Source organism: Mesorhizobium sp. B2-8-1 (genome assembly GCF_006440955.1).
Taxonomy (GTDB): Bacteria; Pseudomonadota; Alphaproteobacteria; order Rhizobiales; family Rhizobiaceae; genus Mesorhizobium.
This window is the reverse complement of sequence record NZ_VFTX01000001.1, coordinates 1-112,007: the sequence shown is the minus strand read 5'-3', so window position 1 is coordinate 112,007 and position 112,007 is coordinate 1. Positions and strand designations below refer to the sequence as shown.

Genomic DNA, 112,007 nt, shown 5'->3' with positions numbered 1-112,007 from the left:
GGGCGGCATGCGCGCCGATTTCGCGCATGTCCACATGCGGATAGGTCTTGTAGGAGACAAGGATCTGCGCGTCCCGGACCATGTCTTCCGACACCATCGCATGAAGATCGAGCGTTACCGCGATAGGAATGTCCGCTCCAAGTTCGGCCCGCAGAAGGCCTAGCAGATACCCTTCCCCGTCCGGGCAAAACTCAGGCACCATCGAGCCATGAAGTCCAAGCAGCACTCCGTCGAGGCGGCTCTTGTTCGAACGCGCTGCCTCCAGGATAATACCGGCGATGTGGTCATAGGCAGCTTTCGTCACCCGCCCCCCGGGCACGGCATGTGCCGAAATCGCGTGGATCACGTTCCAGCCCGCCGGTTCCGCCACATCCATGAATCCGGCAAGTTCGGTATTGGCGTTGCGCCGGGCGCGGATCGCGTCGTCGCCAAGGAGAAGCGTGTCCACCTGAAACTGCGGCAAGTCGGTACGGAAGCGCGAGAACGTATTGCTCTCGTGCATGAATTCGCAGGTAAGGACATTGAAGGTCATGGGCAATTCCTATTGCGCGAGACGCACGCGATGACCGCGGCCGATCTCGACAAGCTCGCTTGACTCGGGTTCTTCGTCGGGGTCCGGACGGCGCGAAATGTCGGGCGAAAAGCGGGCGGCGTCTGGGACGAAGGCAGCATCCGGCAAGGCGCGTGCCCCGGTCAGGATCGCGTCGGGATCGGGAACCGAACCGATCAGGCGACGCGTGTAGGGATGCGTCGGGCGGCTGAAAATCGAATGCCAGTCACCCTCTTCCACCACGCGGCCGAAATACATCACGGCAACCCGGTCGCTGACATGCTCGACCACGCTCAGATCATGGGAGATCATGATGTAGCTCAAGCCCAGCGTTTCCTGCAGGTCCATCAGCAGGTTGATGATCTGCGCCTGGATGGACACGTCCAACGCCGACACCGGCTCGTCCAGCACCAGGATCTTCGGATCGAGCATCAACGCCCGCGCGATGCCGATCCGCTGGCGCTGCCCGCCGGAGAATTCATGCGGATAACGGTCAGCGTGATCGGGCGTCAGGCCGACGCGGGTCAGCATCTCGGCGACGCGGTGGCTGGCCTCGCTTCCCCTGGCGATTCCATGCAGGGAAAGCTGCGAGGACAGCATGCGACCGATGGTCTGGCGCGGATTCAGCGACGCATACGGGTCCTGAAACACCATCTGAGCGATGCGCGCGCGCTCCTTGCGGGCGGGAGCGCCAGGGCCTGCCAACGGCTTGCCCTGGAACAGTATCTTTCCCGAAGTCGGCTCCTGCAGGCCCATCACGGTCAGCGCGGTGGTGGATTTTCCGCAGCCGGATTCACCGACGATGGACAGGCACTCTCCGTCGTTCAGGGTCAGATTCACGCCCTGAACGGCACGAAGCGTCCGCTTTGGCCCCAACAGCGAGCGACGCGGCAGCGGGAAATGGACGTTGAGGTCGCGGATTTCCAGAAGAGGCTGGTTCATGCGGTCGCCTCCAGACCAAGGCCGCGCGGCGTGGTCAGCGTCGGTGCGTCGCGTCCACGCTCCTCGCTGCCCACGACCTGGTCCAGTTCGGTCAGGCGGGCGCGTCCAACCAGCGTTCGCGACCCCAGGCGAGGGCGTGCCGCGAGCAGGCCTCGGGTATAGGGATGCAGCGGATTTTCGAACAGAGCCTTGGTGTCCTGCTCCTCGACGAGCCGCCCCCGGTCCATGACCCCGACGCGCCGGCACATATTGGCGATCACGCCCAAATCGTGACTGACCAGCAGCACGGCCGTTCCTTCAGCCGTGCAAAGCTCGGCAAGCAATTCCAGGACGCCTGCCTGGACCGTCACATCAAGTGCGGTGGTCGGCTCGTCCGCAATCAGCAGGTCGGGACGGCAGGCCAGTGCAATGGCGACCATGACGCGCTGGCGCATCCCTCCCGACAGTTGATGGGGGTAGGACAGGGCGCGTTCCTCGGGCGCCGGCACACGAACACTTTCCAGTGCCTCGACGGCTTTCCTGCGCGCATCCGACCACCCGAAGCCCCTGTGAACGACGAACATTTCCGCGATCTGACGGCCAATCGCCATCAGCGGATTGAGCGCCGTCATGGGCTCTTGAAACACCATCGCCATACGGTCGCCGCGCAGACGGCGCCTGGCGCGGCTGCCAAGCTTCAACACGTCCTGGCTCCGGAAGAAGATCGAGCCGCCGGTCACCTCCAGCGGGCGTTTAAGCAACCCCATCACCGAAAGGCCGGTGATGCTTTTGCCCGAACCGGATTCGCCGACAAGTCCGTAAGTTTCCCCAGGCAGGATATCGAAAGACACGCCGTGAAGGATTTCGTTCCGCTTGCCGACGCCGATGCGCAAGTCGCGGATGGACAGAACAGGGTCGGGAAGAATGCCGCTCATGCCTGCCTTATCCTCATATGCGGATCCAGCATGTCGCGCAGCCCGTCACCGAGCAGATTGAAGCCAAGGACCGTGGCGAAGATTGCGAGGCCGGGGAACAGCGAGGCCCAGGGGGCGGTGCGGATCAGTTCGCGCGCGTCGGTCAGCATGTTCCCCCAGCTCGGCTGCGGTGGCCGGATGCCGACGCCGAGGAAAGACAGTGCAGCTTCCGCCAGAACCGCGCCGCCGATGCCAAGTGTCGCGATGACCAGCACCGGACCGACGATATTCGGCAGTATCTGCGTGCGCATGATGTTGGCGTCGCTGAAGCCGGCCGCCCTGGCGGCCTGCACGAAGCCCTGATTCTTGAGCGACAAGGTGGAGCTGCGGGCGATGCGGCAGGTCCAGGACCAGTTGGTCAGGCCCAATGCGATCAGGAGACTTGGCAAGCCGGGTCCCAACACCGCCATGATGGCGAGCGCGAAGACCAGGGATGGGATCGCCAGCATGACGTTGGTCAGCCCGTTCACCAGGTCGTCCCACCAGCCTCCGAAATAACCGGCCGAAACCCCAAGCGCCATACCGATGCACGAGTTGATCAACTGCGAAACGAGGCCGACGGTCAGCGACACCCTGGCGCCGTAGAGGATACGGGAAAAGACGTCGCGACCCTGCCCGTCCGTGCCCAAAAGATGGTCCCAGCTCGGCGGCATTTCAGAATTCATCAGGTCGGCGTCGAATATCGGGTTGTACGGGGCAATCCAGCCGGCGCTGACGGCTGCGGCGACCACGAGCAACGCCAGCGCCAGGCCAAGGGCGAAATTGAAACGCAACCGCATGGATCAGGCCACCTTGATGCGCGGGTCGATCATGGCATAGGCGATATCGACCAGCATGTTGATGACAAGGAACCACAACACGATCACGATGACCGTACCCTGAACCACGGGAATGTCGCGTGCCGACACGCTGTCGACCAGAAGCGACCCGATCCCTGGCCAGGAAAACAGTTTCTCGATCACGATCGCCTGCCCCATGAGCGAACCGATCTGAAGGCCAAGCGTGGTCAAGATCAACACCAGCACGTTGCGGGTGACGTGACTGCGCACCAGACGCGGTTCGGTCAACCCTTTGGCTCGCGCCGTTCGCACGAAATCCGCGTTCATCACGTCCAGAACGCCAGCGCGGGTGGTTCGCGCCAAGAGCGCCATCGGCGATACGCCGAGCGCGATGGCAGGCAATATGATGTAGCGGATGCCGCCGGGCTGGTAGCCGAAGCTCGGCAGCAGACCGAGCTGCAGCGCAAAGACGTACATTAGCAGCAAACCTAGCCAGAATTCGGGAACCGACAGGCCGGAAACCGCCAGCATCATCGTGCCGGTGTCCAACACGCTGCCGGGCTTCAGCGCGGCCAGAAATCCCAGAGGAATACCGACTGCCGCGGCAAAGCCCATCGCCGCCAGCGCCAGTTTGATCGAAGGCCAGAGCCGCGGCTCGATCACGTTCCACACCGGTTCGCGGGTGCGGTAGGAAATTCCAAGGTCGAAATGCGCCAGCCCCCACAGATAGTCCCACAGGCGGACCGGCAGAGGCTTGTCCAGCCCGAACTGCTCGTTCAGATGCGCCATCACATCGGCATTCGTGGCGTTGCGCCCCTCCGACATCAGGCTCGATATGAAGCTGCCGGGGACGACGCTGAACATCACGAAAATGATCAGCACGACCGCCAGCAGGGTCGGGATCATCTGCAGCGTGCGACGAAAGATGAAGCGCGACATCCGCGAATCCTGCCTTTCAACAACTGGGCGCCATGCGGCGGGCGAGGAGTGGGCGCCATGCGGTGGGCGGGGCCGTACAAACCGGTCCCGCCCGCCAGCCATGCCATCGCGCTACTTGCGTGATGCGGGTGCGCTGTCGTCGATCCAGATGTCCTCGTAATCCTGGATAGCCAGTTCCGCGCCGTTCGGCTTCAGCCCGTGGACCCATGGCTGGTAGGCCATGACGGCCTTGTTGTAATTGAAGAACCAGACCGGAGCCTCGTCCTGCAGCAGGTTGTTGGCTTGCCTCAGAAGATCGTTCTGTTTGGCCGGATCGGTTTCGTTGCCTGCCTGCTCGATCAGCTTGTCGAAGTCGGCATTGTTGAACTTGACGTAGTTGCAGGCGGTTTGCGATGTCTTCGAATAGAAGCAGTTCAGATATTTCAGTGGATCCGGGCCCGACGAGTTCGACCAGATAAAGGCATCAAAATTGTCGGACAGGATCTTGTCGGACAGGACCGAGCTTTCCACCGGGTCGGTCGTCACGGTGACGCCCACCTTGGCCAGCATCGGGATGATCGCCTCGACGATCGGCAGGCCCCAGCTTTCGTTCGAGGTCGCGGTGACCGAGAACTTCAGACCGGTCTCGAACCCTGCCTCCTTCAGCAGTTCCTTGGCCTTTTCCGGATCATAGGCATAGGGCTTGGCGTCCTTGTCGAAGGCCGGCGATGAAATCGGCAGCCAGGAGACCGCGGGATAAGCCTTGTTCTTCAAGAGCTTCTCGACAATCAGGTCCTTGTTGATCGCATAATTGATCGCCTGCCGGACGCGCTTGTCCTTGAATGCCTCGACCTTCGGATTGAAGCCGATATTGCGGGTGTAGACTTCGGCCACCTCAAGGATGTGATCCTTCAGCGCCGGATCCTGGCTGTAGGCCTCATACTGCACAGGGCCGAGAACGTTGGTATCGATCTCCGCGTTGCGGAAGGCGACGTCGCGAGCCGAAGCTTCGCCCATCAGCATGATGTCGAGCTTGTCGAGATGCGGCTTGCCCTTCTCATAATAGCCGTCGAACTTCTCCAGTTCGACCTTCGAGCCCGCAACGTAATTGGCGAGCTTGAACGGGCCAAGGCCGTTCGGCTTGGAGGCCAGCTGATCCTCCGGATAGTCCTTGGAGTAGATCGGCGCATAGTTGGACATCAGGTTCCAGCCCGGATCGGCCAGGTTGATGAAGGTGATTTCGATGGTCCTGTCGTCGATCTTCTTCAACCCGGAAATATGATCGGCCTTGCCTGCCTGAAATTCGGCGACGCCGGCGATCTGCAACATCTGCTCGGCGCCCGGCAGGGCCTTCTTGGGATCGGCAAGACGGTTGTAGGACCAGATCACGTCATCGGCGTCGAGCTTGTCGCCATTGTGAAAGGTCGCTTCCCGGAGCTTGTAGGTATAGGTCTTGCCATCCGCCGACTTCTCTACCGTTTCGGCGAGGTCGAGCTCAGGCTTGCCGCTTTCCGGGTTCCATTTGTAGAGGGAGCGGTTGATCGCTTTGGCCACGATCTCGTCTTGCGTATGCGGTGTCGCCGTGATGTCCAGCGATGTGATGGAGTTGCCATAGGGCGCGGTGAACACCAATTTCCCCCCATCCTTCGGTGTGGCGTCCTGCGCCAGCGCGGCGGTCGCCGTTCCAAGCGCAAGCGCCGCGATCAAGCCAAGTCTGTTCAACATCCCTCAATTCCTCCCTGTGGTTCGTTGTTGATTTCCTGTCAGAGACGGGCCCAACCGGCATCCCGCCTCAACTTCCTTCATAGACGATGCGCCCATCCAGAATTGTCATCTCACAGCGCGTTTCACGCAGGATTGTCTCCGGTGTGGCCGTCAGGAGGTCGTTGGAGAACACGGCGATGTCCGCGAGCATTCCAGGCTCCAACCGGCCCTTCACCATTTCCGCGCCCTGGGAGTAGGCACCGTGTTCGGTATAGGCGCGCAACGCCTGTTCGGACGTCAGTTTTTCGGAAGCGTCCATTACCGTGCCCTTGTGCGTCTTGCGCGTCAGCATGGCGTAGAGGTCCGGGAAGGGATTGGGCGAACAGACCGGCGAGTCGCTGCCGGTGGACGGCTTCATGCCGAGGCGATCCCAGGTTCCGATCGGATAGGAGCGCAACCCGCGCTCCGGCCCGAGAACAGAGACGTAGGCGTCGCCGAAATCATAGATGAAGGCCTGCTGCGGCGCAGGCAGGATGCCTGCCTTCAACATCCGCTGATTGATGGCATCATCGGCATAGCCGCAATGCTCGATCCGGTGCCGGTGCTTGTGATCCGGCCTGGCGGCGCGCACACGTTCATAAGCGCGCACGAGCTGGTCGATGGCGGCATCGCCAATGCCATGGCAGACCATGGTGTAGCCCATTGCGGTGTAGCGGTCGACCAGTTCGAACAATTGAGCGTCTGGCAGCATCCGGACACCGAAATTGTCAGGCTGGTCAATATATGGCTGGCGCATCCAGGCCGTGCGTCCGCCGGCCGAGCCGTCCGTGAATATCTTTACGCCGCCTATGCGGAACATGTCGCTGCCGACCCCGGTAACGAGACCCGCGGCATGGCAAGGCTCGACGATGGACGAACCGGGGTCGCCCAGAAGTGTTGCCCAGACCCGTACCGGGAGCCGGCCGCTGCGCTCGGCCTCATGATAAGCCTCGATCTCGGTCATACCGTCGATCTGGCCAGTGGCCGCGTCCATGCAGGACGTTATGCCGAACCGCAGAAGGTCACGGCCCCCCGCTTCGATAGCATCGAGTATCTCGGCGAAAGAGGGTGTCGGCTGGACGTCGTAGACGAGGGTCTGGGCGTTCTCAGCCAGCATTCCGGTCAGTTGCCCGGCCTCGCGCCCGATGAGGCCACCATCCGGATCTGGCGTGTCGACATCGATTCCCGCCAGCGCCAGCGCCAGCGAATTCACGACAGTGACATGGCCGCAGGCGCGCGTGACCGAAACGGGATGATCGGGTAGGGCGGCGTCCAGCTCCTTCACGGTGGGCATCAGTGCGTCGGGATAGCGGGTCTGGTCAAAACCGCGCGCGGTCACCCATGCGCCTTTGGGCGTTTCGGCGGCCCGTGCCCGCAGCGCAGCCATCAGCGCGTCGCGGGTCGGCGCGGCATCCGGCGTCGCATCGACCTTGCCACGCAGGAGCCCCGTCGAGATCAGATGCAGGTGCGCATCGTTCAGACCGGGCATTGCGAAGCGCCCGGCCAGATCCACGACCCTCGTGCCCTTTCCGATCAGGGGCTTGATATCGGCGTTGGAGCCACTGGCCACGACCTGGTTGCCCAAGACCGCAATCGCCTCCGCGATCGGATTTCCGTAACCGGTCCAAATCTTGCCGCCATGCAAAACGAGATCGGCTTGGTTCTGCGAATTCATGCCGCCTTTTCTTCTCCCCCGGCGTTCACGGACGTCGCCGACATAGATTTGACTTTGAGTGGCATTCCGTTTCGTGTGCGGTCAGATTCTTCTCCCGCGCTCGACGTCACGTTCCCCTGCCACCGGCTCCAGTTGCCAGCTTTTTCGTTTTGCAGACGTTGGGGCGTCGGCGATCACAAGGCCAATTCGGTTTTCGCAATCAAGCATGCAAAATTTGCATAACATTGCAATTATAATGAAATATGCTCCCATTGCGGCTGGATCAATGCTCGAACGCAGTGGAGGAGAGGCCGCGTGGAAATCAAATGGCTCGAAGATTTCGTGACGCTTGCAGAAACCTCGAGCTTTTCGCGGGCAGCCGAAATCCGCAATGTCACCCAGTCGGCCTTCAGTCGGCGCATCAAGCAGCTTGAGACGTGGCTCGGAGCACCGCTCATCAGTCGTGCCACCATGCCGGCCGAACTGACATCGGCCGGACGCAATTTTCTTCCGATGGCGCAAGACGCCATCAGGATGTTCTATTCGGTGCGCGAGTCTCTGCGCCCGCCTGCGGAACAGGGGCTTGTACGCTTTGCGGCCCTTCACACATTGACCATCACGTTCTTTCCGGTTTGGCTGCGGGAGGTACAGCGGAACACTCGCACCTTCGGCACATCCTTCATGGCTGACAGGGGTGGCATCGAGGCGAACCTGGCTGCACTGACCGATGGCGAAACCGACTTCTTCCTGACCTATGCGCACCGTGAAGTGCCGTTTCACCTGGATCGCGACAAGTTTTCTCATCTGGCTATCGGATCGGATCGGCTCATCCCGGTCGCGGCGCCGGAACTGCGCTTCGACAAGTCGACCGTGCCCGCGGCGGGCATTCTGGACAGTCCGGAAACGGCAAAGCGAGCTTTGCCCTATCTGGGCTATGGTTACAGCTCTTTCTTTGGTGTCGCCCTCGGAAAACTGTTCTCGAAGCACTCGCCGTTCCGGCGTCAGACAGTGCATGAAAGCACAATAAGCGCCGGACTCAAGGAACTTGCGCTGACCGGCGCGGGCATCTGCTGGCTGCCAGAAAGCCTCGTCGAGAACGACATCTCCAATGGAGCCCTTGTCATCTGTTCGAATGACAGCACATGGACGCTCGATCTCGAGATACGATTGTATCGCAGCTCGGAGAAGACGCGAAGCACCATGGTAGAGGCTCTTTGGCAATCATCCAAGGCGCTGGCGCAAACGTCGAAGCCCGCCGCACCAGCCGCAGGCACAGCGATCTTCAGCTCTTCATGAAGCGGAAGGCGCGCAGCACCTCGAAATAGTCGTTCGATGCAAAGGCGACGGCACGTGGCCCGTGCCGGCGCACTCCGGGATACCAGGAAGCGCGATAGGCATCGACGGGATTGCTGAATTCGATGATGATCTCGACCCTTTCCGGCATTGACGGCAAAGCTTGCCGCGCCCTGTCGCGCAACGCCCTTTCAACGCCCTCGCATATTGCGCCGCGCGCCGCCGCAGGCGCCAGGGAGATGGTGGCCGCGCCGATGCCTTTGAGGGTTTCGACAGTGGCTATCCCCGGGACGAGGGCTCTGGCGTCCGCGCAAATGCCTTCGTCGCCGGAAAGAAATACCGAGCGCACGCCATAGCGCGCGGCGCACAACGCATTCAATGTGAATTCGGACGCTGTTTCGCCATTCAGGATCAGCCGCGATATTCGCAATGTCGATGTGTGTGCAAGCGGGTTGTCCTCGACGCCGGCCTTGGAATGGTAGCCGGTATAGAGCGCGGCATCGAAGCTTTCATCGATCCCGAACATCATTGCGTCCGGATGTCCCGACCAGCCCCTCACGATGCGCGCGAAAGGCGGCATGCGTTCGAGAATAAGGTTGCGCCCGCTGTCATGCGCATCCTTGATCATGATTTCGGTGGCGCCAGCGGCTCGCGCTCCTTCGCAGGCGGCCAGGACCTCCCCGGTCATCAGTTCGCGGAATTCCCTGTGGTCGGCATGCGTTCTTTCCGCCTCGTCCCAGGATTGAATGCCCGCGGTGCCTTCGATATCGGCCGAAATGAAAATCTTCATGCTCAAAGGGGCTCCTTCAGCCAGTCGGTCAACGCCGGAATCCTGCGTCTATTTCGTCCAACCACGCCTTGCGCGGCGCACAGGGCGTTCAGAACGGCCTCGACCGTGGTTTCCACAACCGCTTCGAAAACGAGGTCGATGTATCTGTCATCGACACGCGAAATCGAAATGAACGGTGAAGGCGAGACGTGCGGCAGAGGATCGGCGGTCGTGAAGGCGATGGCGATATCGCCACTGCCGTGTCCCCAATACGAACCGAGGCGGGCAATGCCGGCGCCGGCCCGGCTGGCGGCACGGTTCAATTGCCGGTCGTCAAGAGGAATATCCGTGCCGAGAATGATGATGATCGACCCGCTTTCAGGCTCGCCGAGCCCTTTGGGATCGGCTCTGCGGCCATCCGGGAGGACAAGATCCCCTGCCCTGCCGAAATTGGACAACACCAGAGCGCCAAGCGTGAAGGCGCGAGACCCGATCTCGACAGACCTGGACGCGCTGCCGATACCCGCCTTGAAGCCAAACGACGTCATTCCGGTGCCGGCGCCGATGCTGCCCTGTTCGACCGGACCGGCGCTCGCGGCATCCAGCGCCGCTTCGGCGTCATGCCGGGTGACCGCCATTGCCTGAATATCATTGATGCCGCCGTCGTTGCATTCGCAAACGACGGGATTGACCGTGCTGGTCTTGCGCCCGATCTCCGGGTTGGCGGCAATGGCACGCTTGATCAGCGCCTCCGCACATGGTGCGACCGAGAACGTGTTGGTCAGAAGGATCGGCGTTTCGATCGTGCACAGTTCGGACAATTGCATGAGCCCGACGGACTTGCCGAAACCGTTGATGATATCGACCGCCGCCCTGACCTTGGATCTGAACAGGTCGCCGCCATGGGGCAAGACGGCGGTGACGCCTGTCGCAAGTCCGTCGGCGATGATCGTCTTATGGCCGACCAGGACACCCGGCACGTCCGTGATCGCATTGTTCGGGCCGGGCGGCAGCCGCCCCATGCAAAGGCCTAAACGCCGTGCCGCGCCCATTTTCACATCCCACTCATCAAGCAAGGGCCGCTCTTCCGGCCGCATGCCCGTTCATCTCTGCAAAAGCTGTCTGGACGTAAATTTCCTGCAGGCGGCGTGTCAATGGACCAGGTTGGCCGTTTCCGATCCTGTGGCCGGCAATACGGATGACGGGGGTGACCAGGCTCGAGGCGGAGGTCAGGAACGCTTCCGCCGCCGAAAACGCCTCCTCTGGCGAGAACGCACGCTCTTCAAACAAAATGCCCTGGTCTTCACATAGACGCGCCACTGCTCGCCGCGTACAGCCGGGCAGGATGGCTTGAGAATTGGCGCGAGTAATGACACGGCCGTCGTGCGTAACGATGAAAGCCGTCGCCGATGCGCCCTCGGTCACCTGTCCACCCTCGACAAACCAGACATCATCGAAGCCTTTCTCGCTTGCAGCATGCTTTGCCAGAACCTGCCCCAGCAGCATGACAGTCTTTATGTCGCGCCGCGCCCAGCGCGGATCAGGCGCCAGGTCGACGGCGACGCCTTCGGCCTGAGCCTTGGTTCCTACGAGTTTGCGGGCGCTTGTGAAGGCGACCATGGTCGGCTCAAGATCATCGGGAAACAGGAAATTGCGCTTGGCTTCGCCGCGCGAAATCTGGAGATAGACCGTTCCTTCATCCAATCCGTTGAGCGAGATCAGTTCCAATTGAATGGCTTCTATCTCAGGCAGCGTCACGGGCATGGGAATACATATCTCGGCAAGCGACCGCTGGAGACGATTGAGATGGAAATCATTGTCTATCAGCCTGCCGCCGATCACGGCGGTCACCTCGTAGACCGCGTCTGCAAAGAGGAACCCCCGATCGAAGAGACCGATGCGCGCCTCGTCTTCGGGCATGTAACGCCGATTGCAATAGACTTGCGCCACTTTGGCCATCCTCGATCCCAGCATCAACTGACTGCTCGATAAATGCCAAGGCAGGTCGGCAAAGACCAATTCAAAAAATGCAATTCGGTATGCCGATACCGTCAAAGCGCAACTGGCACTCCCTGCGACGGCCGCATGATTCACGCCACGAGACGGCGCAGGTCGCTGAATGGTTTCCTTTAATCCCGCGGAGCCGAACGGGGGCTTGGACGACGCATCGTTGACCTCCCGATATTGACAGGTCGCGGCCATCGATTTAAGTTCGCGTTAGTGGCTACTAACGCGAACTACTGGACAGCGCTCGGAGATCCGACAAGGCGCACGATCTTCGAACTGCTGGTCGAACAGCCCTGTTCGGTCAGCGGACTTGCTCGTGCCCTGCCTGTAACCCGGCCGGCCGTCTCTCAGCACTTGAAGATACTCAAGGCTGCCGGGCTTGTGGCCGACACGCGCTCGGGCAAAGAACGCATATACCGTATCGATCAGGATGGGCTGGCAGGCCTGCGCGCGGAAATCGACCAGTTCTGGAGCAAGACCCTGGCGGGCTACAAATTAGCCGTCGAGTATCCAAAAAAGGACCAAGTATGAGTAAGGACCCTGCACTCGCGCCCGTAAGGCATTTCGTCGTTGTCGAGGCATCCATTGCGCGTGCCTTCAAGGTTTTCACCGAGGATTTCGGGAGATTCAAACCTCGAGAGCACAATCTTCTTGCCGTTCCGATCGCAGAAACGATCTTCGAACCCCGGGTCGGAGGGCACGTTTACGACCGAGGTGTGGATGGCAGCGAGTGCCGCTGGGCTCGTGTGTTGGCCTACGATCCGCCCAGCCGGCTGGTTCTGAGCTGGGACATCAGCCCTCGGTGGCAGATCGAGACCGACCCGAACAAGACGAGCGAATGGGAGGTCCGGTTCACGGCCGAGACCGAGAACAGAACCCGGGTTGAGATCGAGCACCGGCATTTCGAGCGCCATGGGCAAGGCTGGGAGGGCGTGAGGGGTGCAGTTGATAGCGATCAGGGCTGGCCGCTCTACCTGCAACGGTTCCACGGCCTGTTCAACCATCGGGCAGCCTGACAACCGCGTTGCAGTTCATGGGGGTATGACTCGCAAGCACCGTATCGCCCACTGAGATTCCAGGAGCAGAGACAATATGGAAGTCTATTGGTTAAGCATCCTCGGCGTGCTTATGCTTTGTTTGCTGTCGGTGGTGTTGGCAGTCTACTCCGGTTCGTCCAAGGGATTTGCAGGGGTACTTTCAGGACCGGTAGTCCCGGCGGACGACCACAACAGGCTCTACAGGATCGACCGCGTCCACATGAACTCGGTTGAGGCGCTGGCGCCCTTTGTCGTGCCCGCGGTGCTGGCGATGATGGTTGGTGTTGGACCGACCACTTTGGCGACGCTTGTGGGGCTGCACCTGGCGATACGCCTGATTCATCTGGGAATCTACCTACGTGGCGGAAACGCCGCAAAGGGAGGCAGTGTCAGGACGGTTCTGTACGTTTCGGGAGCGCTGGTTACGCTTGCCCTTATTCTTGTGACTGGATGGGCAGCACTCCATTGACGCGCTCAACGGCGCCGGCACGCTCTTGACCATCAGCCAGATCCAGAACGGCGCCGCGGTTGCTGTGGTGTCGGTGTCGCTGTCGAACACCACGGCCGGCGCCTACACGGTGACCCAGCTGCATGCCATCGACCATCCGGCGGGCGGCAACGAGGACGACGTGGCGTTCACGGTCGGCTACACGACCACCGACCATGACGGCGACACGGTACCCGGTTCGCTGACGATCAACGTCGACGACGACACGCCGACGATCAGCGGTATTCAGGATGCGATCATGCCGAACGTCAACAATACCGATGTTCACGGCACCTGGCAGCCGTCTTTCGGAGCGGATGGGCCAAGCCTCACTTCGGCAATCGGCATCGCGATGGGAACCGCACCGAGCGGACTGACCTACGCGTTTACCGGCTATGGCAACAATGCCAATGGCGACGCCGTGACCCAGGTCGATGTGAAGAACGGAACAACGACACTCTACACGTTCTACGAATACACCCACTATGACACCGCGACGCATTCATCCGAGATGTTCGCATACACGACGCTCGGCAGCGCGTTGGCCGCCTCAGGCGCCAACGAGTACTTCACGCTGACCGCGTCGACGACCGGCGCTTACGATTTCCACCTCGTGACGAACAGCTTGCAGTCGACCGAAACCTTCGACGCGACGGGCGTCCACCCAGGCACCGGTAACTACGCGACGATCTTTAATAATGTTGTCAGCTTCGGCACTGCAGCCGTTCCAGCCAGCGGCTACGATGTCCTTATCGATGGCTTCGACTCGTCAAACGTCGATGCTACGGTTCACATGAACAAAAACGGCCTGGGCGTCAATTCTGGCAACCTGGATGACGGCGACACCCTGACCTTCAAGTTTGCTCTCGTTCAGAGCGAGGTCTCGCTGACTGTGGGTAAGGTCACCGCGGCCTTCGAACATTTTCAGGTTACTATCTGGGATGCGACGCATACCACGCAGGCAATCTGGAACGTCACCCAAGCTGATGGCACCCCGTTGATCATTGACGCAGCGCACTGGAGGGCAAACGGGTCGTCAATTTCGGGTGCGTTCTTCGACTTCGGCGAAGTGGACGTGAAGAACGTTGCAAACAACGTTAACGATGTCGACAGCAAAATTGTGCTGACGTCGCTTAGCTACAACTCCCAGACAATCGTTAGCGATACCACGCTGAATTTCGCGCTGAGCGTGACCGACCATGATGGCGACACCGTCGCCAGTCCCGACAATCTGTCCGTCTCCCTGGCCGGAACCCACACCGGCGCCGGCTACCAGGAAACCGGCACCGCGACCGCCGAGGTCATTGCCGCGAGTTCCGGAGCCGACACGATCAATGGCGGAACCGGCCCAGGCGATGTTGTCGACTATTCCGGCAGCGCATTGGCCCTTTCGATCAATTTGGCCGATGACGGACATGCCTCCGGCGTATCAGGGACGTTTGTCAATCCGGCCGATGGCAGCATTAGTGCGGCAATGCCGCCGGAGACAGCCTTACCAACATCGAAGGGCTGATCGGGGGCTCGGGCGCCGACATTCTGTTCGGCAACTCCGGGAACAATTATCTCTCGGGTGGGGCAGGCGACGACTTTCTCAAGGGCGAGGGTGGCAACGATCTGCTCATCGGCGGTTTGGGCCATGATACGCTCACCGGCGGCACAGGTGCCGACACGTTCAAGCTCGACAGCCTCGACATCAAGGATCTCATCACCGACTACCATGTTGCCGAGGGCGACAAAATCGACCTGACCGCGCTGTTCGACTCAACTCCGGCCACCATCGCCAACTTCGTGCACTATAATGCGGGAACGAGTACCCTCAGCGTCGATACCAGCGGTTCGGGCAACGCGGCTAATTTCGTCGACGTTGCCGTCCTGCAGAACGCGCCCGCGGCCGGCACGATCAACCTGCTTATTGCGACGCGGCACACGTGCAATACACGGCCACGATCTAGCACATGGCGTACGGTTATATGAGGTACGTTATACATCACTAATATCGAGGGGAGCTCAACATGAAACATTCTGCAAGACTGCTTGTTTCCGCTGCGACGCTGCTGCTGGCAGTCGGATCGACGGGGTATGCCGCCGACATCATCGAAGGACCCACGGGCGATTATTGCGGTGTCGTCGGCACCTCCAACCTGGTGCTGAACGACAACATCGTCGATCTCAGGGATCAGGTGGTGAAGCTGATGGACGAGTCGGTCGCCGTCGCCAACAGCTCGGAATGGATCAATTCGTCCCGGCCGGTTTTCGTCTGGGCCTCGGAAGCCAAGGTCGCCTGCGGCATGGCTTACGGCTATCTCAAGACGAACTACAAGGACGAAGACACGCTCAACAAATGCGAGTGTTTCCACGATCGCATGGTCGAGTACATGCACTGACCGGATAGGCAACCTGCGCCTGTTGGCCACCATGGCAGCGGACGGATCAACTCCTGAAGGCGATCGCCGCAACGATCGCCCTGGCCGGCATTGGCCAAGTCGTCACGCTGGCTTGCGCCGACCGGCTGGAGCAGCCTCCCATGGCACAACCTCCGTCGTCCGGCTCGGCGCAGCCGATCCCATTGTGACGCAACCGCAGTGTGGTATGCGACAGACATTCAAGGCGTTCGCGAGCTATCAGCCGACCGTGCCGTTGCCGATGGCGACGTTCGGCGTTTCCGCGTTTTCGTCGGACCGCGATACCTTCTCAGGGCAAGCGCGACGGGTCGGGGCGCTGAGGGCCCGGCTCTTCGGCGGCTGAAGAAAAACAGGACGGCACGACCAGTTCGCCGTAACATGCGTCGGAGACCAGACCGGGAATAATAAGCCGGCGGTGAACAGGGTGGGACAATCATGGAAGCTGGCCGACGGGTCCGTGGGCTGAAGATTTGGGCAACCGCCTTCGCGCTCGCCGCGGTATTGTCGGGCTGCCAGTCGAAGGGGGGCGTTACCGAAGCGCTCGATCCGGCGGCGATTGCCGCGCCTGCCGGGCAGGACGGCGCCCCGGCCGCCGGCCCGGCCCAGGCAACCCAGTCGATGGGTGCCGGTTCGACGAAAATTACCATGCTGCTGCCATTATCCGCCCCGGGAACGGCGGGGCAAAATGGCCGCAAGATGCTCGATGGCGCCAAGCTCGCGATGACCGATATCGGCAATGGATTGCTTACGCTGACGGTGGAGGACACCGGGGGCGACAACGCACAGGCCGGCAAATTGGCGCTGCAGGCCCTGACGACCGGCACGAAAGTCGTCATCGGGCCGACCGAACTGCCGGCAGCCCAGCATATCGCCACATTGTCGGGATCGAAGCGGCCGCCCGTGCTGGCGCTTGCCGACAATTTCGCGGGCGGCGCCGGTGTTTATGCCGTGCGCCTCAGCGAAGCGGACAGTGCGGCGGCGGGCGCCGCGGGCATCGCCGCAAAAGGCGGAAAAAAATTCGTATTGTTTGTCGCGGGTGGCTCGAATGCCAGCACGGTCGAGAAGCGGGTCGCCAACAGTCTCAGCATCTATGGCGCGACGCTCGCCGTCACCGTTCCATATTCGGCCGGCGACGGCGCCGCCAAGGCGGTCGACGAAATGGCCTCGCTCGTGGACACTCCCGACGCTGTCATCATTGCCAGCGGCGATGCCAGCCCCTCGCCTATCCTTGCCGCCCTCAAATCAAAGGGCATTGCGGGCAAGGCGACCTCCGTCGTCGGAACCAGCCGTTGGCTGGAGCATCCCATGGAACCATCGTTCGAGGGAGCCTATATCGCAACGCTCGATCCGGGCGAAACCGGGCCGATCGCCGATCGCTTCAGGACGACATACAATTATCCCGCCGACGTCAACGTAGCCTACGCTTATGATATGGTTGCGCTGACTGCAGGAATTGCCAGCGCGGTCGGACCTGACGGTTTCAGCAAACAGGTGCTCGAAAATCCGAGTGGATTTCGCGGATCGACCGGCCTGTTCCGCTTTCGCGCCGATGGATCCAGCCAAAGATCGATGCCATTCTATCGGATAGAAAAGGGTGCGCTCAAACTGGTTGCCAAATCGACCTCGGGGTTCTGACCGTCCGGTAACGAACGCTGTGCTGGCCCGCCTGGTCATTACGGTCGGAGGCCTCGAGCTGCTGTTCGGGATTGCCCTGATCATGCATGCCGGAGCCTTGCTTGCGACCGACAGGCCTGCCCTTGGGACTCGTGTCGAGAATGCCGGGCAACCAGCCCGGTCGCAGACGACTGTTCCCGACGGAAGATGGCGAGAAGCGCGCAGGGTTGCCGAGGGCATTGTCGCGCTGCCGTCGATTGACCTGCCCGAGATCGAGCGGATCGAAGCCCGGCCGCCGCTCGGCGACCTCGGCCTCGCCGTGCCCCCTAAAACGCCGATGCCGAATGACTGGCGCGAAACCCTGCTCTTCCGGCCAATGGCAACGTCATCGGCGACTTTCGAATCCATGGGACGCAAAGTGGCCGTCAGTGGTGTGGCCAGCATAGAACCGGAAGCCACCTGCTCGTTTCACGATGTCGCTTGGTCCTGCGGCCAGCGCGCACGCGCCGCCTTCAACTCCTGGCTGCGTGGGCGCGCGCTGAAGTGCTTCATGCCGCCGGAGATCGAGCGTTTTGCCATTGCCGCGCCGTGTAGCCTTGGCAAGCAGGATGTCGGCGCCTGGCTTGTGTCCAACGGCTGGGCGATCGCGCTGCCCACCGGCATCTATGGCAAGGCGCAAGCAGTCGCCGAGGACGCGGCGGTGGGAGTTTTCGGCCCGCCGCGATAGGCGAAAATCGATTCACGTTTCGCACATCGATCAAATTGTATGATTTGCCGCAACTGAAATTGCGCATGCCGGCGCTATGCTCGCCGATCTGACAGGAGATTGGTAATGGCACAAGCCGAAATGACCGCCACCGAGCCGGTATGGAAGGGTGTCGCGTGGCTCGCCTTCCTGGGGACCGTTGGCAGCCTTGCCCTCTCCGTGGGCCTCAATTACTTGCTGTTGTTCAGCGAGGTCTTGACGCCGTTCGGGCGCAGCATGGTCACTGCGGTGCTGCTGCCTCTGATCATCGGTCTGCCGCTTTTCGTATTGATCGGCTTGAAGCAGGCCCAGATCCGCGGCTACCGGCGGGAGCTCAACAGGGCCGAAACCTATGACAGGGTGACAGGCTGCCTGAACGGCCCGGTTTTCACCTCGATGGTCGAGCGGCGCGCGGCCAGGCCGTCAGCGCCAGGGCCGCGCTCGGGCGCCTTCCTGGTGATTCATGCCGAACACCTTCGCTCCATAAATCTTCGCTTCGGCCCAGATTGGGGCGATGAGGCCTTGCGGCTCGTCGCATCGGCCATTCAGTCTTCGGTCCGCAAGGAGGATATGGTAGGTCGCATAGGAACATCGATGTTCGGAGTCTTTCTTCCAGGTACGACCGAAGCGGAGGCCGCAGAAATTGGCGAGCGCATTCGGGCAAGCGTCGCGCGGGTCTATTTCGCGCCCAAGGGGACCGAGGACGTTCTGGCGATCAGCCTGGGAAGCACCGTGTTTGAAACCGAGCTTGGATTCGAGGACATGTTTCGCTCAGCGGAAGCGCAATTATCCGCCCGCGCATCCGCCGAAACGCGCCCTACAGGTCTCCAGTAGGCCGCTTTAACCTTGGCGAAGCCAATAACTGGCGGCAAATCGACGTTTGGACACATTCCTAAAGCTCAGCGAGCAGGGCCGCTCGACAGGCACAAGGACTTGATCGATCTCGTTGCCGGAAACCTCATCGGCGCGGAAAGAGAACCTCGCCCATTCCAAGCACCGCGTTGTCGCCGCCATATTTATGTGGTGCGCTCCCCAGCAGCGGCCGTTTCAAAATGCCTTCGGCGATCAGATGGCGATCGATGACGGTGGCAAAAACGCTCTCGGGCGCGCCACACTCGACGAAGCTCGGCGACAGATGTCCTGGCGCGCGATCAAGAAGGATCGAACCGCGACGCATCAGGTAGCCGGGCATTTCACCGATGCCACCGGCTACCACCAGCGTGCCCGCGATCATGCGGCTGCCGGCATAGTCGCCCGAGCCTTTCAGCACCGAGATCAGACCGCGCCGCATCCGGTCCGCGGCGAAGGCGCCCGCCCTGCCCCTGACGATCAGCACGCCGCCATTCATGCCGGCCAGTTCGCCGACGAGCGGCGCACCAAGGTGATCGCCGGCATTGCCTATTATCTCCAGCCTGCCGCCGCGCATGCCAGAGCCGGCGTGCGGCCCCGCATTGCCTTCGATCGTCAGCTTGCCGCTGCGCATGGCGCGCCCGGCCTGCGCGCCAGTATTGCCGATCACGCGAACCGATCCACCTCCCATGCCTTGCGCCACCCGGTCGAGGCGCGCGCTTCCTCCTTCGAACACGATGCTTAGCGGATCGCTGCCGGCGAGGCGAAAAATGTCGCCCACCTTCGATCCGTGCTTCGACATGCCGATCCGGATTTTTTCGATATCCCGTCTTTCGCTCCCAGCAAGCCGCTCCGGCGTCAGCGGCGACAGGTCGAGGCGCTCAGGCGGTTCGGCAACAAGAGTGAAGGTCAGCGCCTTCATGGCAACATATCCTTCAGCGAATAGATGAACTTACCGAGCTTGCCGCCGTAATTGCCGGCGCCGATGCGAACCGCGCCTTTCTTCGGTCCGATCTGGATGACGGCCTTGATGCCGGCCTTCATCGCCGCGGCAACGGCATCATTGGTCTCACCATCAATGACGATTTCCAGGACGGCGTTGATGTCGGGGCCGAGCTCACTCGCAACCACACCGCGCAGTGTCGGCGCGTAGGCTTCGTTGGCCGAGGCGATCATGCCCTTGTATTTGCCACCTATCTTGGAACCCGAACGGGCGATGCCGCCCGGGAACGGCACGATGGCACCGGGCACCATTCCGATCGCGGCGACCGCGGCCTCGGCCGCGACCAATGCGTTGGCGCTGCTTTCGGCCATGACAAAGAAATTGCCGCCGCCGACGGCTTCCTTCGTCAGTCCGGTTGTTGCCTCGCAGAGGAATTCACCATCCATGACGGGAATGCGCCAGAAATGCCTGTCGCCGATCTTCTTGGAGATTTGCCAGCCGTCGCCAAAATAACGCAGTGCCGAACCGAGCTTGAGCCTAGCGCTGCCCTCCAGCCCGGCAAAGCAGGCGGAGCCCGGCGAAGTCAAAACACACTGCCCGACGCGATTGAGCAGTTGCTTCTGCAATTCATCGGTTCCCATCGCGAAGATCATCACGCGGCAGCCGGGCCGGCCATCCGGGGTGGCTGACGGCGGCAGGTCGGCATCGATTGCCGCTTCGCAGCCGCAACCGATTACCGAGGTGGCGAAGCCGGTCATCGTGATCGCCGCCTGCCGTGCCCATTTCCGGTTCGGCGCGGTGATGATGATGGCGGTTGCCCGCATCCCAAAGGCTTCGGCAAAAGTATCGTCGATCGTTACGCCATTTACGCTCACGTTCGGCATGGCACCTCGCCGAATGGCTGTTCACGCGCAATCGCGGAATCCGGGAAATTGAACCAATCCAAGGACAGGCCGTAGCGCTGCTGGTGATAGTCCTCCAGACGCCGCACCATCGCCTTGTCCACAGGTGGATTAAGCCTGAGGGCCTTGCCCCAGCGGTAATGGATGATCTCCCCGTCCTGCACGACGAGATCGCCATCCTTGAAAACATATGCCGCCTGTCCGAGCATTTTCGCGATACTTTCGTTCCTGCGATAGACAGCAATATCGGCTATCGCGCCGGCGCCGAGATGGCCTCGATCCGTCAACCCAAGCAGCCTGGCCGGCGCTGCGCGCGTCATGATGGCTATTTCCTCGAACGTGTATTCGCGGTCGATTGCGGACAGGGTAGAGTGCGCTAAGGCGGATCGTGAAAGTCCAGCGGCCATTTCGGTGCGTGCTTCCCGCCTCATCAGCAGCTCGAACAGAGCCGGATAAGCGGTAAAGGGTGCACCGTTGGGGTGATCGGTGGTGAAGAACACACGCCAGGGATCGTCGATCAGGAGAAAAAGCTCGAGCCCGATCGCCCACTGCATCGTGCCATAAAAGTCCTTGCCATAGCTGTAGGGCACGATGCCGCCGCCATTGCCATCCCCGTCATGAATGACGGTCTTTTTCGGATGCGCGCTGCCCCGCGCCGAGAACTGCCGCATGACGTCGGAGGAGACCGTGACCGTCTGACCGAACATCACCTGACCGATATCGATGGTGACTTCCGGCGTCGTGTTGACCAGTTCGGCAAGCCGCGCGGCAGCGGAGGAAAATCTTCGCTTTCCTTCCGTGCCATAGCCATAGAACTGGAGGTGGGCAAGGTGCAGCGGCTGCCCATCCGCCGCCGCAATCGTCGCGGCCGCCGTGTCCGCAGATCCGGGAACGCCCAGATTGTTGCAATGGACATGCAAAGGATGCGGCAGGCCAAGATTGTCGACGGCGGCCTGCAGCGTCTTGACGATGTTGCGCGAGCTGACGCCGTAGGAAGGCACCACATCGTCCAGCGCGAACGTGCGTGCGTTTTCCTTGAAGGCGGCCGCTGCACCGGCGTTGATCACCTTGACCCCGAGCGCTCGCGTCGAGGCGACCGTCCAGGCGACATAGTCCTCGATCATTTGAGGTGTGGCGGCGTCACGGATCATTGACAGCAGGAAGTCGTCGTTGCCGAGAATGGCGAGCGTCGCCTTGTCGATGATCGGGATGTCGGCCAGCTCAAGATGGGTGTGGAGTGCAGATCCCGGCGACATCGCCGGTTCGACGACCGTCGTGAAGCCCATCTTGGCGTAGAGACAGCCGGTCTGGAAGGTCGACCAGCCGGCATTGGAGAGCGGCGTGGTCGCCGGTCGGGCCTGATGGGCGGCATGCTGTTCGGGCAAGAGAAGCCGCGCGGTATTCACGTTACCGCCGCCAATGTGGGAGTGGATGTCGATGGCGCCCGCCATCACGATGCAGCCGGCGGCTTCGATGGTCCGGTCGGCCACCCCCTCAGCCGGCGCCGCGACGATCTTGCCGTCCTTGATCCACAGGTCGCCCTTGCCGAGACGGCTGTTGACGGGGTCGACGATGTCGCCGTTGGCAATTTTCGTCAGCATGGCAATGCCTCGGCGAAAACCCGACTGGCGACCAGGCGAATGATCGTCGCGGCGGAGGGCAATTTCGAAGCAGCGCGGGTATCAGTCGACTTCAGCGAGCCGGTACGGCTGGAATAGACAACCGCATCGTGATCGACCCCAGCTTCGCCAATGGCGATGGTGACCGCGGCGCCTGCGACCGGCTCTTCCGTTTTAGCCAGCGCAATCAGTGCCATGCGTCCCCTTTTTCTCGGGAGTTGGGCGACCGTGGCGGAGATCCGCAGGTGCAGGTCGGCTTCGCCGGCGGCGATCATGCGCGCCACATCGTAACGCCAGGGATCGAATTCCGGGAAGCCCCGCGCAAAGCCCGTGCGCAATGGAAAACCTGTCATCCAGGTCGAGGCGAGCACGCTGCCCCACCCGTTTTCGCTCGCGGGCAGATGAAGGCCAGATGCACGTGATTTGCGATTGAGATCGGCGATCAGCCCCTGCAGCATCTCCAACGCCAACCCATGGGTGGCGTGGCCTGAAAACAGGAACACGGGAAAGTGCGCAGCCGCCAGAGCCTTGGCGAAATCGTTGAAGTTTGACACCGGTCGCGATGTTTGCCGCCCCTTGTACTGCGCCCTCAGCGCCGCCAGCGTGGCGCCGAGGCTAGCCTGGCCACAGGAAAGGAGCGTTGCCTTGCGCCCGTTTTTCAACGGCGGCACGGACACCCCGTTCGATCCCACCAGGAAGAACTCGCGCTCATTCCCGGTCGAGAGATCGGGCCTGGTCAAGAGATCGGGAACCGTGCCAGCGAGTTCGGCAACAAGGTCATGATGGGTTTGTGCGAGTTCGCCCACAATCACCACGATATCGGCACGCCGGCGCGTCTCCCCAGGGGCGACGGTCATCGCGCCCCTGTCGGTAAAAAGCATGGTCTCTCGGGCAAGTGCCGCGCCGTCGGTGTGATCGTATGCCGCGCCAAGCCGCTCGGCCAGCGCGATCGCCGCCCTCGTGCCGTGTATGTCCGTATCAAAGCTGAAAACCGGGCACCGGCTTGACGATAACAGCGACGCGGCATGCGCAGCCGCGCGCTCGACCAGCGCTTCCCGGTTGCCTATCCAAGCAACCGCCATTCGCTACACTACTTTCTGGTGCCGGCCCGATCCTAGACGAAACTGGATTGGCCGTGAACCCCGCTTGCCAGCAGATTAACGAATGTTTTCATACGCTATCAACAAACTCCGACCGCGCTTAATCATATTTGATGTAAGCGAAGCGTTGATCGGTCGCCGGAGTTCCCTCCAGCGCTCCGCCTTCCTTGGCCGGCTGCCACTGGACAACGTCCTCGATCTTTCTCGCCAACTCAAAGTCCTTGTCGGTGATACCCTTCGCCGCGTGGTTCATCAGGCGTACCTCGACCCAGGCATAGGAAGCGGTGATATCGGGATGGTGCCACGCCGCCTCGGCGAGATGGCCAACCGTGTTGATGACCATCAGCGTCGACTTCCAACTGTGGGTCTTGTATTTGCGCCGGATCCAGCCGTTTTCGTAGCGCCATTTCGGCAGCTCCTTCTCAAGCCGGTCGGCAATCTCGGCGTCCGAATAGACCTTCTCCTTGACCGTTTCGCTCATCTCGACCTCCCCGAATTGCTCGGTCCGTCAACACGACAGGCCAAAGCAGAAACATGAATGCACTCTCTTTGGCTTGCTCCCTCGACGAAAACAGTTATCATCGTGGCGGGCACCTAAACTTCCATGATGCATCCATGATGCACCCATCGGGGGGCAGATGTCGAATTTTGTTACCGTACGAGTGCCCGCTCGCCTTCACCTTGGCTTCCTCGATCTCAATGGCGATGCCGGACGTCGCTTTGGCAGCGTTGGGCTTCCGTTGAGTGAACCCGAAACCGTTGTCACCCTGTCGCGGTCCGGCGAGACCATAGTCGAAGGTTCCGAGAGCGTTCGCGCCGGTGAGCACTTGTCGACGCTCTGCAGGCATCTCGGCATTCGCGGCCAGCACCATTTGGTGATCGAACAGTCGATCCCGAGTCACGCCGGCCTTGGGTCCGGCACGCAGATCGCCCTTGCCGTCGCCTCGGCACTGCGAACGCTCCACAACCTGCCTCTCGATGTCGCCGGCGACGCGACCCTGCTCGAACGAGGCGGCCGATCTGGAATCGGCATCGCAAGTTTCGAAGACGGCGGCGTGATTGTCGACGCGGGCAAGGACGAGCGTGGCGGACCGCCTCCGGTCGTCGCGCGGCTGCCGTTTCCCGAAGAATGGCGCGTCATCCTCATCCTCGACCATGCCGGGCATGGACTGCATGGCGAGGCAGAGGTCGCGGCGTTCCGTTCACTGCCACCCTTCCCGACGGCGGGCAGCGGCGAGATCTGCCGGAGGGTACTGATGGGTATCATGCCGGCCTTGGTCGAGCGCGATCTTGCGGCATTCGGCGCTGCCGTCACCGCGATACAGATGCTGATCGGCAGCCATTTCGCTCCGGCGCAGGGCGGTGTGTTCACCTCAAAGCGGGTCGAGATGGTCGCTCACCGTCTCAATAAAGCGGGCGCCGTCGGGATCGGCCAGAGTTCCTGGGGACCCACAGGCTTTGCCTTCGCGCCGTCGCATGACGCCGCGCTCAAATTCGTCGGCGCGGTTCAGAAGACAGCCGTTGAAGACGGCCTTCAGATCAAGATCGTCAAAGGCAGGAACTCCGGCGCGAAGATCAGTTCGACCGGACTCGGTCTCGTCGGCAGCTGACGCTCAGATTCCAAGCAGAAAGGCGAGAAATGGCCCGCAAACATATCCTGCATATGCTGACGCCGTTGAAGCACATGAGCCCGTTCGACGTGAACATGGCGCTCGACGCGGGCTTCGACAGTGTAGTCCCCTATGTCGATGTTGGCCTTGGCGAGGTGACAGGCCTGGTTCAGGACGCGATCTTTTCGCGTCCGCCGGATGCCGGCGTCGATACCGGCATCTTTATCGCCGGGAAGGATGCTTCGTTGGCGCTCGACATGTTCGATGCCGCGAAAAAGGCGATGGTGCCGCCTTTCCAGGTTTCGGTATTTGCCGATCCAGCCGGCTCGTTCACCACGGCCGCGGCGATGGTGGCCAAGGTCGAAAAGGCGTTGGAGAAGAAATTCGAGCGCGGGCTGAAGGACACGAGGGTGGCTGTTTTCGGCGCCACCGGCGTGGTTGGCTTCTGCACCGCCGTCATCGCGGCAAGGGAGGGCGCCCGCGTCACGCTTGTCGGCCATGACGGCATCGAAAGGGTGAAACAGATCGCTGCCGAGATCAAAAGCCGATTCAAGATCGGTGTCGATGCGGCTGACGGATCGAGCGATGCCCGGAAAACCGATCTGGTCGAAGCAAGTGAGGTCATACTGGCTTGTGCGAAAGCCGGCGTCCAGGTGGTTTCAAAGGCCCAGTTGAGAGGCAGCGGCTTGCTTATCGCCGCCGACGTCAACGCGGTCCCGCCCGCAGGCATCGAAGGATTGGCCGTCAATGCCAATGGCGACCCGCTAGAAGCGGCAAAGGCCGTCGGAATTGGCCCGCTTGCCATCGGCAACGTCAAATATAAGGTCGAGTCTGGCCTTTTCAAAAGAATGATCGAATCCGAAAAAACGATCGCGCTCGATTTCCAGGAAGCGTTTTCCCTTGCACGCGAGATTGCCAAATAGCGCCAGATCTCTGCTGATCGCGGCGATTTCAGGCCGGGCATTGGCCATGGCTGCGCGGCGTGCGGGCTACCGTCCGTTGGTCGCTGATTTCTTCTGCGATACCGATACGGTTGCGCTGGCAGAACGAACGACCAAGCTGCCGGGTAACCTACAGGACGGCATCGACGGCGAGCGCATCATCGAGACGCTTCGGGACCTGGTCGGCGAAGACCAGCCGGTCGCCGTCGTCCTGGGCTCGGGTTTTGAGCGGATGACGGAGACTGTCGACGCCGTCGCTCGCCATTTTCCGCTTGCCGGCAATCGCGGCGCGGCGATCAGCAGGATCAAGGACCCGCAATTGCTGGCCGCGGATTGTGCCGAACTCGGCATCCCACATCCGGAATTCCGGTGGGATCGACCGCCTGAGCCAGACAGCTGGGTGGCCAAGACCGTGGGCGGCGCCGGGGGTGGGCATATCAGACAGGCGGCCGGAGAAAGCCAGACCACCGGCCGCTATTTCCAGCGTTTCGTCGCCGGACGCAGCGTCTCGGCCCTCTTCGTCGGCGACGGCCAGGCCGCGCGCATCGTCGGCTTCAGCCAACAATGGACTTCCCCCGTCTCCACGGCGCCCTACCGCTATGGCGGGGCCGTGCGGCTGAGACGCTTCGACCGCAGGCAGGCGGCGGTCATCGGCGGCTGGCTTTCAGCCCTGACGCGCCGTGCCGGCCTGGTTGGATTGTGCAGCGCCGATCTCATTCGCGGATCGGATGGCTACAAGCTCATCGAGATCAATCCGCGGCCAGGCGCCACGCTGGACATTTTTGACGAGGCCGACGCGCCGCTGATCGAAGCACATCTGCGAGCTGCAACCGGCGGAACTTACCGTTTGCCACGCTTCGTCGATTCGATGGCTTCAATGGTGACCTACGCCGCGACGCCAATCGCGCGGTTTCCGTCGATTGCGTGGCCCGAATGGACCGCTGACCATCAGTCGCCCGGCACCCCTCTGATTGCCGGCGACCCCGTCTGCACCGTCTTCGCGCGCGGTCCGAACGCCGATTTGACCAGGCGGCTCATCAAGGGGCAAGCCCGCCGGTTGCAACTCCAATGGGAAGGAGACCGGACATGAAAGACGGTTCGGCATTCCTGAACGACAATGCACAGCGCATCGCTGACGGCATGATCAGCGACGCCGAACGGCTGCGGATCGCCGCTTCCAAGGGAACCTTGGGCGAGCTCCTTATCGATGTCGGCGCCAAGGCGCCCGGCAGCGTCGAGGCCGGGCTGCGCATGGCGGAGGCGGCGATGGGCGGTCTCGGCAGCGTGTCGGTGTTCATGGACCGCACGGAGCGGAAATGGCCGTTCACCGTCGAGGTGCGCTCGTCGCAGCCGGTACTAGCCTGCCTAGGCAGTCAATATGCGGGCTGGAACCTGTCTGCCCAGGACTATTTCGCCATGGGATCGGGACCGGCGCGGGCACTCGCCCGCGTCGAACCCCTGTTCGACGCGCTTTCCTATCGAGACACCGCATCGTCCGCCGTGCTTATCCTGGAGACTGCCAAACCGCCTCCCCCAGCAATCGTCGAGAAAGTGAGCAAGGCAACCGGACTGGCAACCGACAAGCTCACCTTCCTCTACGCGCCGACGCAAAGCCTTGCCGGCAGCCTGCAGATCGTTGCGCGCGCGCTCGAGGTTGCCCTGCACAAGGCCAACGATCTCAAATTTCCGCTGGAGAACGTTGTCGACGGCATCGGAGCGGCGCCAATCCCCGCCCCCCACCCGGATTTCCTGACCGCCATGGGCAGAACGAACGATGCCATCATCTATGGCGGCAGCGTCCAGCTCTTCGTAAAAGGGTCGGCAAAAGAGGCCAGCAACCTCGCGGAGAAACTTCCGAGCCGCGCCTCACGGGACTACGGTCAACCCTTTGCCGAGATCTTCAAGCGGTTCAAGGGGGATTTCTATGCCATCGATCCACTGTTGTTCAGCCCGGCCGAAGTGATCGTGACGGCGATCGAAACCGGCGACACGTTTCGCGCTGGCCGGCGTGATCCAAAGATGCTCGAACGGAGCCTCGGTTAGCATGGCGGCACAAAGAGACCCGTCCGTCATCCGCCACATCCGAGGCACCACATGATCCCTCGCATCCTGATCGTCAGCGACAATTCGGACACCGGCTCAAGTGGCCTCGCGGCAAGGCTTGGTCGACGGGGCGCTATTGTTGCAACCGTGCCGCTGACGGCGATCGCGTTCGACACCGGCAGCCCGGGCGGACTTTCGATCCCCGGTTTCGGCGGTGCGCTGCCCGATGCCGTGCTCGTCCGTTCGATCGCCGCAGGATCGTTCGAAGCGATCACCCGGCGCCTCGGGGTACTGCACGCGCTGAGCCGGCTGTCGGTTCCCGTGTGGAATTCGGCGCAGGCGGTCGAACGCTGCGTCGACAAGTCGATGACGACTTTCCTCTTGAAAAATGCTGGCCTGCCAACGCCACCGACATTCGCCGTCGAAGGACTTGCCGCCGCCAAGGAGATCGCGGCGCAGGAGCTTCGGGAGGGACCGCTGGTGCTGAAACCATTGTTCGGGGCGCAAGGCCGCGGGATAAGGCTGATCCGTACGCTCTCCGACCTTCCCGCCGCAGACGAGGTGAACAGCGTCTACTATCTCCAGCACTATGTGTCGCGCGCCGGCCCGCCCTTCCGGGATTTCCGCGTTTTTGTCTGCGCCGGCGAAACAGTCGCGATGATGAGCCGCAGCAGCGACGACTGGATCACGAACGTCAACCGGGGTGGCGTGCCGGAGCCGGTTTCGGGACCTGGCAAGGCTGAGCTGGCATCGCTGGCTGTCGCCGCGTCAGCCGCCGTCGGCGCGGATTTCGCCGGCGTGGACATCGTGCGAGCCGACGATGGCAGCTTGTTCGTACTCGAGGTGAACAGCATGCCCGCCTGGTCAGGACTGCAATCGGTGGTCGCTGTGAACATCGCCGAAGCGATCGCCGATGCCCTGCTGAAATTCCTGGCCGACCGCACCGAAGCGACCGCCGCGCCGCGGCCCTTCCGTTTCACCGCGCCGGCGAATTCGTAACGGAGCGGCAGGATGGCGTTATCGCGTGAACGCCTCCGGGCTAGCTACAAGGATGCCTGCCGGATGGAGATCGAAGCTCTGAAGCCGGGCAATGTCCACCTGTTCGCCGACGGACACGGCATGTCCGCCGCCCAGTTCATGATGAGTGCCGAGGTTTCGTCCGAGCCGCTGACCGATCCTCGCCTCTCGGTCGGGCAGCGCATGCTGGAGGCGGTGCGTGCGACACGCCTGGCGGTAGCAACCAACACCAATCTCGGCATCGTCCTCCTGGCGGGGCCTCTGATAGGCGCCGCCGAAATGAGGAGTGGCAGCTTGCAGGACAATCTCGACTCGCTGCTGCGCGCGTTGAGCATGGACGATACCAGGGCAGTGTTCGAGGCGATCGCCATGGCAGCGCCAGGCGGCCTGGGAGATGCCGCGAATGATGTGCGGCAGGTGCCGAAGGTTCATCTCTTGGAAGCAATGCGGGAGGCTGCCGACCGCGATATGATCGCCCGCCAGTATGACACCTGTTTCGGCGACGTGTTCGGGGTAGGGCTGGCCGCGCTGGTAGGGGCGCTAGCTCGCGGAGAAAGCGGCATGTGGCCGACCGTGTTCGCCTATATGGCGTTTCTCGCAGGCTTCCCCGACAGTCACGTGGTGCGCAATCACGGAATTGAAGTCGCAAATCAGGTGCGACAGGACGCTCTTTCCGTTCAGGCGACGCTCCATGCCAACGGCGACGAGCCGTCACGCATTCGCCTGCTCATGGAGTTCGACCGCCGGCTGAAGGCGGACAAAGTAAACCCCGGCACCTCGGCCGATCTGACCGTGGCTACTCTTTTAGTCCACACTCTAGGCACTCGCTTGCATAATCGCGGCGTTGGTGCTTGACTTCCAAAAGCGGGAGCTGTGCTTCCGCGGCTATCTAGCCAACCGGTCCGGGCAATCCGGGCGCTGCCAACAAGGATAGCTGTCCATCGAGCGCCTGCTCGGTTGCAGCGTCCGTGGACATCATAATTGTGTCTTGGAGGAAATTGGCATGGCAAAAATCTCGAAGGTAATGGTCGGTGAATCGCTGGTCGGGGACGGCAACGAAGTCGCGCATGTCGACCTGCTCATCGGGCCGCGAGGGAGCGCAGTCGAAACGGCATTTTGCAACGCGCTTACCAACAACAAGGACGGTTTTACCTCGCTTTTGGCGGTGATCGCGCCCAATCTTCAATGCAAGCCCAATACGGTGATGTTCAACAAGGTCACGATCAAGGGCGCCAAGCAGGCTGTACAGATGTTCGGCCCGGCGCAGCACGCCGTTGCAAAGGCAGTGCAGGACAGCGTCGCGGACGGGACAATTCCGGCAAACGAAGCGGACGACGTGTTCATTTGCGTTGGCGTATTCATCCATTGGGACGCGGCCGACGACGCCAAGATCCAAAAATACAACTACGAGGCGACAAAGGAGGCCATCCAGCGCGCTATCGCAGGAACCCCGACCGCCGCCGAAGCCACCGCTCAGCGCGACAACGTCAAGCATCCGTTCGCGGCCTAGACAAGAGACAGCCCCGCACAGGAAAAGCCATCTTCCGAAACGGATGGTCTGTTGCGCCGGCTGAAAAGGGTTCTGGGCTTTTGAAGCGACACTCCCGAAGGGCGCCCGCCTTTCGGGGGTGAGGAGCAACTGTGATCAGGCGCCGAGCGACGCCAGGTGACTAGGTGTGAGCGTGGCGTTGTGCAGTGAGGTTGCGACCAGCGCTGCGGCGATGCCCATTGCTGACAATGCGTGGATATCGTTGTCATCGCGGACGCCGCCGGCCGCGATGACCGCGCGACTTCCCGCCTTGGCCTTGACCTCCTCCAGCCGCCTGAAGTCCGGGCCGGCGGCCGCACCGACTTTGGCCAGCGTCATGACGATCACCTTTTGCGGCCAAAGCTCGGGCTCAGCGAGAAGAGAACGCGGTCCGCAAAAATCATCGCCAAAGAAGTCAAGGGACAGGATGAGATCGGGATGATCGCGAAAATGCCGGAGCAGCACATCGTCCTGCTGCGATTCGGAGCCCAACACCGGGTAAACCGAATGTTCAGCGAGCGCCGCCAGAAGCGTTTTCCTGTCTGCTACGCCGGCATCGACCCAGAGCTCAGGCGGCTGCGTCATCGCCCTCAGCCGGGCAAGTGCGTCGCTGTTTGGAGTACCGCCTCCAATGGCGTCCAGATCGGCGATGTAGAAGGTCGAAAAGGGATGAAGCGTGCGCAACCCTTCGGCGACGGCGAGGACATCGGAACTTCGGCTGAGCGGCGTAATGATCGGCCGGTAGCGATCGCGTTTTCCTTGCTGGGCACGAACCACCTCGCCGCCTTTCAAGTCGAGAACCGGAATGATGCGCAACGCTTTTCTCGCCAACCAACTGCTGTCATGAAAGCTTGAAGTGTGGAAAAAAGAAAGAGCATCATTGCGGGTTTCGACATTGGCGGCGCGCATCTGAAGGTGACGCGCGCGCAAGGCGGCCGCATCGTCGGCGCGGTAACGATCGCCACGCCGCTTTGGCAAGGGTTGCACAGCCTGACCTCGGCCCTCGACGAAACAGCCCCGATCTATGCGGAAGCCGATCTCAACGCGTTCACCATGACGGGCGAGCTATCGGACATCTTTGCGTCCCGCGATATCGGCGTGACGACGCTGCTGGGTCAGATTTCCAATCGTTTTCCCACAGGCGAAAAGCTGATCTATGCCGGATCATCCGGCTTTGTCGAGGTCGAGCAGGCAGCGCGGCTGAGCACTGATGTCGCCTCCGCCAACTGGCACGCGACAGCCTCTTTGGTGGCAAAACTGGCCGGCGATGCCCTGTTCGTCGATATGGGCTCCACCACCACCGACATTATCGCCATAAAGGACGGCGCCGTCGTCAATGAGGGCTACACCGATGCCGGACGGCTTCTGACTGGTGAATTGGTCTATACCGGTTTCACCAGGACATTCCTGTTCGGTGTAGCCTCGTCTGCTCCGGTCCATCGAAGGCTGACGCCATTGATGAACGAGTATTTCGCCTCGATCGCCGACGCGCACCGGATCCTGGGCGTGCTCGATGAGGAGGACGACATGCACCCTTCCGCCGACGGCAAGGAAAAGACCGTCCACGGCTCAATCGCGCGACTGGCGCGCATGGTCGGGCGCGACGCCGCTGAACTTTCGCCGCCGGAATGGGGTGAAGTCGCACGCTGGTTCAGCGAGCAGCAATTGCGGAAAATCCACGACGCAGCATCCCTGGTTGCCTGGGGTCTTGCTCAAGATGTTCCGATCGTCGGCGCCGGAACGGGCCGCTGGCAGATCAGGCGGCTGGCCGAGCGCATGGAACGTCGCTTTGTCGATTTCGCCGACATCGTCCCCGCCCATGACGCTGTTCGCGGCGAGGCCAGCCGCGCCGCACCAGCATCGGCGGTGGCGCTGCTGGCTGGATATCGATCGCAAGCAGCGTAGCGGCGCTCGCGTCGTCACGCTCACGCGTCCTCGCTGCTGGACCCTTTGACGGCCAGGTGATCGCTGACACGCTGCATCAGCCAACCCCAGGCTTCCCGTTCGTCGGCGCCGGCTGTCTTTTCGATAGAGATCGAAAGATACGCGATCTCGGCCTCGATCTTGTCGCGGGGTAGCATGCCGAGCCGGCTGACCAGGATGGCCAGTTCCAGAACAGCCGCCTTGGCACGGTTAAGGCCGGTGAAGGGCGCATGCATTTCCTCTCGAACCACGCGGCAGAAATGGCGAGGGCGCACGCCATCATCGTCAACGCTCTCGACTTCGAGAACCGAATGCGCCAGCGCAGTCGCCAACCGGGGAACCAGAAAATCTTCAACGGGAACGGTCGGCCAGTCCTTGCGCCCGGTCAGGCATCCAGCGAAGACGCGCACGTCGTCGGTGTAGTTGGCGATGGCGAACGGCACCGCCGCCAGATTGTCGAGCGTAACCGAGGGACGAAACGGTGCGATGACCCAGCCGTCTTTTTCGGAGATTATGCCGATCGGCGCGATATGGACCTTTCCTGCCTTGTCGACAGTGGTGATGATTGTCTCGCGAATGTAAGGCACCTAGCCCTCCTTCTTCGCGCGAAGCGTTTCGCCCGGTTTGGCAAGACGGGTACGGTCGGTTTCGGGAGCCGGTGCGGCAACGCCCCATGCGAGCGGCTCGTCCTGAACATAGCGCTTGCCGAGGCGCCACGCGATCTCGGCCTTCGTCAGTTCCGCGCCCAGATAGAAAGCATGCGCACCATCGGTCTCCACGCCAAGTCCGGCGAAGAATTCGAACGCATCCGTGGCAACCGCGTGCCCTTTGCCGTTGAAAATATGAATGCCGTCCTCCGCTGCCGCGATACGGTAGTTGGCGTCGCGCACCTCGGCCGCCAATCCAGCGATATCATCGGTCGAGGCCGTGAAGGGCTTGCGATCGTGGATCTGCAGCAAGCCTGGGTGATAGCTACGCGGCAGTGCACCGTCATTGCGGGCAGCGAACATGATGCGACGGGCAATGTCGTGCTCCTCGATCGTCCGCACCGTGTGAGGGCTGACATGTACGGCTAGCACGTTTCGAATCCCGAGTTCCGAGCAGAGCCCCGTTAGAACGGCCGTAACGCCAGAACTGTCGGCGTCGGTAAGTTCGGTGAGATTGCCGGTGCCCATCAGCAATTCGATCTTCGGCCAGCGGCGGCGCGCCTCGATGAAGCGGCCGAGCGATTGGGCGAAGCCGAAGTGGATCGGATCCAACACGGGATCGGCGATAAAGGAAATGCCAGCCCTTTGCGCCGCATCGATAGCGCGGCCAAGCGAATCCAGATCGCCGGGGGCGGACGGGATCAACACTGCCGTAGCCCCATGGCCGAACACTAACGGCAGCGTGTTCTCGTCGAGGCTGAGAAGATAGTCCGCACCGGCGCGTGCACCGATCGACAGTTCGTCCGCGCTGGCCGAATCGACGCTGACCTGAAATCCTTGTGCCTTGAGCTCGCGCACAGCCTCCGACAGCAACGGAAATGGCGTTTCAGGCAGGCAGCCAAGATCGATGACATCGGCGCCGGCCGCAGCTAGCGTCCCCGCCCGCAGCGTGAGCGCTTCGATCGACAGCATTGGCGCATCGACGATCTCGGCGAAGATGCGCATATCGTGACGCGTAAGATCCGGCGGCTCGCCGACACGGCCGAGAAAGGCCGGCAGGTCCGCGATCTCGTCAGGACCGCGCGCAAAGGGCACGCCGAAATGGTTCGACAATTGCTCGATATCGCCGCGATAGCGCCCTGGCAGGATAAAGCGGTCAACGGCGTTGGGCGCGATGAGACGCCGCTTTATGATGTCTTCGGTCATCAGTGCGGCGACCTTGACACCTATGTCGACCACCTCCCACGAAAACTCCGTCTCGCCCAGACCGGATAGCAGCTTTTCCAACCGTGCCCTGGCCAGATGTCCCGTGAGAAAGACCAGCCGCTCAGCCATGGCCGGACAGCTCGGCCCGGCGTTGCTGAACCGCCGCGTTGAGGTCCGCGAGCGACTCGACCACCTGGGTTCGTTCGAACCCCTTCAGCCGCTCGGTGTTTTCCAGGTCAATCCTGCGCGGATAGACTTTGACCAGGCCATGCGGCGCCATGGTTTCGAGTTCGGGTGCGGTGTCGCAGGCAAAGACGATGATCGGCACGCGGCACTTTCCGGCTTGCGCAAAGACGTTGGTGGCAAGCGTATCGGATATACCCCAGACGCATTTGGCAACCGTGTTGGACGAGGCAGGCGCCACCACGACCGTGTGGTAGACGCCGTGGTAAAATTCGCCGACGGGAATGGCGCTCGCCGTCTTGTCGTGCAGCACGCGCGTCGTCTCCGGAAAATCGAGTTTGAGCTTGTACATGCGCAGCACTTCATTGGCGGCTTTCGACACGAAGACATCGCAATGTTCGAGTTGGCGAACAAGTGCGAAGCTCTCCGTGAAAAAATGCCCGGACCCCGTCAAAACCCACGCCCAGCGCGGCACGTGCAGCTTCACCATCGGCTATCCTGCCTTCTTTGCCGAGCGGGTCGAAGCCACAATCCCGATGCCGGGCAGCTTGCCCGATGCGAGTAGCGCGCCCGCCTCGGCGGCATCCTTCGGACCGGCGAGACGGAAATCGATGCCGTCGGGCAGCATGGCGGCAAAGCCTGGGTCGACAATGCCCCTGGCCTTCAGGCTGTCAGGGGTATCGTTGTCGAAGAATGCATCGGTCTGCTTGATAAGCAACAGCGCGTTCGCGCCAAGCTTCCCGCCAAGCCAGGCAGCCAGGGAATCGGAGGTAATGTCCCAAGAGGCCGGAAGGTCCGGTGCCGGCAACGCAAGTGACGACGGCAGCCACACCGGAACCTTGCCTTCGTCCAATGCTCGCACAATCTCCTCCAGCGATCGTGCCGGCGTCAGTCTTTCGTCCCGATCGAGGATGATTTGGCCGAACTGCTCCATGGCGAGGATCGCCATGGCATGTGCGGCGGTGTCGGAAAAATCCATGCGGGTCTGCGTCTCGCGCACCTGATCGGCAAACAGGCCGCCGCCGGGCACGATGACGATCGGTAACCTGGAACCCGCCAGCGCCGCGATCCAGCTCGTCATTTCCGCCGCATGGGCAGTGCTGCCGCCAAGCTTGACGACGGCCCGCCCGAGGACGTCGGAGCCTTGCTGGCGCGGCCGGGAAACACTGCCTCTGTCTTTTCGGCCGGCAGAGCCGGAGGCGACACCGCGTCCTGCCGATTGGCGCTTGCGTTCGATCTCGACGCCGACACCGCCAGGCCCGAGCTCGAGTTTTTCCACCCTTACCGTGACGCGCACGACGCGCTGGTTCTCCAGAACGTGCGCCGCCACTTGCTCGGCCAAAGCCTCGCTGAGCTGAATGTGCCCCCGCGCGACGATGGTGCGAATGCCATCCATGATGATGTCATAGGAGAACACATGGCGCATGTCCTCGGGATGGTCGGTGACTTGCAGCACGTCGGCGATCACATCAAAGCGCACCTTTTGAGTATGACCATGCTCGAAGCTGTAGGCACCGATCTGGACCGGCAGAACAAAATCCCGCACGAAAATCCTGTCCGTGCCCAGTGTCGGATCGGTGCCCGGCGAATAGCCTCTCGCTGCCAACAGGCGATAGTCGATGCTCGATTTACCGCCCGTCCCAGGCTCTGCCGGGACCAATTCGCGAATCTGCGAGACCGCCTCGGCGCTGATTGAACCCGCGCGGTCGGCATGGCCACACAGCGCGCCGCGAAAGCCGAGGAAATCGGGAGCGAAAGGCAATAGACGTGGAATATCCGGGGCTTCGAGCGATCCGCTCAGGCCAACCATCAGACCGAGCGACTTGGCTCGATCGACGAATCCCGGAATCCGCTCCGGTGGCAAATGGTCGAGCAGCCGGCCCTTTCCCTTCTGCGCGGTATCAACCATCACGCCGTGGAAGCGGTGCCTGCCGAATACCGGCAGGAGCTCGAAGTCCGGCGCCAGATCGGCAAAGAGCACAGCGATCAACTTCGTTCGCGCGGCCAGCGGTTCGAGCGCCTCCGCGCAGGCAGGGATGTGAGCCGATGGGAAAAACCCGATCTTGACATAATCGACGCCGGTCGCCGCGATCTCTTCAGCCTTGGCGCGGATCGTTTCGGGTTCCATCGGCAGGTCGCCGCAGACCGCGCTGACCGGAGCCCGACCAGCGATGAACGAAATCGTTCGGCGGATGGTTTCCGTGGGTACCGCGCCCAACGCTCCCGCCTTCGGATCCTTCAGATCGACGATGTCGGCGCCGCTCGAAAGAACGATCTCCGCCTCTTCGATGCCGGTGACGCTGGCCAGCATTCTGGTCATTTGAACAGTTTCTCCAGTTTGGAGGACAAGATCTTTTGTCCTTCGTCCGCTTGATTCTCGCGCACGTCGCGGATGACATAGCTGCGAACGACCTCGAAATCGAAGATGGCAATCTTTTCAGCCGCCATTGCATGTTTGTCAAAAAGACACCGAGCCAGGGCAGACGCGAAAAGTCGTCCGATAGGGTTTGATAAATTTTGCGGGTCGGCTAAGTTGACCATGGGCACCTGGACTTGGCGCTGCTCCGACACCCGTCGGACCTCAGCGCAAGAATGGGTAATTACTATCGATGACGAGCGCGGTGCCGGGCACTCTCGCCGCCTTTTTGTGCTTTTTTTCCCTGACCGTCAACGCTCCGGGCGCGATAGCCCAGGAAGCGGCGGCGAAGCCGGAAAAAAAGGTCACTGAAATCAAGATAGGGTATTTGCGGGCCTACGCGCCGCAATTGACGCTTTCCATGCTCGACCTGCCGCCGCGTGATGAAGGTGTCGCCGGCGCCACTGTGGCAATCGGCGATAACAACACCACCGGAAAATTCACCGACCAGAAATTCAGCCTCGACGTGACCGAGATCAAACCCGAAGCCGACGCGGTTCAGGCATTCGAGGACCTGATCGCCAAAGGTGACCACTATGTCGTCGCAGACCTCTCGGCCAAACAATTGCTGTCGATCGCCGATATAGCCCGCGACAAGGGCGTGCTGATCTTCAACATCGGTGCCACCGACGATAGCCTGCGCGAGGAGGACTGCCGCATCAATGTTTTTCATATCGCGCCGACGCGCAGCATGCTTGCCGATGCGCTGGCGCAGTATCTCATGGTGAAGAAGTGGCCGAATTGGGTGCTGCTCTACGGCTCGCATGAGCAGGACCATCTCTACGCCGACGCGTTGCGCCGCGCGGCAACCCGTTTCGGCGGCCAGATCGTCGCCGAGAAGGAATTCAAGGACACCGGCACGGCCAGGCGTACCGACACCGGCGCCACGCAGATACAGCAGCAGATTTCCGTATTCACGCAGGATCTGCCGGAGCACGACATTGTGCTTGTCGCCGACGAAAGCCAGGTGTTTGGCACCTACGTGCCCTACCGCACCTGGACGCCGCGGCTGGTCGCCGGCACGGCCGGGCTTGTTGCATCGTCGTGGCATCCCGCCAGCGAGCAATGGGGCGGCATCCAGATGCAGAGCCGCTTCCTGAAGACGACGGGCCGGCGGATGCTTTCCAAGGACATGTCGGCGTGGACAGCAGTGCGTGGCGTCGGCGAAGCCACCACGCGCACCAAAGGCGACGATGCCAAAAAGATCAGTGACTACATCCGGTCGGGCGATTTCTCGGTTGCCGCCTTCAAGGGACAGAAGCTCACCTTCCGCAAATGGAACCTCCAGCTTCGCCAGCCGATCCTGCTTGGCGACACCAAGTCGGTCGTTTCGACATCACCGCAGGAGGGCTATCTCCACCAATTCTCCGAACTCGATACGCTTGGTATCGATCAGCCGGAAACGAAATGCGTTCTCAAGTAGGGCCAAAGGGGAGGAATTTGCGTGCAGACACGAGCTTGTGCATTCGCCATTCTCGCGGCCGGCCTCACGGCCAGCCCGGCATCGGCCTATACGGCCTACGTTTCCAACGAGAAGGACAACACGATGACGGTCGTCGACACGGCCACCATGCAAGTGGTGAAGACCGTCGAGGTCGGCCAGAGGCCACGCGGCATCACCATCTCGCATGACGGCAAATTCGTTTATCTTTGCGCCAGTGATGACGACACGGTCGAAATCATCGACACCGCGACGCTGCAAATCGTCGGCACGCTGCCATCTGGCCCCGATCCCGAATTGTTCGTGCTCTCGCCTGACGGCAAGACGCTCTATGTCGCCAATGAGGACGACAACCTCGTCACCGCCATCGACGTCGAGAGCAAGCAGGTCATGGCCGAGATTCCAGTCGGCGTGGAACCGGAAGGCATGGGTATCAGCCCTGATGGCAAGACCATGGTCAACACCTCGGAAACCACCAGCATGGCGCATTTCATCGACACTGGCACCCACGATGTAACCGATAACGTGCTGGTCGACACGCGCCCGCGCTTTGCCGAATTCAAGCCGGACGGCTCGCAGGTCTGGGTCAGCGCCGAAGTGGGCGGCACCGTCAGCGTCATCGATAACGCCAAACGCGAAGTGGTGAAGAAGATCCAGTTCGCGATTCAGGGATTGCGGGCTGAGACCATCCAGCCGGTAGGCATCGCCATCAGCGCCGACGGCAAGAAAGCCTATGTCGCGCTCGGCCCGGCGAACCATGTCGCCGTGGTCAATACCGACACCTTCGAGGTCGAGAAATACATCCTCGTCGGCCAACGCGTCTGGCACCTGGCCTTCACACCCGACCAGAAAACGCTGATCACCACGAATGGCAACTCCAACGACATCACGTTCATCGATACGGCGACCGACGAGCCGGTCCAATCGCTCACCGTGGGCCAGCAGCCTTGGGGTGTGGCCATTTCGCCCAAATAGCAGACATTGATCATGGGGAGGATCGCGACATGAAATTTCGCCATAGATTTATCTTCGCCGCGCTCGCCGGATTTGTGCTTGCTCCGATCGGCGCAAGCGCGGATGACGCAACGCCAAAACCATCGCGTGCCAGCAAGAACCTGCCGGAATTGATTATCGGCTCGGCCGATTCCACCTATGCCGTCAATCAGAAGGATTTCGAGCTGATCGCCGGCCAAGGCTATCGCTGGAAGATCACCTCCAAGGGCGGTTTCGAATACAAGTTCGTGACCGACCTGTTCCGCAATGTGTGGATGGACCAGATCGTCATCGACGATCTGGAGGTGCATATGGACGGCGGACCGGCCTGGCTGGAATTCGACGACGCGGGAACGATCCAGGTGCAATTCCACACAGTTCGCCCCGGCGAGTATACCTGGTCGGTTCCCGACCTCGCCGACAAGGGCCTGAAGGGCAAGATCACGATCAAGTGAGACCAAAGGAAATCAGGCGCGCTAGATAGCAGTGCGTCCTGCCAACGCGTCCTGAAGGAGCGATCCGGGCATGCAGCATGTGAGGACAAGCGGACCGGGAGACGAGGCGGCGGCGCTCGACGTCAGTGCCGTCAGCCACTCCTATGGACCGAAGCGGGCACTCAACGAGGTCTCGTTCTCGATCTTGCCGGCGACGTTCACCGTCCTGCTCGGCCTCAACGGGGCCGGCAAGACAACGCTGTTCTCCCTGATCAGCCACCTCTATGACACGCGTCACGGGTCGATCCGCATCTTCGGCCACGACATCCGCAGCGCTTCGGGCGAAGCGCTCAGACGGGTCGGCATCGTGTTCCAGGCGCGCACGCTCGACCTCGATCTCAGCGTCTATCAGAATCTTTCCTACCATGCCTCGCTGCATGGCATTGGCGGACGCGAAGCCCGGCAGCGCATCGCCGCGCTGCTTGACACAGTCGACATGCAGGGCCGCCAGCATGACAAGGCACGCAGCCTCTCCGGCGGTCAGATGCGGCGCATCGAGATCGCCCGGGCGCTGCTTCACCGACCTTCCCTGCTCCTGCTTGACGAAGCGACCGTCGGCCTCGACATCGAGTCGCGTGCTGGCATCCTCGCCACCATCCGCAAGCTCGTCGAAACCGATGGTATCGGCGTGCTCTGGGCCACGCATCTGATCGATGAAGTCAACGATACCGATCATGTCGTCGTGCTGCGGCGGGGTGACCTGGTCGCCAGGGGCAAGGTGTCGGATGTCGTCCAGGCAAATGGAGGAAATTCCATTCGCGATGCCTTTTCGAAGCTCAGCCGCATCGACGCGGCAGGCATGGCGGAGACATCGTCATGAGCGCTCCTGCGATGCCCGGAAAAGTTGTCAGCATCAAACCGGTAGGGTCTGAACCATTCGGCCTCCGCCACTATCTCATTTGCCTGAAAGGCATCGTCCTGCGCGAGTGCCTGCGCTTCCTGCACCAACGCGAACGGTTCATTTCCTCACTGGTGCGGCCGCTCGTCTGGCTGTTCATCTTCGCCGCCGGCTTCCGCCAGGTGCTCGGCGTGTCGATCATCCCTCCTTACAAGACCTATGTGCTCTACGAGGTCTACATCACTCCGGGTCTGTGCGGCATGATCCTGCTGTTTTCCGGCATGCAGTCTTCACTGTCGATGGTCTACGACCGCGAGATGGGCAACATGCGCATCCTGCTGGTCAGCCCATTTCCGCGCTGGTTCCTGCTGGTGTCGAAGATGTTGGCCGGCGTGGCCGTATCGATCGTGCAAGTCTACGCATTTCTGATCGTCGCCTGGTTGTGGGGCGTCAGGGCGCCGCCGCTCGGCTATCTCTACGTGCTGCCGGCACTGTTTCTGTCGGGCATGATGCTTTGCGCGCTCGGCATGCTTTTGTCGTCCATGATCAAGCAGCTCGAAAACTTCGCCGGCATCATGAACTTCGTCATCTTTCCAGGCTATTTCGCGTCGCCGGCGCTGTATCCTTTGTGGCGTATCCAGGAGGCAAGCCCCCTGCTCTACAAGATCTGCCTCGCCAATCCGTTCACCTATGCCGTCGAACTGATCCGCTTCGCCTTCTATGGGCAGATCGACTGGCTGTCGCTGGGCGTCGTCGCCGGTTGCACGCTGTTGTTTCTGGGCGGCGCCATCATTGCGTACGATCCTTCGCGCGGCCTGATGACCCGCAAACAGGACACGGGAGGAAACGGCTGATGGCGCGAATGAGACTTGTGCACACCCTGGTTCTGGTCGCCATGCTTGTCCCGATGGACGCCAGGGCGGCAAACACCGATCCCGACTGGCCTTGCATGCAGCGCAAGGTGCCGCAGCTCTCGCTCGGCCAGATCTGGAATGGGCCGGAGCTTCCCCCGGCGGCGAAGGATTGGTCGAAGGATTCGGGCGTCTCCGCGCTGGTCGAGGCGGTGGCGGCCCGACGGACGCCGATTGCCGAAGCCCAGAAGGAGATCAAGGACTTCGTGGCTTCTCTGCCGGCGGAGCAGGTCGCACCAAAGATGGCGATGCTGGTGCAGGGAATGTTCGATCACATGGACGCCGAGCGTTCGCACGTGATTTCCGGCATTTCCCGCTATGCCCACAAACAGCTCGAAATGGCGGCTGAATTGCGCAAGGAAGCATCCGACGTCGACGCCCTACGTGCCAAAGCCGACGCCGATCCGGACGAAGTCGAACGGCGAACCGACCAGTTGAATTTCGCGACGCGCATTTTCAACGAACGTGTCCAGTCGCTGACCTATGTCTGCGACGTGCCGACGATAATCGAGCAGCGGCTCTATCAATTGTCCAGGACCGTCTCGGAAACGCTCGGTCGGAAGAAATAGACCTTCAGTCGACCTTGCGACGGATTTCACGTCTCTTGGCAGGCGACACGTCCGGCGTCTCGCTCCGGTCGATTCCGAACGCCATCCGTCGGTCATCCCGCTCAGGAATCGGGATAAAGCTTACCGAACAGGGGCAGAAACATCGCGCCCTTGCGCATCAGGAAGTCGTTGAACGTAGCCATGGCCGGCGAGATTGCGTGATCGGTTCGTATCACCGAGAACCACTGTCGGCGGATCGGCATGCCGACAACGTCGAGGATGACGAGCCGGCCAGCTTCGGTTTCCGCGGCGATCGTGTGGGCAGAAATGAAGGCGATGCCCAGACCAGCCATCACCGCCTGCTTGATCGTTTCGTTCGAGCCCATCTCGACGCCGAGTTCATCGATGCGGCCAGGCACGTCGCTCAGGAATATTTCCAGCGAGATGCGGGTTCCGGAGCCGGGCTCGCGAATAAGGAAATGCTCCTCGGCAATGCGCTCCTTGGAGATATCGCGTGCCGCCGCCAGCGGGTGTTCGGGCGGTGCGATGATGACCAGCGGGTGGTCGCCGAAGACCGAAGCACGCACCGGGACCTCTTTCGCCGGGCGCCCCATCAGCGCGATGTCGATGTCGTGATTCTTGAGGTTGTCGATCGTCTGGGCACGATTGCCGATGGCAAGCCGCATGTCGATGTCGGGATGTTCCTTCATGAACGCAGCCATCAACCGCGGCGCGAAATACTTGGCGGTGGAAACGACGCCGAGCCTCAAGCTACCCGTACGAACGCCCTTGATGGCGTCGATCTTGTCTTCGAGCAGACCGAGATGCTCCTCGATAGCTTGCGCTGCCTCAACGACGGCCAAACCTGCGGCAGTGGGACGCATGCCGTCCGACGTCCGGTCGAACAGAGCCAGTTGGAATTCTTCCTCCATTTGCCGCAACTGAATTGTCAGTGCTGAAGGAGACAGACCTAACGCCTTGGCCGCACTCACAATTTTTCCGTGCCTGATGATGGCCTGGATGGTCTTGAAATGCTTGAGCGTGAGGTTTCTCATGTCTCATACTAAATTATTTTTAGTACCAACGTAAAGTTATTGAATTTTACTTATCAATTGTCGTTTGTTTTCATTCCCCCGATCCAGCCGATCCGAGGAGACGCGGCTGGATCGGGAGGTTACGATGCCAGCGGCAACGCTCGACGCTTTTCTGAACTCCTATCTCGGCCAGCCGGACGAACTTCGCTCCGCGGTCGTAACGACTGTCCGTCAGCTGACACAGGCCGCCAGCAAGATCCGCAATACCATCAATCAAGGTGTGCTCGGCGCCGCCTTTGCCGGGACTCGTGGCGCCAACGCCGACGGCGATGTCCAGAAGGATCTCGACGTCTTCTCCGACGACATCTTCCTCGACGCCATGCGCCACGCTCCGGTCGCGCTCTACGCTTCCGAGGAGCTGGAGCAGCCGGTCCTGCTCGACAGGCAAGCACCACTCGCCATTGCCATCGACCCGCTCGACGGCTCTTCCAACATCGACACCAACGTGTCGATCGGAACGATCTTCTCGCTCCTGCCCGCAACTGGCGCGCCGGATGCCGATCCGGCCGCCTCTTTTTTGCAGGCGGGCGTGAATCAGCTAGGCGCCGGTTTCTTCATCTATGGGCCGCAGTTGGCGCTCGTCCTGTCGCTCGGCAGCGGTACGCATATCTTCGTCCTGTCGGCCAGGCTCGGCACCTTCGTCCAGGCCTACGAGAGCCGGATCATTCCGCAACGCACCCAGGAGTTCGCCATCAACGCCGCCAACTACCGGCACTGGGACGAGGCCGTGCGGCTCTATGTCGACGACTGCCTGGAGGGCACCGAAGGACCGCGAGAGAAGGATTTCAACATGCGCTGGATCGCCTCCCTGGTCGCCGACTGCTACCGCATATTGATGCGCGGCGGCGTGTTTCTCTACCCCGGCGACCGGCGCAAGGGCTACGGTCAGGGACGGCTGCGCCTGGTCTACGAGGCCAACCCGATTGCCTATCTCATAGAACAGGCTGCCGGTGCGGCCACCGATACGATCAACCGCATCCTGGACATCGAACCCGACAGCCTGCACCAGCGCGTGCCGATGGTCTTCGGGTCGGCGCGGGAGGTCGCGCGCGTCACCCGCTACCACACCGAGCCGAGCAACATCGGCGAACGAGCGCCGCTGTTCAGCCGCCGTGGCCTCTTCAGAGCCTGAGCAGCACCATGTCAGCCAAGCACCCCATCATCACCATCACCGGCTCGTCGGGCGCCGGCACCACTTCGGTCAAGCGTATCTTCGAGCTGATCTTCCGGCGCGAGAACATCGAGGCCGCGTTCATCGAAGGCGACGCATTCCACCGCTACGACCGCGCCGCGATGAAGGCAAAGGTGGCCGAAGAGGAGAAGGCCGGCAATCCGAACTTCACCCACTTCCATGCCGCGGCCAACGAACTCGGGATTCTCGAAGAGGTGTTCGCGGAATACGGCCGCCGGGGATCCGGAAGAACCCGCACCTACATCCATGACGAGGAAGAGGAAAAGCAGTACGGCACGCCACCGGGAAGCTTTACCGAATGGCGCGAGTTCGGTCCCAGCGACCTGCTCTTCTACGAGGGGCTGCACGGCTGTGTCGTCACCGACACGATCAATTTGGCGAAGCATGCGGATCTCAAGATCGGCGTCGTGCCGGTCATCAATCTCGAATGGATCCAGAAGATCCATCGCGATCGTTCGACACGCGGCTATTCCACCGAGGCGGTGATGGACGTGATCCTGCGCCGGATGCCCGACTATGTCCGCTACATTGTCCCGCAATTCTCGCAGACCGCCATCAATTTCCAGCGCGTGCCGATTGTCGATACGTCCAACCCCTTCATCGCGCGCTGGATTCCGACGCCTGACGAATCGATGCTGGTTATCCGCTTCGCCAATCCGCGCGGCATCGATTTTCCCTATCTGCTGTCGATGATCCACGACTCGTTCATGTCGCGGCCAAATTCCATCGTGGTGCCAGGCAACAAGCTCGACCTTGCCATGCAGCTAATCCTGACGCCGCTCATCCTGCAATTGATCGAACGCAAGAGCCGTGTGTCGTGAGGAGGACGCCATGACCAGCCAAACAGCACTAAAGCCTGCCGCCGCCGCCGTCGTCTCGGAGCTCGACATGGCGAACGCCATTCGCGTGCTGGCGATGGACAGCGTCCAAAAAGCGAATTCGGGACACCCCGGCATGCCGATGGGCATGGCCGATGTCGCAACGGTGCTGTTCAACCGCTTCATCAATATCGATCCTTCCAGGCCGGGCTGGCCCGACCGTGACCGTTTCGTGCTTTCAGCCGGCCATGGCTCGATGCTGCAATACGCGCTGCACTATCTGCTCGGCTATGAAGACATGCAGATCGAGGAGTTGCAGCGGTTTCGGCAACTGGGCAGCCGCACGGCCGGACATCCCGAATATGGCCACGCGCTTGGTGTCGAGACCACCACCGGCCCGCTCGGACAAGGCATTTCCACGGCGGTCGGAATGGCGCTGGCGGAGCGCATGCTTGCTGCCCGCTACGGTGCCGATCTGGTCAACCATCATACCTATGTGATTGCAGGCGACGGCTGCCTGCAGGAAGGCATCAGCCACGAGGCGATCGACCTCGCCGGCCACCTGAAGCTTTCCCGCCTGATCGTCTTCTGGGACGACAATGCGATCTCCATTGACGGGCCAACCTCCCTGTCCACGTCGATGGACCAGCCGGCGCGCTTCAAAGCCGCCGGCTGGGATGTCCAAACGGTCTCCGGCCACGACATGGAAGCCGTCGCCGTGGCTATCGAGGCGGCGCGGCAGTCAGATCGACCGTCGCTGATTGCCTGCCGCACAATGATCGGCAAGGGCGCCCCCAACCTCGGCGGCTCGGAGAAGACGCATGGCGCGCCGCTGGGCGAGGCAGAGATCGCCGCGACCCGCGAGAACATCGGCTGGACCTTCGCGCCGTTCGAGGTGCCGGACGACGTGCTTTTCGCCTGGCGCGAAATTGCCGGCCGCGGCGAAGCGATGCGGGGCGCGTGGGAGCAGCGGCTTGCCGCCTCGCCGCAGCGAGAGGCCCTCGAGAACGCGGTCGCCGCCAGACTGCCCGACGCGGTCTTCGAAGCGCTCGATGCCTTTCGCCGAGAGCATGTCGAGAAGGCAACCAAGGTGGCAACGCGAAAAGCTTCCGAAATGGCGCTGGAGGTCATCAACGGCGCCACGGAATTGACCGTCGGCGGCTCGGCCGATCTGACGCACTCGAATCTGACGATCACCAAGGGCATGAACCGCATTGCGCCGAGCGACTATGCCGGCCGCTATATTCACTACGGCATTCGTGAACACGGCATGGCCGCCGCCATGAACGGCATCGCATTGCATGGAGGCTTCGTGCCCTATGGCGGTACGTTCCTCTGCTTCGCGGATTATGCGCGTGGTGCGATACGGCTCTCCTCGCTCATGGGCCAGCGCGTCATCTACGTGATGACGCATGATTCCATCGGCCTCGGCGAGGATGGCCCGACGCATCAGCCGGTCGAACACCTGGCGATGCTGCGTGCCACGCCGAACCTCAATGTCTTTCGCCCAGCGGATATCATCGAAACGGCGGAATGCTGGGAACTTGCGCTGAAGAGCAGGGATCGGCCGAGCGTGCTGGTGCTGTCGCGCCAGAACCTGCCGATGCTGCGTGAGGCGCACAGCGACGCGGACCGCTCCAGCCAGGGCGCATACATCCTGCGCGAGCCAGCCAGGCACCGTGCCGTCACCCTGATCGCAACCGGCTCGGAGGTCGAGATCGCGGTTGCCGCCGCCGAAAGGCTGGAGACCGAGCATGGCGTCGCCGCCGCGGTCGTCTCGATGCCATGCTGGGAGCTTTTCGAGGAGCAGGAAAGCGCCGCCCGCAAGGCCGTTCTCGGCTCCGCGCCGCGCGTCGCGGTCGAAGCGGCGGCCCGGCTGGGCTGGGACCGCTGGGTCGGCGAGACGGGCGCTGTCGTCGGCATGGCCGGTTTCGGCGCCAGCGCCCCTGCCCCCGATCTGTACCGGCATTTCAACATAACGTCCGAAGCGGTTGCTGCGGCGGCGCTGAAGCTCATCATCTAGGAGGACCCACAATGGCCCGCATCACCCTTCGCCAGCTTCTCGACCATGCCGCCGAGCACGGCTACGGCGTCCCTGCATTCAACATCAACAACATGGAACAGGGCCTCGCAATCATGGAAGCGGCCAAAGCCTGCGACGCGCCTGTCATCATCCAGGCCTCACGTGGGGCCCGGTCCTACGCCAACGACGTCATGCTGGCCAAAATGATGGAGGCATTGACTGAAATGCATCCGACCATTCCGCTGTGCATCCATCAGGACCACGGCAACGACGAGGCCACCTGCCTTTCCGCGATCCGCCACGGCTTCACCTCGGTGATGATGGACGGATCCCTGATGGCAGATGCCAAGACGCCGGCAAGCTATGCCTACAACGTCGCCGTAACCGAACGAGTCACACGCATGGCGCATTGGGTCGGGGCTTCCGTCGAAGGCGAACTGGGCGTGCTCGGATCGCTGGAAACCGGCCAGGGCGAGGCCGAGGATGGCCACGGCGCCGAGGGCGCGCTCTCCCACGACCAACTCTTGACCGATCCCGATCAGGCGGTCGACTTCGTGGCCGCAACCCAGGTGGACGCGCTGGCGATCGCCTGCGGCACCTCGCACGGCGCTTACAAATTTACCCGCAAGCCGGACGGCGACATACTGGCCATGCAGGTGATCGAGGCGATCCACGAGAAGCTACCCAACACGCATCTGGTCATGCATGGCTCTTCCTCCGTGCCACAGGAACTGCAGGACATCATCAACAAATATGGCGGCGAGATGCCCCAGACCTTTGGCGTCCCGGTGGAGGAGATCGAGCGCGGCATCCGCTACGGCGTGCGCAAGGTCAACATCGACACCGATTGCCGCATGGCCATGGCCGGGCAGTTCCGCCGCGTCGCGACGGAGAATCCGCGCGAGTTCGATCCCCGAAAATTCCTGAAGCCCGCCATGGACGCCTTGCACGATCTTTGCCGAGACCGCTTCGAGCGTTTCGGCACGGCGTCCAACGCCTCGAAGATCAAGGTCATCGCCATGGACGAGATGGCCAAACGCTATGCCGCGGGAAAACTCGCGCCCCATATCGCAACCGCGAAAGCCGCCTGAGCAACAAACAGGAGACCTGTCATGAACAAGATCGATATGCTGCCAGCGGGTACGCTCAAGGAAGGCAAGGAACGCTACAAGTCAGGGGTCATCCCTTACAAGAAGATGGGCTACTGGGAGCCGGACTACAGGCCCAAGGAGACCGATCTGATCGCCATGTTCCGGATCACGCCGCAACCCGGCGTCGACCACGAGGAGGCAGCGGCCGCCATCGCCGGTGAATCCTCAACCGCGACGTGGACCGTGGTGTGGACCGACAGGCTGACAGCGTGCGAGCTCTACCGCGCCAAGGCGTTCAGATCCGAGCCGGTTCCAAACACCGGTCCCGGCACCAAGACCGAGCAACAGTACTTCGCCTACATCGCCTACGACCTCGACCTGTTCGAGCCGGGCTCGATCGCCAACCTGACCGCATCGATCATCGGCAACGTGTTCGGCTTCAAGGCGGTCAAGGCGCTGCGACTGGAAGACATGCGTATCCCGGTCGCGTATCTCAAAACCTTCCAGGGACCCGCAACCGGCATCGTGGTGGAGCGTGAGCGGCTCGACAAGTTTGGCCGTCCGCTGCTCGGCGCGACGACGAAGCCGAAGCTCGGCCTGTCAGGCCGCAACTATGGCCGCGTCGTTTACGAGGCGCTGAAGGGTGGCCTCGACTTCGTCAAGGACGACGAGAACATCAACTCGCAACCCTTCATGCACTGGCGCGACCGCTTCCTCTACTGCATGGAGGCGGTGAACAAGGCTTCAGCTGCCACCGGCGAGGTCAAGGGCCATTATCTCAACGTCACCGCCGGCACGATGGAGGAGATGTATGAGCGCGCCGAATTCGCCAAACAGCTTGGCTCCTGCATCATCATGATCGACCTCGTCATCGGCTACACGGCGATCCAGTCGATGGCCAAGTGGGCACGCCGCAACGACATGATCCTGCACCTGCACCGCGCCGGCAACTCAACCTATTCGCGCCAGAAGAACCACGGCATGAATTTTCGCGTCATCTGCAAATGGATGCGCATGGCCGGCGTCGACCATATCCACGCCGGCACTGTGGTCGGCAAGCTGGAAGGCGACCCGCTCATGATCAAGGGGTTTTATGACACGCTGCGCGAGGAACGCACGCCGCAGAACCTCGAAACCGGGCTGTTCTTCGATCAGGACTGGGCCTCGCTCAACAAGGTGATGCCCGTCGCCTCGGGCGGTATCCATGCCGGCCAGATGCACCAGTTGATCCATTATCTCGGCGAGGACGTCATCTTGCAGTTCGGTGGCGGCACGATCGGCCATCCCGACGGCATCCAGGCAGGCGCGACGGCCAATCGCGTTGCATTGGAAGCGATGATCCTGGCCCGCAACGAGGGACGCGATTATTTGCGCGAAGGAACCAAAATCCTCGAACAGGCGGCCAAATGGTGCACCCCGCTGAAGGCTGCCCTGGAGACCTGGAAGGATGTCACCTTCAACTATGAATCGACCGACACGGCCGACTTCGTGCCAACCGCAACGCCCAGCTTCTAGAAGAAAGGAACCGTCGCCATGATGACCAATCCGGGAAACAAGGTCACGCAGGGACAGTTCTCGTTCCTGCCCGACCTGACCGATGAGCAGATTTCGGCGCAGATCAAATATGCGCTGAAGAACCACTGGGCCGTCAGCGTCGAGTACACGGACGATCCGCATCCGCGAAACACCTATTGGGAAATGTACGGCAACCCGATGTTCGATTTGAGAGACCCGGCGGGCATCCTGCTCGAAGTCAACGCTTGCCGGAAAGCCTGTCCGAACATGTATGTCCGGGTAACCGCCTTCGATTCGACCAAGGGATGGGAAGCGCCGCGCATGTCGTTCATCGTCAACCGGCCACCCAGCGAACCCGGGTTCCGGCTGCTGCGCCAGGAGCGTGACGGCCGCAGCCAGGGCTATTCGATCGTGCCTTATGCCACCGACAGGCCCGAGGGCGAGCGGAGCTAGCTGAGCCATGCTGGACACGATAGCCAAAGGCGCAGCCGCGCAGGACGAATTGGTTGATCTGCAGGCCGAGTTCGAAGCGTCCAGCATCGACGAGGTGATGGATAAGCTTGACCGCGAACTCGTTGGACTGAAGCCGATCAAGAACCGCATCCGCGAGATCGCGGCCCTTCTCCTGGTCGACCGGCTTCGCCGCAAGTTCGGACTGACCTCGGGCGCACCGACACTGCATATGAACTTTACGGGAAACCCCGGCACGGGCAAGACCACCGTGGCGCTGAGGATGGCCGAAATCCTGCATCGACTCGGCTATGTCCGCGAAGGCCACCTGGTCGCGGTGACGCGCGACGATCTCGTCGGCCAGTATGTGGGCCACACCGCACCCAAGACGCGCGACGTGATCAAGCGTGCCATGGGCGGCGTGCTTTTCATCGACGAGGCCTATTACCTCTACAAGCCCGAGAACGAACGCGACTACGGCCAGGAATCGATCGAGATCCTGCTGCAATGCATGGAAAATAATCGTGACGACCTGGTCGTGATCCTTGCCGGCTACAAGAACAAGATGGATCGTTTCTTCGACAGCAATCCCGGCATGCGTTCGCGCATCGCTCACCACCTCGATTTTCCCGACTACGGCGTCAGTGAGCTGAAATCGATCGCCGAGATCATGCTGGCGGAGCAGAATTATCGCCTCAGCGAGGCGGCCGCCCAGGCCCTCGAAGAGTATCTTCCGATCCGAATGAGGCTGCCGCATTTCTCCAACGCGCGCTCGGTGCGCAATGGGCTGGACCGGGCGCGGCTTCGCCAGGCCAATCGGCTTTTCGCATCGCGAAGCCGTGCCCTGACCAAGGCAGACCTTATTACCATCGAGGAATCCGATATCCGCGGCAGCCGCGTATTCGCGGAAGGGAAGCTCGAAGGCGAACCGGAGACGAAGACGCGCTGAGGGCGAAGCCGGCTGGCGGGCGGCGACCCGACACGGAAGACAGAAATTGGAGACGACGACCATGGTCACCAGGACAATCATCGCGCCCTCCGTGCTTTCCGCGGATTTCTCGCGGCTCGGCGACGAGGTCGAAGCTGTCGTTCAGGCGGGCGCCGACTGGATCCATCTCGACGTGATGGACGGGCATTTCGTGCCCAACATCACCTTCGGTCCGCCGGTCATCAAGGCGATCCGTGGCCGAACGGACAAGATCTTCGACTGCCATCTGATGATCGCGCCGGCCGACCCCTATCTGGCCGCCTTCGCCGATGCCGGTTGCGACATCATCACGGTGCATGCCGAGACTGGACCGCATCTCGACCGCTCGTTGCAGGCGATCAGGAATCTTGGCAAGAAGGCCGGGGTGTCGCTCAATCCGTCGACGCCGGAGAGCGTCATCGAGTATGTGCTCGACCGGCTCGATCTGGTGCTGCTGATGACGGTCAATCCAGGCTTCGGCGGCCAGGCCTTCATTTCAGCGGTCATCGAGAAAGTCAGACGGATCAAGGCTTTGGTTGGCCATCGCCCGATTGACATCGAGATCGACGGCGGAGTCACGGCCGAAACCGCCCCGCTGGTCACCGCGGCTGGCGCCAACGTACTGGTCGCCGGTTCGGCTGTATTCAAGGGAGGCACCGAGGCAGCCTATCGTGCCAATATCGGCGCCATCAGACAGGCGGCCGATGGCGCGATCCGGAAAGCCGCGTAAACCGTTGTCGGGGAGACGAACATGGCTGCGGTCCCACCTGTATGCGATTTCGGCTGGCCCGCCATCGATGCCGTTTTGCCCGGCGTCGACGGCACGTCGCATTCCATCTTCGGTCACGCCGGCCCGAATGGCCTGGTCGTGGCCTTCATCTGCAATCACTGCCCTTATGTGAAGGCCGTGATCTCTCGCATCGTGCGCGACGCCAATGACCTCAAGGCCGAAGGTATCGGCTTCGTCGCCATCAACTCCAACGATGCCGACACCTACCCGGACGATTCCTTCGACCACATGAAGCGCTTCGCCGTGACGAACGGCTTCAGCTTCCCTTACCTGCACGACGAGGCCCAGACTGTAGCGCGCGACTACTCAGCGGTGTGCACTCCCGATTTCTTCGGGTTCAACAGCGAACTGAGACTGCAATATCGCGGCCGGCTGGACGCGTCGCGACGCGAATCCGGACCGCTCGGGCTGCGACGCGATCTGTTCGAGGCGATGAAGCAGGTTGCTCGAACCGGCGATGGTCCGTTCGACCAGATCGCCTCGATCGGCTGCTCGATCAAGTGGAAGGATGCTGCATGAATGTCGGCGCAGGTAGGTCGCTTCGACCGCCGAAGGCGATCCTGTTCGACCTCGACGGCACACTGGTCGATTCGGCGCCTGATATAGCGGCCGCCGTCAACGAGTTGCTGGCCAGCCGCGATCTGCCGCCGTTGCGCCTGGACCAGGTCAAGGCCATGATCGGTGGCGGCGTCAGGAAATTGATCGAGCGGGCCTTCGCGGCGTCGGGAGCGCCGCTCGTCGGCAACGCGCTCGATGAGGCCAACCGCGTCATGGCGCCGATCTACAGCCGACATCTGACCGGCCTGACAAGACTGATGCCTGGCGTCAGGGAGGTTCTCACACACTTCTACGCGAAGGGAATGGCCATGGGCGTGGCGACCAACAAACCGCAGTTGGCGACTCGCGAGATCCTGCTGCATTTCGGACTGACGGAATATTTCCGTGCGATCATTGGCGGAGACGCGGTGACATGCCTGAAACCCGCGCCCGATGCTCTGCTGCTGGCGCTCGCCCAGCTTGGAGTCGACCCCTGTGACGCGCTGCTGGTCGGAGACAGTGGTGCCGATGCAGGCGCCGCGCGCGCCGCCGGCATGCCCGTCATTCTGCTGCGCGGCGGATACACCCATTTTCCGGTTGAAGAGCTTGGCGCCGACCAGGTTTGCGACAGCCTTTTCGACCTGCCTGCGGCGATGCAGGGGCTGCAAGCCGGTGCTTGATCGGGGCGAACGCCGGCCGGACGCAAGTTCGAACGGCCGGCGGCGCCGCTATTTCGAGAATTGCTTCAAATAGGCGATGACGTTGGCGATGTCTTGGTCCTGCTTGAGGCCGACGAACGCCATCTTCGTTCCTTTGACCATGGCCTTGGGATCGCGAAGGTAAGTCGTCAGCGTGGGTTCGTCCCATTTGACGCCGGACTTGCCTGCCGCGACCATCGCTTGGGAGTAACTGAACCCCGGGTGTGTGCCAGCCGTCCGGCCGATGACGCCGTTCAACGACGGGCCGACCTTGTTCTTGTCCTGGTCGGCGACATGGCAGACCTTGCATTTGGCGAAGACCTTCTCACCCGCCGCGGCATCCTGTGCCTGGGATTGGCTTGTGATGAAGGACACAGCAAACACGACTGCGAAAAATGCGATTGCGCGCATGGCATTTCCTCATGGATCGTCTGGGTGCCCTGGACGATTTTGCGCATGCCGATCTTTCATCCATTGGCATGCACCTTACGCGGTGGAGTGGAGTATCCGCTTTCCCTTTGTGAAGCGGCGCCGCGCGAATCGGAAAGCTAGTTGGCGTGCGGTGAAAGTCAATCGTATAAAGGTATAGAGGCTTGGGTACCCAGGGTACCGGTATTCGTCTTTGTTGACGGCTATCGGGCGAATGCGTAGCTTCAAGACATCCGGTTTCTCCACTGGCACCTCGGGAATCCGGCAACTGGCGATTTTGTCCAGGCTCCTCATTGGGCCGGACCAGTCGAGACAGGCGTCCCGGAGCGCAAGAGGTGCTAAATGGATATGGTCGATCTCATATTAACGGTGTGCCTCAGCACCAATCCGGGCAATTGCCGAGACGAACACCTCTATTTCGAGAGCCGCGGCTCTCTGCTCCAATGCATGTTCCTTGCACCCAGCGAGATCGCGAAATGGTCTCAGGAACACCCGGCCCTCAAGGTCATGCGCTGGAAATGCGCCTTTCCGAGCAAGGAACGAGCGATCTGATTGACGTCCTGGAGCCCAGGGAGGAGGTGTCATGATGATTTCACGGCGCAACACGCTGCGTCTGGCGGTTCTCGGCACGGTCGCTGCTCTTGCCGCAAGGCCTGTCTTTGCAGCAGCCAGGATTCGCGTTGGTGTCCTGAAGTTTGGAACCGTGAGTTGGGAACTCGAAACGTTCAGGCAACACAAATTCGATGTGGCGAACGGGATCGATCTGGAGATCATCGATTTCGCCGGGGAGGACGCGACCAACGTCGCCTTGCTGGCCGGTGCGATCGACATGATCGTCTCCGACTGGTTGTGGGTCTCGCGCCAACGGTCGGAAGGCGGCGACCTCACATTAGCCCCCTATTCGACCGCTGTGGGGGCGATCATGGTGAAGGAGGGGTCGCCGATCCGGACGGTCGCCGACCTCAAGCACAGGAAGATCGGCGTCGCCGGCGGCCCGCTCGACAAGAGCTGGCTCCTGATACAGGCTCTGACCAGACGCGACTACGGGGTCGACCTGTTGGCAACCAGCGACATCATCTTTGGCGCGCCACCGCTGATTTCGGAAAAGGCCATGCAGGGCGAACTCGATGCGGTGCTGAATTTCTGGCATTTTTGCGCCCGTCTCGAGGCCAACGGCTTTCGTCGATTGATGGGCGTGAACGATGCGGCGCGTGCGCTCGGCGCCTTGGGACCTGTGTCGGCACTCGGTTACGTCTTCCACGACCAATGGGCGAACGAGAACCCGGAGGCCGCCAGGGGCTTCGTCAGGGCCTCCGCGCAAGCCAAGGACCTGCTGGCCAGATCCGACGAGGAGTGGCTGCGCCTGGCGCCGATCATTCGCGCGGAAGGCAAAGAACTGGAAAAACTGCGCGACCGCTACCGCCAAGGCATCCCCAGGCGGGCGGTCGCCGAGGAAGCGGCCGACGCCGGCAAGCTCTATCACGTGCTGGCGGCGATCGGTGGCGCGAAGCTGGTCGGCAGCGCGCCCGAGATGGCGCCCGGCACATTCTGGCAGGACCGCACGGAATGACCGCACCGGAAACCAGCAACGGCACGCGAGGTGCCCCGACGAGCATGTCCGGGCGATCCAGCTTGGCGACAACGCTGATGCCCGCGCTGACCGTGGCGGTTTCCTTGCTCGGGCTTTGCCTGCTGTGGAGCCTTGCGGCGAGTGTCTGGCGGAGCCGTGCCCTCCCGGGGCCGGGACAGGTCTGGCAGGTGCTCCTCAGGGAGGCTGCGAGCGGCGACCTCTTCTATCATCTCGGCGCGACCCTCGGCCGGGTCGCCGCGGCATATATCGTCGCGATGATCATAGGATCGGTCATCGGCGTTTTGCTCGGCAGCTATCGTCGCGCCGACCGCTTTTTCAACCCATGGGTAATTCTGTTCCTCAACATCCCGGCGCTGGTGGTCATCGTCCTCGGCTACATCTGGTTCGGCCTCAACGAGGCGGCGGCGATCGGCGCGGTGGCGGTGAACAAAATCCCGAATGTCGTGGTGACGATGCGTGAGGGCGCCAGGGCGCTTGATCCGAGCTACGCCGAAATGGCCACTGTCTATCGCTTCGGTCCTCTCGATCGCATCCGCCACATCCTGCTGCCGCAATTGCAACCCTATCTTGCCGCCGCGTCACGATCCGGCATCGCCCTCATCTGGAAGATCGTCCTGGTCGTCGAACTGCTCGGCCGGTCGAACGGCGTCGGCTTCCAGATCCATCTCTATTTCCAGCTCTTCGACGTCGCCGCCATTCTTGCCTACACACTGGCTTTCGTGGCGGTGATGCTCGTCATCGAACTTCTTCTGGTGCAACCCGTTGAACGACATGCAACCCGTTGGCGCCGTCGTCCCGCTTAGGGTCGATATCGCTGAAAAGACTTTCAGGTCCGCGCAAGGCGTCTCGATCACGGCGCTTCAGGACCTTTCCTTCGAGGTCCGGCAAGGCGAATTCGCCTGCTTGCTGGGACCGTCGGGCTGCGGCAAAACCACGACGCTGCGTATCCTGCTTGGGTTGGACAAGGATTTTTCCGGATCCTTCCAGTTGCCGCAAGGAGGCTCCAACCGCATTGCGGCCGTGTTCCAGGAGCCGATCTTGCTGCCGTGGCGAACGGTGGAGCAGAATGTCAGGCTGGCCTTGCCGAAAAGCTTGAGAACGAAGAACCTCGACGGTCTGTTTGAAACTCTCGGCCTCGCCGGCATGCGCTCGCTCTATCCTGCGGAACTGTCGCTCGGCCTTGCGCGCAGGGCAGCACTTGCCAGGGCCTTCGCTACCGAGCCGGCGATGCTTGTCCTGGACGAACCGTTTGTCTCGCTCGACCACCAGACCGCCGAGCGGCTTCGTCACCTGCTTCTGTCGGTGTGGTCGGCACGGCCTACGACCGCCTTAATGATAACGCACGATCTGCGCGAGGCGCTGATGCTGTCGGATCGCATCATCGTGCTCGCGCCGCGACCAGCACATGTGCTGGGCGTGTTCGACGTGCGGTTGCCTCGGCAACATCGCAATTCACAGGTGATGAGCGACCTTCTGCGGTCGTTCCGGCAAAGGTTCCCGGGCGTCACTTGAACGCCCTGATGGCGAATGCATATCGGAGGACCCCATGTCGATTGATCGGCTACGACGCAGGGTTGTGAGTGGGTTTGCCTGCACCGCCGTCAGTGCTGCCTTGCTGCCGTGCTGCCTCGGACGAGCCGCCTTGGCCGCGGCCGGCGGCCTGCGGTTCTCGGTCCGCCAAATCGCCGACGGCGTCTTCGCCTTCCAGGGCGTGGATGAATTGATGACTACAACCAACGACGGTGCGATCTGCAATCTGGGGGTCGTCGTCGGCACCGATGCAGTTGCCGTCGTCGACAGTGGCGGCAGCCTGACCGAGGCGCACGCCTTGCTCGCCGCGATCGGAAAGATAACCGCAAAACCGGTTCGCTTCCTGATCAACACCCACATGCATCCCGATCACATTTTCGGCAATGCGGCATTCCGGGAGATCGGCGCGACCATTGTTGGCCATCGCAATTTGCCGCGTGCCCTCGAGGCGCGTGGTGCGTTCTATCTGCACAATTATCGCGAACAGGTCGGCGAAGCGCTTATGAACGGAGTCGAGATCGTTTCGCCGGCGATGCTGGTCGATGATCGCCTGGAACTCGATCTCGGGGGGCGCATGCTCGAACTGCGGGCATGGAAGGCTGCGCACACCGATAACGACCTGACCGTCTTCGACCCCGAGACCAGCACGCTCTTTGCCGGCGATCTCGTGTTCATGGGCTCCTTGCCGACGCTCGACGGATCGCTGCTTGGCTGGCTCCGCCAGATGGATGCGCTCGCCGCGATCGGCGCCGCGCGCGTCGTTCCGGGTCATGGTCCGGTACCGGCCGACTGGCCGCAGGCGCTGGCAGGAGAACGGCGCTATTTCGAGATTCTGGCGCGCGATATCCGCAACGCGATCGTCGACGGGACGCCGCTCCGAGAGGCCGTCAAAACCGCCGCCGGAAGCGAGCGGGGCAAATGGCACCTGTTCGACGACTACAATGAGCGCAACGCAACAGCTGCTTTTGCTGAACTCGAATGGGAATAGACCACACCGACATGCGCCAGAGATCATGAAGTGGGGCGATTTGCCAACGCGTCGTCAAAGGCATATTCTAAACGCCAGCCTGGGCACCACCTCTGTTGCATTGGTGGAGGCATCGAAATGCAAAATCACGCTTACGCGAGCAGGCAGTTCGCCTTGTCGCTTGCATCGTTCTTGGCCGCAATCATCTTGACCATCGGTACGCTGTTCGGCGTCTCCTCAGCCGCCAACGCACAGCAAACAACGGCTTCTTCGGAGAAGATCTGGGAAGACTTGAAAGGCGACGTGTTCGGCGACCGGGCTATTCTGGTCGACACCGGCGTCGTCAGGATCGAAGCGCCAAAGCGGGCGCAAGATGCCGCCATCGTGCCTGTCGACATCTATGTCGACCCAGCCAAGGCGCCGGACGGCATCAAATCCGTGACCTTGATCATCGACGCCAATCCTGCGCCGGTGGCGGCAACGTTCCAGATCGGCAAGGACGCCGGCGTGACACATCTGTCGACACGCGTGCGCGTCAACGATTATTCCTATTTGCGTGCCATAGCGGAGACTCAAGGCGGCCAACTCCACATGGCTCAGACCTTCGTCAAGGCGTCAGGCGGCTGCTCCGCCCCTGCGGTCAAGAACCAGGACGAGGCCATGGCGGCGATGGGGCAGATGAAGCTGCGCCAGTTCCCACCCCAAGAGACGATGAGCAAGGCAGAGGAGTTGCAGTTGATGATCCGCCACCCGAACAATTCGGGCCTGCAGCGGGATCCGTTGACCCAGTATTTCATCCCCGCGCATTTTGTTCAGAAGCTGTCGATCTCGCAAGCCGGCCGGCCGATCCTCTCGATGGAAGGTGGAATATCGATTTCGGAAGACCCTAATTTCCGATTCGATTTCACGGCGCACGGCAATGGTGAAATCCAGGTCGAAGCGATCGACACGGACGGCAAGGTATTCCGCAATCAGTGGCCGCTGGAGAAAACGGGGCTCTGAAGTCTCGAAATACGCTATGCCGCGCTGCCACGGCGATGGGCACGCTTGATCTTTAGAAGCAACGCACGTCGGCTTCCGACTGCGCACGCTTCAGCTCTGTACGGGCTGCCTTCGCCGGTGCGCTTTCCCGAAACAGCCCCGCGTTTTCCCCCGTTGTCAAAGACATGCTCTTGAAGGTCTCGGCCGTCTCATAGTGGTCGTAGGGCAGGATCGAGGCGATGACGTCGATCGAGCAGGAACAGCTTTCCAGCGCCTGACGCGTCTGGCCGTTCGTTCGCATGCAGCCGAGCACGTAGTCGACAACCGTTACTGTGGGATAGTCTCCCGCAGCACCCGCCGGGTTTGCGATGGCCAGTGTCGCCGTGAAGAGCAGCGGCAAGGTCGAAAATCCAACATATCTGATCATGAGAAACCTCCGGTTGGTCCGGGTTCGATGCGCCCGGACGAGATCGGCGTGCCAGTTGGCAACGCGCCGTAAAGCCAGTCAAGCACCCATGGGTTCCGTATACGACCAAAGGAGGAAAGGGCTGTCCACGAGCGATAGCTATGGATGACGACTTGATCACCGGCTCCGCGCCCAGGCTCCCGCGACCGCTTCGTATCTCGCTCAATATCGGAGAACGACGAGACTTTTTACATGCCATCCAAGATGGGCAGCGATAAACATTAGCAAATAACCTCGGTGTATATTAAAATCAAAAGACCGACAGTAAGACTATTTTAGTACGGTTCTCGGTCACTGCGGGAGCGTAAAACACTTCATATTAATCTTGTAGTTCTGTTCATTTCTGTATATTGCAGTGCATCATTTATAATATTGCGGTGCAACAATGCACTAGGCCTTTTTTGCTTGCCTAGCCTTTTGGGATGACATAGCCTTTCCCTGTTTCCGGCTTCAAGGGCGTCACCGTCATTAGGGAGCGGCGACAGTCTTTCGTAGGCCAAAGTGAGGTGGGCAGTAACGGTGCCCTCTGCACATCTGGCTTAGGTCGTGACACGCTGCCGGAAATATTTCCCCCCCGTGAATCGCTTGGGCGAGCCCTTGTGGGCCTGACAGTCGATTCATCACTGTGAACCCCGGGAGGAATTCGGATGCGTGTACTTACGAAAGCTACGTATATTCTAACCACTGCGGCGTTTCTGTCGCTCGGCGCGGCCTATACGGCGTCGGCTAACGAGGATCTTGCAAAGCTCGCTTCGGATGCGAAGAACTGGGCGATGCAGACGGGTGACTACGCCAACACCCGCTATTCCAAACTCAACCAGATTACTGCGGATAATGTGAAGAACCTGCAGGTCAAATGGACCTTTTCCACCGGCGTGCTGCGCGGGCATGAGGGTGGACCGCTGATCATCGGCGATGTGATGTATGTCCATACGCCCTTCCCAAACAATGTCTTTGCGCTCGACCTCAAGAATGACGGGAAGATCCTCTGGAAATACGAGCCCAAGCAGGATCCGAATGTCATTCCGATCATGTGTTGCGATACGGTCAATCGCGGTGTTGCCTATGGTGACGGCAAGATCATTCTCAATCAGGCCGACACCACGGTCGTCGCCCTCGATGCAAAGACCGGCAAGGTCGTCTGGTCGGTCAAGAATGGCGACATGACCGACGGCGGCAAAGGCGAATCCGGCACGGCTGCCCCCGTCGTGGTCAAGGATAAGGTACTCATCGGCGTGTCCGGCGCCGAGTTCGGCGTTCGCGGCTGGCTGGCCGCCTACAATCTGAAAGACGGCAAACTTGCCTGGAAAGCCTATTCGGAAGGTCCCGACGCCGACACCCTGATCGATCCCGAGAAAACCACCCAGCTGGGCAAGCCGGTAGGCAAGGATTCCGGCACCAACACCTGGGAAGGCGAGCAATGGAAGACAGGCGGCGGCACGACATGGGGATGGTATTCCTATGATCCCAAGCTGAACCTGGTCTACTACGGCACCGGCAATCCCTCGACATGGAACCCGGTCCAACGGCCTGGCGACAACCGCTGGTCAATGACGATCATGGCCCGCGATGCCGATACCGGTGTTGCCAAATGGCTCTACCAGATGACCCCGCATGACGAATGGGACTATGACGGCATCAACGAGATGATCCTCGTCGATGGCATGGAGGTCAATGGCGCCAAACACGACGTGCTGGTGCATTTCGATCGTAATGGTTTCGCCTACACCATGGATCGCGCCACCGGCGAGCTTCTCGTCGCCAAGAAATACGATCCAGCGGTGAACTGGGCGACGGAAGTCGTCATGGACCCAAAGAGCGAACAGTATGGTCGCCCGCAGGTCGTGGCGAAATATTCGACCCAGCAGAACGGCGAAGACACCAACTCGACGGGTATTTGCCCGGCGGCGCTTGGAACGAAGGATCAGCAGCCGGCTGCCTATTCGCCGAAAACCGGCCTGTTCTATGTTCCGACCAACCATGTCTGCATGGACTATGAGCCGTACAAGGTAAGCTACACCGCCGGTCAGCCTTATGTTGGCGCCACAGTGTCGATGTACCCGGCACCTGGCGGCGACGGCAGCATGGGCAACTTCATTGCCTGGGATGCGGCCAAGGGCGAGATCGTCTGGTCGAAGCCTGAGAAGTTCTCCGTGTGGTCGGGCGCGTTGGCGACAGATGGCGACGTCGTCTTCTACGGCACGCTCGAAGGCTACATCAAGGCGGTCGATAAGGGCGGCAAGGAACTTTACAAGTTCAAGACCCCGTCCGGCATCATCGGCAACATCACCACGTACGAGCATGACGGCAAGCAGTACATCGCCGTTCTGTCCGGCGTCGGTGGGTGGGCAGGTATCGGTCTGGCAGGCGGTCTGCTTTCGCCTGACAACGCTGCTGCCTGGCATGGCGCCGTCGATCAGGGCCGTGCGCAAGGCGATCAGTCCGCGGTCGTTGGTACCGCTGGTCTGGGTGCCGTCGGCGGCTACGCGGCACTTGCCGACTATACGACGCTGGGCGGTCAGCTCACCGTCTTCGGTCTCCCGGACTGACGGGCGGGGAACCTTAAGCACGCCTCAGGTCTTGTTGGACCGGAGGTTTGAAAAACGAGAGCCCGGATCATCCGAAACCATGGCCGGGCTCTCGATGCGGTTGCACCCCCGACACACCGATCAATGCCGGCCACGGCAGCAAAACAGTGTCCACGGCAAATGAAGGAAGCGTTTGAATGTCCGTTCGCATTGTAATTTCGGCTTTCGTCCTGGCTCTGCTGCCTCTGGCAAGCTCAGGCGTGGCGTGGGCCGAGGACAGCATGGAAAAAGCCAAGGCGGTGAAGCAAGAAGGCGGCAAGTATTTGGATGCGGATGGAAATCCGACCTACAAGATCGAGAACGGAACCGTCGACTGGTACACGTTCAGCGGCTACCGCCGGTATCACTCCGATTGCCATGTCTGTCACGGACAGGATGCGACAGGTTCGAGCTACGCGCCGGCCCTGGTCAACAGCTTGAAAACCATGGACTACGCCACGTTCCTCTCGATCGTCGCCGAGGGCCGCAAGAATGTCGGCGGCGGCAAGGAAAACGTCATGCCTGCCTTTGGCGACAACAAGAACGTCTATTGCTACCTGGACGATCTCTATGTCTACCTGCGCGCGCGCGCCGATGGTGCGGCGCCACGCGGCAGGCCGCCCAAGCACGAAGACAAGCCGCAGGCGGCGAAGGATGCCGAAGCATCCTGCATGGGCGGATGACATGAACGGCTGCGGTGCATTGAAGCTGCGCGTCGTTCTGCCGATTCTCGGCGCACTGGCCTTGTTGCCATCGAACGCGCAGGCGCAAGGCGCCGGCCTCGGCGCGGCGGGAGAACTGGTCGATCCCGACATTCTGCGCGTCTGCGCCGATCCTTCGAATATGCCCTTCACCGACAAGAGCGGCGAAGGCTTCGAAAACAAACTTGCCGAACTGGTAGCCGCGAAAACCGGACGGAAGTCCGTCGCCTATACCTGGTTTCCACTTGTCACCGGCTTCGTTCGCAACACGCTGGGAGCGAACCGATGCGACATCATCATGGGCTATGCCCAAGGCGATGAACTGGTGCAGAACACCAACGCCTATTATCGCTCCACATATGTGCTGGTCTACCCGAAGGGCAACGATATGGAGGGCGTCGAAACGATCGAGGATCCCAAACTCACGGGCAAGACGATCGGGGTTGTCGAGCGCACGCCGCCAACCGCCAACATGGCCGCCAACAAGCTTCTGCGGACCGCCAAGATCTATCCGCTTGCGGTGGATACGCGTGTCACCCCCTCCATGGGGGAGGTCATGATCAAGGACATGCTGGCCCACAAGATCGACGCGGCGGTCCTGTGGGGACCGATGGCAGGCTACTATGCCAAGCAACTTGGAGCCGATGTGGCGATTGTTCCGCTGGTAAAGGAAAAAACCGGCTCGCGCATGTCCTACCGCATCACCATGGGCGTACGTCCGTCCGACCAGGAATGGAAGCGGACGCTCAACCGGGTGATCAGGGAAAACCAGGCGGAGATCAACAGGCTCCTGCTGAGTTACAACGTGCCGCTGATCGACGAACACGACAATCCGATCACCCAATGAAGGGAAAGGAGGCTGTTTTTTTGCTGGTCGCTACGAGCCTTATGGGTCTGGCCGAACCGACGCGGGCTGGCGAGATCGCCGAACCCAGGGGGTACCGGATGGACGACTATCGGGCGCCGGTGCCGCCGACGCTGCAAGGCGCCAGGGTGGTGACGACGGCGGAAGCTGAAGCGCTGTGGCGAGCGAAGAAAGCAGTCTTCTTCGACGTGATGCCGAACACGCCCAAGCCGACCAATTTGCCGGCAGGAACGATATGGAGAGACAAGGTTAGAAAGGACATTCCAGGCAGTACATGGCTGGCCAACGTGGGATACGGCGCTATTTCGCAAGAGACCACCAGCTATTTTCGCCAAGGCCTCGAAGCCAAGGCCGGCACGGACAAATCGCGAGCGATTCTGTTCTATTGCATGACGAATTGCTGGATGTCCTGGAATGCCGCCAAACGGGCGATCGAGTGGGGCTACAGTTCGGTAATCTGGTATCCACTCGGGGCCGATGGGTGGGAAGGTGCAAATCTTCCGCTGGAGGTGAAAAGACCATATGAAACGAACAATTGAAGGAAGGTTGTGCAATTATTCCCGGTAGTTTTGCTTTTCGATTTTTCAAAACCTACTTTTTCGTTTGTCCATTTTGAGACGTGATGGACGAGCCATTGCTTCGGTGCCCTGCAATGGTTGGCTAACAACAGGGATCGGTCCCTTCGGACTGGTATAAGAGGAGAAATGTCATGAAGAAGAACTGGAAAAAACCGACCATGTGCCAGGTTGCTGCGGGCATGGAAATTTCTCGGTATCTGCCTGCCGAAATTACTCCCAAGAGGTAGGCCGCAGAGGTGCGTGTCCCTGGCAACAGGGGCACGCATCCCCGCAAGGGTTTTGGCGAAAGGTTTTGACGCGTGTAGGGCGCGCGCGGCACTTTTCAGGGCTGCAAATTGCCTGCTGGTCAGAGAAGCCGCGGGGCGGGCGTTTTCATGCATTTGAGGATCATCGGATCGGCGGCAGGCGGCGGCTTTCCGCAATGGAATTGCAATTATCGTCTCAGTCGTGCGGCCCGCTCCGGGATGGCTGGCGTGCATTCACGAACCCAATCAAGTGTCATCGCTTCGACGGATGGCGTCGGCTGGGTTCTTTTCAATGCCTCACCCGACATTCGCCAGCAGATCGCGGCAACGCCAGAGTTGCAACCTGCGCGCGACGCGCCGCTGCGTTCGACGCCTATCCGCGCGGTGGTGCTGACCAATGCCGATGTCGATCATATCGCCGGACTGCTCAGCCTGCGCGAGCGGCAGCCTTTCGCCATCTATGCAACGGCGCAGGTTCTGGCGACGCTGGAGGCGAATTCGATTTTCAACGTTCTCGATCCGGCGGTCGTGCCGCGGCGCATCCTGCCGACAGCGAAAGAATTGGTCATCTGCGATGCCGAAGGCAGCGAGACCGGCGTGATGATCGAGAGCTTTCCGGTGCCTGGAAAGATAGCACTCTATCTGGAGGACAAAGACCATCCGGATGCCAATTTCAGCTCCGACGCCGGTGACACGATTGGAGTCCGAATTGCGGGTATCGGCAGCCGCGATTCTGTCTTCTACATCCCAGGCTGCGCGCGCATCGATGCGACGCTGCGCGCGCGTCTTTGCGATGCAGCCTGTCTTCTGTTCGACGGCACTGTCTACACCGACGACGAGATGATCGTCGCCGGCGTCGGTCAGAAAACCGGCGCGCGCATGGGGCATCTGGCGATTTCGGGAGACGCGGGTTCGATCGCCAGTCTGGCCGATGTGAGGCTGGGCCGCCGCGTCTTCGTCCATATCAACAACACCAATCCGATCCTTGACGAGAATTCGGCCGAACACGCGGCCGTCAAGGCGGCAGGATGGGAAGTCGCAGGCGACGGCATGGAGATGGAATTTTGAACGATTTCCGCGATGCGGCCAAAGGCGGCCTGTCCACGAGCGATCTCGAAGCCGTGCTGAGGCAGGTCGGCGCCGAGCGCTACCACAATCATCATCCCTTCCATCACAGGATGACCAGCGGCGCGCTGTCGAAGGCCGAGATGAAGGCCTGGGCGCTGAACCGTTATTGCTACCAGGCTGTCATCCCGCGCAAGGATGCCATGATCCTCGCACATGCCGAGGATCCGGCGTTTCGCGCCGCCTGGCGCAAACGTATCGAAGACCATGATGGCGAGGACGGCTGGAGCGGCGGTATCGCGCGCTGGCTGCATCTGGCAACCTCGCTCGGCTTGAACGCCGAGGCCGTGAAAAGCGAAAGGCTGGCACTGCCGGCGACACGGTTCGCCGTGGGGGCCTATCTCTCCTTTTGCTCCAACCGGACGCTTTTGGAGGCGGTCGCGTCGTCGCTGACCGAGATGTTCTCACCGCTCATCATCGGCGAGCGCGTACCGGCGATGCTGGCCAAATACGATTATATCACCGAGGATACGCTGGCCTATTTCAAGCAACGGCCCGAACAAGCCTCGCGCGACGCCGACTTCGCCCTCACCTACGTGCTCAGCCATGCTGATACGGCGGAACGCCAGCAGCAGGCAATAGATGCGCTGGTGTTCAAATGCGATATACTCTGGGCCATGCTTGATGCGCTTCAACACGCCTATGGCGAGCCGGGAAACATACCGCCCGGCGCCTTCCGCCCCGAGGCAGCCCCATGATGCTGCGCGAAAGAGCCTTGGTGTCGCTGCGATCGATACCCTTCCTGCCGAAGCACGTGCGCATACAGTACGATTCCGTGCGGCAGGCGTTCGCCGTGCTTTCACCGGAGAGAATATTCTGGCCGAACGATATCAGCCTCGACATATTGCGGCGCTGCGACGGACGGTCCACGGTCGGCGAAATCATCGCCGGCCTTGCCACGGATTATGAGGCCGAGGAGGAGGCCGTGGCGGCCGACGTCATCGCCTTCCTGCAAGAGTGGTCGGACAAGCTGCTGGTGAAGCTATGAACACGCCCCTCCTCCCTCCTATCGGCATGCTGGCGGAACTGACACATCGCTGCCCGCTGCAATGTCCTTATTGCTCCAACCCGCTCGAATTGCAGAAGGCCAATCGCGAACTCGACACACAGACCTGGCTCAGCCTGTTCTCGGAGGCCGCCGATCTCGGTGTTCTGCAGGTGCATCTGTCAGGCGGTGAGCCGACGCTGCGCCGCGACCTCGAGCAATTGATCGCCGGACTTTCAGCGCGCGGCGTCTATACAAATCTGATTACCGCGGGCGTCGGCATCGCCGAAGGCCGCATCGAAGCATTTGCCGAAGCCGGGCTCGACCATCTGCAATTGAGCTTTCAGGGCGCACGGCCTGAGACCACCGAACGCATCGGCAACCACAAAGGCAGCCACGACAAGAAGCTGGAGACGGCACGCCGCGCGCGAGCTGCCGGCTTGCCTCTCACCATCAACGCGCCGATCCATCGCCATAACATCGAGGAGGTACCGGAGTTCATCGATCTTGCCCTTTCGCTGGACGCGGAGAGGCTCGAGATCGCCAACGTCCAGTACGCTGGCTGGGCTTTGATCAATCGCGATCAGCTGATGCCCGAGCGTGCAGCAGTCGACCGGCAGGCGGAAATCGTTGCGGAAGCACGCGAGCGGCTGGCCGGCATTATCAACATCGATTTCGTGACACCAGACTATTTCGCCATCTACCCCAAACCGTGCATGGGTGGCTGGGCGCGTGACGCGTTCATGGTGGCGCCTGACGGCACCGTGCTGCCGTGCCATGCCGCGCAGACGATCCCGTCGCTCAGCTTCGAGCGTTTCAAACCACACACCCTCTCCTCGATCTGGGCCGATTCGCCGGCGTTCAATGCCTTCCGCGGCACGGACTGGATGCAGGAACCCTGTCGCGGCTGTGAACGACGCGAGATCGACTGGGGCGGTTGCCGCTGCCAGGCGATGGTGATCGCCGGCGATGCCGCCGCAACGGATCCGGCTTGCGCGAAGTCGCCGATCCACGCGCGCATGGCGATGCTGATCGACGAAGCCAAGCGTACCGCGACAGTTCCTTCGGAGGACGAACCATTCACCTACCGGCGTATCGGCGTCGTGACCGAGCCCGCCTGACAGGTTCTTTCATTCCGCCGTATTCTCGCGCTCGCGCACTGCGTCGGCGAAAGCCAGGGCATCGCGATTGATCCCGACATTGTGCACACGAAAAATCGAAGCACCCTTCAACCGCAGGATGACGCTGGTTGCAGCTGTGCCAACGTCCCGCCCTTCGTCGCTGTCGCCGACCAGGTGATGGGCAAGCCGCTTGCGCGAGGTGCCGACGAGCCATGGAAAACCAAGAGCGCGCAGTTCGCCGAAGCGAGCCATGAGTTCAAGGTTCTCCTCTCCGCTCTTGGCGAAAGCGAAGCCTGGGTCCAGCACGATGCAGTCGTCCGGAATGCCGGCGTTGCGAGCGATCTCCAGCGATCTGTTCAGAAACAGGAACTGGTCGGCGATTACATCGGCCAATTTTTCCCGGTCGCGCCCGGTGTGCATGATGACGAGGCCAGCGCCGGCTTCCGCTGCGACGTGCGCAATGTCGGGTTCGCGCTGCAGGCCGTGTACGTCGTTGACGATATGTGCACCCGCCGCGACCGCGAGACGCGCCGTCTCGGCCCGATAGGTGTCAACCGAAACGATGCAGTCGCCGTCCGACGACAGCGCCTCGATGATCGGGAGGATACGCGATTGTTCCTCAAGCGCCGAAACGCTGCCGGCGCCGGGCCTGGTGGACTCGCCCCCGACATCAATGATCGCCGCGCCCTCGCCGATCATACGCCGTGCCTGTTCGAGTGCCCGCTCCGGCCGATCGAATTCTCCACCGTCGGAAAAACTGTCCGGCGTAACGTTCAAGATCCCCATCAGTGACGATCTCGCACCAAGATCGAGATACCGTCCATGAGCAAGTTGCCAACGGTTCATCGGGCGAGCGCGGCGAGCATCGACGCCACGCCTCCCTGGTGATCGCTCGGACATAGTCTGCCGGGTGCATTCTCGCGAGGGATGCTGAGCTCCATGCCACGCAATACCGCAGTTGGTGTCGTGGTCATCGTCATTGTGGAATTCGCGTCGTATTCGATCTTTCGGTCGCCCAGGCTATCATAACCCCACAGTGCGAGAAGCGAATGTTCGGGCGCCGCAGGGTGTGCGAAAGCCGCCGAGGAAGGAACCACGGAGATGGCAATGGCAATTTCGATTTTCGGCTGGTGTCGTCAGTTCGGGCCAGAGATTAACGGAGCCATCGCTGCATAGGCGTCTGCCTCAATGAGTATGGACGGATTCACTCATGCGCAATATGTATGAGGATTAAGCCTGCCGTGGCGCTCACATTTTGCCCGCATCGCTAAGGCAAGTAATGCTCGTTCAATGACGCTGCTAACGCCGCCCGCCTAAGTGTCGATATCAGGGGATCTGGTCAATGACCGACAACAAGTCAGACGTTACCAAGGATTGGCAAGCGACGCAGGGCCAGAAGTCCTCCGCCACGCGTCTTCGTCTTTTCGCCGCACTCTCGTGGATCGTCGCCATTGGCGGCGAAATCTACGGGATTATGCTGCTTCGCCAGAACAAATTCGATCAGGCACACCTGCCGCTGATCATCGGCCTTCTGGTCGGCATCGCGATTTTCGCAATCGCCGGCAACTTGCTGTGGAAGGCGGCGAACAGGCATGATCCGGCCCGTGCATCCGACACGGCCAGGTTCTTCTTCCAAAACCAGCTCGGCGCAATCATCACGCTGATTGCCTTTCTCCCGCTGGTTTTCCTCATCCTCACCGACAAAAACATGGACCCGCGGACCAAGAAGGTTGCCGGCGGCGTCGGCGCTGCGCTGGCCGTGCTCGCGACGGTCATGGGGATCAGCTTCAAACCCCCGTCGGTCGAACAATACACCCAGGATATGAACGCATGCGCAGCCCAGATCAAGTCGGGGCAGCCCACCACTGCCTGTTCGCCCGACGTCGCCGCTCAGGCGCAGGCGATCGCCACGGACACCGCCGCGGTGGCGGCGGCGACGCGAGACGCGAGCCACCCCGCAGGTCAGGACGTCGTCTACTGGATCGCGCCCGAAAACGGAGCCGCGAAGTCCACCGAGCCGCATGTTTTCCACCTCTGCGCAGGCGTGAGTCCGCTAAAGGACAAGACCGTGAATAGTGGCTCCGTGACGGAAGCCTACGCACAGAACGCCGTCCGCATCACGAAGCAGATCGATATGGAACAGAAGCAGTGCGGGTTCACAGCCACAACCAGCACCAACTGAACCTGGCTGCGCTCGATCGCTTCCAGCCGTTGGTCTTGTCGAGAGAGGCGCGCAAGCGCAGGTCAGTATCGACTCGCCGGAGCAACGCTATTTGCCATGGCTCAGAGCCCTAGCAGTCCGGCATGGCGTTGCTTGCCAACAGTGACGGCCCGATGTCTCGGTCGAGCGTAAAGCGCTCGCAACGCTCGCCGTCGGACTCGTCGATGAAGCTTTCGACAGGTTTGAATCCAAGCTTCGCAAATATCCGCACCGAGGCAAAATTGCGCGCCGCCGCTTCGCCCGTCACCCGTTCAAGCGCCAGAGTTTCGAAAGCGTAGCGGAGAACTTCGCGCGCCGCCTCGCTGCCCAGTCCGTGCCCCCAATGCGCACGCGCGAGCACAAATCCCAATGCGGCTGCCTTGGCGTCGGTTGCGCCGAAGGACAGGGTTATTGTCCCGATCGCTTCCGAAACTCCTACTTGATCTATGGACCACTGGATCGCCGTACCGTCAGCGAAACGCTGACGCGAACGGGCGAACCATCGCTCGCCCGCGCTTATGTCGTCGGGAACAGGATCGCCGGCAAGAGAGGCGGATTCGACATCCGTCGCGCGCGCAAACCATGCCGGGATATCCCGTTTTCTCGGCGCCCGAAGCACGAGCCTTGGTGTCGTGAGCTTGGGAAATCGGACAGTTTCCATCGAAGCATTTTCCACTTGAGACGGCGCCAATGATAGCCGGAAAGCGGCGATCATAAGCCGTCGGCAAGGCAGGCCGTCAAACCGCCAAGTGTCAGTCGCGCGATATGGACAGTCCCGCGAGAAGCGGAGCGTACGCGGCGAGCCTGCGGGATACGAATTCCGTGAAGAGCCGCACGCGCTTCGTCTTGCGTGTCTCCCCCTGCGTGAGAAGCCAGAGCGTTCCGTACATGTGCAGGTCGGTGCCCGGCACCCTCACCAGCAGGGGGTCGGCATCTCCGACGAAGCACGGCAGTGTCGTGATCCCGAGCCCTTGCCGTACAGCAACGATCTGCGCCTCGGCGTCCGTGGTCCTGAATGGAACCCCCGTGGTGCGAACCTCGCCCTCGCGGGCCCAGTCCGGAATTCCATGAATGCTTATGACGATCCACCGGATGGGATCAGGCGCGGCCACATGCCAGGCGGCCAGTCGATCGCGGGCCATATAGACGCCGCCGAACAACTCCGGCCCCTTCAGGCCGTGAAGATTGAGCGGCAGGGTTTTGCGGTCATAGACGACGCGGATCGCCACGTCGGCCTCTCGGTTGGTCAGATTTGCCAGCTCCCCGGACGACAAGATTTCCATCTCGATGTCCGGATGCAGGCGCGCGAACTCGGCGAAATCCGGCATGAGCAGGTGTGTCGCGAGGGTCGGAGCCAATGTCACCCGCAGAAGCCCGCGCACGCTCTGGTCGCGCCCGAAGACGCGTGTCTCCAACTGGTGCGACGACGCTTCCATCTGGTTCGCGAGCTCGAGCACCTCCTCGCCCGCAGCCGTCAGGCGGTAGCCCGAAGGCAGCTTTTCGAACATTTGCGCCCCGAGGCGTTCCTCGAGCTGTGCGACGCGTCGTAGCACGGTCGAGTGGTTCACACTGAGGCGCTCGCCGGCAGCCCGCACCGAGCCTCCGCGCGCCACGGCCAGAAAATAGCGAACATCATCCCAGTCGATCATGGCGCGATCCCGCACCGCGCGGTGCGCTTTCCAAAGCCCGTATCCAACGCAGTCGTACAGCAGTGTGGGCGGTTATCATAGCTTATGTCGACGAGCGCGGCCCAATTCCGAACGACGGACACCGATTCGTCGCGGCTGGCGGCAGTCGCCCGACCGGATCGATTTTGCACCACCGATGTGCGCACATCCGCACTCAAAGCCTGACCCCTGCAGACTTATTTCCAGGCTCTCGGGGTTCTTCCCGAATGATCAAAGGCAGAGCCTGGAAGGAAAAGTCATGGGAAAGCTAAACGGTAAGGTTGCAGTCATCACGGGCGGCGCTACCGGCATCGGCCGCGCCGCGGCAAAGCGCTTCATCGAGGAGGGCGCCTTCGTCTTCATCTTCGGCCGCCGGCAGGAAACGCTCGACGCGGCTCTGGCCGAGCTCGGGCCCAATGCCCGCGCGGTGACGGGCTCGGTCTCGGATGAGGCCGACCTCGACCGACTCTACGCGACGGTGAAGGCCGAGCGCGGAACCCTCGACATCGTCTTCGCCAATGCCGGGGCGGGAAGCCAGCTTGCGCTCGGCGAGATCACCGCCGAGCACATCGACCAAACCTTCGACACCAATGTGAAGGGTACCATCTTCACTGTCCAGAAGGCGCTGCCGCTGATGGGCCAGGGCGGTTCGATAATCCTGACCGGATCGAGCGCCGGCACCACGGGCGCCGCGGCAATGAGCGCCTACAGCGCGAGCAAGGCGGCAGTGCGCAACCTCGCGCGGACCTGGGCAGAGGACCTGAAGGGCACCGGCATCCGGGTCAACGTGCTATCGCCCGGGGCGACCGCCACCGAACTCGCGAAGGAAGCGCTGGGCGAGGAGGGCCAGAAGGTCTTCGCCGCGATGACGCCGCTCCAGCGAATGGCCGATCCGGCGGAGATCGGCGCCGTCGCCGCCTTTCTCGCGTCGTCGGACAGCAGCTTCATGACCGCCAGCGAGGTCGCCGTCGACGGTGGCCTTGCGCAACTCTGACGCGCCACGCCCGGCCGGCACTCCATTCAACTAACCAGCGCCGTTGAGGGCCGGGAATCGACATCAACACGGATCGGAGAAGTATTATGAGCTATGCAATTGTAGGATTCGGCAAGATAGGCCAGGCCCTCGCCCAGGCCTTCGCCCGTAAGAACATCAAGGTGGCCGTCGCGAGCCGCCGGCCGCCCGAGGCATTGGCGTCGCAGGCTCGGGCGATTGGACCCACGGTCATCGCCAAGTCGCTGCGGGATGCGCTCGAGGCCGACACAATCATCTTGGCGGTCCCGTTCTGGGAGCATCGCGAGGTCGCGAAGGCCCTGCCAAACTGGGAAGGCAAGACGGTCATCGACGCGATGAACACTTTTGGAGTTCTCCCCGAAGAGCTGGACGGTCTCCCGTCCTCGGCCTTCGTCGCGAAGGCGTTCACCGGCGCCAAGCTCGTCAAAGGGTTCAATCACCTGGCTGCGGCCACCCTGGCTGCGGATCCGATCGTCGAGGGCGGCCACCGCGTGGTTTTCCTGTCGAGCGACGACGAGGACACGACCGCTCCCGTGGCGGCCTTGGCCAAACAACTCGGGTTCGCACCCGTCAAGCTGGGAAAACTCGACGAGGGTGGCGCGCTGGTGCACGCACGCGGCCGCGCTTGGGGCCATCTCATCTTCCAGGATTTGTTCAAGAAGGAGCAGTAATCGATCTACGACCGCGTGATCGACGCCGAGAACTGGTCGCGCGCTAACTTCTTCGAGCAGCGCGCGACCGAATATTTGAAGACCACAAGGTCGCGAAGGCTGGCGTGGGATGACGGCGTATGGGCGCCGTTCGAAGAGCGGGGAGCGGCCAAGCGTGCGCCATGCGGCGGCCGCAATTGGTCGTAGAGCTTTGGGCTGCGGACTGACCGATTGCGCCGGCAGCAATGCCATGCGGCGGCGCGAAAAGGCACTTGGTTGCTGGGCAACGCCCTAAAAGGGCGGAAGTACGGCGGTCAGTCTAATGATCCCTGACCAGTTGCATGAAAGCCTCTATCGGACGTAGCGTTTGGCGAACCTTCAGACACGCCGCGAAGGATTGCGTGAACGGCTTGTGATCCGAGATCGAAAGCGCCGTCAAACGATCGTCCGGGAAGGTACTCGGTCCTGGAAACAATACCGGCGCCAAGGCGGCTATGGCACGGTCCACGGGCGGGCCCATCGGCGCTTCACGGTTCGGCCACAGCACGATGCCATCATATTGCTTAGCGATCCACGTATCGATCACCTGGCCCATCTTGTTGTCGTCGAACTCGGCGTCGATCACCTCCAGTTCGATATTCGGATGGCGCTTGGCTTCCCAGGCGGCGGTGTCGGCGAGGCTGATCAGCCAGGGATGGTTGAAGCCATGGAAGACCAGGCCGATGCGATATTTCTTGCTGGCGTCGAGCACCGGACCTTCAGGCAACGGCAGATAATCCGTGAAAGGCGCCTTGATCTGCAGCTTGCTGTAAGGGCCGACGAAGCTGGCGCCCATGCCCGGCTTCCAGACGAATCCGCCGGCGAGGTCCCCGACCGGATAGACGTCGAGATAGTCCCGGAAACCGTCCTTTTCGAACAGCGCACTGACGTCGGCATTCGATATGCCCGCCTTGGCTTCGTCGGAGTATTTCTTGATCAGGCCATTGAGAACGGCGTGGACGGAGTCTTCGGCGAAGGCCGGAACTGTCGTCAGCGGTGCAGCAGCGAGAACGGAAAGCGCCGCGGCTGTCTTCAGCAGATGGCGACGTGATAATTTCAGCATTTTAGGTCTCCTCCCATATTTTGGTTTCAGCCCGGGATATATCCCGACAAGTTCAAGTCACTCCTCCTTCCACCAGGATGTGGACGTAGCCGTCCGACACCTTGGTTTCGTAGGTCTTCAGCCGCTCGGTGACGGGCGGTGAAAGCGGTGTGCCGGTGGGGATGTGGAACAGTCCCTGATGCAAAGGACACTCCACCGTCTGGCCGTCGATATAGCCTTCCGAAAGGAAGGCGTGGGCGTGCGTGCAAATGCCTGAAGTGGCGTAGAACTTGCCGGCAAGATTAAAGATGGCGATACATACCCCCTGGTGCTCGATGCGCGTCGCATCGTCGACAGGAAGACTGTCGGCACGGACCGCCTGGATCCACTGCCTGCTTTCTGGATTAGTCTGCGCGTCCATGCGCCTCCCCATATCCGTTTGTTTCGTTTATTTTCGTTCTCTTTCCTTCGCTCGCAAATTCATTGTGGGAATAGAGATATCGATGAACCCCATGCCGAGTGATCGACCACAGGCAAGCAATCGCCGAAAATACGGCTGCATGGCAGCCGGACGCGGCGATATGTCAGGCACGGAGATCTATCGGAGGGTTCGAACCGGTCGTGCCCGAGACAATGCGCGAAGCGCCAATCTGGTGATCAGAAACAATGCCCTCACGTCCATCGCGATGCGAACGGCCGGAGGGGCCTGCAATTCGTGCACGGAACGCTTCCAAAGGAGCCGGAAACGCGAACTTGGAAGCGGGCTGCCAAGGCAGCATCAAGCCGGCAATTGGCGACGATAGTGACTTGCTAGCTCGCTTCGAGATGGAAAAATCGTCTGGGGCAGATGTACCAAAACACTGATCCCGTATGCCGAAGATCGTGGACCGTGAATGGCTCTAGCGGTAACCTTCCTTCTTCGCCCGAACGCTTCCTCGGAGATGGAGTCAGCGGGAAGCGTCATCAGAAACGTCCGTAGTCGATCACGCTGCTCTGGCTGCGCGAGCTTGCGATCGAGATATTCCACCCGCTGTTCTTCGAGCTTGGCCAGCCGCCTGCTCGGCACGCCGCTGGCGGGCAATCTCCACGAGCCGTGCCCGCTCGTGGGTGAAGCGGAACACGCTTGTTCGTTCAGATCGCGGCGAGCGCGATCTTTCGCAAATCGTCGGCGTAGAGTTCCGGCGTTTCCCAGGCCGGAAAATGCCCGCCACGCGGAAAGACGGTGTAACTCCGCACATTGTAGAGCCGCTCGGCCCGCTCGCGCGGCGCGAGCGCCAGATCATATGGCCACATCGCGACGGCGGTGGGAACATGCACGAAGTCATCTGCCCGCAACGGCGGCCGCAGCCGGGCGGCATCGTAATAGTAGCGGACAGACGACCCGATCGTGTTGGTCATCCAGTAGATCATCAGGGTGTCAATCAAGGCTTCGAGGGGCCAGACAGAGAAGACGTCGCCATCGCAGTCCGTCCAGGCCCGGAATTTCTCGACAATCCACGAGGCTAGGCCAACAGGACTGTCGGCAAGCCCAAAGGCGAGCGTTTGTGGCCTCGAGCTCTGGATCGCCTGATAGCCCCCTTCCTCCCGGCTCCACAGTTGGAGGCGCTCGTCATAGTCGATCTCGGCTTTCGACAGGGGCGACGCATCTTCTGGAATCGGCTTCGGCGCGACCGCCGAGACATGGAGAGCCAGCAAACGCGCCGGATGCCGAAGCGCCATTCGCGTGGCAAGGCCGGAGCCGATGTCAGTCCCAGCCACGACGAACCGCCCATAGCCCAGCATCGTCATTAGCTTCGGATAAAGGTCGCTGGGCTCCGCCTCGTAGGGCCGGGTTGGCCTGTCCGAGTAGCCGAAGCCGGGCATGGTGGGGATCACGACATCGAATGCCGGCGTTCCCTGGGTAAGCAGCGGTGCTATACGCTGAAACTCCACGAAGCTTGACGGCCAGCCGTTCATCAGCAGTAGCGGGATCGATCCCCTTTGGCCGCTGCGAAAATGCAGAAAGTGTATGCCATGGCCGTCGACCGTCGTCCGGAAATGGGGAAGCTGGTTAAGCCGGTCTCGTCGCTGCGCCCAGTCATAGCCGTCACGCCAGAAATCGATGAACTGGTTGAGGACGCCGCGCTCGGTTCCCATGGTCCAGTCGTCAGTTACCGCGTCGGCCCAACGCGTCCGTGCGAGGCGGCTACGAAGGTCAGCGGCCTGGTCCGCATCATAGGGAATCTGGAAGGGAGTGATCATGATCGATTTCTTGGCTGTAGTGCAGCGGAGGGCTGATGTCGGTGATTTAGCCGATATCGACGTTCATGGCGAAGTCCCAGGTGCCGGCGCCGTTTTTGGCGAGGCCAATCATCATCAAACCGAGCGCCTCCAGCGTCTGGGCCATGTGCAAGCCGCCCACGTCGAGCGGACGCAGCCCGAGACTTTCGAGAAACGTCGAGACGCGCGCTTTCGCCTCCGCATCGTCGGCTGCGATGAACGCGTCGAGGCGTCCGCCCTTCGCAAGCACGTGACCAAAGATCGTGTTGAATGCCTTCACAACATGCGCGCCGGCGGGGAGGCCCTTTGCGGTCTCCTGCGCGCCGGAACTGCCGTGGGGCGTGACGAGGCCCGAGAGGTCGGGGGCAACCGGGTTGGCGATGTCGACGATCACCTTGCCATCGAGCGCTTTCCCAAAGTCGGCTACCGCCGCCGCGGCACCGCTGTACGGCACGGCGAGGATGACGATGTCGCCCGCGGGGGCGGCGCCGTATGTCCCGGTGGTCGCTCCGACTCCAAGTTGGTCGACGAGCACCCGCGCCTTGGCGGGGTCGCGGCTGACAACCTCGACGGTATGTCCGGCCTTGGCGGCACGGCCCGCGATCGCGGCGGCCATGGCTCCTGAGCCGATGATGCTGATAGTGCTCATGTGTTGTCTCCTTGTGAGTTGGGTGGACGGATCACGGGATCGCGATACGATCCGCCGGGAAGTAATGGCCGTTGTCGAGGTCCTCGAGCAGGCCCGGCTGAGCTGGCTCCCAGCCGAGCGTCTGGCGGGTGATGGCGTTGGACGCCGGAAGGTCCAGCGTGACCAAGTTCGCGAGAAAGCCGAAGAAGCCCGGCAACATCAGTACGTCCGCAGGGATGGGCACAGCAGGCATGCCCATACGGCTGCCAACGGCCTCAGCGATCTCGCGGAACCGGATGCCCTCGCCCTCAATCCCGTGCCAATATTTGCCAGCCGGCCCCTTCTCCAGCGCCAGGCGGAACAGGGAGGCCAGGTCGCGGGCATGCACAGCCGGCCAGAGGTTCGCGCCGTCTCCGGGGTAACCGATTACGCCCTTCTCCTTCGCGAGACCGATCAGCAGCTGGAGGAAGCCGGCATCGGTCGTGCTGTGCGCGATGGGAGGAATTCGGACGACCGAAGACCGCACGCCCCGTCCCGCTAAGCCGATCACGGCGAGTTCCACGGCGTTGCGAACCCGCAGGGTGCCCTTGTATGCTTCGCCGCCGGGAAGAGCCGGATCTTCCTCGGTGGCTGGCCGGCCCAGGCCTTCCCACCCCGGCGAGCCGATGCTCCCTGAGACGACGAGCGGCTTTCCGGTCCCCGCCAGCGCCTCGCCGTAGGCGAGCATGATCTGGAGCTCCGCGGCTGCCACGGCGTCGATCCCGCCGGAGGGCAGCAGGTCTTGCCGGTGCGCGACGTGGATGACGCCGTCGGACTCCGCCGCCGCGACCTTGAGCCCATCGAGGTCGGTGATATCCCCGCGACGTACCTTGGCGCCGAGTGCCGATACCGCAGTCGCGGACGTGTCCGACCGGGCCAGGCCAATGACCTCATGTCCGGCCGCGATGAGCTCGGGGATGACATACGAACCGATATGGCCGGTCCCGCCAGTAACGAAAACGCGCATGCTGCTGCTCCTTGGGTAATGTGATGCGAGACGTGGTGCCGCGGGCTCAGCCGAGGAGGCTGACGCGGATTGAGAAGTTGGTGTGTTTGACGGAGTGGGTCATGAGGCCCAGCCACAGCATGCAGGCGTGCTCCAGCGTTCGGGCCATAATCAGCCGCCCGGTATCCATCGGACGTAGTCCGAGGCTGTCGATGAACGCCGAGACGCGCGCCTTCGCTTGAGAGTCGTCCCCGGCGATGAACACGTCCAATGGATGGCCCCCGATTGGACCGGCAGCCAAGACCCGGGCGTTCTGGGTGTTGAACGCCTTGACGATAGTGGCATTGGCAGGAGCAACCTTGGCGATCTCCTGCGCGCCGAAACTGTCTTCAGGAGTCAAGAAACCCGTGAAGTCGGATTTGATGGGGTTGGTGATGTCGACAATGAGCTTGCCTGCCAGCTTTTCGCCGTACTGCTTCACCACGTCGAGAACGGCCGAATAGGGAACCGCCAGGATGACAATGTCCCCGACCGGAGCGGCGCCAAACGTTCCGGTCGTCGCGCCGGCTCCGACCTGCTCGGCCAGCGCCCGCGACTTGGCACCGTCGCGGCTCATCACCTCGACGGTGTGTCCGGCCTTGGCGGCAAGGTCGCCGATCGCTGCGGTCATACCGCCTGACCCGATGATGCTGATAGTGCTCATGTTCATTTTCCTTGCGGGGCGGGCAGCGCCTTTGTTGCCATTTGTGCAGACGAACTCTATTTAGTGGTTCACCGATCCGCTTAATAACCGGATCATCGATCCACATATACGGATCACTGATCCGCTTATCAAGGCATCTCATGCGAGCCGACGCAAAAAAAAATTACAGCCATATCCTCGCGGTCGCGCGTGACGTCGTCGCCGAGCACGGTATCAATGCGTCCATGCGCGATATCGCCCGTCGGGCCGAGGTCGGGTTAGCCACGCTGCTTCGTCATTTCCCGACGCGAGAAGCCCTGTTCGAGGCGCTGCTGTGTACGAATCTGGACGCACTGACTCAGAGGGCAGATGAACTCGAAACCTCGGATTCGCCTGACGAAGCGCTCATCTCCTGGTTCCAGGAGTGGTTGGCGTTCGCCCAAAGCTATAGGGGCGTCGTCGCCATGATGGCCGCCGCCCACACGAATCCGAACTCCGCTCTTTACGCTTCATGCGCAGCGGTGCACTCGGCGAGCGCGCGACTGCTGCTCCGCGCACAGGCCGAAGGCGCGGCGCGGCCCGACATGAATGGGGATGACCTGTTCGCCCTGATGACGGCGCTCGGCTGGGCGGTCGACCAACCCTCATTCGCGCCGCGGGCCGATCATCTCTTTCGCATCATTACGGGCGCCATCCTGGCGAACCCGTCGACCGGATCGGCTTCTGCTGCGCTCGACCGTCAAAACTAGAATAGGGAAAGGATGGGGGGTAAATGCGGGAACATCGGCTTCTGTCACAAACCGACGTACAATGGTGCAAGCGGGAATAGCTGCAAGTCCAAGCTGAAACGTGAGTGTACCGCTTCTCAGGCCGCATACGGAACGGCCGGTTTCGGGATCGCCGTGCACACTCCTGACCGACGACAATGGGGCTCGAACAGACCCGCCATTGTGTACGCTATTCTACGCCAGAGCACTCCCGCCAATGGAACGGCTTTACACCATCCTGAAGCGGGCGCAGATCGATCCTGTAGGCAAGAAATGGAGTAGGCGAATTCAATGGAAGTGAAAGACGGGCGGGAGCGGCAATTAAGCGGAGGCGAAAACCACCGCCGAAACTACGCTATTGCCGCCGTTTTTATCCCTCATTCCCACTCGATTGTCCCCGGCGGCTTCGACGTCACATCATAGACCACGCGGTTGATGCCGCGGACTTCGTTGATGATGCGGGTGGCGGCGGCGCCCAGGAAGGCCATGTCGTAGTGATAGAAATCTGCCGTCATGCCATCGACCGAGGTGACGGCGCGCAGCGCGCAGACGAATTCGTAGGTGCGGCCGTCGCCCATGACGCCAACCGTCTGCACCGGCAAGAGCACGGCGAAGGCCTGCCAGATGGCGTCGTACAGCCCCGCCTTGCGGATCTCGTCGAGATAGATGGCGTCGGCCTCGCGCAGGATCTCCAGCTTCTCGCGCGTGATGCCGCCGGGGCAGCGTATGGCAAGGCCCGGGCCCGGGAACGGGTGGCGGCCGATGAAACTCTCGGGCAGGCCGAGTTCCTTGCCGAGCGCGCGGACCTCGTCCTTGAACAGTTCGCGCAGCGGCTCGACCAGCTTCATGTTCATGCGCTCGGGCAGGCCGCCGACATTGTGGTGCGACTTGATCGTCACCGACGGGCCGCCGGTGAAGGAGACGCTTTCGATGACGTCGGGATAGAGCGTGCCTTGCGCCAGGAAATCGGCGCCACCGAGTTTCTTGGCCTCTTCCTCGAACACCTCGATGAACAGGCGGCCAATGGTCTTGCGTTTCTTCTCGGGATCCGCCTCGCCTTCGAGCGCACCGATGAAGCGATCCGACGCGTTCACCAGAATGAGTGGCAAATTGTAGTGTTCGCGGAACATCGAAACGACGCCGGCGGCCTCGTCTTTACGCATCAGGCCATGGTCGACGAGAATGCAAGTGAGCTGGTCACCGACGGCCTCGTGGATGAGCAGCGCGGCGACCGAGGAGTCGACCCCGCCGGAGAGCGCGCAGATGACCTTGCCCTTGCCGACCTGCTTGCGGATCGCCTCGACCGCGTGCTCGCGGTAGGCACGCATCGTCCAGTCGCCCTCGATGCCGGCGATGTTGTGGACGAAATTCCTGAGCAGCCGGGCGCCGTCGGGCGTATGCACCACTTCCGGATGGAACATGATGCCATACATCTTGCGCTCGACATTGCCGAAGATGGCGAAGGGCGAACCTTCCGACTTGCCGAACACCTCGAACCCCTTGGGCAAGGAGATGACGCGGTCGCCATGGCTCATCCACACCTGATGGCGCTGGCCGATCGCCCACAGGCCCTCGAACAGCGGACTTTCCTTCTCGATCTCGACGAAGGCGCGGCCGAATTCGCGATGGTTGGAGCTTTCGGCAACGCCGCCCATCTGCACGCACATGGCCATCTGGCCATAGCAGATGCCGAGCACCGGCACGCCGGCCTCGAAGACGATCTGCGGCGCCCGCGGACTGCCGATATCCGTGGTCGAGGCCGGACCGCCGGACAGGATCACGGCTTTTGGATTGATGCGCTTGAATGCCGCCTCGGCCGACTGGAACGGCACGATCTCGGAAAACACGCCGGCTTCGCGGATGCGACGGGCAATGAGCTGGGTGAACTGGCTGCCGAAATCGACAATCAGGACGGTGTCGGGTTGATTGGCTGTTTTCATGGCGAGCGTTTAGAGAAAGAAACGAGTCGGCGCAATGGGTTGCGAGCCCGACTTTCAGACCGGTCCCGCCACGTCACCAGGAGAACCCGTCCAAAGCAAGCCCGCGCCGATAGCCTGTTCGAGGCGCATGACGGCATCCGCCAGCTTTTCGTCGATGACGTGCAGATATTCGGTCCAGTCGCCGACATGCCTGAGATCAGCCGCGCCGTCGGAAATGCCGCGCAGCCCAATCAGGGGCACCTCGAACAGCTGGCAGGCGCGCAGGCAGGCGAAGGTCTCCATGTCGACCATGTCGGCCGCGATGGCGTCAAAGGCCGCGCCGGTGATGATTGCGCCGCCGGTCGACAGCGTCGCCTCCTTTATGCCCGGGATGCGCAACGGCAGCGGCACCGTAGCCGGCAAATCGAGAAATGGCGTCGCGCCCTTCTCGAAGCCGAGCGGCGAGGCGTCGATGTCGCGATAGCTGACCGAGACGGCCTGATAGATTTCCGTCTGCTCCAAGGTCCGGCTGCCGGCCGAGCCGAGCGACACGACGAGGTCCGGCAGCGCCTTTTGCGACTTCAGCCAGGACAATTCGGCGCCAAGCCGGACGGCTGCCTCGACCGGGCCGACACCGGTCATCAGCGGGGTGAACAGCCGCTGTAGATGCGGCCCGTATTCGGCCTGCGCAGCCATGACGAAAAGGACACCCTTGCCGGACAGGCGCGACACTTTGTCGGTCATGATGATTTACTCCTCCCTGTCCTGCAGTCTTCACCGCCTGCTCGCCGGGACCCGCTGCCTGCGGCAGCTCCCGGCGTTCGTGGCCTTTCATCGTGCCACTGGCACGATGAATTCGCCTGCGGCGAACCGGCCACTCACCCAGCAATCCCGTCGCGGCCCACCATCGTCATCATGGTGCCGGTCATGGTGGCGATCAACTTGGCTTCGCCGTCGGCGGCGAAGGCATAGGCCTGGCCGTCGGCGACGATGATGGTGCGGCCGGGCTTGGTCACTGAGCCGCGGAACAGGAAGCGCTCGCCCCTGCCCGGCGCCAGCAGATTGACCTTGAACTCGATGGTCAGCACCCCGGAATTCTCCGGCATCAGCGAGAAGGCCGCATAGCCGCAGGCCGAGTCCAGCGCGGTCGAGATGACGCCGGCATGCAGGAAACCGTGCTGCTGGGTGAGTGCGGCCGAATAGGGCATCTCGATTTCGATGATGCCGGGCGTCACCAGCGTCAATTCGGCGCCGATGGTCGCCATTGCCTGCTGGCGCGCGAAGGACGCCCTGACGCGGTCCTCATAGTCCGGAGCGGGTACGATCTTTGCTGCCATGGCCGTCGCTGCTTTCACCTTTGCCGGAAAAGCTTATTGCAGAGGCGTGAGCGGCAAGCAATCATCCAATGCTGCACTGCAGCAATTTGGTCTCGAGGGCGCGCAGGACGGCTTCGCTTTCCGCTCCATTCAGGAAGCCCTACGCAGCGCGCAGATGTAGAAACCGTCGGTGCCGCTCAGTCCCGGCGACAGGCAGATACCGCCCAGCGCGCCGAGCCGCATCGCCGTTTCATGGCCGGGAAAACGGCTGTCCCAGAGCCGGCGATGGTCGACCGGGGCAAAACCGCCATTGCGCTGGCAAAACGCTGCGACCTGGTCGCCATTCTCCTCGTCGAACACCGAACAGGTGACGTAGACTAGCAGGCCACCCGGCTTGACGAAGCTGCTTGCGGCATCGAGGATCGCCATCTGCTCGCCCTTGCGGGCGTCGAGCTGCCTTCGCGTCAGCCGCCATTTGGCATCCGGGCGCCGCCGCCAGGTGCCGCTGCCGGTGCAAGGCGCGTCGACCAGGACGAGGTCCATATGGCCAGTGAGCGGCGACAATTCCGCCGGCTTGGTGACGATCTGCACGTTGCGGTTTTCCGAGCGGCGGATGCGGTCGAAGATCGGCGCCAGGCGCGCCTTCTCGGCATCATGGGCGAAGACCTGACCCGTATTGCCCATCGCCGCCGACAGCGCCAGCGTCTTGCCGCCGGCGCCGGCGCAGAAATCGAGCACCTGCATTCCAGGCTCGGCGCCGGCAAGAGCGGCGGCGATTTGCGATCCCTCGTCCTGGACTTCGAACCAGCCCTTCTGGAAAGCCGGCTCGGCCTGCACGTTGGGATGCCGGCCGTCGCCGTCGATCGGCGGTATGCGAATGCCTTGGGGCGCGATTTGGGCTGGCTTGGCGCCGGTTCCGGCAAGTTCCGCCAGCACTTTGGCCCGATCGGCCTGCAAAGTGTTGACGCGGATGTCGAGCGGCGGGCGGGTGGCGAGCGCCGCGCCCTCCTCGACCCAGGCCTCGCCAAAGGCGCGTTGCAGAAGCGGCTCGCACCAATCCGGTATGTCGGCGCGCACCGCGGGCGAGGCGTCGGCAAGCCGCCGCTCTTCGGTTGCCTGGAGTTCCGCGGGCGTCAGCAGCGGCGGCGCGAACTTGTCGCCGTCGAGCGCTTCGTTAAGCGAGCGCGCGGTCTGGCCCCATTCGAGCAGCAGGGCGCCGAAGCCGATGGCGCGCGGCGTGTCCTCGCCCAGCAGCCAGCCTGCCGAGCGCTTGCGGCGCAGCGCATCATAGACGATGTTGCCGATCGCCGCGCGATCGCCGCCGCCGGCAAAGCGGTGCGACAGACCCCAGTCCTTCAGCGCATCGGCCACCGGCCGATGACGCCGGCCAATGTCTTCCAGCACTTCGATGGCCGCAGCCAGCCGTCCGCCTAGTCGCATTCTTCAGTCCACCAAATCGCGCGCATCATCTCAGCCTGCTCTTAGAGCCTTTCACGGTGAGATTGAACCCCGCCCCGGCTCGCGACGACAGGCCGCCTGTTGGGATCGGCGAAAACCGCTCGATCAATAAATCTTCCGGCGCGGTCAACAGCAGATCGTCAATAAATGCAAGCTCTCTAATGTTATTAACTGGCGGCTGCAAGCACGGTAGGGATGCGACAACTCAGCTTTCCAAGTTTTTCGGTTGGGAATACTCTTGCCGCCATGATTCGCGGCGCGGAAAGCGTGGACCGGCGGATCGTCACGAGGAGAGGGCAATGAAGACTTATCTGGCGGAAGTTCTAGGCACATTCCTGTTGGTGTTCATCGGCACCGGGTCGGTGGTGACGGGCGGCTTCGGCGGCGCGCTGCCGCTGGGACAAGAAGGCATCGGGCTGGCCTTCGGCATCGGCCTTATCGCGGCCGCTTACGCGATCGGCCCCATTTCGGGCGCGCATCTCAACCCGGCTGTAACACTCGGCGTGTTCCTTGCCGGCCGGTTGCCGGCCAAGGACGTCATCCCCTACTGGATCGCACAGATCATTGGCGCCATCCTGGCATCGCTGGCGCTGTGGATCATCGTCTCCGGCCAGGCCGGGGGACACACTGGCGGCTTCGGCGCCAATGGCTGGGACGAGACGAAATGGGGCGTCTCTTCCGCGTTCCTGTGGGAGTTGATCGGCACCTTCACCTTCGTCACCGTGATCCTCGGCGTTACCGCGGAAAGGCATGCGACGGCCTTCGCTGGACTGGTCATCGGCCTGACGCTGGCGGGTATCCACTTCGCCATGATCCCGGTGACCGGCACATCGGTCAATCCGGCCCGTTCCATTGGCCCGGCGCTGTTCTCGGGCGGCGCCGCGATCAGCCAGCTCTGGCTGTTCATCGTCGCGCCGCTGATCGGCGGCGCCGTTGCCGGCGTCGTCGCCAAGGCGCGCGTCTTCGAAAAGGACTGACTTCGGAAGCCTGGACAAGAAAAAGGCGCGGGGCCAAGCCCCGCGCCTTTTTCTTGGGTCGAGAAGTCCTTGCTCGGATCAGGCAGCGATGTCGAACCGGTCGGCGTTCATCACCTTGGTCCACGCCGCGACGAAATCCCTGGCGAATTTCTGCCCGGCATCCGCGGACCCGTACACCTCAGACAGCGCACGCAGCTGCGCATGCGAGCCGAAGATAAGGTCGGCGCGGGTGCCGGTCCACCTGACCGCCTTGGTCTTGCGGTCGCGCGCTTCGTAGATCTCATCCGAACCGGCGGCCGGATCCCAGACCGTGTTCATGCTGAGCAGGTTGACGAAGAAGTCGTTCGTCAGCGTGCCCGGCCTGTCGGTGAACACGCCGTGCCTGGACTTGCCGGTATTGGCGCCGAGCACCCGCAGGCCGCCGACCAGCACCGTCATCTCCGGCGCGGTCAGCGTCAGCAACTGTGCCCGGTCGACCAGCATCGCCTCGATCGACATCGGCTGCGGCCCCCGGACATAGTTGCGGAAGCCGTCGACTTTCGGCTCAAGCGCGGCAAAGGAGGCGACGTCGGTCTGTTCCTGCGAGGCATCCATGCGGCCCGGCGTGAACGGCACCTTCACCTCGTTGCCGCCATCCTTTGCCGCCTTCTCGACCGCGGCGACGCCGCCGAGCACGATCAGATCGGCCAGCGAGATCTTTTTCCCGCCGGTCTGTGCCGCGTTGAACGCCTTCTGGATGGATTCGAGCGTGGCAAGCACCTTGGCCAATTCAGCAGGCTGGTTGACGTCCCAGTCCTTCTGCGGCGCCAGCCGGATACGGGCGCCATTGGCGCCGCCGCGCTTGTCGGAACCCCTGAACGTCGAGGCCGAAGCCCAGGCGGTCGAGACCAGTTCGGAAACTGACAGGCCCGAGGCCAGGATCTTGGCCTTCAGCGATGCGATATCCTGTTCGCTGACCAGTTCATGGTCGACGGCCGGGATCGGATCCTGCCAGATCAGCTCCTCCTTCGGCACGAGCGGGCCAAGGTAGCGAACGACCGGGCCCATATCGCGATGGGTGAGCTTGAACCAGGCGCGGGCGAAGGCATCGGCGAACTGATCCGGATTCTGGTGGAACCGCCGCGAGATCTTCTCGTAAGCCGGGTCGACCCGCAGCGCGAGATCGGTGGTCAGCATGGCCGGCGCGCGGCGCTTGGAGGGATCATGCGCGTCCGGCACCGTGCCGGCACCTGCGCCGCCCTTAGGCGTCCACTGATGGGCGCCGGCCGGGCTTTTCGTCAATTCCCATTCGTAATTGAACAGGTTGTCGAAGAAGTTGTTGCTCCATTTGGTCGGCGTCGTGGTCCAGGTGACCTCGAGCCCCGAAGTGATGGCATCGCCGGCAATGCCCGACGCGTGCTTGCTCGACCAGCCGAGGCCCTGCGCCTCGATGCCGGCGCCTTCCGGCTCGGCGCCAACCAGCGAGGCATCGCCGGCGCCGTGGGTTTTGCCGAAGGTGTGGCCGCCGGCGATCAGCGCCACTGTCTCCTCGTCATTCATCGCCATGCGGCCGAAGGTTTCCCTGATGTCGCGTGCCGAGGCAAGCGGATCAGGCTTGCCGTTCGGGCCTTCCGGATTGACGTAGATCAGGCCCATCTGCACGGCCCCGAGATGGCCGCGAAGCTCGCGGTCGCCGGAGTAGCGCTCGTCGTCGAGCCATTTGGTTTCCGATCCCCAATCGACGTCCTGCTCGGGTTCCCAGACGTCGGCGCGGCCGCCGGCGAAGCCGAAGGTCTTGAAGCCCATCGATTCCAGGGCGACATTGCCGGTGAGGATCAGCAGGTCGGCCCAGGAAATCTTGCGGCCATATTTCTGCTTGACCGGCCACAGCAGGCGGCGCGCCTTGTCGAGATTGGCGTTGTCAGGCCAGCTGTTGAGCGGTGCGAAACGCTGCTGGCCGGCGCCGGCGCCGCCGCGGCCGTCACCGATGCGGTAGGTGCCGGCGCTGTGCCAGGCCATGCGGATGAACAGCGGCCCGTAATGGCCGAAGTCGGCCGGCCACCAATCCTGCGAATCCGTCATGACATGGTGCAGGTCCTTGATCACCGCGTCGAGATCGAGGCTCGCGAACTCCTTGGCATAGTCGAAGTCCTCGCCCATCGGGTCGGAGAGGTTCGACTGCTGGTGGAGAACGCCGAGGTCCAGCTGGTTGGGCCACCAGTCACGGTTGGTCCTGGCACCGGGTCCATGCGCGACAGGGCATTTGCCCGCGCTGTTGTCGTCGGTTTTCGCGTCCATCTTGCACTCCAATTTTGCCGAGGGTTCCGGGCAGCCAGCGCCGCCATCCTGGAATGATTCCAGACTAGGCCAGCCTGCCGATAAAAACAAATTGCCTTTCCTGTTCCTTTCAATAGGATTTTCTTATGATAGGCCTAACCGTCCGCCAGATGCATTATTTCGACGCACTTGCGCAGACGCTGCATTTCGGGCGTGCGGCGAAACTTGCAGGCGTGAGCCAGCCGGCGCTGTCCTCGCAGATCGCGGAAATGGAGCAGCGGCTGAACTGCCGGCTGTTCGAACGCGGCGGCAAATCGGTGCGCATGACCGACGAGGCGGCAGCCCTTTTGCCGCGCATCGAACGCATCCTTTCCGACATACGCGAGGTCGAGACCATCGCCCGGCGTGGCCGCCCTGCCATGGGAGGGCGCTTCCGGCTGGGCATCATTCCGACCGTCGCGCCCTATCTTTTGCCGCGTGCGCTGCCCGAGCTGAAAATGCATTTCCCGGACTTGATGCTCGAACTGCGCGAGGCGGTGACCGCCTCGCTCGTCGAGGACATCGCGTCGCAAAAGCTCGATGCTTTCATCGCCGCGCTTCCGCTCGACCATCCCGGCCTGGTGACGGAGGCTTTGTTCCCCGACCGGTTCTTCCTGGCCGTGCCGTCAGGCGATCCGGCTTTCGCCTCGCCGCCGGTGCCGCCCGAAAGCCCGGCGCTGGAAAGGCTGATGCTGCTAGAGGAGGGTCATTGCCTGCGCGAACAGGCGCTGGCTGTCTGCGGCAATGTGCGGCCGGTGGCGATGGCAAGCTACGGCGCCACCAGCCTGACCACGCTCTTGCAGATGGTGGCGCACGGGCTCGGCGTGACGCTGATCCCGGAAATGGCCACGGGACCTGCCGGCACTATCCCCGATCTCAAGATCGTGCCGTTCCAGGAACCCATGCCGCAGCGCACGATCTGCTTCGCCTGGCGGCGCAACAGCACCTTGCGCAATGAGTGCATGGAGCTGGCGAAGATCATTCGAGGGTTGGGAGCGGCGGTGCAGGCGGCGTGAAGGACGAGGAGCCCAAGCTTACTATCGGCCCAGGCAAACCTCGAATGTGCGCTTGTTGAACGGCTTGAGTGGATAGCTCGTCTTCATAAAAGCAAGTGGGTCAAGTGCCACGGAACGTGTTGGGCAGAATTACGGACCAGGCTCATCGTTGGGTCCACAATGGCATACAGGAAGAATGCGACACGCCTGCGAACCGGCCTGTTGCGCAAGCCGGCGGGCGTCGCGACTTCAGGCGGCGGTGCTGGCGCGGCTTGGCTCAAGAATAGACTTGACCTTGTCGGCGACCGCGCGGCCGAGATCGGCGTTGTTGCCAGCGGTGAAATGGATGCCGTCGACACCGTCCGTGGTGACGAAATCGCCGGCATTCAGGAAGTCGATCTTCATGAAATCCGCCATCGCCTTGTACTGCCTGGCCAGCTCCCTGGACTTTTCGTGGCCGCCGCCGAACATACCCTCGAACCAGGGATCCGGCATCGGGGTCAGCGGCGGCGGCGCGATGACCAGCGCTTTCGGAGCCGGATAGGGCGTGCCGATGCCGCCGGCGCTTGTCAGGATCTGCCCGACCAGTTTCGCCATTCCGTTGGCGATCTCGTAGGGTGTCCGGCGAAAATAGGACTTCGTGTCATTGGTGCCGAGCATGACGATGACCAGATCCAGCGGCAGATGGCTCGCGATGGCCGAGGGCAGATAATTGGCGCCATTGAGGCGCGGATCGTTGGGATCGTCGAGACAGGTCGTGCGCGCGCTCAACCCTTCTTCGATGATATGGTAGCCCGCTCCCAGCGCCGCCGCCATCACGCCCGTCCAGCGCTGGTCATAGGGGTAGCGGTAGGTCGGCGAACCTTCCTTGACCGGAACCCAGCCCCAGGTCAGCGAGTCGCCGTAGCACATGATGTTTTTTGGCGGTGACATCCATGTTTCTCCATCTGTTTGCAGTTGTCTGAACGTGCAGATTTATCGATCCAGGCGAACGCCGGTGCCGGCTTGCCTTTGGCTGTTTCGATTTATGGCGTTCGCACGCGCACTCCATAGAAGATCGCCGCGCCGAGGATGATGACGCCCTGGGCGATGAGCTTGCCGGGTTCGTCGATGCCGAGCACCGTCATCACGACGAACAAAAGCGCGAAGCACAGCGAGCCGAAGAAAGGTCCCCAGACGCCGCCGTCGCCGCGACCGAAGGCGACGCCGCCAAGGATTGTCGCCGCGACTGCCAGGATCGGCAGGTCGAGACCGACGCGCACGCTGCCGACGGCGATTGAACCTGTCTGTACCAGGGCCGCGATCGCCGCGATCAGGCCGGCGAGCGTATGCGCCAGGATGACCGTGCGCTGGACCGGCACGCCGGAAAAATGGGCGGCTTCGGCATTCTCGCCGACAGAGGCCACGTAACGACCAAACACTGTCTGCGACAGAAGCAGCCACACCGCGGCGGTCAGCATGATCCAGAACAGCACCGGCGTCGGAACCGACAGGAACTTCGTGTTGTAGAGGTCGTTGAACAGTTTCGGCACATCGCCGGGTGGATTGCCGCTCGACAGGAACTGCACCAGTCCGACCAGGATGATGCTGACGGCCAGCGTGACTATGACGGCCGACACCCGCCGGATGCCGATCATGAAGCCGTTGAACAGGCCAATGACGAGGCCCGTGGCGAGCGCCAGTACGACGAAGAAGGGCAGCGACGCGCCCGGGAAACTGCCCGACGAGATGAAATAGTTGATCAGCAGGATGATGCCGCCGCCGGAGAGGTCGATCGACTTCACGCGCATGACGACGAGCTGCCCCAGCACGAGAATGCCGAGCGGAACGATCTGCCTGATGAAGATGCCCATGATGTTGAGGTTGAGCATGTTCGGCCGTGCGACCCACAGCGTGGCCAGAAGCACGAGGAAGACAAAGTAGGACGGCGGTATGCGAAGCAGACGCCGGGCGATCGGGTTTGCGAGAACGGCAGTCATCGCTCAGAGCCCCATCTTCTTGCGGGATTGCAGCCCGACCACGGCCAAGAGAATGCCGCCCTTGATCGCCGTCTGGACAAAGGGCGAGACGTTGGCGAGGTTCATGCCATTGGCCAGCAGTGCCATCACAAGCGCGCCGATCACCGTGCCGTGCAGGCTGCCGATTCCGCCTGAAAGCTGGGTGCCTCCAAGTGCGACGGCGGTGACCGTGTCGAGTTCGAAAAGCAACCCGACATTTGGATCACCCGACACGATGCGCCCGGCCAGGAAGACACCGGCAACGGCCGCGAAACAGGAGCAGACCACATAGGCGAGGATGATGTTTCGGCGATCGGAGACGCCGAAATTGCGGGCAGCGCTTTCGGCCCCCGACGCGATGCCGCCGCCGATCGCAAACAGATGCAGGCCGTATCGCGATCCGTAGAGCAGCTTCCAGGCCAACAGCATCACGACGATTCCCCAAAAGACCGGATAAGGAATACCGAGGAAACTGCCTGAGACGGCAGCAATGACGATCTCCGGAACGGTGCCGCCGGAGACGGGACGCAAGATGCGCGTGATGCCAAGGACAATGTACTGCGTCGATAGCGTGGCGATGATTGGATGGACGTTGAAACGGGTGATCGCCAGGCCGTTGATCAGCCCGATGAATGCGGCCAGCACGAAGACCGCCGGGATCAGCACGATCGCCGGCTGGTCGAGCGCCAGCACCGCCGTCGTGAAACTGATGACCGAGCCGACCGATAGATCGAGCCCGCCGACGAGCACGACGACGAGTTGTCCGACCGCCGCGATGACCAGCGGCATCGCCTGCGCAACCAGGTTGAAAAGGTTTTCGGCCGTTGCGAACTGCGTCGTCTGAACCGACAGCCACAGCGAAATGAGCAAGGCAACCAACAATGGAAGACCCCATTGGCCCTGCCGTGTGTTCCGGCCACTCACGATGTTGGACAGGCTACGATACATGGAAGGCCCCTAGTGCCGGCGCGCCGAGCCGCCCGTCAGGGCCGCGTCGAGGATCTTGTGCTCCGTCGCCTGTGCTGCCGGCATTTCGGCCACGATTGTGTCGTGGTGGACGACATAGATGCGGTCGCACAGCCCGATCAGCTCGATCGTCTCGCGCGACAGCACCAGCACCGCGCCACCCTTGCGGGTGAAGTCGCGCAGCAGATGGTAGATCTCGGACTTGGCGCCGATGTCGACGCCGCGGGTCGGCTCTTCCACCAGGAGAAGATCGAGATCCGCGGCGAGGTAGCGCCCGAGCAGCACTTTTTGCTGATTGCCGCCCGACAGCGAACCGACCGGAGCGGACGGCCCTGTCGCCTTTATGTTCATGACATCCATCATGCTGGCAACGACGCTTCGATAGGGCCGCGCCGGCGCAAGTTCGCGTCGCCTCGAATGCAATCCGATGGCGATGTTGTGGGCGATCGGCAAAGCGAGAAAGAGCCCCTCCTCCTTGCGGTCCTCGGGGACGAAACCGACCTTCAGCTGCTGCAAATGGCGAACGCCTGATGATGTCGAGAGCGGCATGTCGAGCGTTTTGCCGCTAATGGAAATCGTCCCGGCAAAAGGATGGTAGCGGCCGATCAAGGAGCGCAGGAAGCGCTGCTGGCCCTGTCCCTCAAGCCCGGCGAGGGCGACGATCTCGCCCTTGTGCAACGTCAGCGACAGAGGCTGCGATGTCTCGGTGATCCTGAGATTCTCGACGCGCAGGATTTCGCCGCCCCTGTCGCCCGTGCGATCTGGGAACAGGTCCTGGAGTTCGCGCCCGACCATCATGGCGATGAGTTCGTCTGCGGTGATCTCGGACACCGTTCTGGTGCCGACCAGTGCGCCGTCCTTCAGCACCGTCACAGTGTCGCACAGCTCGAAGATTTCCTCCATGCGATGCGAAATGTAGACGATTGCCTTTCCCCTATCGCGCAGGCGGCGGATATTGCGGTTGAGCACATCGACATCGGCCGCGTTGAGCGCCGCTGTCGGCTCGTCGAGAATAAGCACGCCGGCGTCGGCCTGGATGCAATGCGCGATCTCGACGAATTGCCGCTCGGCAATGGTCAGGTTGGAAACGAGTTGCGAGGAGTCTAGCGTGAGACCGAGTTCGCCGAGTGCCTTGGCGGTTCGGCTGTTCATCGCGGAATAGTCGATCGAGCCGAACCGGTTCGTCGGCTCCCGGCCGAGAAACATGTTCTCGGCGATCGACAGATTAGGCAGCAGCGAGTGTTCCTGGAAAACGGTCGAGATGCCGGCATCGAGCGCGGCGCGCGGTGACTTCAGATCGAGCTTTTTCCCATTCATGAAGATCCCGCCGGAATCGGGCTGATACACGCCCGCCAGGATCTTCATCAAGGTCGATTTTCCGGCGCCGTTCTCGCCCATCAGGGCGTGAACGCTGCCGGCCTTCAGATCGAGGGAAACGGAGTGGAGCGCCTTGCTTCCCCCGAATGCCTTCGAAATGTGCGACATCTCGATAAGATTGGCCACTAAACCCTCGCTTCACCACTGGAAGGGCCCGCGGGGACGCTTGTCCACTCCCCGCCGGCCACGGCGTGTCACTTCTTGCCGTAATATTCCTTGAGCTTGTCTTCGGGGAGTTCGCTCGGCCACCAGACATTGGCCGTCAGGTCGTCGCGATAGTATTTCGCGGCCTTGTCCTTGTCCCAGCCATCAGGGTTGTAGACATAGCGCTTGTAGAGTTGCTTGCCCTCGAGCAGGGCTACAGCGGCGCGCACGCCGGCAGCACCCTGGGCCGGGCTGTATTCCGGAGAGATCGACTTGAATCCATCCGTGATCCACTGGCCGAAATAGCCATTGTTGCCCTCGCCCGAAATCGGCGGGATCGGCGTGCCGAACTGCTTGAAGACATCGACGCAGGCGCGCGTCATGTCGGCGCCGGACGACCAGATGCCGTCGACCTGCGGATTGTTCAGATAGAGCGTCTCGCACAGCTTCTTGGCCTTGTCATACTGCCAGTCGCCATGCTCCTCGGCGATGATCTGCACATGTGTGCCCTTGAGCGATTCCAGCAGCCCATTGTAGCGGTTGGTGTCTTCCGGGTGGCCGGCAAGGCCGCGCAGGACCCAGATCTTGCCGTTGTCGCCAACGGTCTTCACCAGCCAGTCGCCCATTACCTTGCCGAAGTGCTCGGCTCCCCCTTGGATTTCGGTGGTGTAGGCATCGGAATCGATGCGGCCGGTGTGAAGGATGACAGGGATGCCGGCGGCGACCGCCTTGGCAATGCTGGCGTTGGCCGACGTGCTGGTCACCGGCTGAACGATGATCGCGTCGACATGCTGGGCGATCAGATCCTCGATATCGGCTACCTGCTTCTTCTGATCGAAGCCGGCATCGAGGAGGATGAACTTCGAGATGCGCTTGTCCTTTGCCGCGGCATTTTCCGCCTCATGCGCGACCTGCACGGTCCAGGTGTTGGCGTTGACGCCGAAGTCGCTCATTCCGATGACCCAAGGGGGATCCTTCTTGAATGCGCCGGCCTCGGTCATGCGCGTGTCGTCGGGGCGCGGCGCGACGCCGTCCATCAGCTTGACATCTTCCGCGTGCGCCAGGGACGTTACGGCAAGCGCTGATACAACGAGCATCCCCAGCCCGACGGTTTTCAGCAATCCTAACATTGAACTCCTCCTTGTGGTTGCTCCGGCCGTACGGACGCGCACGGGCCGCGAGACGCTCTCCCGATGCATGCTTGTCGTCGCGAACCGACCTATGCACGCAATTCTCCCGCCCCCGAACACATGTGTGTCGAGGCCCAATTTCGGCTGGACAATGATGACGGTCGAGAACTCCTCCGGGCACTTTAGAAGCATAGTGGGTTTGACCTGTCAATAGTTAGTCATGTTGAATGACTATTCCGTTGCTTGCCTTTCGCCACTCCGCTATTCATCATGAAGAGCGCTCGTCCTGCACCGGCGCGCGGTCAGTCCCGGCGGGAAAATCATGCGATCAGTCTTGTGCTACGGCGACTCCAACACGCACGGCCAGATCCCCGGCAAGGGGCCGCTCGAGCGCTATGGCCCGGCTGAGCGCTGGCCGGGGATACTGCGCGCTCAGCTAGGCCCCGACTGGTATGTCATCGAGGAAGGATTGAGCGGTCGAACCACCGTCCACGACGATCCGATCGAGGGGGCACACAAGAACGGTAGAACCTATCTCCGCCCCTGTCTGCAGAGCCATGCGACGCTCGACCTCGTCATCATCATGCTCGGCACCAATGACCTCAAGATCCGCTTCAACAAACCGCCGTCGGAAGTGGCTATGGGCATCGGCTGCCTTGTCTACGACATCAAGGAACTGGCGCCCGGTCCGGGCGGCACCACACCCGAAATCATGATCGTCGCACCGCCGCCGATGCAGGACGACGTCAAGGAGTGGAAGTCCATCTTCGCCGGCGCACCGGAGAAATCGCGGCTGCTGGCGCTCGAGTTCGAGGTGCTGGCGGATTCGCTCGAACTGCACTTTTTCGATGCTGGCTCGGTGGTGTCCTGCAGCGAAGCGGACGGATTTCACATCGATGCCGAAGCGCACAGACTGCTTGGCATCGCACTCGCCCGCGCGGTCGATGCGATCGGCTGGAGCCGCTCGACATGAGCAACCATACCGCCGCCCGGCAATGCGCTCTTACCGATGGGGCGACCCTTGCCTGACATGAGGTTTGCACCACCCAATCCCTTGCGCATCGCCGATCGTGCGAGCGGGCTGAACGCGTTGAGCGTGCGCAGCTACAACGAGCGTCTGGTGCTGTCGCTGCTGCTTCAGAACGAGGGCATATCGCGGATGGAAATCGGCGAGAAGACCGGTCTGTCGGCGCAGACGGCCTCGGTCATCGTCCGCTCCCTCGAACAGGAAGGGCTGGTCTCGCAGGGCGAGGCGCAGCGCGGCCGTGTCGGGCCCCCCACCATCCCGCTTTCACTCAACCCGGAAGGTGCCTACGCGGTCGGCGTCGGCTTCAGCCGGCGCAGGATCGACATCGCGCTCATCGACTTCATCGGCACCGTGCGCTTCCACACGCAGTTGCCCGCGGATGAAGCCAATCCGTTTCCGCAAAACAACGATTTGCTTGCGACGATCAGGCAAGCCATGACGAGCCTGCCGGTCGAGGCGCGCAGCCGGGTCGCGGGTATCGGGCTGGCCGTTCCCGATGAGGTCGACGCCATGGCTGCAACCGGCAACGGATCGAGCACGTCCCTGAAGGCTTTGCAAAGCGAGATCGAAGAGCAGATCAAGCTGCCGGTCTTCGTCCAGAACGACATCACCGCGGCGGCCGGCGGCGAGAGCATGTTCGGCGTCGCAAAGCCGCTGAACGACTATTTGTTCTTCTATCTCGGAGCTAGGCTGCAGAGCAGGCTCATCCTCAACCACCAGATCTATAAGGGAAACTCCAGTGCCAGCTTCGATCATGGCCTCATGCGCCTGGAAAGCGAACTGGCCATGCGCGGACGCTCGTCCGAAATCATCTGGAGCAGCAGCCCTGAGTGGCCTGATCTTGGAGAGGCCTACACCGAATGGCTGGGGGAATGCTCAAACCGCCTGAAAGCATCGATCTCGGCGCTGACCCAGTTTGTCGAGTTCAGGACGGTCCTCCTGTCCAGCTATGCGCCGCAGAAAATCGCCAAGGCCTTGTGCGCCGATATCGGCCGGGAATTTGCCGCTGTCCAAGCGTTGCCAGCGCGGGTGACCATCAGCCCGAAAGCCGTCGGCGCAGCCAGCCTGCCGTTCAGCTCGCGGTTTATGATTCAATGATCGGAACGCTGATAACAGAAGGGTTGCAAAGCCCCATCTGAGACGTGGATGCACGCGGTTTGAATGTCGGCTAACTCCGGTGCGAGAAGCTGTCCCTCACGCCATCTTCTGTGACCTCGCGCATCAGGAACGGGATGCCGACGACCGTCATCGGCAATTCCGCGCGGAAGCGGATGTGCGTGGGACCTCGTAATGCACGATCTGGCCTGGGGTGATGGCCCGTCACCCTGTCGGAGCACCGCGACGCCGGCGTAGTGGCTTCCCAATTGCCAGAAGGGCAGCGGGAACCGCCCCCGCTCCTCTTCAACGATGCGGAAGCCCGCCTCTCGGATCAAGTGCAGCGGTTGGCGGTTGAGATGACAGCCGCCGGCGATCTGTCCCCACGGCTTGTTCAGCCGCTCCTGCCATCTGCGGCCGCGCGGCCCCTCGGCCTGGCCGTGCTCGATGAAGATCAGCCGGCCCATAGGTTTCAATATGCGGCGGATCTCGGTCAGCGCCGCGTCAGGGTCGGGAATGGTGCAGAAGGCATAGGTGACGACGACCGTGTCGGCGAGGCCGTCGATCAAGGGCAGCCTTTCGCCGCTGGCCCGGATGCAGTCGACGTCGAACGGCAGGGAACGGATCTTCGGTTCGGCCAGGCCAAGCATCGTGCCGTCGGGATCGATGCCGACCAGCCGCTCCACCCTGGCGGCGTCGTAATAGGGAAGGTTCAGGCCGGACCCGAAGCCGACTTCGACGACAATGCCCTGCGCCCGCGGGATCAGGCGCCTTCGCATGCGCGCGAACACGTTTGCCGAACAGCCGGCGTGGACGAGGTAGGGAGCAATGCAGCGTGCGTACCAGGAGAGACAGGATTGGCACATGTCTCAGCCTCCTTTCCCTGCGTTCTTGACGCCGATGGGAACGCCACCCCCGGCAATGGCCTCGGACGTGCAATGCTGGCTGAGAGTATTGACCGGTGACATTTCTCGCTCCAAGGAGTCTCCTGATCGGGCCCGATCGGCCCGACGTCGTGGGATGGATAGAAGGCCGGCGTCCCCTGAACGTCCCCGCTCGGCCGCGTACGGGTCGATGGAAAGATTGGAGTTCCGACTTCTGGGGTTTCCGGAGTTCCGTCTGAACGGGCAGCCGGTGGAGCTCGCCTTGCGCAAGGCGGCCGCGCTCCTCATCTATGTCGCCGAGGCCGGCGGGCCCGTGGCGCGCGAGGTCGCCGCCACGCTTCTGTGGCCCGAAACCGACGAAGAAGCCGCACGAGCACGCCTTCGGCGCACACTGCATAAAATTCGCATCGCGTTCGGCACGGAGGTCATCGCCGCCACGGGGGCATCCCTCAGCCTACACCCGGCGCTTTTCGTCGAGCTCGACTCCAAGATTTTCGAGCATGCCTGCAATGTCGGCCCGCTCGACGAGGCGGCCGACATCTATAAGGGCGACTATCTCGGCGGCTTCTCACTCCCGGATTGTCCGGAATTCGACGAATGGGTCTTTTTCAGGCGCGAGGCCTTGCGTAGCCGACTGGTGCAGACGCTGGAGCGTACCATCGAAGCGAAGATCGCCGGCGGCGAACCACGCAGCGGGGTGGTGCATGCGACGCGCCTGGCGGCACTCGACCCCTTGAGCGAAAGTGCGCACCGTCACCTGATCCGCGCCCACCTGGCGGCCGGGGACAGGGCGGCAGCCGAGCGCCAGGCCGAAAGCTGTGTCCGGCTGTTACGAGACGAACTCGGCGTAGCGCCGGACCCGGCCACGCTTGCCCTGGTGCGGGAGCCAACTCAAGATGTCACTTTGGACGTGCCCAGGACGCGCTACGTCGAAGTAGACGGCATCCATCTCGCCTATCAGATCGTCGGCAGCGGACCGACGGACATCGTGCTTGTTCCCGGCTTCATTTCGCATGTCGAGCGTATCTGGGAAGACAGACGCTGCCGCGCCTGGATATCAGCGGTTTCGCGCTTGGGCCGCCTGATCCTGTTCGACCGGCGCGGCATGGGACTTTCCGACCGTGTCGGTGTCCGTGCCACAGTCGAAACGACAGCGCAGGATATTCTGGCAGTCATGAACGCGGCCGGCAGCAGCCGGGCCTTGCTCATCGGCGCCTCGGAAGGCGGGCCGGGTTGTGTCCGTTTCGCCATCGATCATCCGGATCGGCTCATCGGCCTTGTCCTGTGGGGCTCGCTCGCGAAAGGCAGCCGCGCGTCGGACTATCCCTTCGCCTTGACCGCCGCGCAATACGATCTGTGGAAGCAGCGGCTGATCGCCGGCTGGGGCGGCCCGGCGGAAATCGAGACCTTCGCCCCCAGCCTCTCCGGAGACCGCCAGGCGGAGACCTGGTGGGCGGGATTGCTCAGGGCAGCCTCCAGCCCCGGCGCGGTCGCGGGTCTGCTCGAAGCGCTGCGTGATACCGATGTCCGTTCCCTGCTCGCAAAAGTCTCGGCCCCGACGGTGGTCCTGCACCGGTCCGGCGACCGCGCCGTGCGCGTCGAGGCAGGGCGGCTCCTGGCCGCCGGGATCCCGGGCGCGCGGTTCATCGAGATCGCCGGTGACGACCACTGGTTTTGGGTCGGCGACCAACAGCCGCTGCTCGACAGCATCGGCGCGCTTGCACGAAGCAGTTGATGCGCGGATGCGGCATCTGCCGCCGTCAGTTCCGAGTGTGCAAATGGTTGTGGGGACTGGCCGCGAATGGCGAGGCCGGCGCGGATGCCATTTTGGCCATGCTCCGGGACGACGCCGGGCGGCGTCGAACACGACGTCCGGTGGAAGGCCGGTTTTCGGCCTATTTCGGTGCAGCGGCAGCGGTTCCGCCCGGCGGGATGATCCGCATCATGGATGTCGACACCGTGTCGCCAGGCTTGAACGGGCCCGGGACCTTGTTGCTTACCGGCTTCACGCTTTGCAGGAACGCCGCGATGGCCATGGCATCGTCCGCTGTGAGATGCGCAAAAGCAGGCCAGGGCATAATCGGCGCCAGGGTGCGGCCGTCCGGCCGCTGGCCAGTCTGGATCGCAGCGACGATCTGCTCCGGGGTCCAGCTGCCGATGCCGGTCTCCCTGTCGGGCGTGATGTTTCGACCGGGAAAGACACCGACGCCAGGTATCTCAAAGCCCACATCCGAGCCGCCAAGAAAGCGCGACATATCGGGTTTGCCGAAGAAGTAGCCGGGCGTGTGGCAGTCGTTGCAGCCGGCGATCGTGACCAGGTACTCGCCACGCGCGACCTGCGCGTCGTCGGCCACGGCGACGTATGATGGAAGGGCGACGACCGAGGCCGTGAGCAATGCGAGACGAACTGACGCTGGAAACATGGTTTTCTCCCTTGGTTGTTCTTGGCTTCTCCTATGACCTTTGTCGTGCTCCCGTCGGGGGCTGCCGTTACGCAGCCCGGCCAGCCGATTGCGGCGCACCTGATCCGCTCTACGTTGCGCCTTACGGTTTGCGGCCGATCACGGCGCCGTTCGCGGCGGGAGCATCGAACCAGACCGTCTCGACGTGCCTGAATCCGGCTTCCTCGAGCCACGCCGAATACTCGGCCGGGGTGTAGTTTCGTCCTTCCGTCTCGATCAGCATGTTGAGGCTCATCAGCGCGGCCAGCGCCGGGCCGGTCTTTTCATCATTGACGAGAAGCTCGCTGATGACGACCGCGCCGCCGCTTGGCAAAGCCTCGAAGGATCGGCGCAGCAGGGCGCGATTCTTCGCCTCGTCCCAATCGTGCATGATCATCGACAGGAGATGCACGTCGTGATCCCCGGGAAGCTGTTCGAAGAAATTGCCGTCCGCGGTCTCGATGCGGTCGGTCAAGCCGGCCTCGGCGATCTTTCCCGCGGCGATCGCGGCGACATGCGGCAAGTCGAACACGGTCGCACGCAGCGCCCCATATTGTTTGCAAAGCTCGATGTCGTACGCGCCCGAGCCGCCGCCGATGTCCAGGAGGCGGCGGAAATGACTGAGATCCACGGCTTCGCCGAGCTTGCGCGCGGTCATCGTGGAAAGCGAATGCATCGCCTCCCAGAAAAGCGCCAGCATCGTAGGATCCTCGCCCTCGAACATCGAGGATTGCACTGCCGGATCCCATGTGGTTGGCCGGTTCGTGCGCAGCGCCTCTGCAAGCCTTCCCCAGCCCGCATAGAGTCGCTTGTCGGCCATCTGCACGAAGCCACCGAAGTAATACGGCTTACCGTTCACGAGATAAGTTTCGCTTAAGGGCGTGTTGCGATAGCGGCCGTCCGTTTTCTCCAGGAGCCCAAGTGCAGCGCAGCCGGTCAACAGCATCTCGGCCGGTCGTTGATGCAGGCCGAGCGCTTCCGCCAAACCGGCAACCGTGACGGCGGCGCCGCTCGCAAGGCGGCTGAAGAGGTCCAACTCGTGCGCGGCGGCCAGAGTCTTGAAGGCCCAGAAACCGGTCGAAAGCGCCATCAGTGGGACAGCGGAAGGAAGCTCTTGCTTGGTGACGATTGGTCGGTCGGCCGCGCGCAGCCCTGTCTCGCCCGGGATCGAACCGGGCTGGTGGGCAAGTGTTGTCGTGCGCGTAGCAGAGCGCTGATGGTTGGGCATGGCACTCTCCCCAAATGTTGACGATTGGTCCGCAGCTTCCGAGCCGCGCGGTGATCTCGACGGCGCGGGTTTCGAAAATGCCGCCGATCGAATGGTCCACCAGCACGCGGCGGCGGCCTTGTGCTCGCAAGGCCGCGCCGATGGGGCGCAATAGGGTCAGCCCTGGCGACCGGCGTAGGATCGGCCCCGTGGTCCGGCAGATCGATGGCATGGACCCGAATGTCCCTCAACAGCTCGGGGGACAAATCCGCGATTGCCCGACCTCTTGAGACGGATAATTGCCAAGTCTTGAGGGCCGCGACTGTGGTTTTCGGCACAGACCAAGGTAGTCGCACGCTCGACGGGTGATGGATTCGAGTCTCCGCTCGAGGCATTTCAGCCTCCCATAGCCGGCCATCCGCTTCTTCCCTTGCCGCCGAAGCAATGGTAAGGAGGCTAGAGGACCGATAGAAGTGCCAATTCATGGATTCTTGGCCAGTCCAATTCCAATTGGCATGACGACACTTGCAAGGCGCTACCGCTAAGCCAGCGCAGGACGCAGGAGGACTGGTGGCAGGCTGAATTCCAGTGCCTGCGTCAGACCAATTCCAGTTGCTGAACAATGACCGCCTTTCACATAAGCCTGGTCGGGCGCAAGAATCTCAGCGGCGAGATTTATCGTCAGATACGGCGCGCCGTTCTGGATCGACGGCTGCGGCCCGGCGACCCTCTGCCGCCTGGCCGCGAACTGGCGCGGACGCTTGCCGTGTCGCGTGCCACCGTGACCGTGGTTTATGAACGGCTCGCCGCGGAAGGGTTCGTGACATCCCGGCAGGGGTCTGGGACGTTCATCAGCGAATTGGTCGTGCCGGCCGGGCGAGAAAAGACCGGACGCCGATCTACCGGCGTGCTCCAGCCACGCCAGATCTGGGAGGCGATAGCCCCACCACCCGCATTCGAGCCGGTTCGGTTCGACTTTCACGCCGGGTTTTGCGATGCTTCGCTGTTTCCGCACGGGGCGTGGCGGCGGTCGGTGGTTTGGGCGCTGCGTTCGGGCGAAGCGACCGCCGGCACTTACGAGCATCCCGCCGGACATCACGATCTCAGGGTCGCAATCGCCAGGCACATAGGCATCTCCCGAGGGATCGGGGCGGCTGCGGACGACATCATTGTCACAAACGGTACGCAGCAGGCACTGGATGTCCTGGCCCGCGTCCTGCTGGCACCGGGCGATGCAATTGCCATTGAAGATCCGGGCTACGGTCCTCCGAGGCATTTGTTCAAGGCCTTGGGTATTCGTGTGGTCGGTGTACCGGTGGATCGCCAGGGCCTGGTCGTTGATGCGCTACCGCGCGGAGTCCGAGCCGTGTATGTCACGCCGTCTCATCAATTTCCGCTTTCGGTGACGATGACGCTGCCGCGCCGGCAGGCGCTGCTGGCCTGGGCCGAGCGAAATAACGCGGCCATCATCGAAGACGACTACGACAGCGAGTTCCGTTTCGGAGGCCGTCCCCTCGAGCCGTTGCAGACGCTCGACGCAAAAGGCCGGGTCATCTACGTCGGCTCCTTCTCGAAGACAATGCTGCCGACGCTTCGGCTGGGCTTCATATTGACGCCGCCATCGCTGCGAGCGGCCGTGCACAAAGCGAAATTCGTCAGCGACTGGCATTCATCGACCCCGGCGCAAGCAGCGCTCGCGCGTTTCATCGATGAGGGCGCCTTTGCGCGTCACATCCGTCGGGTGAACGCGATCTACCGGGAACGGCACCAGATCATCGCGGACGCCATCGCCAATGATTTTGCCGGGCATCTCGAGCTCATCCCATCGACAACGGGGCTCCATCTCACCGCTCTTGCCCGGAAAATGTCGGCGGACCGGATCGCCGAGGTCGCCCGCCGCGCAGCCGATCGCAGCGTCGCCGTCCAGATCCTGTCACGGTTCGCCGTGAACGCCATACCGCGAGCCGGCATCATGCTGGGGTATGGCGCCATTCCGACGCCCCGCATCGAAGAAGGGTTGCATTTGCTGCGCGCCTGTTTCGACAGTGAACCGCCCTGACCTTCGATTTATCTACGCCACGCGTGGTTGAGCTGGCCTGGGTTTGGCCACGGTGGCGAGTACGATGCCGGTGACGATGAAGGCCGCGCCGACCAGATCGTAATCGTGCAAGCCCTCGCCGAGCAGCAGATAGGCTAACACAGCGACGAACACCGTCTGCAGGTAGAGCAGCATGCTCGCTCGGCTCGCGCCGAGCGTTTCCACGCTTTTGTTGTAGAGATAGTACATCAAGGCGCCGCCCGGACCTGCCAGATAGGCGAGCGCGAGAATGCTGTGGACGTCCATGGCGGAGCGTTCGTCGTTGAACAATTCCCACACATGGAACGGCAAGGCGACCAGCGCACCAGCGCCGAGCAGCAGCACGACCATCGGCAGGAGTTCGATGCCGAATTTGGCACGGCGCAAAAGCACGGTGTACAGGCCCCAGCAGAACGCGCTGCCGACGATCCACAGCTCGCCGGCGTTGAACTTGAGTTGCAGCAGCGCCGTCAGGTTGCCGTGGGCAACGATGAAAATCATCCCGGCGAGCGCAACCAGCGCGCCTAGCGACTTCCACAGCCCGAGCGGCTCGCCAAGCACGAAACGGGCGAGCACCATCGTCATGACAGGCGACAGCGCCATGATGATGCCGGCCGTGGTGGCGTCGGTGTCGTTGAGGCCATGGTAGATCATACCTTGGCACAGGGTGAGGCCGATCGCCCCCACCGCGACGACCTCCACGACGCGCGTTCGCAACAGTCCGATCATCGCGTCGTGATGACGGTGCACGATCGGCAGCAGGATGGCGCAGGCAAGCGTCAGCCGCCAGAAGCAGAGGCCCCAGGGTGGCATTTCAGGCGCCACCCATTTGGCCGCGATATAGACGCCAGCCGAAAGCAGCCAGCACAGGACGGCGGCCGGATAGCCGGTCACGGAGGGCACGACCTCGGGTTGCGCGACGTGATGCGCTATCGGCATTGCCTGCATGTCATGCCCTCCCCTTCGATGACGTCGGCCCCATGCGACAATATAGCCTGCGCGGTTGGGTCGTGCATCCGTTTTGAAGGGCGAAAGGAATCCGCACTCGACCGCACGCCTGATACAGGCCCTGTTCCGATCGTGGGGCGCCCGGTGCTCGCTCCCATCCAGGCGCGGTCGAAATGTGAGCGACAGATAGAACCAGTGCACAATTGCGATAAGATGTTTCACCATTCCGGTTTTCGAGGTCCAATGTCTGAAGTGGACTGGCTCAGCCATCTCTTGCAAATCATCACCGTTACCGGCCAGCTCGAGGTCCGCTGCGCCTACGGTGCGCCGTGGCGCATTGCCTGGAGCAAGGCTGCCGCAAACGAAATTCCCTACCATGTCATCGTCAGGGGCCGGGCCATTTTGGAGGATCCGGACACGAGAGCAGCAAGGGAGCTGGTGAGTGGAGATATTGTGCTGCTGCCTCACGGCGCGGCGCATGTGCTGCACGACGGCAGCGGGCAAATACCAATCCCTACCCAGCAACGGCGGGGGGCTGCCGGATGGATGCTGAGCGAGAATGATGGCCAGGGCGAGCAACTGGATCTGCTGTGTGGGCGATTTTTTATCGCACCACCCCATGATCGGCTGGTCCGCAACTACCTGCCTGCGGATCTGGTGGCGCGGTCCAAGGACGGCGATGAAGAAAACGGCATCGGCTCCGCCTCCAGCCAACTGGCCGGCCTGGTGACGCTGATGCGAATGGAGTCCGCCGGAGACAGAGCCGGAGGACGCGCCATTCTCAACGCGCTTTCTTCGGCCCTGTTCACACTGGTACTGCGCGCGGCGAGCCAATCCGGGAAAGCCCCCGAAGGCTTGTTGGCCCTGGCCGGCAATCCCCGGCTTGCTCCAGCCATTTCCGCGATGTTCGCCGATGCGGCACGGCCCTGGAAACTGCCCGATCTGGCCGAATTGTGCGGGATGTCGCGCGCTACGTTCATGCGCCAGTTCCAGGACAAGCTGGGTCGCTCCGCGCTCGATTTGTTGACCGATCTCCGCATGAGCCTGGCCGCCAACGAGTTGAAGAAGCCGGCGATCAGCACCGAGGCCGTGGCCGAGACCGTCGGGTATCAATCCGTTTCGGCGTTCCGGCGTGTTTTCGCCGAAAGGACGGGGATGACGCCGGGGGAGTGGCGGCGACTGGCGCACAAGGGCGAGTAAGACGCGCGGTCCGGAATCGAGAAAGCGCAATTTGATCCTTTCGCGCATCACATTGAGCTAATTCAGCCTCGAAATAATCATTCTTCCCCGTAGATTAGGCTCCGCAATCACTTGATAAGGGAGCCATCCAATGAACTGCCTCGCCACCACCGGACCCGCAACCCGCGTAGCCGCCCAGATCTTCGCGCAAACCGGGAAGAGCGAAAACGCTTTCGCGACGAATGCCGTCATCGAAACGATCCTAAGCCGCAGCGCCGCCAAGTACTACGATCCCGCTGCCACCCTGAGCGACGACCAAATCCGCGACCTGGTGCGTATCGGCACGTCCGCGCCAACCTCCTTCCACCTGCAGAACTGGCGCTTCATCGCCGTACGCTCGCCGGAAGCCAAGGCACGGCTGCGCCCGATCGCCTGGAATCAGCCGGCGATCACCGATGCGGCCATGACCTTCATCATCATCGGCAGGCTGGCCGATGCCAGCACCGTCCCAGCCCGCCTGGCGCCCGTGGTGGAGGCCGGCATCATGCCGGCGCACCTGGTGCCGGAATGGGAGATCCCCGCTCGCGGTTTGTATGACGATCAGCCGCGGCGCCAGCGCGACGAGGCGGTACGCTCCGCGACCTTTGGCACCGCGGCGATCATCTACACGGCCCGGTCGCTGGGCCTGGGTTCGACGCCGATGATCGGTTTCGACGCCGAGGCCGTGCACCGCGAGTTCGGCCTGGCCGAAGACGAAGTGCCGGTGATGCTGCTGACCGTCGGCCCGGAGCGAGCCGGCAACTGGCCGCAGAAGCCGCGCATGCCGGTGGCCGATGTCCTGGACTTTGCATAATCCCCAGCAACTCCAGATCTTACGGAGACAAGGATGGCAAGAACTGCCGCTCTCGTGGAAGGCGCCGCGCCAATGGCTGATTGCGTGAGAGATCGAAGACCTTCCACGCCCGTAAATTACCCCGAACCAACAAATGTCTGAGGAGACAATTCCCATGAAAGCGATCGTAGTGACGGACCAGGCTGCAGGAACGGCCGGGATGAAGGTGGTGCAGCGGCCCGAGCCGCAGGCGGCGATAAACGATGTCGTCGTCGAGATCCATGCGTCGGGGTTCGTCCCGACCGAGCTGACGTGGCCCTCGACCTGGACCGATCGCGTCGACGGCGACCGGACGCCATCGATCCCCGGGCACGAGCTGGCCGGGGTGGTCACCGCCCTGGGCTACGGTACGACGGGACTGTCGGTGGGCCAGCGGGTGTTCGGCCTCGCCGACTGGTATCGCGACGGCACCCTGGCGGAGTATATCGCTATCGAGGCCCGCAACCTCGCGCCATTGCCGGGCGATGTCGACTTCACGGTGGGCGCTAGCCTGCCGATCTCGGGCCTGACCGCGTGGCAGGGACTGTTTCAGCACGGCCGTCTTCAGGCGGGGCAGAGCGTCCTTGCGCATGGCGCGGCCGGCGCCGTCGGGTCGATGGTGACGCAGCTCGCACGAGAGGCCGGCGCCTACGTCATTGGCACCGGACGCTCTGCCGACCGCCAGAAGGCGCTCGACTTCGGCGCAAACGAATTCGTCGACCTCGAGAACGACGCCCTCGAAGACGTGCGCGGCGTCGATCTGGTGTTCGATGTCATCGGCGGCGACATCCAGAAGCGGTCCGCGGCGCTGATCCGAGCCGGAGGCACGATGGTGACTGTCGTCGGCCCGGCCGAGGCGAGGCCCGTGGATGGCCTGGCGGTCGACTTCGTCGTCGAAGCCGATCGTGCCCAGCTGAGCGAGATCGTCCAGCGGGTGCGGAACGGACGGCTGCGGACGAACATCGGCAAAGTCGCTCCTCTCGACGAGGCGATCGCCGCCTTCAACTCGACCGAGCGACGCGCGGGGAAAACGGTCATCCGCGTTCGCCCGTGAGGTCTTGGGGGAGAGAGGGACGGTTCCTCTCTCCCCGATTTCGTCCAGACGGGCGGCCCCGGATAGGTTGCGAGCAGCGATATCTCATGTCGGCCCCGCCGGTTTCGGTGTCGCATTCTGTTGGCCCGCCGGGCCGCCGACCGGCAGACATACCCAGAATGTTGATTTCGAGGCGGGACGAAGATGTTCGTCCCGCTATTCGAGATACGGCGCCAGTACATCTTCGATCCATTTCATGAATGCGCGGACGCGGCGCGACAGATTGCTGCGATGTGCTACGACGAAGGACACGGGGATCGCCCGGCGACGCAAATCGGGCATGATCTCCACCAGCGCTCCACTCTTCAAGTATTGGCCAATCCCCAGAAGCGGCGCTTGAATCAGGCCAAGGCCGGCGACGGCGGCAGCGTCGTAGGTCTGCGCGCTGTTGACGTGTAGCGCGCCTGGCAACTGACGCGTCGAGTAGCCGTCGCCGTCCGGATATTCCCATCCATGCGGTCTCGCGCCCAGCATCGTCGAAAAATGAATTGTCCGATGTTCCTGGCGCTGGAGGTCGTCCAGCGACCGAGGGACGCCATAGCGCGCCAGATAAGCGGGACTGGCGGCGTTGACCATGCGCAACAGGCCCAGCGGGCGGGCAATCAGCGTCTCGTCTCCGATGGGACCAAGTCGCAAGACGCAGTCAAACCCCTCTTGAACCAGATCGACTTGCCGGTCGGTACTCGACACCTCCAGCTCCAACTCGGGGTGAGCCGCCATGAACTCCGGCAAGGCCGGCACGATCGTCGTGCGCGCCACTTCGGTCGGAAGATCGACCCGTAAGCGCCCGCGAAGCGCCACGCGATCGCCGGCGAACATCGAGTGCAGATCATCGACTTCAGCCAGCAGATCGCGGGCACGGGCATGAAACGCGCGCCCGTCCTCCGTCAGGCGCACGCTGCGCGTGGTGCGGTGCAGGAGCCTGGCACCGACGTCTTCTTCCAGCTTCCGGACCGCCGTCGAGGCCCTCCCCTTCTGGATGCCCAGGCTATCGGCCGCGCGGGTGAAGCTGCCCATTTCCGCTACCGTTATGAAAATGAGGACGTGCTCGAGATTCTGCATTTTCGTACCTCTATTGTTTTTTATAAAGAGAACAGTTGGTTCATTTTCTCGGTGTTTATCACACTCAGGAGGCACAGTAAGTTTCGGATATGGGATCTCCCCATCGGAGAACGACAAGTGTCCGAAACCATGAACCCGCGTCAGGCAGCCGAAACCGTGACCTTGCATCGCGCCCTGTGGGCCGGCCGGATCATGAGCGCGTTTGTCGTTATCGCTCTGGTGGCAGACGGCACCATTCAGCTTTTCGCGCCGGCACAGATCGCGGGCATGTTGCAGGAAACCGGGTTCGCGATGGACCTGACCCGTGTCATGGGCCCGATCATACTCGCCTGCGCCATCCTCTACGCCATTCCGGCCACCGCCGTCCTCGGCGCGATCCTGGTAACGGGCTTTTTGGGCGGCGCCATCTGCGCCCACGTCCGCATTGGTGAGTTGGGATCGCCGCCGGAGATCATTTCCCTGCTTCTGGGCGCGCTGGCGTGGGGCGGCCTCTATCTGCGCGATCCCCGAGTCCGGGCCATTCTACCACTCATCCATTGAACCAACCGGGGCAGTGCCCTGTCCCCCGACATCAGGAGAAAACACATGTTTCTAGTCATGGGAATCACGGGAAAAGTTGGCGGCGCAACGGCAGAACATCTGTTGGCGCACCGCAAGGATGTACGCGCGCTCGTCCGCAATCGCGAGAAGGCTGCCAACTGGGCGAACAAGGGCGTGGAGCTGGTGGAGGGCGATTGGAATGATCCGGCAGCCATCGAGCAAGCGCTCGGAGGCGTCGAAGGCGCGTTCGTCATGTTGCCCCCTGTCTGGGCGCCCTCGCCCGATTACAAAGAAGCAAAGGGCGTGATTGCAAACTATGTCGAGGCGCTCACCAAGGCAGCGCCGCCGCGAGTGGTTGCGCTTTCGTCGATGGGCGCGAACCGAACCAGCGGGCACGGGGTGATCACGGCCCTGTCGCTTCTGGAGCAAGGTCTTCGCGACCTGAAATCGCCAATCGCATTTGTGCGCGCCGGCGGGTTCTTCGAAAACTTCCTCTACGGCTTGCAGGTCGCCGAAGGCGGAACGCTACCGGTCTACTACAATCCGACAAACCGGAAATCGACCATGGTCGCGACGAACGACATCGGCGCGGAGGTCGCATCCGTTTTGACCGGGCCGGCGTGGTCAGGGCAGCGCGTCATCGAGGTTGGTTCGATGGTCACCGCCGATGACGTCGCGGGGCAGTTGGGTGAAGTCCTCAATCGCGACGTGAAAGCCTTTGCAATCCCGCGTGCAGGCTGGGCGGAAGCCTTCGAGCAATTCGGCATCCCCAAGGGCCGCTCCGGACCTGCCGAAGAAATGTTCGAGGCCGTGAACGCGGGATGGATGGACCTCGGCGCCGCGAGTACGGAGCACGTAGCCGGTACGACGTCCGCACGAGATGTGTTCGAGGCTGCACAGAACGCCGCCAAGGCGTAAGTCCGGGAGAGACGGAGACTTCCCGCTTCTGCGTTAGACAACGCGCGGGAAGTGCTCAACTGTGAAAAGAAACGCGAAGCGCCTCCACTCCCGCCCGGGGGTTCTGCATCTCGCGAGGATTTAGCAGTTTCTGTTCCATGATGCATGCATTCGGTGATGCGGAATCAAGACTTCTGTAAACCTGCGTTTTACAAATTTTATCAACAAGTTGACGCCTTCAAGAGATGTGACCGAAAATTCTAAAACCTCGGTCAGGCTCACCCTTTTTCTCGACGATGGCGCATTTCTGCGGCTTCCGGTTACCGACATCGGCAATCACTGCGGAAGCGGCACGCGAAGCAAGACGTGCCAGTTGGCGTGCTTACCGAACGCCCGAACGTCTGGGAATTGTGGGCGGGCTGATCGGCTTGCTGCCGGTGCACTATTCATTCTTTGTCGAGGCTCCTCGATGACGGGACGGTGAGGGCTGAGGCGGCGCCCCACCTTCGCATGTGCGTTTGTTGAACGGCTGCTATGCGGCTGATTTCGGCCGTAGAAAACAGCTTCGCCGCCTCCCCGGAAGCAGACGTTAGCGGCGAGAATGCTGGCGGTCGTAGTTTACGCCGAAGCAGTCATCGGTAATCTCGGTACCACAGCTAATCAGTCCTTTTGAAGAGTGTGGTCACCAAGCGCGTCGCGAAAGCGATGGCGGCAACCCTGCGCACGCCTTTGCGACTACTCGTTCGGAGAGCAGTCGCCCGGCGAACAAGGCCTGCTGGCGTTGCCGACGCGGAACGGGAGATCGTCTTTCCAATCGAGATTGCGAGGCTCAATTGAATGTGAGGCCGATACTGCCAGTGACGCTCTGCGATTGTGCATGCCAGTTGCTCCCGAGAGAGAGCATGTATTTGGCCCGTAAGTTGACCGCGCCCAGTTTTGCCGTAACGCCCAACCCGCCAGTGACCTGGTTAGTCGAATTCGCGCTTCCAGCAACCGAATAGGGGGAGCTTCCGGTCAGGTCCGCGTAGCCAAGCACCTGATTGTAGTCACCTGACAGTCTATAGACATCTTCGAGGTTCCCATCCAGGGTCAGTTTCCCCCAGTCGACTGGGACATCATAACTCATGCGCAAGCCTAAAGCTGCTCTCACTGCGGTTGTGCTCATCCCTTGATAGCTCAGCGCCCAGGTCGATGAACCGGTTTCAGTATAAGGGTCGAGGGTCCAGCGGACAGCGTCGACACGACCGTAAGGGGCAACGAGCCAGGCATCGGACTTGATTTCGTTGGAAAGCGTGGCCGATCCAAACCATTGGTACCCGCCGCGCTCGCCCTGCAGAAATACGCCTCCGTCCGAGGAGTTGCGGAGTGAGGCGAAATTCTCATGGCCGTACCCAGCGATCACATCCAGGAACGTCGACGGATAAAAATTATAGCTACCATAGACGGCAACCGAAATGCTTTTGCCGTCACTGCGAGTGCCGTCGTCCCCGATCGTTGCCTTGTCGGATGCGTAACCGACCGCTATGCCCGCCTTGAGATGCTCCATGACGCGCGCATCAATTCCTACCGTGACGCCAGGTGTCGTAAATGAGTTTTCCGCGCTGCCGGATGGCGTGATTGAACCGAAACTGACAGACCCCGCGGTCCACACGTGAAAGAGTTGCTGCTCCTGAACCGTGCTCGTGGGGCGCGATAGCGGGTTGGCGCTCGGCGATGCATCAGCTGACTCGGCAAACTTGAGTGCCGTATCCTTATCGTCTCCAAACCACTGCTGGGCCGCGGTGCTTTCGGTTTGTGGAGTTTGGATCGACATGCCGAAGGATACCGGACCCTCATCATCATCGCCGTGAAGCTGAGTCATGTGATCCTGGATGTTGTCCATCTGGGTTTGGCCGAAACGCTCCATGGCCGAAGCCTGAGCGTTGATCAGGCCGACGACGTCCGGATCCTGTGAAGGGTCGGGTCGCGAAGTCACCGTCACGGAGACGACGACCGACGTTGCCGGCAAGTTGCGTGTGTCGCCGCTGTAAGCTGCTGAAAGGTCATGCTTGCCGGCCGAAAGTGCTGATGTGACGAAAGAGGCAACCCCACCGCTCAAGGCCACGGTCGCAAGAGTTTTGTTACCGTCGCTGAAGGTTACCGTTCCAGTCGGACCAACGCCGCTGACAGTGGCGTTAAGCGTCACCGGATAGCCGGAAAGGCTTGTCGCCGGTGCTTGCAGTGAAATCGAGGCGACAGCTTGAGTTACGGAGAAAGTCTGGTCCACTGGAGTGGCCGCTCCATAGTTGGTATCCCCAGCCTGTCTCGCTTCTATGGTGCACTGGCCGACCGCGAGCAAGGAAACTGTCGATCCTGAAACGCTGCACACCGATGCTGTCGTCGAGACGAAGGACACGGTCAGGCCGGAACTCGCGCTTGCCGACGCAGTGAAAGATCCGCCGCCGATGGCCCTGTTCGGCAGAGAATTAAATGTGATGACGTTCGCGCCCTGGGTGACGGCGAAGCTCCTGGCCACCGTTGGGGCGGCCTGGTAGTTGGCATTGCCCGCCTGGTCGGCATTGATCGAACAGCTGCCGGCAGAGACCAGCGTCACCGAATTGCCGCTCACCGTACACACGGCCGTCGTCGTCGAGGTGAAGCTCACCGCAAGGCCCGAGGTCGCCGTCGCCGTCAAGATCACCGGCCCGGCCGTCAGCGCCGTATCGGCCGGCTGCGTGAAGCTGATCGTCTGGCCGCCCTGGGTGACGGCGAAGCTCCTGGCCACCGTTGGGGCGGCCTGGTAGTTGGCATTGCCCGCCTGGTCGGCATTG

At 62.0% G+C, this 112,007-nt stretch carries 114 protein-coding genes (1 of these 114 running past the window's edge); 65 read left to right on the top strand and 49 right to left on the bottom strand.

The genetic code is table 11. The features are described 5' to 3' along the window. The 7 genes from FJ428_RS00570 to FJ428_RS00540 form a co-directional block, all read right to left on the bottom strand. Positions 1 to 532: the 5' portion of a M81 family metallopeptidase gene (locus FJ428_RS00570; RefSeq protein WP_140878740.1), read on the bottom strand. Its footprint begins 995 nt before the window's first position; 532 of the gene's 1,527 nt are visible here — the first part of the coding sequence; its start codon is at positions 530 to 532; its stop codon lies beyond the left edge, outside the window. Between the two features lie 9 nt (positions 533 to 541). Continuing rightward, the gene (locus FJ428_RS00565; protein ID WP_140729443.1) at positions 542 to 1,492 is read right to left on the bottom strand and encodes an ATP-binding cassette domain-containing protein; all 951 of its coding nucleotides are present in this window, start codon (positions 1,490 to 1,492) and stop codon (positions 542 to 544) included. Further along, positions 1,489 to 2,406, bottom strand: a complete 918-nt coding sequence (locus tag FJ428_RS00560) for an ABC transporter ATP-binding protein (RefSeq protein WP_140497349.1) — start codon at positions 2,404 to 2,406, stop codon at positions 1,489 to 1,491. Before FJ428_RS00560 ends, FJ428_RS00565 begins: the two co-directional genes overlap by 4 nt. Beyond that, on the bottom strand, positions 2,403 to 3,224 hold the full coding sequence (locus tag FJ428_RS00555; RefSeq protein WP_140497347.1) for an ABC transporter permease: 822 nt from the start codon (positions 3,222 to 3,224) through the stop codon (positions 2,403 to 2,405). Before FJ428_RS00555 ends, FJ428_RS00560 begins: the two co-directional genes overlap by 4 nt. A gap of 3 nt (positions 3,225 to 3,227) precedes the next feature. Further along, positions 3,228 to 4,163 carry an ABC transporter permease gene (locus FJ428_RS00550; protein WP_140729442.1) on the bottom strand — a complete coding sequence of 312 codons (936 nt, stop codon included), beginning with the start codon at positions 4,161 to 4,163 and terminating at the stop codon, positions 3,228 to 3,230. A gap of 111 nt (positions 4,164 to 4,274) precedes the next feature. Continuing rightward, positions 4,275 to 5,867 carry an ABC transporter substrate-binding protein gene (locus FJ428_RS00545; RefSeq protein ID WP_140515182.1) on the bottom strand — a complete coding sequence of 531 codons (1,593 nt, stop codon included), beginning with the start codon at positions 5,865 to 5,867 and terminating at the stop codon, positions 4,275 to 4,277. Between the two features lie 67 nt (positions 5,868 to 5,934). Then, positions 5,935 to 7,374, bottom strand: coding sequence for an amidohydrolase (locus FJ428_RS00540; RefSeq protein WP_246672820.1), 1,440 nt, complete (start codon positions 7,372 to 7,374; stop codon positions 5,935 to 5,937). Here FJ428_RS00540 and FJ428_RS30535 point away from each other — a divergent pair. Both FJ428_RS30535 and FJ428_RS00535 read left to right on the top strand, forming a co-directional pair. Further along, positions 7,345 to 7,782, top strand: a complete 438-nt coding sequence (locus FJ428_RS30535; protein ID WP_224519091.1) for a hypothetical protein — start codon at positions 7,345 to 7,347, stop codon at positions 7,780 to 7,782. The genes FJ428_RS00540 and FJ428_RS30535 overlap by 30 nt on opposite strands. Before the next feature lie 72 nt (positions 7,783 to 7,854). Further along, a complete protein-coding gene (locus FJ428_RS00535) occupies positions 7,855 to 8,835 on the top strand; it encodes a LysR family transcriptional regulator (RefSeq protein WP_140878739.1) in 981 nt (326 codons plus the stop codon). Here FJ428_RS00535 and FJ428_RS00530 read toward each other — a convergent pair. From FJ428_RS00530 to FJ428_RS00520, 3 genes are read right to left on the bottom strand one after another with little or no spacing between them, the layout of a single operon-like run. After that, positions 8,822 to 9,622 (bottom strand): M55 family metallopeptidase, encoded by an 801-nt coding sequence (locus tag FJ428_RS00530; protein WP_140525154.1) that lies wholly within the window; start codon positions 9,620 to 9,622, stop codon positions 8,822 to 8,824. The two genes, FJ428_RS00535 and FJ428_RS00530, sit on opposite strands and share 14 nt — an antisense overlap. A 2-nt stretch (positions 9,623 to 9,624) precedes the next feature. Then, the gene (locus FJ428_RS00525; RefSeq protein WP_140515179.1) at positions 9,625 to 10,653 is read right to left on the bottom strand and encodes a P1 family peptidase; all 1,029 of its coding nucleotides are present in this window, start codon (positions 10,651 to 10,653) and stop codon (positions 9,625 to 9,627) included. Between the two features lie 16 nt (positions 10,654 to 10,669). Next, positions 10,670 to 11,560 carry a D-amino-acid transaminase gene (locus tag FJ428_RS00520; protein ID WP_140555725.1) on the bottom strand — a complete coding sequence of 297 codons (891 nt, stop codon included), beginning with the start codon at positions 11,558 to 11,560 and terminating at the stop codon, positions 10,670 to 10,672. Positions 11,561 to 11,821: 261 nt separating this feature from the next. Between FJ428_RS00520 and FJ428_RS00515 the strand changes: the two genes are divergently transcribed. The 9 genes from FJ428_RS00515 (at position 11,822) to FJ428_RS00475 (ending at position 18,727) form a co-directional block, all read left to right on the top strand. Beyond that, a complete protein-coding gene (locus FJ428_RS00515) occupies positions 11,822 to 12,139 on the top strand; it encodes a metalloregulator ArsR/SmtB family transcription factor (protein WP_210239482.1) in 318 nt (105 codons plus the stop codon). Then, positions 12,136 to 12,624, top strand: a complete 489-nt coding sequence (locus FJ428_RS00510) for an SRPBCC family protein (RefSeq protein WP_140623827.1) — start codon at positions 12,136 to 12,138, stop codon at positions 12,622 to 12,624. Before FJ428_RS00515 ends, FJ428_RS00510 begins: the two co-directional genes overlap by 4 nt. A 76-nt stretch (positions 12,625 to 12,700) precedes the next feature. Further along, positions 12,701 to 13,114, top strand: a complete 414-nt coding sequence (locus FJ428_RS00505; protein WP_140878738.1) for an MAPEG family protein — start codon at positions 12,701 to 12,703, stop codon at positions 13,112 to 13,114. Positions 13,115 to 13,139: 25 nt separating this feature from the next. Beyond that, positions 13,140 to 14,645, top strand: a complete 1,506-nt coding sequence (locus tag FJ428_RS30155; protein ID WP_181167174.1) for a hypothetical protein — start codon at positions 13,140 to 13,142, stop codon at positions 14,643 to 14,645. Next, positions 14,633 to 15,106, top strand: a complete 474-nt coding sequence (locus FJ428_RS30530; protein ID WP_224519087.1) for a type I secretion C-terminal target domain-containing protein — start codon at positions 14,633 to 14,635, stop codon at positions 15,104 to 15,106. The genes FJ428_RS30155 and FJ428_RS30530 overlap by 13 nt, the downstream gene beginning before the upstream one ends. 38 nt (positions 15,107 to 15,144) lie before the next feature. Further along, positions 15,145 to 15,516 (top strand): hypothetical protein, encoded by a 372-nt coding sequence (locus tag FJ428_RS00490; RefSeq protein WP_140878737.1) that lies wholly within the window; start codon positions 15,145 to 15,147, stop codon positions 15,514 to 15,516. Positions 15,517 to 15,969: 453 nt separating this feature from the next. After that, positions 15,970 to 17,169: an ABC transporter substrate-binding protein gene (locus tag FJ428_RS00485; protein WP_140878736.1), complete on the top strand. Its 1,200-nt coding sequence runs from the start codon at positions 15,970 to 15,972 to the stop codon at positions 17,167 to 17,169. 19 nt (positions 17,170 to 17,188) lie between these two features. Next, the gene (locus FJ428_RS00480; RefSeq protein WP_140878735.1) at positions 17,189 to 17,875 is read left to right on the top strand and encodes a thermonuclease family protein; all 687 of its coding nucleotides are present in this window, start codon (positions 17,189 to 17,191) and stop codon (positions 17,873 to 17,875) included. A gap of 105 nt (positions 17,876 to 17,980) precedes the next feature. After that, positions 17,981 to 18,727: a GGDEF domain-containing protein gene (locus FJ428_RS00475; protein ID WP_140734655.1), complete on the top strand. Its 747-nt coding sequence runs from the start codon at positions 17,981 to 17,983 to the stop codon at positions 18,725 to 18,727. Positions 18,728 to 18,851: 124 nt separating this feature from the next. Here the strand turns inward: FJ428_RS00475 and FJ428_RS00470 are convergent, their stop codons facing one another. The 5 genes from FJ428_RS00470 to FJ428_RS00450 all read right to left on the bottom strand — a co-directional run bounded on the left by FJ428_RS00470 (position 18,852) and on the right by FJ428_RS00450 (position 23,787). Further along, positions 18,852 to 19,664, bottom strand: a complete 813-nt coding sequence (locus FJ428_RS00470; protein WP_140566637.1) for a formylmethanofuran dehydrogenase subunit C — start codon at positions 19,662 to 19,664, stop codon at positions 18,852 to 18,854. After that, the gene (gene fhcD / locus FJ428_RS00465; RefSeq protein ID WP_140878734.1) at positions 19,661 to 20,569 is read right to left on the bottom strand and encodes a formylmethanofuran--tetrahydromethanopterin N-formyltransferase; all 909 of its coding nucleotides are present in this window, start codon (positions 20,567 to 20,569) and stop codon (positions 19,661 to 19,663) included. Before fhcD ends, FJ428_RS00470 begins: the two co-directional genes overlap by 4 nt. Next, a complete protein-coding gene (locus FJ428_RS00460) occupies positions 20,557 to 22,188 on the bottom strand; it encodes a formylmethanofuran dehydrogenase subunit A (protein ID WP_140878733.1) in 1,632 nt (543 codons plus the stop codon). The genes fhcD and FJ428_RS00460 overlap by 13 nt, the downstream gene beginning before the upstream one ends. Continuing rightward, positions 22,182 to 23,288 (bottom strand): tungsten formylmethanofuran dehydrogenase, encoded by a 1,107-nt coding sequence (locus FJ428_RS00455; protein ID WP_140878732.1) that lies wholly within the window; start codon positions 23,286 to 23,288, stop codon positions 22,182 to 22,184. The genes FJ428_RS00460 and FJ428_RS00455 overlap by 7 nt, the downstream gene beginning before the upstream one ends. A gap of 118 nt (positions 23,289 to 23,406) precedes the next feature. Beyond that, positions 23,407 to 23,787, bottom strand: coding sequence for a 4a-hydroxytetrahydrobiopterin dehydratase (locus FJ428_RS00450; protein WP_140498164.1), 381 nt, complete (start codon positions 23,785 to 23,787; stop codon positions 23,407 to 23,409). 157 nt (positions 23,788 to 23,944) lie between these two features. On the opposite strand from FJ428_RS00450, the gene FJ428_RS00445 reads away from it, so the two are divergent. From FJ428_RS00445 to fae, 7 genes are all read left to right on the top strand, one after another. Further along, positions 23,945 to 24,916 (top strand): beta-ribofuranosylaminobenzene 5'-phosphate synthase family protein, encoded by a 972-nt coding sequence (locus FJ428_RS00445; protein ID WP_140524695.1) that lies wholly within the window; start codon positions 23,945 to 23,947, stop codon positions 24,914 to 24,916. Positions 24,917 to 24,945: 29 nt separating this feature from the next. After that, entirely contained in the window at positions 24,946 to 25,839 is an 894-nt protein-coding gene (locus FJ428_RS00440; RefSeq protein WP_140878731.1) for an NAD(P)-dependent methylenetetrahydromethanopterin dehydrogenase, read from the top strand. A gap of 46 nt (positions 25,840 to 25,885) precedes the next feature. Further along, the gene (locus FJ428_RS00435) at positions 25,886 to 26,947 is read left to right on the top strand and encodes an ATP-grasp domain-containing protein (RefSeq protein WP_224519076.1); all 1,062 of its coding nucleotides are present in this window, start codon (positions 25,886 to 25,888) and stop codon (positions 26,945 to 26,947) included. Continuing rightward, the gene (gene mch, locus FJ428_RS00430; protein ID WP_140515161.1) at positions 26,944 to 27,900 is read left to right on the top strand and encodes a methenyltetrahydromethanopterin cyclohydrolase; all 957 of its coding nucleotides are present in this window, start codon (positions 26,944 to 26,946) and stop codon (positions 27,898 to 27,900) included. The genes FJ428_RS00435 and mch overlap by 4 nt, the downstream gene beginning before the upstream one ends. A gap of 51 nt (positions 27,901 to 27,951) precedes the next feature. Beyond that, a complete protein-coding gene (locus FJ428_RS00425) occupies positions 27,952 to 28,899 on the top strand; it encodes a RimK family alpha-L-glutamate ligase (RefSeq protein ID WP_140878730.1) in 948 nt (315 codons plus the stop codon). 12 nt (positions 28,900 to 28,911) lie between these two features. Further along, the gene (locus tag FJ428_RS00420; protein WP_140560489.1) at positions 28,912 to 29,772 is read left to right on the top strand and encodes a triphosphoribosyl-dephospho-CoA synthase; all 861 of its coding nucleotides are present in this window, start codon (positions 28,912 to 28,914) and stop codon (positions 29,770 to 29,772) included. Between the two features lie 148 nt (positions 29,773 to 29,920). Then, entirely contained in the window at positions 29,921 to 30,427 is a 507-nt protein-coding gene (fae, locus tag FJ428_RS00415) for a formaldehyde-activating enzyme (protein WP_140498176.1), read from the top strand. A 135-nt stretch (positions 30,428 to 30,562) separates the two neighbouring features. On the opposite strand, the gene FJ428_RS00410 is transcribed toward fae, so the two are convergent. Further along, a complete protein-coding gene (locus FJ428_RS00410; protein WP_224519075.1) occupies positions 30,563 to 31,261 on the bottom strand; it encodes a HisA/HisF-related TIM barrel protein in 699 nt (232 codons plus the stop codon). A 42-nt stretch (positions 31,262 to 31,303) separates the two neighbouring features. Here FJ428_RS00410 and FJ428_RS00405 point away from each other — a divergent pair, with 42 nt between their 5' ends. Further along, positions 31,304 to 32,350, top strand: a complete 1,047-nt coding sequence (locus tag FJ428_RS00405) for a hydantoinase/oxoprolinase family protein (RefSeq protein ID WP_140515157.1) — start codon at positions 31,304 to 31,306, stop codon at positions 32,348 to 32,350. A 20-nt stretch (positions 32,351 to 32,370) separates the two neighbouring features. On the opposite strand, the gene FJ428_RS00400 is transcribed toward FJ428_RS00405, so the two are convergent. From FJ428_RS00400 to FJ428_RS00380, 5 genes are read right to left on the bottom strand one after another with little or no spacing between them, the layout of a single operon-like run. After that, positions 32,371 to 32,955 carry a DUF447 domain-containing protein gene (locus tag FJ428_RS00400; protein ID WP_140560487.1) on the bottom strand — a complete coding sequence of 195 codons (585 nt, stop codon included), beginning with the start codon at positions 32,953 to 32,955 and terminating at the stop codon, positions 32,371 to 32,373. Then, positions 32,956 to 34,350, bottom strand: a complete 1,395-nt coding sequence (locus FJ428_RS00395) for a DUF6513 domain-containing protein (RefSeq protein WP_140560486.1) — start codon at positions 34,348 to 34,350, stop codon at positions 32,956 to 32,958. Continuing rightward, positions 34,343 to 34,894, bottom strand: coding sequence for a flavoprotein (locus FJ428_RS00390; RefSeq protein WP_140515154.1), 552 nt, complete (start codon positions 34,892 to 34,894; stop codon positions 34,343 to 34,345). Before FJ428_RS00390 ends, FJ428_RS00395 begins: the two co-directional genes overlap by 8 nt. Before the next feature lie 3 nt (positions 34,895 to 34,897). Beyond that, on the bottom strand, positions 34,898 to 36,724 hold the full coding sequence (locus FJ428_RS30525) for a (5-formylfuran-3-yl)methyl phosphate synthase (RefSeq protein ID WP_140560485.1): 1,827 nt from the start codon (positions 36,722 to 36,724) through the stop codon (positions 34,898 to 34,900). After that, entirely contained in the window at positions 36,721 to 36,975 is a 255-nt protein-coding gene (locus FJ428_RS00380) for a hypothetical protein (protein WP_140560484.1), read from the bottom strand. Before FJ428_RS00380 ends, FJ428_RS30525 begins: the two co-directional genes overlap by 4 nt. A 38-nt stretch (positions 36,976 to 37,013) precedes the next feature. On the opposite strand from FJ428_RS00380, the gene FJ428_RS00375 reads away from it, so the two are divergent. The 6 genes from FJ428_RS00375 (at position 37,014) to FJ428_RS00350 (ending at position 42,066) form a co-directional block, all read left to right on the top strand. After that, positions 37,014 to 38,243 carry an ABC transporter substrate-binding protein gene (locus FJ428_RS00375; protein WP_140560483.1) on the top strand — a complete coding sequence of 410 codons (1,230 nt, stop codon included), beginning with the start codon at positions 37,014 to 37,016 and terminating at the stop codon, positions 38,241 to 38,243. A gap of 21 nt (positions 38,244 to 38,264) precedes the next feature. Beyond that, positions 38,265 to 39,236, top strand: a complete 972-nt coding sequence (locus FJ428_RS00370) for a YVTN family beta-propeller repeat protein (RefSeq protein ID WP_140524705.1) — start codon at positions 38,265 to 38,267, stop codon at positions 39,234 to 39,236. Between the two features lie 29 nt (positions 39,237 to 39,265). Further along, positions 39,266 to 39,709: a hypothetical protein gene (locus tag FJ428_RS00365; RefSeq protein WP_140498197.1), complete on the top strand. Its 444-nt coding sequence runs from the start codon at positions 39,266 to 39,268 to the stop codon at positions 39,707 to 39,709. Between the two features lie 70 nt (positions 39,710 to 39,779). Beyond that, a complete protein-coding gene (locus FJ428_RS00360; RefSeq protein WP_140560482.1) occupies positions 39,780 to 40,568 on the top strand; it encodes an ATP-binding cassette domain-containing protein in 789 nt (262 codons plus the stop codon). 11 nt (positions 40,569 to 40,579) lie between these two features. Continuing rightward, positions 40,580 to 41,440, top strand: coding sequence for an ABC transporter permease (locus FJ428_RS00355; protein ID WP_181167204.1), 861 nt, complete (start codon positions 40,580 to 40,582; stop codon positions 41,438 to 41,440). After that, a complete protein-coding gene (locus tag FJ428_RS00350) occupies positions 41,440 to 42,066 on the top strand; it encodes a hypothetical protein (RefSeq protein WP_140524706.1) in 627 nt (208 codons plus the stop codon). The genes FJ428_RS00355 and FJ428_RS00350 overlap by 1 nt, the downstream gene beginning before the upstream one ends. Before the next feature lie 101 nt (positions 42,067 to 42,167). Here FJ428_RS00350 and FJ428_RS00345 read toward each other — a convergent pair whose 3' ends face one another. Further along, on the bottom strand, positions 42,168 to 43,100 hold the full coding sequence (locus FJ428_RS00345; RefSeq protein WP_140878729.1) for a LysR family transcriptional regulator: 933 nt from the start codon (positions 43,098 to 43,100) through the stop codon (positions 42,168 to 42,170). A 124-nt stretch (positions 43,101 to 43,224) separates the two neighbouring features. Here FJ428_RS00345 and FJ428_RS00340 point away from each other — a divergent pair, with 124 nt between their 5' ends. The 10 genes from FJ428_RS00340 to gph all read left to right on the top strand — a co-directional run bounded on the left by FJ428_RS00340 (position 43,225) and on the right by gph (position 53,202). After that, complete coding sequence (locus tag FJ428_RS00340; protein WP_140515144.1) at positions 43,225 to 44,271, top strand: class 1 fructose-bisphosphatase; 1,047 nt, start codon at positions 43,225 to 43,227, stop codon at positions 44,269 to 44,271. A gap of 8 nt (positions 44,272 to 44,279) precedes the next feature. Further along, a complete protein-coding gene (locus FJ428_RS00335; RefSeq protein WP_140498210.1) occupies positions 44,280 to 45,152 on the top strand; it encodes a phosphoribulokinase in 873 nt (290 codons plus the stop codon). 10 nt (positions 45,153 to 45,162) lie between these two features. Beyond that, complete coding sequence (gene tkt / locus FJ428_RS00330) at positions 45,163 to 47,172, top strand: transketolase (RefSeq protein WP_140878728.1); 2,010 nt, start codon at positions 45,163 to 45,165, stop codon at positions 47,170 to 47,172. Positions 47,173 to 47,183: 11 nt separating this feature from the next. Next, the gene (gene fba, locus FJ428_RS00325) at positions 47,184 to 48,263 is read left to right on the top strand and encodes a class II fructose-bisphosphate aldolase (RefSeq protein ID WP_140515142.1); all 1,080 of its coding nucleotides are present in this window, start codon (positions 47,184 to 47,186) and stop codon (positions 48,261 to 48,263) included. Positions 48,264 to 48,284: 21 nt separating this feature from the next. Continuing rightward, on the top strand, positions 48,285 to 49,778 hold the full coding sequence (locus tag FJ428_RS00320) for a ribulose-bisphosphate carboxylase large subunit (RefSeq protein WP_140498217.1): 1,494 nt from the start codon (positions 48,285 to 48,287) through the stop codon (positions 49,776 to 49,778). A gap of 18 nt (positions 49,779 to 49,796) precedes the next feature. Continuing rightward, the gene (locus FJ428_RS00315) at positions 49,797 to 50,231 is read left to right on the top strand and encodes a ribulose bisphosphate carboxylase small subunit (RefSeq protein ID WP_140498220.1); all 435 of its coding nucleotides are present in this window, start codon (positions 49,797 to 49,799) and stop codon (positions 50,229 to 50,231) included. A 7-nt stretch (positions 50,232 to 50,238) separates the two neighbouring features. After that, positions 50,239 to 51,177, top strand: a complete 939-nt coding sequence (gene cbbX, locus FJ428_RS00310; protein ID WP_140818546.1) for a CbbX protein — start codon at positions 50,239 to 50,241, stop codon at positions 51,175 to 51,177. 61 nt (positions 51,178 to 51,238) lie between these two features. Further along, entirely contained in the window at positions 51,239 to 51,925 is a 687-nt protein-coding gene (rpe, locus tag FJ428_RS00305) for a ribulose-phosphate 3-epimerase (RefSeq protein ID WP_140524711.1), read from the top strand. Positions 51,926 to 51,946: 21 nt separating this feature from the next. Beyond that, a complete protein-coding gene (locus tag FJ428_RS00300) occupies positions 51,947 to 52,504 on the top strand; it encodes a thioredoxin family protein (RefSeq protein ID WP_140515138.1) in 558 nt (185 codons plus the stop codon). Further along, complete coding sequence (gene gph, locus FJ428_RS00295; RefSeq protein ID WP_140515137.1) at positions 52,501 to 53,202, top strand: phosphoglycolate phosphatase; 702 nt, start codon at positions 52,501 to 52,503, stop codon at positions 53,200 to 53,202. The genes FJ428_RS00300 and gph overlap by 4 nt, the downstream gene beginning before the upstream one ends. A 48-nt stretch (positions 53,203 to 53,250) precedes the next feature. Here gph and FJ428_RS00290 read toward each other — a convergent pair whose 3' ends face one another. Continuing rightward, on the bottom strand, positions 53,251 to 53,631 hold the full coding sequence (locus FJ428_RS00290) for a cytochrome c family protein (protein WP_140498230.1): 381 nt from the start codon (positions 53,629 to 53,631) through the stop codon (positions 53,251 to 53,253). 360 nt (positions 53,632 to 53,991) lie between these two features. Between FJ428_RS00290 and FJ428_RS00285 the strand changes: the two genes are divergently transcribed. From FJ428_RS00285 to FJ428_RS00260, 6 genes are all read left to right on the top strand, one after another. Continuing rightward, positions 53,992 to 54,201, top strand: a complete 210-nt coding sequence (locus FJ428_RS00285; protein ID WP_140498232.1) for a hypothetical protein — start codon at positions 53,992 to 53,994, stop codon at positions 54,199 to 54,201. Between the two features lie 31 nt (positions 54,202 to 54,232). Continuing rightward, positions 54,233 to 55,219: an ABC transporter substrate-binding protein gene (locus FJ428_RS00280; RefSeq protein WP_140878727.1), complete on the top strand. Its 987-nt coding sequence runs from the start codon at positions 54,233 to 54,235 to the stop codon at positions 55,217 to 55,219. 77 nt (positions 55,220 to 55,296) lie between these two features. Beyond that, entirely contained in the window at positions 55,297 to 56,043 is a 747-nt protein-coding gene (locus FJ428_RS00275; RefSeq protein WP_224519073.1) for an ABC transporter permease, read from the top strand. Then, positions 56,012 to 56,752, top strand: coding sequence for an ATP-binding cassette domain-containing protein (locus FJ428_RS00270; protein ID WP_140498534.1), 741 nt, complete (start codon positions 56,012 to 56,014; stop codon positions 56,750 to 56,752). Before FJ428_RS00275 ends, FJ428_RS00270 begins: the two co-directional genes overlap by 32 nt. A gap of 34 nt (positions 56,753 to 56,786) precedes the next feature. Further along, positions 56,787 to 57,758: a quinoprotein relay system zinc metallohydrolase 2 gene (locus tag FJ428_RS00265; protein ID WP_140878726.1), complete on the top strand. Its 972-nt coding sequence runs from the start codon at positions 56,787 to 56,789 to the stop codon at positions 57,756 to 57,758. Between the two features lie 117 nt (positions 57,759 to 57,875). Then, positions 57,876 to 58,739, top strand: a complete 864-nt coding sequence (locus tag FJ428_RS00260) for a quinoprotein dehydrogenase-associated SoxYZ-like carrier (protein WP_140566577.1) — start codon at positions 57,876 to 57,878, stop codon at positions 58,737 to 58,739. A 52-nt stretch (positions 58,740 to 58,791) separates the two neighbouring features. Here FJ428_RS00260 and FJ428_RS00255 read toward each other — a convergent pair whose 3' ends face one another. Continuing rightward, entirely contained in the window at positions 58,792 to 59,145 is a 354-nt protein-coding gene (locus FJ428_RS00255; protein ID WP_140498241.1) for a hypothetical protein, read from the bottom strand. Positions 59,146 to 59,831: 686 nt separating this feature from the next. On the opposite strand from FJ428_RS00255, the gene FJ428_RS00250 reads away from it, so the two are divergent. The 8 genes from FJ428_RS00250 to pqqE all read left to right on the top strand — a co-directional run bounded on the left by FJ428_RS00250 (position 59,832) and on the right by pqqE (position 67,371). Beyond that, complete coding sequence (locus FJ428_RS00250; protein ID WP_140878725.1) at positions 59,832 to 61,733, top strand: methanol/ethanol family PQQ-dependent dehydrogenase; 1,902 nt, start codon at positions 59,832 to 59,834, stop codon at positions 61,731 to 61,733. A gap of 176 nt (positions 61,734 to 61,909) precedes the next feature. Next, positions 61,910 to 62,434 carry a c-type cytochrome, methanol metabolism-related gene (locus FJ428_RS00245; protein ID WP_140515133.1) on the top strand — a complete coding sequence of 175 codons (525 nt, stop codon included), beginning with the start codon at positions 61,910 to 61,912 and terminating at the stop codon, positions 62,432 to 62,434. After that, entirely contained in the window at positions 62,406 to 63,299 is an 894-nt protein-coding gene (locus tag FJ428_RS00240) for a substrate-binding domain-containing protein (RefSeq protein ID WP_140524717.1), read from the top strand. The genes FJ428_RS00245 and FJ428_RS00240 overlap by 29 nt, the downstream gene beginning before the upstream one ends. Beyond that, entirely contained in the window at positions 63,296 to 63,856 is a 561-nt protein-coding gene (locus FJ428_RS00235; RefSeq protein ID WP_140878964.1) for a PQQ-dependent catabolism-associated CXXCW motif protein, read from the top strand. The genes FJ428_RS00240 and FJ428_RS00235 overlap by 4 nt, the downstream gene beginning before the upstream one ends. 413 nt (positions 63,857 to 64,269) lie before the next feature. After that, positions 64,270 to 65,208 carry a pyrroloquinoline quinone biosynthesis protein PqqB gene (gene pqqB / locus FJ428_RS00225; RefSeq protein WP_140498251.1) on the top strand — a complete coding sequence of 313 codons (939 nt, stop codon included), beginning with the start codon at positions 64,270 to 64,272 and terminating at the stop codon, positions 65,206 to 65,208. Then, positions 65,205 to 65,963, top strand: a complete 759-nt coding sequence (gene pqqC / locus FJ428_RS00220) for a pyrroloquinoline-quinone synthase PqqC (protein ID WP_140623871.1) — start codon at positions 65,205 to 65,207, stop codon at positions 65,961 to 65,963. The genes pqqB and pqqC overlap by 4 nt, the downstream gene beginning before the upstream one ends. Continuing rightward, positions 65,963 to 66,253 (top strand): pyrroloquinoline quinone biosynthesis peptide chaperone PqqD, encoded by a 291-nt coding sequence (gene pqqD, locus FJ428_RS00215; protein WP_224680292.1) that lies wholly within the window; start codon positions 65,963 to 65,965, stop codon positions 66,251 to 66,253. Before pqqC ends, pqqD begins: the two co-directional genes overlap by 1 nt. Further along, positions 66,250 to 67,371, top strand: coding sequence for a pyrroloquinoline quinone biosynthesis protein PqqE (gene pqqE, locus FJ428_RS00210; protein WP_140498258.1), 1,122 nt, complete (start codon positions 66,250 to 66,252; stop codon positions 67,369 to 67,371). The genes pqqD and pqqE overlap by 4 nt, the downstream gene beginning before the upstream one ends. Positions 67,372 to 67,380: 9 nt before the next feature. Here the strand turns inward: pqqE and folP are convergent, their stop codons facing one another. Next, a complete protein-coding gene (folP, locus tag FJ428_RS00205; RefSeq protein ID WP_246671017.1) occupies positions 67,381 to 68,157 on the bottom strand; it encodes a dihydropteroate synthase in 777 nt (258 codons plus the stop codon). 556 nt (positions 68,158 to 68,713) lie between these two features. Between folP and FJ428_RS00200 the strand changes: the two genes are divergently transcribed. Then, positions 68,714 to 69,553, top strand: a complete 840-nt coding sequence (locus tag FJ428_RS00200; protein WP_140515124.1) for a hypothetical protein — start codon at positions 68,714 to 68,716, stop codon at positions 69,551 to 69,553. Between the two features lie 109 nt (positions 69,554 to 69,662). On the opposite strand, the gene FJ428_RS00195 is transcribed toward FJ428_RS00200, so the two are convergent. Next, positions 69,663 to 70,286, bottom strand: a complete 624-nt coding sequence (locus FJ428_RS00195) for a GNAT family N-acetyltransferase (protein WP_224519072.1) — start codon at positions 70,284 to 70,286, stop codon at positions 69,663 to 69,665. A gap of 37 nt (positions 70,287 to 70,323) precedes the next feature. After that, complete coding sequence (locus tag FJ428_RS00190; RefSeq protein ID WP_140878723.1) at positions 70,324 to 71,220, bottom strand: LysR family transcriptional regulator; 897 nt, start codon at positions 71,218 to 71,220, stop codon at positions 70,324 to 70,326. Positions 71,221 to 71,497: 277 nt separating this feature from the next. On the opposite strand from FJ428_RS00190, the gene FJ428_RS00185 reads away from it, so the two are divergent. Together FJ428_RS00185 and FJ428_RS00180 are read left to right on the top strand one after the other, a co-directional pair. Continuing rightward, positions 71,498 to 72,232 carry an SDR family oxidoreductase gene (locus FJ428_RS00185; protein ID WP_140665669.1) on the top strand — a complete coding sequence of 245 codons (735 nt, stop codon included), beginning with the start codon at positions 71,498 to 71,500 and terminating at the stop codon, positions 72,230 to 72,232. A gap of 83 nt (positions 72,233 to 72,315) precedes the next feature. After that, positions 72,316 to 72,921, top strand: a complete 606-nt coding sequence (locus FJ428_RS00180; protein WP_281405844.1) for an NADPH-dependent F420 reductase — start codon at positions 72,316 to 72,318, stop codon at positions 72,919 to 72,921. Between the two features lie 298 nt (positions 72,922 to 73,219). Here FJ428_RS00180 and FJ428_RS00175 read toward each other — a convergent pair whose 3' ends face one another. The 6 genes from FJ428_RS00175 to FJ428_RS00150 all read right to left on the bottom strand — a co-directional run bounded on the left by FJ428_RS00175 (position 73,220) and on the right by FJ428_RS00150 (position 78,556). Beyond that, a complete protein-coding gene (locus FJ428_RS00175; protein ID WP_140656731.1) occupies positions 73,220 to 74,002 on the bottom strand; it encodes a sugar ABC transporter substrate-binding protein in 783 nt (260 codons plus the stop codon). 52 nt (positions 74,003 to 74,054) lie between these two features. Continuing rightward, positions 74,055 to 74,402, bottom strand: coding sequence for a non-heme iron oxygenase ferredoxin subunit (locus tag FJ428_RS00170; protein ID WP_181167172.1), 348 nt, complete (start codon positions 74,400 to 74,402; stop codon positions 74,055 to 74,057). Positions 74,403 to 75,112: 710 nt separating this feature from the next. Further along, on the bottom strand, positions 75,113 to 76,222 hold the full coding sequence (locus tag FJ428_RS00165) for an epoxide hydrolase family protein (RefSeq protein ID WP_140878721.1): 1,110 nt from the start codon (positions 76,220 to 76,222) through the stop codon (positions 75,113 to 75,115). Positions 76,223 to 76,268: 46 nt separating this feature from the next. Continuing rightward, positions 76,269 to 76,889, bottom strand: a complete 621-nt coding sequence (locus tag FJ428_RS00160) for an NAD(P)-binding domain-containing protein (RefSeq protein WP_140557388.1) — start codon at positions 76,887 to 76,889, stop codon at positions 76,269 to 76,271. A gap of 31 nt (positions 76,890 to 76,920) precedes the next feature. Continuing rightward, positions 76,921 to 77,874 carry an SDR family oxidoreductase gene (locus FJ428_RS00155; protein ID WP_140878720.1) on the bottom strand — a complete coding sequence of 318 codons (954 nt, stop codon included), beginning with the start codon at positions 77,872 to 77,874 and terminating at the stop codon, positions 76,921 to 76,923. Positions 77,875 to 77,920: 46 nt separating this feature from the next. Further along, entirely contained in the window at positions 77,921 to 78,556 is a 636-nt protein-coding gene (locus FJ428_RS00150) for an NADPH-dependent F420 reductase (RefSeq protein WP_140560459.1), read from the bottom strand. A gap of 140 nt (positions 78,557 to 78,696) precedes the next feature. Between FJ428_RS00150 and FJ428_RS00145 the strand changes: the two genes are divergently transcribed. After that, on the top strand, positions 78,697 to 79,284 hold the full coding sequence (locus tag FJ428_RS00145; protein ID WP_140498277.1) for a TetR/AcrR family transcriptional regulator: 588 nt from the start codon (positions 78,697 to 78,699) through the stop codon (positions 79,282 to 79,284). A gap of 395 nt (positions 79,285 to 79,679) precedes the next feature. Here the strand turns inward: FJ428_RS00145 and guaA are convergent, their stop codons facing one another. From guaA to FJ428_RS00130, 3 genes are all read right to left on the bottom strand, one after another. Beyond that, complete coding sequence (gene guaA, locus FJ428_RS00140; RefSeq protein WP_140498335.1) at positions 79,680 to 81,242, bottom strand: glutamine-hydrolyzing GMP synthase; 1,563 nt, start codon at positions 81,240 to 81,242, stop codon at positions 79,680 to 79,682. Positions 81,243 to 81,296: 54 nt separating this feature from the next. Next, positions 81,297 to 81,965 (bottom strand): 5'-methylthioadenosine/S-adenosylhomocysteine nucleosidase, encoded by a 669-nt coding sequence (locus FJ428_RS00135; RefSeq protein WP_140878719.1) that lies wholly within the window; start codon positions 81,963 to 81,965, stop codon positions 81,297 to 81,299. Between the two features lie 134 nt (positions 81,966 to 82,099). After that, on the bottom strand, positions 82,100 to 82,558 hold the full coding sequence (locus FJ428_RS00130; RefSeq protein WP_027146613.1) for a PaaI family thioesterase: 459 nt from the start codon (positions 82,556 to 82,558) through the stop codon (positions 82,100 to 82,102). On the opposite strand from FJ428_RS00130, the gene FJ428_RS30475 reads away from it, so the two are divergent. Beyond that, entirely contained in the window at positions 82,557 to 82,718 is a 162-nt protein-coding gene (locus tag FJ428_RS30475) for a hypothetical protein (protein ID WP_210242242.1), read from the top strand. The two genes, FJ428_RS00130 and FJ428_RS30475, sit on opposite strands and share 2 nt — an antisense overlap. Here the strand turns inward: FJ428_RS30475 and FJ428_RS00125 are convergent. After that, positions 82,688 to 83,977 carry an RsmB/NOP family class I SAM-dependent RNA methyltransferase gene (locus FJ428_RS00125; protein WP_140878718.1) on the bottom strand — a complete coding sequence of 430 codons (1,290 nt, stop codon included), beginning with the start codon at positions 83,975 to 83,977 and terminating at the stop codon, positions 82,688 to 82,690. The genes FJ428_RS30475 and FJ428_RS00125 overlap by 31 nt on opposite strands. 317 nt (positions 83,978 to 84,294) lie before the next feature. On the opposite strand from FJ428_RS00125, the gene FJ428_RS00120 reads away from it, so the two are divergent. Beyond that, a complete protein-coding gene (locus FJ428_RS00120) occupies positions 84,295 to 84,972 on the top strand; it encodes an MIP family channel protein (RefSeq protein WP_140623940.1) in 678 nt (225 codons plus the stop codon). Positions 84,973 to 85,050: 78 nt separating this feature from the next. Here FJ428_RS00120 and katG read toward each other — a convergent pair whose 3' ends face one another. Next, a complete protein-coding gene (gene katG / locus FJ428_RS00115; protein ID WP_140581174.1) occupies positions 85,051 to 87,249 on the bottom strand; it encodes a catalase/peroxidase HPI in 2,199 nt (732 codons plus the stop codon). Between the two features lie 125 nt (positions 87,250 to 87,374). Between katG and FJ428_RS00110 the strand changes: the two genes are divergently transcribed. Continuing rightward, on the top strand, positions 87,375 to 88,283 hold the full coding sequence (locus tag FJ428_RS00110) for a hydrogen peroxide-inducible genes activator (protein WP_140623942.1): 909 nt from the start codon (positions 87,375 to 87,377) through the stop codon (positions 88,281 to 88,283). Between the two features lie 228 nt (positions 88,284 to 88,511). Here FJ428_RS00110 and FJ428_RS00105 read toward each other — a convergent pair whose 3' ends face one another. From FJ428_RS00105 to FJ428_RS00085, 5 genes are all read right to left on the bottom strand, one after another. Beyond that, positions 88,512 to 89,195: an SGNH/GDSL hydrolase family protein gene (locus FJ428_RS00105; RefSeq protein ID WP_140623944.1), complete on the bottom strand. Its 684-nt coding sequence runs from the start codon at positions 89,193 to 89,195 to the stop codon at positions 88,512 to 88,514. A gap of 92 nt (positions 89,196 to 89,287) precedes the next feature. After that, complete coding sequence (locus tag FJ428_RS00100; protein WP_140763340.1) at positions 89,288 to 90,241, bottom strand: ABC transporter permease; 954 nt, start codon at positions 90,239 to 90,241, stop codon at positions 89,288 to 89,290. A gap of 3 nt (positions 90,242 to 90,244) precedes the next feature. After that, positions 90,245 to 91,207 (bottom strand): ABC transporter permease, encoded by a 963-nt coding sequence (locus FJ428_RS00095; protein ID WP_140656607.1) that lies wholly within the window; start codon positions 91,205 to 91,207, stop codon positions 90,245 to 90,247. Between the two features lie 9 nt (positions 91,208 to 91,216). Next, positions 91,217 to 92,728: a sugar ABC transporter ATP-binding protein gene (locus tag FJ428_RS00090; protein WP_140878717.1), complete on the bottom strand. Its 1,512-nt coding sequence runs from the start codon at positions 92,726 to 92,728 to the stop codon at positions 91,217 to 91,219. Between the two features lie 68 nt (positions 92,729 to 92,796). Beyond that, positions 92,797 to 93,876, bottom strand: coding sequence for a substrate-binding domain-containing protein (locus tag FJ428_RS00085; protein WP_140560417.1), 1,080 nt, complete (start codon positions 93,874 to 93,876; stop codon positions 92,797 to 92,799). Between the two features lie 322 nt (positions 93,877 to 94,198). On the opposite strand from FJ428_RS00085, the gene FJ428_RS00080 reads away from it, so the two are divergent. Together FJ428_RS00080 and FJ428_RS00075 are read left to right on the top strand one after the other, a co-directional pair. Next, positions 94,199 to 94,849 (top strand): SGNH/GDSL hydrolase family protein, encoded by a 651-nt coding sequence (locus FJ428_RS00080; RefSeq protein ID WP_140498346.1) that lies wholly within the window; start codon positions 94,199 to 94,201, stop codon positions 94,847 to 94,849. 57 nt (positions 94,850 to 94,906) lie between these two features. Next, positions 94,907 to 96,001, top strand: a complete 1,095-nt coding sequence (locus tag FJ428_RS00075; RefSeq protein WP_140498347.1) for an ROK family transcriptional regulator — start codon at positions 94,907 to 94,909, stop codon at positions 95,999 to 96,001. On the opposite strand, the gene FJ428_RS00070 is transcribed toward FJ428_RS00075, so the two are convergent. Beyond that, entirely contained in the window at positions 95,995 to 96,777 is a 783-nt protein-coding gene (locus FJ428_RS00070) for a class I SAM-dependent methyltransferase (protein WP_224519070.1), read from the bottom strand. The two genes, FJ428_RS00075 and FJ428_RS00070, sit on opposite strands and share 7 nt — an antisense overlap. A gap of 295 nt (positions 96,778 to 97,072) precedes the next feature. Here FJ428_RS00070 and FJ428_RS00065 point away from each other — a divergent pair, with 295 nt between their 5' ends. Next, positions 97,073 to 98,617: an alpha/beta hydrolase gene (locus tag FJ428_RS00065; RefSeq protein WP_140515254.1), complete on the top strand. Its 1,545-nt coding sequence runs from the start codon at positions 97,073 to 97,075 to the stop codon at positions 98,615 to 98,617. A 160-nt stretch (positions 98,618 to 98,777) separates the two neighbouring features. On the opposite strand, the gene FJ428_RS00060 is transcribed toward FJ428_RS00065, so the two are convergent. Continuing rightward, the gene (locus tag FJ428_RS00060) at positions 98,778 to 99,305 is read right to left on the bottom strand and encodes a cytochrome c (RefSeq protein ID WP_140498540.1); all 528 of its coding nucleotides are present in this window, start codon (positions 99,303 to 99,305) and stop codon (positions 98,778 to 98,780) included. Between the two features lie 121 nt (positions 99,306 to 99,426). Then, positions 99,427 to 100,551 carry an acetylserotonin O-methyltransferase gene (locus tag FJ428_RS00055; RefSeq protein ID WP_224519069.1) on the bottom strand — a complete coding sequence of 375 codons (1,125 nt, stop codon included), beginning with the start codon at positions 100,549 to 100,551 and terminating at the stop codon, positions 99,427 to 99,429. A 601-nt stretch (positions 100,552 to 101,152) separates the two neighbouring features. On the opposite strand from FJ428_RS00055, the gene FJ428_RS00045 reads away from it, so the two are divergent. Next, positions 101,153 to 102,589, top strand: coding sequence for a PLP-dependent aminotransferase family protein (locus tag FJ428_RS00045; RefSeq protein ID WP_140560415.1), 1,437 nt, complete (start codon positions 101,153 to 101,155; stop codon positions 102,587 to 102,589). 12 nt (positions 102,590 to 102,601) lie between these two features. Here the strand turns inward: FJ428_RS00045 and FJ428_RS00040 are convergent, their stop codons facing one another. Beyond that, a complete protein-coding gene (locus FJ428_RS00040) occupies positions 102,602 to 103,555 on the bottom strand; it encodes an EamA family transporter (protein WP_140498350.1) in 954 nt (317 codons plus the stop codon). A gap of 243 nt (positions 103,556 to 103,798) precedes the next feature. Between FJ428_RS00040 and FJ428_RS00035 the strand changes: the two genes are divergently transcribed. The 3 genes from FJ428_RS00035 (at position 103,799) to FJ428_RS00025 (ending at position 106,659) form a co-directional block, all read left to right on the top strand. Next, the gene (locus FJ428_RS00035; protein WP_140498351.1) at positions 103,799 to 104,755 is read left to right on the top strand and encodes an AraC family transcriptional regulator; all 957 of its coding nucleotides are present in this window, start codon (positions 103,799 to 103,801) and stop codon (positions 104,753 to 104,755) included. Positions 104,756 to 104,885: 130 nt separating this feature from the next. Further along, positions 104,886 to 105,587, top strand: coding sequence for a nitroreductase family protein (locus tag FJ428_RS00030; protein WP_224519068.1), 702 nt, complete (start codon positions 104,886 to 104,888; stop codon positions 105,585 to 105,587). Positions 105,588 to 105,741: 154 nt separating this feature from the next. Next, positions 105,742 to 106,659 (top strand): NADP-dependent oxidoreductase, encoded by a 918-nt coding sequence (locus FJ428_RS00025; RefSeq protein ID WP_140498352.1) that lies wholly within the window; start codon positions 105,742 to 105,744, stop codon positions 106,657 to 106,659. A gap of 195 nt (positions 106,660 to 106,854) precedes the next feature. On the opposite strand, the gene FJ428_RS00020 is transcribed toward FJ428_RS00025, so the two are convergent. After that, positions 106,855 to 107,760 (bottom strand): LysR family transcriptional regulator, encoded by a 906-nt coding sequence (locus FJ428_RS00020; protein WP_140498353.1) that lies wholly within the window; start codon positions 107,758 to 107,760, stop codon positions 106,855 to 106,857. A gap of 117 nt (positions 107,761 to 107,877) precedes the next feature. On the opposite strand from FJ428_RS00020, the gene FJ428_RS00015 reads away from it, so the two are divergent. Both FJ428_RS00015 and FJ428_RS00010 read left to right on the top strand, forming a co-directional pair. After that, positions 107,878 to 108,300, top strand: a complete 423-nt coding sequence (locus FJ428_RS00015; RefSeq protein ID WP_140524788.1) for a DoxX family protein — start codon at positions 107,878 to 107,880, stop codon at positions 108,298 to 108,300. 45 nt (positions 108,301 to 108,345) lie between these two features. After that, complete coding sequence (locus tag FJ428_RS00010) at positions 108,346 to 109,218, top strand: NmrA family NAD(P)-binding protein (RefSeq protein WP_140878716.1); 873 nt, start codon at positions 108,346 to 108,348, stop codon at positions 109,216 to 109,218. 808 nt (positions 109,219 to 110,026) lie between these two features. On the opposite strand, the gene FJ428_RS00005 is transcribed toward FJ428_RS00010, so the two are convergent. Next, on the bottom strand, positions 110,027 to 112,007 hold a 1,981-nt coding region (locus FJ428_RS00005; protein ID WP_140878715.1), incomplete at its 5' end, for an autotransporter domain-containing protein.

Coding starts and splice junctions, on each gene's coding strand:
- FJ428_RS00565 (WP_140729443.1), bottom strand. CDS start 1,492: ATGAACCAGCCTCTTCTGGAAATCCGCGACCTCAACGTCCATTTCCCG.
- FJ428_RS00560 (WP_140497349.1), bottom strand. CDS start 2,406: ATGAGCGGCATTCTTCCCGACCCTGTTCTGTCCATCCGCGACTTGCGC.
- FJ428_RS00555 (WP_140497347.1), bottom strand. CDS start 3,224: ATGCGGTTGCGTTTCAATTTCGCCCTTGGCCTGGCGCTGGCGTTGCTC.
- FJ428_RS00550 (WP_140729442.1), bottom strand. CDS start 4,163: ATGTCGCGCTTCATCTTTCGTCGCACGCTGCAGATGATCCCGACCCTG.
- FJ428_RS00545 (WP_140515182.1), bottom strand. CDS start 5,867: ATGTTGAACAGACTTGGCTTGATCGCGGCGCTTGCGCTTGGAACGGCG.
- FJ428_RS30535 (WP_224519091.1), top strand. CDS start 7,345: ATGCAGGTGCGCATCGTTCAGACCGGGCATTGCGAAGCGCCCGGCCAG.
- FJ428_RS00540 (WP_246672820.1), bottom strand. CDS start 7,374: ATGCCCGGTCTGAACGATGCGCACCTGCATCTGATCTCGACGGGGCTC.
- FJ428_RS00530 (WP_140525154.1), bottom strand. CDS start 9,622: ATGAAGATTTTCATTTCGGCCGATATCGAAGGCACCGCGGGCATTCAA.
- FJ428_RS00525 (WP_140515179.1), bottom strand. CDS start 10,653: ATGGGCGCGGCACGGCGTTTAGGCCTTTGCATGGGGCGGCTGCCGCCC.
- FJ428_RS00520 (WP_140555725.1), bottom strand. CDS start 11,560: ATGGCCAAAGTGGCGCAAGTCTATTGCAATCGGCGTTACATGCCCGAA.
- FJ428_RS00510 (WP_140623827.1), top strand. CDS start 12,136: ATGAGTAAGGACCCTGCACTCGCGCCCGTAAGGCATTTCGTCGTTGTC.
- FJ428_RS00505 (WP_140878738.1), top strand. CDS start 12,701: ATGGAAGTCTATTGGTTAAGCATCCTCGGCGTGCTTATGCTTTGTTTG.
- FJ428_RS00490 (WP_140878737.1), top strand. CDS start 15,145: ATGAAACATTCTGCAAGACTGCTTGTTTCCGCTGCGACGCTGCTGCTG.
- FJ428_RS00485 (WP_140878736.1), top strand. CDS start 15,970: ATGGAAGCTGGCCGACGGGTCCGTGGGCTGAAGATTTGGGCAACCGCC.
- FJ428_RS00475 (WP_140734655.1), top strand. CDS start 17,981: ATGGCACAAGCCGAAATGACCGCCACCGAGCCGGTATGGAAGGGTGTC.
- FJ428_RS00470 (WP_140566637.1), bottom strand. CDS start 19,664: ATGAAGGCGCTGACCTTCACTCTTGTTGCCGAACCGCCTGAGCGCCTC.
- fhcD (WP_140878734.1), bottom strand. CDS start 20,569: ATGCCGAACGTGAGCGTAAATGGCGTAACGATCGACGATACTTTTGCC.
- FJ428_RS00460 (WP_140878733.1), bottom strand. CDS start 22,188: ATGCTGACGAAAATTGCCAACGGCGACATCGTCGACCCCGTCAACAGC.
- FJ428_RS00455 (WP_140878732.1), bottom strand. CDS start 23,288: ATGGCGGTTGCTTGGATAGGCAACCGGGAAGCGCTGGTCGAGCGCGCG.
- FJ428_RS00450 (WP_140498164.1), bottom strand. CDS start 23,787: ATGAGCGAAACGGTCAAGGAGAAGGTCTATTCGGACGCCGAGATTGCC.
- FJ428_RS00445 (WP_140524695.1), top strand. CDS start 23,945: ATGTCGAATTTTGTTACCGTACGAGTGCCCGCTCGCCTTCACCTTGGC.
- FJ428_RS00440 (WP_140878731.1), top strand. CDS start 24,946: ATGGCCCGCAAACATATCCTGCATATGCTGACGCCGTTGAAGCACATG.
- FJ428_RS00435 (WP_224519076.1), top strand. CDS start 25,886: ATGGCTGCGCGGCGTGCGGGCTACCGTCCGTTGGTCGCTGATTTCTTC.
- mch (WP_140515161.1), top strand. CDS start 26,944: ATGAAAGACGGTTCGGCATTCCTGAACGACAATGCACAGCGCATCGCT.
- FJ428_RS00425 (WP_140878730.1), top strand. CDS start 27,952: ATGATCCCTCGCATCCTGATCGTCAGCGACAATTCGGACACCGGCTCA.
- FJ428_RS00420 (WP_140560489.1), top strand. CDS start 28,912: ATGGCGTTATCGCGTGAACGCCTCCGGGCTAGCTACAAGGATGCCTGC.
- fae (WP_140498176.1), top strand. CDS start 29,921: ATGGCAAAAATCTCGAAGGTAATGGTCGGTGAATCGCTGGTCGGGGAC.
- FJ428_RS00395 (WP_140560486.1), bottom strand. CDS start 34,350: ATGGCTGAGCGGCTGGTCTTTCTCACGGGACATCTGGCCAGGGCACGG.
- FJ428_RS00390 (WP_140515154.1), bottom strand. CDS start 34,894: ATGGTGAAGCTGCACGTGCCGCGCTGGGCGTGGGTTTTGACGGGGTCC.
- FJ428_RS30525 (WP_140560485.1), bottom strand. CDS start 36,724: ATGACCAGAATGCTGGCCAGCGTCACCGGCATCGAAGAGGCGGAGATC.
- FJ428_RS00375 (WP_140560483.1), top strand. CDS start 37,014: ATGACGAGCGCGGTGCCGGGCACTCTCGCCGCCTTTTTGTGCTTTTTT.
- FJ428_RS00365 (WP_140498197.1), top strand. CDS start 39,266: ATGAAATTTCGCCATAGATTTATCTTCGCCGCGCTCGCCGGATTTGTG.
- FJ428_RS00360 (WP_140560482.1), top strand. CDS start 39,780: ATGCAGCATGTGAGGACAAGCGGACCGGGAGACGAGGCGGCGGCGCTC.
- FJ428_RS00355 (WP_181167204.1), top strand. CDS start 40,580: ATGCCCGGAAAAGTTGTCAGCATCAAACCGGTAGGGTCTGAACCATTC.
- FJ428_RS00350 (WP_140524706.1), top strand. CDS start 41,440: ATGGCGCGAATGAGACTTGTGCACACCCTGGTTCTGGTCGCCATGCTT.
- FJ428_RS00345 (WP_140878729.1), bottom strand. CDS start 43,100: ATGAGAAACCTCACGCTCAAGCATTTCAAGACCATCCAGGCCATCATC.
- FJ428_RS00340 (WP_140515144.1), top strand. CDS start 43,225: ATGCCAGCGGCAACGCTCGACGCTTTTCTGAACTCCTATCTCGGCCAG.
- FJ428_RS00335 (WP_140498210.1), top strand. CDS start 44,280: ATGTCAGCCAAGCACCCCATCATCACCATCACCGGCTCGTCGGGCGCC.
- tkt (WP_140878728.1), top strand. CDS start 45,163: ATGACCAGCCAAACAGCACTAAAGCCTGCCGCCGCCGCCGTCGTCTCG.
- fba (WP_140515142.1), top strand. CDS start 47,184: ATGGCCCGCATCACCCTTCGCCAGCTTCTCGACCATGCCGCCGAGCAC.
- FJ428_RS00320 (WP_140498217.1), top strand. CDS start 48,285: ATGAACAAGATCGATATGCTGCCAGCGGGTACGCTCAAGGAAGGCAAG.
- FJ428_RS00315 (WP_140498220.1), top strand. CDS start 49,797: ATGATGACCAATCCGGGAAACAAGGTCACGCAGGGACAGTTCTCGTTC.
- cbbX (WP_140818546.1), top strand. CDS start 50,239: ATGCTGGACACGATAGCCAAAGGCGCAGCCGCGCAGGACGAATTGGTT.
- rpe (WP_140524711.1), top strand. CDS start 51,239: ATGGTCACCAGGACAATCATCGCGCCCTCCGTGCTTTCCGCGGATTTC.
- FJ428_RS00300 (WP_140515138.1), top strand. CDS start 51,947: ATGGCTGCGGTCCCACCTGTATGCGATTTCGGCTGGCCCGCCATCGAT.
- gph (WP_140515137.1), top strand. CDS start 52,501: ATGAATGTCGGCGCAGGTAGGTCGCTTCGACCGCCGAAGGCGATCCTG.
- FJ428_RS00290 (WP_140498230.1), bottom strand. CDS start 53,631: ATGCGCGCAATCGCATTTTTCGCAGTCGTGTTTGCTGTGTCCTTCATC.
- FJ428_RS00285 (WP_140498232.1), top strand. CDS start 53,992: ATGGATATGGTCGATCTCATATTAACGGTGTGCCTCAGCACCAATCCG.
- FJ428_RS00280 (WP_140878727.1), top strand. CDS start 54,233: ATGATGATTTCACGGCGCAACACGCTGCGTCTGGCGGTTCTCGGCACG.
- FJ428_RS00275 (WP_224519073.1), top strand. CDS start 55,297: ATGCCCGCGCTGACCGTGGCGGTTTCCTTGCTCGGGCTTTGCCTGCTG.
- FJ428_RS00270 (WP_140498534.1), top strand. CDS start 56,012: ATGCAACCCGTTGGCGCCGTCGTCCCGCTTAGGGTCGATATCGCTGAA.
- FJ428_RS00265 (WP_140878726.1), top strand. CDS start 56,787: ATGTCGATTGATCGGCTACGACGCAGGGTTGTGAGTGGGTTTGCCTGC.
- FJ428_RS00260 (WP_140566577.1), top strand. CDS start 57,876: ATGCAAAATCACGCTTACGCGAGCAGGCAGTTCGCCTTGTCGCTTGCA.
- FJ428_RS00255 (WP_140498241.1), bottom strand. CDS start 59,145: ATGATCAGATATGTTGGATTTTCGACCTTGCCGCTGCTCTTCACGGCG.
- FJ428_RS00250 (WP_140878725.1), top strand. CDS start 59,832: ATGCGTGTACTTACGAAAGCTACGTATATTCTAACCACTGCGGCGTTT.
- FJ428_RS00245 (WP_140515133.1), top strand. CDS start 61,910: ATGTCCGTTCGCATTGTAATTTCGGCTTTCGTCCTGGCTCTGCTGCCT.
- FJ428_RS00240 (WP_140524717.1), top strand. CDS start 62,406: ATGCCGAAGCATCCTGCATGGGCGGATGACATGAACGGCTGCGGTGCA.
- FJ428_RS00235 (WP_140878964.1), top strand. CDS start 63,296: ATGAAGGGAAAGGAGGCTGTTTTTTTGCTGGTCGCTACGAGCCTTATG.
- pqqB (WP_140498251.1), top strand. CDS start 64,270: ATGCATTTGAGGATCATCGGATCGGCGGCAGGCGGCGGCTTTCCGCAA.
- pqqD (WP_224680292.1), top strand. CDS start 65,963: ATGCTGCGCGAAAGAGCCTTGGTGTCGCTGCGATCGATACCCTTCCTG.
- pqqE (WP_140498258.1), top strand. CDS start 66,250: ATGAACACGCCCCTCCTCCCTCCTATCGGCATGCTGGCGGAACTGACA.
- folP (WP_246671017.1), bottom strand. CDS start 68,157: ATGGGGATCTTGAACGTTACGCCGGACAGTTTTTCCGACGGTGGAGAA.
- FJ428_RS00200 (WP_140515124.1), top strand. CDS start 68,714: ATGACCGACAACAAGTCAGACGTTACCAAGGATTGGCAAGCGACGCAG.
- FJ428_RS00195 (WP_224519072.1), bottom strand. CDS start 70,286: ATGATCGCCGCTTTCCGGCTATCATTGGCGCCGTCTCAAGTGGAAAAT.
- FJ428_RS00190 (WP_140878723.1), bottom strand. CDS start 71,220: ATGATCGACTGGGATGATGTTCGCTATTTTCTGGCCGTGGCGCGCGGA.
- FJ428_RS00185 (WP_140665669.1), top strand. CDS start 71,498: ATGGGAAAGCTAAACGGTAAGGTTGCAGTCATCACGGGCGGCGCTACC.
- FJ428_RS00175 (WP_140656731.1), bottom strand. CDS start 74,002: ATGCTGAAATTATCACGTCGCCATCTGCTGAAGACAGCCGCGGCGCTT.
- FJ428_RS00170 (WP_181167172.1), bottom strand. CDS start 74,402: ATGGACGCGCAGACTAATCCAGAAAGCAGGCAGTGGATCCAGGCGGTC.
- FJ428_RS00165 (WP_140878721.1), bottom strand. CDS start 76,222: ATGATCACTCCCTTCCAGATTCCCTATGATGCGGACCAGGCCGCTGAC.
- FJ428_RS00160 (WP_140557388.1), bottom strand. CDS start 76,889: ATGAGCACTATCAGCATCATCGGCTCAGGAGCCATGGCCGCCGCGATC.
- FJ428_RS00155 (WP_140878720.1), bottom strand. CDS start 77,874: ATGCGCGTTTTCGTTACTGGCGGGACCGGCCATATCGGTTCGTATGTC.
- FJ428_RS00150 (WP_140560459.1), bottom strand. CDS start 78,556: ATGAGCACTATCAGCATCATCGGGTCAGGCGGTATGACCGCAGCGATC.
- FJ428_RS00145 (WP_140498277.1), top strand. CDS start 78,697: ATGCGAGCCGACGCAAAAAAAAATTACAGCCATATCCTCGCGGTCGCG.
- guaA (WP_140498335.1), bottom strand. CDS start 81,242: ATGAAAACAGCCAATCAACCCGACACCGTCCTGATTGTCGATTTCGGC.
- FJ428_RS00135 (WP_140878719.1), bottom strand. CDS start 81,965: ATGACCGACAAAGTGTCGCGCCTGTCCGGCAAGGGTGTCCTTTTCGTC.
- FJ428_RS30475 (WP_210242242.1), top strand. CDS start 82,557: ATGGCCGTCGCTGCTTTCACCTTTGCCGGAAAAGCTTATTGCAGAGGC.
- FJ428_RS00130 (WP_027146613.1), bottom strand. CDS start 82,558: ATGGCAGCAAAGATCGTACCCGCTCCGGACTATGAGGACCGCGTCAGG.
- FJ428_RS00125 (WP_140878718.1), bottom strand. CDS start 83,977: ATGCGACTAGGCGGACGGCTGGCTGCGGCCATCGAAGTGCTGGAAGAC.
- FJ428_RS00120 (WP_140623940.1), top strand. CDS start 84,295: ATGAAGACTTATCTGGCGGAAGTTCTAGGCACATTCCTGTTGGTGTTC.
- katG (WP_140581174.1), bottom strand. CDS start 87,249: ATGGACGCGAAAACCGACGACAACAGCGCGGGCAAATGCCCTGTCGCG.
- FJ428_RS00110 (WP_140623942.1), top strand. CDS start 87,375: ATGATAGGCCTAACCGTCCGCCAGATGCATTATTTCGACGCACTTGCG.
- FJ428_RS00105 (WP_140623944.1), bottom strand. CDS start 89,195: ATGTCACCGCCAAAAAACATCATGTGCTACGGCGACTCGCTGACCTGG.
- FJ428_RS00100 (WP_140763340.1), bottom strand. CDS start 90,241: ATGACTGCCGTTCTCGCAAACCCGATCGCCCGGCGTCTGCTTCGCATA.
- FJ428_RS00095 (WP_140656607.1), bottom strand. CDS start 91,207: ATGTATCGTAGCCTGTCCAACATCGTGAGTGGCCGGAACACACGGCAG.
- FJ428_RS00085 (WP_140560417.1), bottom strand. CDS start 93,876: ATGTTAGGATTGCTGAAAACCGTCGGGCTGGGGATGCTCGTTGTATCA.
- FJ428_RS00080 (WP_140498346.1), top strand. CDS start 94,199: ATGCGATCAGTCTTGTGCTACGGCGACTCCAACACGCACGGCCAGATC.
- FJ428_RS00075 (WP_140498347.1), top strand. CDS start 94,907: ATGAGGTTTGCACCACCCAATCCCTTGCGCATCGCCGATCGTGCGAGC.
- FJ428_RS00070 (WP_224519070.1), bottom strand. CDS start 96,777: ATGCGAAGGCGCCTGATCCCGCGGGCGCAGGGCATTGTCGTCGAAGTC.
- FJ428_RS00065 (WP_140515254.1), top strand. CDS start 97,073: ATGGAAAGATTGGAGTTCCGACTTCTGGGGTTTCCGGAGTTCCGTCTG.
- FJ428_RS00060 (WP_140498540.1), bottom strand. CDS start 99,305: ATGTTTCCAGCGTCAGTTCGTCTCGCATTGCTCACGGCCTCGGTCGTC.
- FJ428_RS00055 (WP_224519069.1), bottom strand. CDS start 100,551: ATGCCCAACCATCAGCGCTCTGCTACGCGCACGACAACACTTGCCCAC.
- FJ428_RS00045 (WP_140560415.1), top strand. CDS start 101,153: ATGACCGCCTTTCACATAAGCCTGGTCGGGCGCAAGAATCTCAGCGGC.
- FJ428_RS00040 (WP_140498350.1), bottom strand. CDS start 103,555: ATGCAGGCAATGCCGATAGCGCATCACGTCGCGCAACCCGAGGTCGTG.
- FJ428_RS00035 (WP_140498351.1), top strand. CDS start 103,799: ATGTCTGAAGTGGACTGGCTCAGCCATCTCTTGCAAATCATCACCGTT.
- FJ428_RS00030 (WP_224519068.1), top strand. CDS start 104,886: ATGAACTGCCTCGCCACCACCGGACCCGCAACCCGCGTAGCCGCCCAG.
- FJ428_RS00025 (WP_140498352.1), top strand. CDS start 105,742: ATGAAAGCGATCGTAGTGACGGACCAGGCTGCAGGAACGGCCGGGATG.
- FJ428_RS00020 (WP_140498353.1), bottom strand. CDS start 107,760: ATGCAGAATCTCGAGCACGTCCTCATTTTCATAACGGTAGCGGAAATG.
- FJ428_RS00010 (WP_140878716.1), top strand. CDS start 108,346: ATGTTTCTAGTCATGGGAATCACGGGAAAAGTTGGCGGCGCAACGGCA.